The 113933-nt window shown below is 61.4% G+C and carries 105 protein-coding genes, 2 tRNA genes and 3 pseudogenes (2 of these 110 only partly in view); 69 read left to right on the forward strand and 41 right to left on the reverse strand.

The features are described from left to right. Both LQ232_RS16070 and LQ232_RS16075 read left to right on the forward strand, forming a co-directional pair. On the forward strand, positions 1-258 hold the 3' portion of the coding sequence (locus tag LQ232_RS16070; RefSeq protein WP_230181377.1) for a four-helix bundle copper-binding protein. Its footprint begins 96 nt before the window's first position; only the last 258 of its 354 coding nucleotides appear in the window; its start codon lies off the left edge, out of view; it ends in the stop codon at positions 256-258. Between the two features lie 93 nt (positions 259-351). After that, a pseudogene (locus LQ232_RS16075) lies at positions 352-507 on the forward strand (winged helix-turn-helix domain-containing protein); the annotation flags it as partial. A 381-nt stretch (positions 508-888) separates the two neighbouring features. On the opposite strand, the pseudogene LQ232_RS16080 reads toward LQ232_RS16075, so the two are convergent. The 3 genes and pseudogenes from LQ232_RS16080 to LQ232_RS16090 form a co-directional block, all read right to left on the reverse strand. Beyond that, a pseudogene (locus LQ232_RS16080) lies at positions 889-1662 on the reverse strand (MFS transporter); the annotation flags it as partial. Positions 1663-1779: 117 nt separating this feature from the next. Then, positions 1780-4656, reverse strand: a pseudogene (locus LQ232_RS16085) (efflux RND transporter permease subunit); the annotation flags it as partial. A 342-nt stretch (positions 4657-4998) separates the two neighbouring features. Beyond that, the gene (locus LQ232_RS16090; RefSeq protein ID WP_230181379.1) at positions 4999-5322 is read right to left on the reverse strand and encodes a hypothetical protein; all 324 of its coding nucleotides are present in this window, start codon (positions 5320-5322) and stop codon (positions 4999-5001) included. On the opposite strand from LQ232_RS16090, the gene LQ232_RS23670 reads away from it, so the two are divergent. From LQ232_RS23670 to LQ232_RS16105, 3 genes are all read left to right on the forward strand, one after another. After that, a complete protein-coding gene (locus LQ232_RS23670) occupies positions 5215-5499 on the forward strand; it encodes a sensor histidine kinase (RefSeq protein ID WP_371820289.1) in 285 nt (94 codons plus the stop codon). The genes LQ232_RS16090 and LQ232_RS23670 overlap by 108 nt on opposite strands. Positions 5500-5728: 229 nt before the next feature. Continuing rightward, entirely contained in the window at positions 5729-6001 is a 273-nt protein-coding gene (locus tag LQ232_RS16095) for a hypothetical protein (protein ID WP_230181380.1), read from the forward strand. Positions 6002-6465: 464 nt separating this feature from the next. After that, on the forward strand, positions 6466-6792 hold the full coding sequence (locus tag LQ232_RS16105) for a YnfA family protein (protein ID WP_230181382.1): 327 nt from the start codon (positions 6466-6468) through the stop codon (positions 6790-6792). 12 nt (positions 6793-6804) lie between these two features. Here the strand turns inward: LQ232_RS16105 and LQ232_RS23675 are convergent, their stop codons facing one another. After that, entirely contained in the window at positions 6805-7152 is a 348-nt protein-coding gene (locus tag LQ232_RS23675; RefSeq protein WP_371820264.1) for a MerR family DNA-binding protein, read from the reverse strand. A 575-nt stretch (positions 7153-7727) separates the two neighbouring features. Here LQ232_RS23675 and LQ232_RS16110 point away from each other — a divergent pair. From LQ232_RS16110 to cadR, 9 genes are all read left to right on the forward strand, one after another. Beyond that, positions 7728-8087, forward strand: a complete 360-nt coding sequence (locus tag LQ232_RS16110) for a DUF2946 family protein (RefSeq protein ID WP_230181614.1) — start codon at positions 7728-7730, stop codon at positions 8085-8087. Between the two features lie 101 nt (positions 8088-8188). Continuing rightward, positions 8189-9496, forward strand: coding sequence for a TolC family protein (locus LQ232_RS16115; protein ID WP_230181383.1), 1308 nt, complete (start codon positions 8189-8191; stop codon positions 9494-9496). Between the two features lie 10 nt (positions 9497-9506). After that, entirely contained in the window at positions 9507-10721 is a 1215-nt protein-coding gene (locus LQ232_RS16120) for an efflux RND transporter periplasmic adaptor subunit (RefSeq protein WP_230181384.1), read from the forward strand. Positions 10722-10740: 19 nt separating this feature from the next. Beyond that, positions 10741-13866 (forward strand): efflux RND transporter permease subunit, encoded by a 3126-nt coding sequence (locus LQ232_RS16125; RefSeq protein ID WP_230181385.1) that lies wholly within the window; start codon positions 10741-10743, stop codon positions 13864-13866. Then, positions 13863-14198, forward strand: coding sequence for a P-II family nitrogen regulator (locus LQ232_RS16130; RefSeq protein WP_230181386.1), 336 nt, complete (start codon positions 13863-13865; stop codon positions 14196-14198). Before LQ232_RS16125 ends, LQ232_RS16130 begins: the two co-directional genes overlap by 4 nt. A 136-nt stretch (positions 14199-14334) precedes the next feature. Further along, positions 14335-14703 carry a hypothetical protein gene (locus LQ232_RS16135; protein ID WP_230181387.1) on the forward strand — a complete coding sequence of 123 codons (369 nt, stop codon included), beginning with the start codon at positions 14335-14337 and terminating at the stop codon, positions 14701-14703. Positions 14704-14718: 15 nt separating this feature from the next. Continuing rightward, positions 14719-15444, forward strand: coding sequence for a ZIP family metal transporter (locus tag LQ232_RS16140; RefSeq protein ID WP_230181388.1), 726 nt, complete (start codon positions 14719-14721; stop codon positions 15442-15444). A 104-nt stretch (positions 15445-15548) separates the two neighbouring features. Next, positions 15549-18188: a heavy metal translocating P-type ATPase gene (locus LQ232_RS16145; protein WP_230181389.1), complete on the forward strand. Its 2640-nt coding sequence runs from the start codon at positions 15549-15551 to the stop codon at positions 18186-18188. Between the two features lie 24 nt (positions 18189-18212). After that, positions 18213-18683: a Cd(II)/Pb(II)-responsive transcriptional regulator gene (cadR, locus tag LQ232_RS16150; RefSeq protein WP_230181390.1), complete on the forward strand. Its 471-nt coding sequence runs from the start codon at positions 18213-18215 to the stop codon at positions 18681-18683. Here cadR and LQ232_RS16155 read toward each other — a convergent pair. Both LQ232_RS16155 and LQ232_RS16160 read right to left on the reverse strand, forming a co-directional pair. Further along, positions 18659-19771 carry a nickel/cobalt efflux protein RcnA gene (locus LQ232_RS16155; protein WP_230181391.1) on the reverse strand — a complete coding sequence of 371 codons (1113 nt, stop codon included), beginning with the start codon at positions 19769-19771 and terminating at the stop codon, positions 18659-18661. The genes cadR and LQ232_RS16155 overlap by 25 nt on opposite strands. 14 nt (positions 19772-19785) lie before the next feature. Next, positions 19786-20055 (reverse strand): metal-sensing transcriptional repressor, encoded by a 270-nt coding sequence (locus LQ232_RS16160; protein WP_230181392.1) that lies wholly within the window; start codon positions 20053-20055, stop codon positions 19786-19788. Positions 20056-20262: 207 nt separating this feature from the next. On the opposite strand from LQ232_RS16160, the gene LQ232_RS16165 reads away from it, so the two are divergent. The 6 genes from LQ232_RS16165 (at position 20263) to fliQ (ending at position 26963) form a co-directional block, all read left to right on the forward strand. Next, a complete protein-coding gene (locus LQ232_RS16165) occupies positions 20263-20715 on the forward strand; it encodes a hypothetical protein (RefSeq protein ID WP_230181393.1) in 453 nt (150 codons plus the stop codon). A gap of 148 nt (positions 20716-20863) precedes the next feature. Further along, entirely contained in the window at positions 20864-21931 is a 1068-nt protein-coding gene (locus LQ232_RS16170; protein ID WP_230181394.1) for an efflux RND transporter periplasmic adaptor subunit, read from the forward strand. Beyond that, entirely contained in the window at positions 21931-25044 is a 3114-nt protein-coding gene (locus LQ232_RS16175; protein ID WP_230181395.1) for an efflux RND transporter permease subunit, read from the forward strand. The genes LQ232_RS16170 and LQ232_RS16175 overlap by 1 nt, the downstream gene beginning before the upstream one ends. Further along, positions 25037-25339 carry a DUF3240 family protein gene (locus LQ232_RS16180; protein ID WP_230181396.1) on the forward strand — a complete coding sequence of 101 codons (303 nt, stop codon included), beginning with the start codon at positions 25037-25039 and terminating at the stop codon, positions 25337-25339. The genes LQ232_RS16175 and LQ232_RS16180 overlap by 8 nt, the downstream gene beginning before the upstream one ends. After that, complete coding sequence (locus LQ232_RS16185) at positions 25336-26601, forward strand: TolC family protein (protein WP_230181397.1); 1266 nt, start codon at positions 25336-25338, stop codon at positions 26599-26601. Before LQ232_RS16180 ends, LQ232_RS16185 begins: the two co-directional genes overlap by 4 nt. Before the next feature lie 92 nt (positions 26602-26693). Next, positions 26694-26963: a flagellar biosynthesis protein FliQ gene (gene fliQ / locus LQ232_RS16190; RefSeq protein ID WP_230181398.1), complete on the forward strand. Its 270-nt coding sequence runs from the start codon at positions 26694-26696 to the stop codon at positions 26961-26963. 174 nt (positions 26964-27137) lie between these two features. Here fliQ and LQ232_RS16195 read toward each other — a convergent pair whose 3' ends face one another. Further along, the gene (locus LQ232_RS16195) at positions 27138-27365 is read right to left on the reverse strand and encodes a hypothetical protein (RefSeq protein WP_230181399.1); all 228 of its coding nucleotides are present in this window, start codon (positions 27363-27365) and stop codon (positions 27138-27140) included. A gap of 28 nt (positions 27366-27393) precedes the next feature. Here LQ232_RS16195 and LQ232_RS16200 point away from each other — a divergent pair, with 28 nt between their 5' ends. After that, positions 27394-28014, forward strand: a complete 621-nt coding sequence (locus LQ232_RS16200) for a class I SAM-dependent methyltransferase (protein WP_230181400.1) — start codon at positions 27394-27396, stop codon at positions 28012-28014. Next, complete coding sequence (locus tag LQ232_RS16205; protein ID WP_230181401.1) at positions 28011-29072, forward strand: DMT family transporter; 1062 nt, start codon at positions 28011-28013, stop codon at positions 29070-29072. The genes LQ232_RS16200 and LQ232_RS16205 overlap by 4 nt, the downstream gene beginning before the upstream one ends. A 47-nt stretch (positions 29073-29119) precedes the next feature. Here LQ232_RS16205 and LQ232_RS16210 read toward each other — a convergent pair whose 3' ends face one another. The 4 genes from LQ232_RS16210 to LQ232_RS16225 form a co-directional block, all read right to left on the reverse strand. Then, positions 29120-30349, reverse strand: a complete 1230-nt coding sequence (locus tag LQ232_RS16210; protein ID WP_230181402.1) for a DUF1173 family protein — start codon at positions 30347-30349, stop codon at positions 29120-29122. Positions 30350-30353: 4 nt separating this feature from the next. After that, on the reverse strand, positions 30354-31295 hold the full coding sequence (locus LQ232_RS16215; RefSeq protein ID WP_230181403.1) for a site-specific integrase: 942 nt from the start codon (positions 31293-31295) through the stop codon (positions 30354-30356). Positions 31296-31497: 202 nt separating this feature from the next. Further along, positions 31498-31746, reverse strand: a complete 249-nt coding sequence (locus LQ232_RS16220) for an AlpA family transcriptional regulator (RefSeq protein ID WP_230181404.1) — start codon at positions 31744-31746, stop codon at positions 31498-31500. Between the two features lie 403 nt (positions 31747-32149). Then, positions 32150-32887, reverse strand: coding sequence for a DUF1845 domain-containing protein (locus LQ232_RS16225; protein ID WP_230181405.1), 738 nt, complete (start codon positions 32885-32887; stop codon positions 32150-32152). Positions 32888-33367: 480 nt separating this feature from the next. Here LQ232_RS16225 and LQ232_RS16230 point away from each other — a divergent pair, with 480 nt between their 5' ends. The 8 genes from LQ232_RS16230 to LQ232_RS16265 all read left to right on the forward strand — a co-directional run bounded on the left by LQ232_RS16230 (position 33368) and on the right by LQ232_RS16265 (position 40722). Continuing rightward, positions 33368-33889 (forward strand): hypothetical protein, encoded by a 522-nt coding sequence (locus tag LQ232_RS16230; protein ID WP_230181406.1) that lies wholly within the window; start codon positions 33368-33370, stop codon positions 33887-33889. Between the two features lie 55 nt (positions 33890-33944). Further along, the gene (locus LQ232_RS16235) at positions 33945-34262 is read left to right on the forward strand and encodes a hypothetical protein (protein ID WP_230181407.1); all 318 of its coding nucleotides are present in this window, start codon (positions 33945-33947) and stop codon (positions 34260-34262) included. A gap of 70 nt (positions 34263-34332) precedes the next feature. Continuing rightward, positions 34333-35931, forward strand: a complete 1599-nt coding sequence (locus LQ232_RS16240; RefSeq protein WP_230181408.1) for an ATP-binding protein — start codon at positions 34333-34335, stop codon at positions 35929-35931. Positions 35932-36087: 156 nt separating this feature from the next. Next, positions 36088-37095: a toprim domain-containing protein gene (locus LQ232_RS16245; RefSeq protein WP_230181409.1), complete on the forward strand. Its 1008-nt coding sequence runs from the start codon at positions 36088-36090 to the stop codon at positions 37093-37095. Positions 37096-37376: 281 nt separating this feature from the next. Continuing rightward, complete coding sequence (locus tag LQ232_RS16250) at positions 37377-38438, forward strand: DUF932 domain-containing protein (RefSeq protein ID WP_230181410.1); 1062 nt, start codon at positions 37377-37379, stop codon at positions 38436-38438. Positions 38439-38759: 321 nt separating this feature from the next. Next, positions 38760-39083, forward strand: coding sequence for a hypothetical protein (locus LQ232_RS16255; protein ID WP_230181411.1), 324 nt, complete (start codon positions 38760-38762; stop codon positions 39081-39083). Positions 39084-39097: 14 nt separating this feature from the next. Then, complete coding sequence (locus LQ232_RS16260; RefSeq protein ID WP_230181412.1) at positions 39098-39652, forward strand: FlhC family transcriptional regulator; 555 nt, start codon at positions 39098-39100, stop codon at positions 39650-39652. A 383-nt stretch (positions 39653-40035) separates the two neighbouring features. Then, entirely contained in the window at positions 40036-40722 is a 687-nt protein-coding gene (locus LQ232_RS16265; RefSeq protein WP_230181413.1) for an START domain-containing protein, read from the forward strand. A 27-nt stretch (positions 40723-40749) separates the two neighbouring features. Here the strand turns inward: LQ232_RS16265 and LQ232_RS16270 are convergent, their stop codons facing one another. Beyond that, positions 40750-42267, reverse strand: coding sequence for a HAMP domain-containing sensor histidine kinase (locus LQ232_RS16270; protein ID WP_230181414.1), 1518 nt, complete (start codon positions 42265-42267; stop codon positions 40750-40752). Next, on the reverse strand, positions 42153-43091 hold the full coding sequence (locus LQ232_RS16275) for a hypothetical protein (RefSeq protein WP_230181415.1): 939 nt from the start codon (positions 43089-43091) through the stop codon (positions 42153-42155). Before LQ232_RS16275 ends, LQ232_RS16270 begins: the two co-directional genes overlap by 115 nt. 629 nt (positions 43092-43720) lie before the next feature. On the opposite strand from LQ232_RS16275, the gene LQ232_RS16280 reads away from it, so the two are divergent. Beyond that, positions 43721-44119, forward strand: coding sequence for a response regulator (locus LQ232_RS16280; protein ID WP_305878716.1), 399 nt, complete (start codon positions 43721-43723; stop codon positions 44117-44119). Here LQ232_RS16280 and LQ232_RS16285 read toward each other — a convergent pair. Both LQ232_RS16285 and LQ232_RS16290 read right to left on the reverse strand, forming a co-directional pair. Next, positions 44103-45413: a HAMP domain-containing sensor histidine kinase gene (locus LQ232_RS16285; protein WP_230181417.1), complete on the reverse strand. Its 1311-nt coding sequence runs from the start codon at positions 45411-45413 to the stop codon at positions 44103-44105. The two genes, LQ232_RS16280 and LQ232_RS16285, sit on opposite strands and share 17 nt — an antisense overlap. Then, the gene (locus tag LQ232_RS16290) at positions 45410-46288 is read right to left on the reverse strand and encodes a helix-turn-helix domain-containing protein (protein WP_230181418.1); all 879 of its coding nucleotides are present in this window, start codon (positions 46286-46288) and stop codon (positions 45410-45412) included. The genes LQ232_RS16285 and LQ232_RS16290 overlap by 4 nt, the downstream gene beginning before the upstream one ends. A gap of 685 nt (positions 46289-46973) precedes the next feature. Here LQ232_RS16290 and LQ232_RS16295 point away from each other — a divergent pair. The 6 genes from LQ232_RS16295 (at position 46974) to LQ232_RS16320 (ending at position 53380) form a co-directional block, all read left to right on the forward strand. Further along, positions 46974-47732 carry a hypothetical protein gene (locus LQ232_RS16295; RefSeq protein ID WP_230181419.1) on the forward strand — a complete coding sequence of 253 codons (759 nt, stop codon included), beginning with the start codon at positions 46974-46976 and terminating at the stop codon, positions 47730-47732. A gap of 8 nt (positions 47733-47740) precedes the next feature. Beyond that, positions 47741-47962: a hypothetical protein gene (locus LQ232_RS16300; protein ID WP_230181420.1), complete on the forward strand. Its 222-nt coding sequence runs from the start codon at positions 47741-47743 to the stop codon at positions 47960-47962. Then, positions 47959-48957 carry a diiron oxygenase gene (locus LQ232_RS16305; protein ID WP_230181421.1) on the forward strand — a complete coding sequence of 333 codons (999 nt, stop codon included), beginning with the start codon at positions 47959-47961 and terminating at the stop codon, positions 48955-48957. The genes LQ232_RS16300 and LQ232_RS16305 overlap by 4 nt, the downstream gene beginning before the upstream one ends. Positions 48958-49174: 217 nt before the next feature. Next, entirely contained in the window at positions 49175-50851 is a 1677-nt protein-coding gene (mobH, locus tag LQ232_RS16310) for a MobH family relaxase (RefSeq protein ID WP_230181422.1), read from the forward strand. 1 nt (position 50852) lies between these two features. Continuing rightward, positions 50853-52760 (forward strand): conjugative transfer system coupling protein TraD, encoded by a 1908-nt coding sequence (gene traD / locus LQ232_RS16315; RefSeq protein WP_230181423.1) that lies wholly within the window; start codon positions 50853-50855, stop codon positions 52758-52760. Then, complete coding sequence (locus LQ232_RS16320; RefSeq protein WP_230181424.1) at positions 52757-53380, forward strand: DUF4400 domain-containing protein; 624 nt, start codon at positions 52757-52759, stop codon at positions 53378-53380. Before traD ends, LQ232_RS16320 begins: the two co-directional genes overlap by 4 nt. On the opposite strand, the gene LQ232_RS16325 is transcribed toward LQ232_RS16320, so the two are convergent. After that, the gene (locus tag LQ232_RS16325) at positions 53355-54224 is read right to left on the reverse strand and encodes a hypothetical protein (protein WP_230181425.1); all 870 of its coding nucleotides are present in this window, start codon (positions 54222-54224) and stop codon (positions 53355-53357) included. The genes LQ232_RS16320 and LQ232_RS16325 overlap by 26 nt on opposite strands. A 1111-nt stretch (positions 54225-55335) precedes the next feature. Here LQ232_RS16325 and LQ232_RS16330 point away from each other — a divergent pair. Further along, a complete protein-coding gene (locus LQ232_RS16330) occupies positions 55336-55680 on the forward strand; it encodes a DCL family protein (RefSeq protein WP_230181426.1) in 345 nt (114 codons plus the stop codon). 55 nt (positions 55681-55735) lie between these two features. Here LQ232_RS16330 and LQ232_RS16335 read toward each other — a convergent pair whose 3' ends face one another. From LQ232_RS16335 to LQ232_RS16345, 3 genes are read right to left on the reverse strand one after another with little or no spacing between them, the layout of a single operon-like run. Next, the gene (locus LQ232_RS16335; RefSeq protein ID WP_230181427.1) at positions 55736-57784 is read right to left on the reverse strand and encodes an ATP-binding protein; all 2049 of its coding nucleotides are present in this window, start codon (positions 57782-57784) and stop codon (positions 55736-55738) included. Further along, positions 57781-58251 (reverse strand): hypothetical protein, encoded by a 471-nt coding sequence (locus tag LQ232_RS16340; RefSeq protein ID WP_230181428.1) that lies wholly within the window; start codon positions 58249-58251, stop codon positions 57781-57783. Before LQ232_RS16340 ends, LQ232_RS16335 begins: the two co-directional genes overlap by 4 nt. Then, positions 58244-59170, reverse strand: a complete 927-nt coding sequence (locus LQ232_RS16345; protein WP_230181429.1) for a hypothetical protein — start codon at positions 59168-59170, stop codon at positions 58244-58246. The genes LQ232_RS16340 and LQ232_RS16345 overlap by 8 nt, the downstream gene beginning before the upstream one ends. Before the next feature lie 873 nt (positions 59171-60043). Between LQ232_RS16345 and LQ232_RS16350 the strand changes: the two genes are divergently transcribed. The 21 genes from LQ232_RS16350 (at position 60044) to LQ232_RS16450 (ending at position 80916) form a co-directional block, all read left to right on the forward strand. Continuing rightward, positions 60044-60586 carry a lytic transglycosylase domain-containing protein gene (locus LQ232_RS16350; RefSeq protein ID WP_230181430.1) on the forward strand — a complete coding sequence of 181 codons (543 nt, stop codon included), beginning with the start codon at positions 60044-60046 and terminating at the stop codon, positions 60584-60586. After that, entirely contained in the window at positions 60583-61269 is a 687-nt protein-coding gene (locus LQ232_RS16355; RefSeq protein ID WP_230181431.1) for an OmpA family protein, read from the forward strand. The genes LQ232_RS16350 and LQ232_RS16355 overlap by 4 nt, the downstream gene beginning before the upstream one ends. Positions 61270-61409: 140 nt before the next feature. Beyond that, positions 61410-61808 (forward strand): hypothetical protein, encoded by a 399-nt coding sequence (locus LQ232_RS16360; RefSeq protein ID WP_230181432.1) that lies wholly within the window; start codon positions 61410-61412, stop codon positions 61806-61808. 28 nt (positions 61809-61836) lie between these two features. Beyond that, positions 61837-62136 carry a type IV conjugative transfer system protein TraL gene (traL, locus tag LQ232_RS16365; RefSeq protein WP_230181433.1) on the forward strand — a complete coding sequence of 100 codons (300 nt, stop codon included), beginning with the start codon at positions 61837-61839 and terminating at the stop codon, positions 62134-62136. 15 nt (positions 62137-62151) lie between these two features. Beyond that, positions 62152-62715, forward strand: a complete 564-nt coding sequence (traE, locus tag LQ232_RS16370; protein ID WP_230181434.1) for a type IV conjugative transfer system protein TraE — start codon at positions 62152-62154, stop codon at positions 62713-62715. Beyond that, complete coding sequence (locus LQ232_RS16375) at positions 62705-63556, forward strand: type-F conjugative transfer system secretin TraK (RefSeq protein ID WP_230181435.1); 852 nt, start codon at positions 62705-62707, stop codon at positions 63554-63556. The genes traE and LQ232_RS16375 overlap by 11 nt, the downstream gene beginning before the upstream one ends. After that, positions 63553-65034: a TraB/VirB10 family protein gene (locus LQ232_RS16380; RefSeq protein WP_230181436.1), complete on the forward strand. Its 1482-nt coding sequence runs from the start codon at positions 63553-63555 to the stop codon at positions 65032-65034. The genes LQ232_RS16375 and LQ232_RS16380 overlap by 4 nt, the downstream gene beginning before the upstream one ends. Further along, complete coding sequence (locus LQ232_RS16385; RefSeq protein ID WP_230181437.1) at positions 65018-65836, forward strand: DsbC family protein; 819 nt, start codon at positions 65018-65020, stop codon at positions 65834-65836. Before LQ232_RS16380 ends, LQ232_RS16385 begins: the two co-directional genes overlap by 17 nt. Further along, on the forward strand, positions 65833-66516 hold the full coding sequence (gene traV / locus LQ232_RS16390; protein WP_230181438.1) for a type IV conjugative transfer system lipoprotein TraV: 684 nt from the start codon (positions 65833-65835) through the stop codon (positions 66514-66516). The genes LQ232_RS16385 and traV overlap by 4 nt, the downstream gene beginning before the upstream one ends. 11 nt (positions 66517-66527) lie before the next feature. Then, the gene (gene traC, locus LQ232_RS16395) at positions 66528-69125 is read left to right on the forward strand and encodes a type IV secretion system protein TraC (protein ID WP_230181439.1); all 2598 of its coding nucleotides are present in this window, start codon (positions 66528-66530) and stop codon (positions 69123-69125) included. Continuing rightward, entirely contained in the window at positions 69122-69493 is a 372-nt protein-coding gene (locus LQ232_RS16400; RefSeq protein WP_230181440.1) for a hypothetical protein, read from the forward strand. The genes traC and LQ232_RS16400 overlap by 4 nt, the downstream gene beginning before the upstream one ends. Then, the gene (gene traF / locus LQ232_RS16405; RefSeq protein WP_230181441.1) at positions 69490-70113 is read left to right on the forward strand and encodes a conjugative transfer signal peptidase TraF; all 624 of its coding nucleotides are present in this window, start codon (positions 69490-69492) and stop codon (positions 70111-70113) included. The genes LQ232_RS16400 and traF (LQ232_RS16405) overlap by 4 nt, the downstream gene beginning before the upstream one ends. Positions 70114-70123: 10 nt before the next feature. Then, on the forward strand, positions 70124-70513 hold the full coding sequence (locus LQ232_RS16410) for a hypothetical protein (RefSeq protein WP_230181442.1): 390 nt from the start codon (positions 70124-70126) through the stop codon (positions 70511-70513). Next, on the forward strand, positions 70510-71175 hold the full coding sequence (gene traW / locus LQ232_RS16415; RefSeq protein ID WP_230181443.1) for a type-F conjugative transfer system protein TraW: 666 nt from the start codon (positions 70510-70512) through the stop codon (positions 71173-71175). Before LQ232_RS16410 ends, traW begins: the two co-directional genes overlap by 4 nt. Positions 71176-71240: 65 nt before the next feature. Further along, the gene (gene traU, locus LQ232_RS16420) at positions 71241-72242 is read left to right on the forward strand and encodes a conjugal transfer pilus assembly protein TraU (RefSeq protein WP_371820290.1); all 1002 of its coding nucleotides are present in this window, start codon (positions 71241-71243) and stop codon (positions 72240-72242) included. A gap of 136 nt (positions 72243-72378) precedes the next feature. Beyond that, on the forward strand, positions 72379-73032 hold the full coding sequence (gene trbC, locus LQ232_RS16425; protein WP_230181445.1) for a type-F conjugative transfer system pilin assembly protein TrbC: 654 nt from the start codon (positions 72379-72381) through the stop codon (positions 73030-73032). Positions 73033-73045: 13 nt separating this feature from the next. Further along, a complete protein-coding gene (gene traN, locus LQ232_RS16430) occupies positions 73046-75370 on the forward strand; it encodes a type-F conjugative transfer system mating-pair stabilization protein TraN (RefSeq protein WP_230181446.1) in 2325 nt (774 codons plus the stop codon). Further along, positions 75367-75738, forward strand: coding sequence for a hypothetical protein (locus LQ232_RS16435; RefSeq protein ID WP_230181447.1), 372 nt, complete (start codon positions 75367-75369; stop codon positions 75736-75738). Before traN ends, LQ232_RS16435 begins: the two co-directional genes overlap by 4 nt. An 11-nt stretch (positions 75739-75749) precedes the next feature. After that, positions 75750-76643 carry a conjugal transfer protein TraF gene (gene traF, locus LQ232_RS16440; RefSeq protein ID WP_230181448.1) on the forward strand — a complete coding sequence of 298 codons (894 nt, stop codon included), beginning with the start codon at positions 75750-75752 and terminating at the stop codon, positions 76641-76643. Between the two features lie 9 nt (positions 76644-76652). Then, the gene (locus LQ232_RS16445; RefSeq protein ID WP_230181449.1) at positions 76653-78092 is read left to right on the forward strand and encodes a conjugal transfer protein TraH; all 1440 of its coding nucleotides are present in this window, start codon (positions 76653-76655) and stop codon (positions 78090-78092) included. A gap of 55 nt (positions 78093-78147) precedes the next feature. Further along, on the forward strand, positions 78148-80916 hold the full coding sequence (locus tag LQ232_RS16450; protein ID WP_230181450.1) for a conjugal transfer protein TraG N-terminal domain-containing protein: 2769 nt from the start codon (positions 78148-78150) through the stop codon (positions 80914-80916). Here LQ232_RS16450 and LQ232_RS16455 read toward each other — a convergent pair whose 3' ends face one another. The 10 genes from LQ232_RS16455 to LQ232_RS16500 form a co-directional block, all read right to left on the reverse strand. Then, complete coding sequence (locus LQ232_RS16455; protein ID WP_230181451.1) at positions 80917-81243, reverse strand: hypothetical protein; 327 nt, start codon at positions 81241-81243, stop codon at positions 80917-80919. It abuts the gene before it with no gap. 134 nt (positions 81244-81377) lie between these two features. Further along, positions 81378-82598: an integrase arm-type DNA-binding domain-containing protein gene (locus LQ232_RS16460; RefSeq protein WP_230181452.1), complete on the reverse strand. Its 1221-nt coding sequence runs from the start codon at positions 82596-82598 to the stop codon at positions 81378-81380. A 173-nt stretch (positions 82599-82771) separates the two neighbouring features. Then, a tRNA-His gene (locus LQ232_RS16465) sits at positions 82772-82847 on the reverse strand. A 39-nt stretch (positions 82848-82886) separates the two neighbouring features. Continuing rightward, on the reverse strand, positions 82887-84833 hold the full coding sequence (locus tag LQ232_RS16470) for a SurA N-terminal domain-containing protein (RefSeq protein ID WP_256450054.1): 1947 nt from the start codon (positions 84831-84833) through the stop codon (positions 82887-82889). Positions 84834-84933: 100 nt separating this feature from the next. Continuing rightward, positions 84934-85009, reverse strand: a tRNA-Val gene (locus LQ232_RS16475). A gap of 22 nt (positions 85010-85031) precedes the next feature. Further along, a complete protein-coding gene (locus LQ232_RS16480; RefSeq protein ID WP_230181454.1) occupies positions 85032-85304 on the reverse strand; it encodes an HU family DNA-binding protein in 273 nt (90 codons plus the stop codon). A gap of 196 nt (positions 85305-85500) precedes the next feature. Further along, entirely contained in the window at positions 85501-86067 is a 567-nt protein-coding gene (pgsA, locus tag LQ232_RS16485) for a CDP-diacylglycerol--glycerol-3-phosphate 3-phosphatidyltransferase (RefSeq protein WP_230181455.1), read from the reverse strand. Positions 86068-86094: 27 nt separating this feature from the next. Further along, the gene (locus LQ232_RS16490) at positions 86095-86625 is read right to left on the reverse strand and encodes a hypothetical protein (RefSeq protein ID WP_230181456.1); all 531 of its coding nucleotides are present in this window, start codon (positions 86623-86625) and stop codon (positions 86095-86097) included. Between the two features lie 4 nt (positions 86626-86629). Then, positions 86630-88567, reverse strand: coding sequence for an excinuclease ABC subunit UvrC (gene uvrC, locus LQ232_RS16495; protein WP_230181457.1), 1938 nt, complete (start codon positions 88565-88567; stop codon positions 86630-86632). An 18-nt stretch (positions 88568-88585) separates the two neighbouring features. Continuing rightward, positions 88586-89197 carry a TetR/AcrR family transcriptional regulator gene (locus tag LQ232_RS16500; protein WP_230181458.1) on the reverse strand — a complete coding sequence of 204 codons (612 nt, stop codon included), beginning with the start codon at positions 89195-89197 and terminating at the stop codon, positions 88586-88588. A gap of 96 nt (positions 89198-89293) precedes the next feature. On the opposite strand from LQ232_RS16500, the gene LQ232_RS16505 reads away from it, so the two are divergent. The 10 genes from LQ232_RS16505 to dnaB all read left to right on the forward strand — a co-directional run bounded on the left by LQ232_RS16505 (position 89294) and on the right by dnaB (position 101097). Then, a complete protein-coding gene (locus LQ232_RS16505; RefSeq protein ID WP_230181459.1) occupies positions 89294-90709 on the forward strand; it encodes a carotenoid oxygenase family protein in 1416 nt (471 codons plus the stop codon). Positions 90710-90757: 48 nt separating this feature from the next. Further along, positions 90758-91429 (forward strand): alpha/beta hydrolase, encoded by a 672-nt coding sequence (locus LQ232_RS16510; protein WP_230181460.1) that lies wholly within the window; start codon positions 90758-90760, stop codon positions 91427-91429. A 7-nt stretch (positions 91430-91436) separates the two neighbouring features. Continuing rightward, positions 91437-92540 (forward strand): elongation factor P maturation arginine rhamnosyltransferase EarP, encoded by a 1104-nt coding sequence (gene earP / locus LQ232_RS16515; protein WP_230181461.1) that lies wholly within the window; start codon positions 91437-91439, stop codon positions 92538-92540. Positions 92541-92583: 43 nt separating this feature from the next. Beyond that, positions 92584-93138 carry an elongation factor P gene (gene efp / locus LQ232_RS16520; RefSeq protein WP_230181462.1) on the forward strand — a complete coding sequence of 185 codons (555 nt, stop codon included), beginning with the start codon at positions 92584-92586 and terminating at the stop codon, positions 93136-93138. Between the two features lie 180 nt (positions 93139-93318). Then, positions 93319-95259: a TonB-dependent siderophore receptor gene (locus LQ232_RS16525; protein WP_230181463.1), complete on the forward strand. Its 1941-nt coding sequence runs from the start codon at positions 93319-93321 to the stop codon at positions 95257-95259. Between the two features lie 89 nt (positions 95260-95348). Next, a complete protein-coding gene (locus tag LQ232_RS16530; protein ID WP_230181464.1) occupies positions 95349-95855 on the forward strand; it encodes a YfiR family protein in 507 nt (168 codons plus the stop codon). Next, positions 95852-97876, forward strand: coding sequence for an ATP-binding protein (locus tag LQ232_RS16535; protein ID WP_230181465.1), 2025 nt, complete (start codon positions 95852-95854; stop codon positions 97874-97876). Before LQ232_RS16530 ends, LQ232_RS16535 begins: the two co-directional genes overlap by 4 nt. After that, positions 97877-98548: a glutathione S-transferase gene (locus tag LQ232_RS16540; protein WP_230181466.1), complete on the forward strand. Its 672-nt coding sequence runs from the start codon at positions 97877-97879 to the stop codon at positions 98546-98548. A gap of 32 nt (positions 98549-98580) precedes the next feature. Continuing rightward, positions 98581-99573 (forward strand): LLM class flavin-dependent oxidoreductase, encoded by a 993-nt coding sequence (locus LQ232_RS16545; protein ID WP_230181467.1) that lies wholly within the window; start codon positions 98581-98583, stop codon positions 99571-99573. 90 nt (positions 99574-99663) lie between these two features. Continuing rightward, positions 99664-101097: a replicative DNA helicase gene (gene dnaB, locus LQ232_RS16550; RefSeq protein ID WP_230181468.1), complete on the forward strand. Its 1434-nt coding sequence runs from the start codon at positions 99664-99666 to the stop codon at positions 101095-101097. Between the two features lie 7 nt (positions 101098-101104). Here dnaB and LQ232_RS16555 read toward each other — a convergent pair whose 3' ends face one another. From LQ232_RS16555 to ispC, 12 genes are all read right to left on the reverse strand, one after another. Further along, positions 101105-103552 carry an AsmA family protein gene (locus LQ232_RS16555; RefSeq protein ID WP_230181469.1) on the reverse strand — a complete coding sequence of 816 codons (2448 nt, stop codon included), beginning with the start codon at positions 103550-103552 and terminating at the stop codon, positions 101105-101107. Positions 103553-103654: 102 nt separating this feature from the next. Further along, positions 103655-104350 carry a Bax inhibitor-1/YccA family protein gene (locus LQ232_RS16560; RefSeq protein WP_230181470.1) on the reverse strand — a complete coding sequence of 232 codons (696 nt, stop codon included), beginning with the start codon at positions 104348-104350 and terminating at the stop codon, positions 103655-103657. Between the two features lie 81 nt (positions 104351-104431). Continuing rightward, positions 104432-105283 (reverse strand): TrmH family RNA methyltransferase, encoded by an 852-nt coding sequence (locus tag LQ232_RS16565; RefSeq protein ID WP_371820269.1) that lies wholly within the window; start codon positions 105281-105283, stop codon positions 104432-104434. Continuing rightward, complete coding sequence (gene rnhB, locus LQ232_RS16570; protein ID WP_371820270.1) at positions 105277-105921, reverse strand: ribonuclease HII; 645 nt, start codon at positions 105919-105921, stop codon at positions 105277-105279. The genes LQ232_RS16565 and rnhB overlap by 7 nt, the downstream gene beginning before the upstream one ends. Then, the gene (lpxB, locus tag LQ232_RS16575; RefSeq protein WP_230181472.1) at positions 105914-107071 is read right to left on the reverse strand and encodes a lipid-A-disaccharide synthase; all 1158 of its coding nucleotides are present in this window, start codon (positions 107069-107071) and stop codon (positions 105914-105916) included. Before lpxB ends, rnhB begins: the two co-directional genes overlap by 8 nt. 18 nt (positions 107072-107089) lie before the next feature. Continuing rightward, complete coding sequence (lpxA, locus tag LQ232_RS16580) at positions 107090-107878, reverse strand: acyl-ACP--UDP-N-acetylglucosamine O-acyltransferase (protein ID WP_230181473.1); 789 nt, start codon at positions 107876-107878, stop codon at positions 107090-107092. 17 nt (positions 107879-107895) lie between these two features. Beyond that, on the reverse strand, positions 107896-108336 hold the full coding sequence (gene fabZ, locus LQ232_RS16585; RefSeq protein WP_230181616.1) for a 3-hydroxyacyl-ACP dehydratase FabZ: 441 nt from the start codon (positions 108334-108336) through the stop codon (positions 107896-107898). After that, complete coding sequence (gene lpxD / locus LQ232_RS16590; RefSeq protein ID WP_230181474.1) at positions 108311-109363, reverse strand: UDP-3-O-(3-hydroxymyristoyl)glucosamine N-acyltransferase; 1053 nt, start codon at positions 109361-109363, stop codon at positions 108311-108313. The genes fabZ and lpxD overlap by 26 nt, the downstream gene beginning before the upstream one ends. A gap of 32 nt (positions 109364-109395) precedes the next feature. Further along, on the reverse strand, positions 109396-109905 hold the full coding sequence (locus LQ232_RS16595) for an OmpH family outer membrane protein (RefSeq protein WP_230181475.1): 510 nt from the start codon (positions 109903-109905) through the stop codon (positions 109396-109398). Positions 109906-109907: 2 nt separating this feature from the next. Further along, on the reverse strand, positions 109908-112214 hold the full coding sequence (gene bamA / locus LQ232_RS16600) for an outer membrane protein assembly factor BamA (RefSeq protein WP_371820271.1): 2307 nt from the start codon (positions 112212-112214) through the stop codon (positions 109908-109910). A gap of 7 nt (positions 112215-112221) precedes the next feature. Then, positions 112222-113625, reverse strand: a complete 1404-nt coding sequence (gene rseP / locus LQ232_RS16605) for an RIP metalloprotease RseP (protein WP_230181476.1) — start codon at positions 113623-113625, stop codon at positions 112222-112224. A 22-nt stretch (positions 113626-113647) separates the two neighbouring features. Next, on the reverse strand, positions 113648-113933 hold the 3' portion of the coding sequence (gene ispC / locus LQ232_RS16610) for a 1-deoxy-D-xylulose-5-phosphate reductoisomerase (RefSeq protein WP_230181477.1). It continues 911 nt past the right edge of the window; only the last 286 of its 1197 coding nucleotides appear in the window; its start codon lies off the right edge, out of view; it ends in the stop codon at positions 113648-113650.

A 113933-nucleotide genomic window follows, 5' to 3' on the forward strand; every position in this document is an offset into this window, starting at 1 on the left:
CGGGAAGGCGATCCGGCGATGGCCACCTGTTCGCTGTTGAACCTGGACTGTGCCGACATCTGCGCGGCAACGATCAACGCCTTGGCTCGGCGTTCCGTCCACCACGGCGACTTCTGCGCGCTGTGCGAGCATCTTTGCCTTGCGTGTGCGGCGGAGTGCGCAAAGCATGAACATGAGCACTGCCTGCGTTGCAAAGAAGCGTGCGAACGATGCGCACAGGCATGTGACCAGCATGCGTCTCACCGCCATCCGATGTGACACGCACCGCATGAGGGACGCGAGAATGGCGGACGCCGCCGTCCCGCTCCCTCGTGCGAGCGCGCACGCCGCACTCGACACCAAGTCTGGGACAGGCACTTTGGCCACGACGCCAGCATGATTGAGGCGGCGATTCAGCGACTGCGTGCCAAGATCGGCGAAGAGCCGGAGATGAACCCCATCCGCGCCGTGCGCGGCATGGGGTATGTCCTTGAAGCACCAGCAAGCACCCCGGCCCAAGGGCCGTAGTCCTGCTACTGCAGCACCCACCCATGTCCACCAACCGCGATCAGATCTTGGCCTACATCCTTGGCGCGGGGGTGTGGGGCCGTGCTTTGGCTTCAGCTACTGGCTGTACCTGGAATGGCGAGACGGAGACCACCGGCGTCAGCGCAACGAGCAACAGCGGCTCAAGCGCAGCGAACTGCGAAGAATGGGTGGGCGTTGACGCCTTGGGCCGACAGCGCGCTGCGGCGACACAATGCCAACACGGACCATTGGCGAGGTCCTTCCATACGATTTCGCGTAAGCTTGCAAGTCATAACACGAGGCACCGGAGTTCACGTGAAAATCGGGTAGCTGGCCAGCAAGACCGGCACGTCGGTGGAGACCATCCGCTTCTACGAAAGGGAAGCAGGCTAACGCCAGCGCTGTGGCGTTCTGCGTCAGCTTGAGCTGGCCCTGGACCAGTACAACCGTGTTGACGATGACCATCGCGCTAGCCGAGGCGGCCACCAGATTCACGGCGAGTAGACCTCGCAAACGCGGCGTAGCGAGGTAGATGCGCATGCCACGGGTGGTGCGATCGTAAACGCCGCGCTTTGGTGGCAGCTTCGCTTTCGGCAGGACAGCAGACACCACCAGTGCTGCAGAAGCCAAGAAGCCGACAACGGTGCCGATGAACAGGCTTTGGAAAGTCACCACTGTCAACAGTGCAGCCGCCAATGCCGGGCTGATGAGGTTTTCGAGGTCATAGGCCAAGCGCGACAGAGACAAAGCCTTGGTGTAGTCGGCCTCCTTGGGTAGCACATCGGGAATCGCGGCTTGGAACGCCGGGGTGAATCCGGCTGAAGCCGATTGCAATACAAAGATCAGCATGTACACCTGCCAGATCTCGGTGACGAAGGGCAGCAGCAAAGCAACTGCGGCACGAATAAGGTCCAACGTGACCAACATCTCTCGCCTTGGCAATCGTTCGGCGAATGCCGAGGCGATGGGCGCTACGCCGATATAGGCCAGCATCTTGATTGCCAGCGCCGTGCCAAGTACCGCGCCGGCGTTCTCTCCTGCCAAGTCATATGCAAGCAGGCCAAGCGCTACCGTGGCCAAGCCTGTGCCCAACAACGCAATCACCTGAGCGGAGAACAGATGTCGGTAAGTGCGATCGCAAAGAATGTCAAACATCGCATCGTGCCTCAAAAAATGGAACGGGGATGGAGCAGCCCACTGGCATTCGACGCAGTTGCCTACGCCAGTGGATTTACTGTAAACCCAGTTGCCTTGCAGCGTCTTGATGCTCTGTCAGGCTTGGCCCGGAATTGGCCTAGCTGCATCAGGGTTTGGCTGCGGCAGTTCGTCATCTCGACGATGTGTCAGGCGATACAGCAGCGGCAACACGAACAGGGTCAAAACGGTCGATGACAAGATGCCGCCGATCACCACCGTGGCCAGGGGCCTCTGAACTTCAGCACCCGTTCCGATGGCCACGGCCATGGGCACAAAGCCCAGACTGGCCACCAAGGCGGTCATGAGCACAGGCCTCAGGCGTGTCAAGGCCCCTTCTCTGATCGCTGGCTCCAGGGCCATGCCACCTTCGCGCAGACTTCGGATGTAGGCAATCATCACCAGGCCATTGAGCACCGCCACACCCGACAGCGCGATGAAACCCACCCCCGCCGAGATCGACAAGGGAATGTCCCGCAGCCACAGCGCTGCCACACCGCCCGTCAGCGCAAAGGGCACGCCGGTGAACACCAGCAAACCATCCTTGACGTTGCCGAACATGGCAAAGAGCCACAGGAAGACCAGCAGCAAGGCCACCGGAACCACGATGGCCAGACGGCGCGAGGCCGATTGCAGTTGCTCGAACGTGCCGCCCCAGGTGGTCCAGTAACCGGCGGGCACCTTGACGCCAGCGTCGATCTTGGCTTGCGCCTCGCCCACGAAGCTGCCGATGTCTCGCCCGCGCACATTGGCGGTGACCACCACACGGCGTTTGCCTTCTTCGCGGCTGATCTGGTTGGGGCCAGGGGTCAGGTCCATCGTGGCCACATCGCCCAGGCGGGCAAAGCCCGCGTGTTCACCCGTCGCGTTGACGGGCTAGCGGATGGGCAACTGCCCCAAGGCCTCGAGGTCGCTGCGCAAGGTTTCGGGCAAACGCACCAGGATGTCGAATCGGCGGTCACCCTCGAACACCGCCCCTGCCTCACGCCCACCCAGTGCCGTGGCCAGTGTGTCCTGGATGCCGCCCACGTTCAAGCCCAGGCGCGCGGCCTTCTCACGGTCGATCTTCACGGACAGCATGGGCAGGCCGGTGGTTTGCTCCACCTTGACATCCTCGGCCCCAGGCACGGCCTCCAGCACCTTGGAGATCTGCTCCGCAGTTTCGTTGAGCGTGTCCATGTCATCGCCAAACACCTTGACAGCCACGTCACAGCGCACCCCCGAGATCAACTCGTTGAAGCGCATCTGGATGGGCTGGGTGAACTCGTAGTTGTTGCCAGGCACCTTCATCACGGCCACCTGCAAGGCCTTGACCAGGTCGTCCTTGCGCCGCTTGGGATCGGGCCATTGCTCACGTGGCTTGAGCATCACGAAGGTGTCAGCCACGCTGGGCGGCATCGGGTCGGTGGCAATTTCAGCCGTGCCCAGCTTGGCGAACACTGCATCGACCTCGGGGAAGGCCTTGATGGTGCGCTCCAGTTGCGCCTGCATCTCGATGGCCTGGCTCAGGCTGGTGCCCGGGATACGCAGCGCATGCAAGGCGATGTCGTGTTCGTCCAGGCTGGGGATGAACTCGCTGCCCATGCGGGTGGCCATCAACACGGCCAAGGCCACCGACACGCCCGTGATGGTCAGCACCAGTGGCTGGCGGGACATGGCCTTGTCCAGCAGCGGCTCATAGCCGCGCTTGGCCCAGCCCATCAGGCGGTTTTCCTTCTCACTGACCGAGCCGGTCAGGAACAGCGCAACGGCTGCAGGCACGAAGGTCATCGACAAGATCATGGCGCCCAACAAGGCCGCCACCACCGTGAAGGCCATGGGGTGGAACATCTTGCCCTCGACACCCGTCAAGGCAAAGATGGGCAGGTAGACCACCATGATGATGAGTTGTCCGAACAACAGGGGGCGGCGTGATTCCTGCGCAGCGGCAAACACCTCATGGAAGCGCTCGCTTCGGGTCAGTGGTCGCCCGTGATGCGCTTGCGCATGGTCCAGGCGCCGCACGCAGTTCTCCACGATCACCACGGCGCCGTCGATGATGATGCCGAAGTCCAACGCACCCAGGCTCATGAGGTTGGCGCTGACTTGCTGGGTTACCATGCCCGTGAAGGTGAACAGCATCGCCAGCGGGATCACCATGGCCGTGATCAAGGCCGCTCGGAAGTTGCCCAGGAAGGCAAACAGGATCACGACGACCAGCACAGCCCCTTCGAACAGGTTCTTCTTGACCGTGGCAATCGCCTTGTCCACCAGCACGGTACGGTCATAAACCGTCTTGGCGATCACGCCTGCAGGCAAGGACTTGTTGACCTGCTGTAGGCGCACGTCGACCGCTTTGGAAACCTCGCGGCTGTTCTCGCCAATCAGCATGAACACGGTGCCCAGCACCACCTCTCGGCCGTCTTCGGTGGCCGCACCGGTGCGCAACTCCTTGCCCAGCACCACCTCGGCCACATCACGGATGCGAACACTGACGCCCTGCGCCTGCTTGACGACGATACTGCCAATGTCTGCCATGCCTTGCACCTGGCCGGGCGCCCGGATCAGGTATTGCTCGCCACGCCGCTCGATGTAGCCTGCGCCCACGTTGGCGTTGTTGCGCTCCAGGGCCGTGACCAGGTCGTCCAGGCTCAGGCCATGGGCCACCAACTTGGCTGGATCAGGGGCCACCTGAAATTCCTTGGCATAGCCCCCAATGGTGTTGATCTCGGTCACACCGGGCACATTGCGCAACTGAGGCTTGATGATCCAGTCCTGGATCTCGCGCAGATCCATGGGGGTGTAGGGCTGGCCGTCGGCCTTGAGGGTACCGGGCTTGGCTTCTACCGTCCACATGTAGATCTCGCCCAGGCCGGTCGCGATGGGTCCTAATGATGGAGCCAAGCCCGCAGGCAGCTTGCCGCGCGCCTCCTGGATGCGCTCGGTGACCAGTTGGCGGGCAAAGTAGATGTCGGTGACCACCGTGATCAGGCGCACGCTTGCGCCTGTTCGCCAGATGGGCGCGATACTGGACCAAGCGGATTCGCCCGACCCCGTCAAGCGTCCTGTCCAGGGGGTGCCCGCCGAAATCCTGCCATTTGTGGCGTCTGTCAACGCCATGATGCAACGCTTGAAAGAGACGCAGCAGCAGCAGCGGCGCTTCATCGCTGATGCAGCACACGAGTTGCGCACCCCGATTGCGGCCCTTTCCAGGCGGAGAACCTGTCAACCATCATCGCGCAGGGCGAGGCAAACGAGCGCATGCAGGCACTCAAGAGTGGGCTCAAGCGAACCAAAGGCTTGTTGGAGCAACTGCTGTCACTGTCCAGGATACAAGACCGGGTTGACGCCCCTCCAGTTCAACCGTGTGATGTGATGGCAGTCGTGCGCGAAGTGGTCGCTGATTTGCTCCCATTGACGATCGCTATAAACATCGACATCGGGTTGACGCAAGCTCAGCCTTGCCAGGTCTTGTGCAGCCCTTTCGAGATGCGGACCTTGCTGACCAATGTGCTGTCCAACGCCATTCGACACGTGGCAGACGATGGTCAGATCGACATCGCCGTGACGTCCAGCAACGGCCACATGGCCTTGCTTGTTGACGACAACGGCATGGGCGTACCGCGCGACGATTTTCCCCATGTATTCGCCCCTTTCTACAGAGCCGCAGGCAGTGACCAAGAAGGAACTGGATTGGGCTTGGCCATCGTCAAGGCCATTGCTGACCGCATGGGAGGAACGGTCGCACTTGGGCCAAGGCCTTCAGGTGTCAGCGGGTGTCGATTCACGCTTTGCTGCATGCTTGCACGCATTGAGTAACAGGGTGAGCAAATTTTCAGAGCGGCCGCCAAGTCCAAAGCCGTGCAAAGAGGGGCCTTCACATGATGATCCAATTGGGCCCTTGGCCTTGACGGTGCTGGGTGTCTTCGCGTGGAGTCTCATGGCGATACTGGGCGACCTGTTGGACCCAGAAAACCGTGACGCAGGCGTGGCCGTGTTCGATGCATGGTTCTCGCGAAGCGACACTTCGCCTGAACAATAGGGCGCCTTGGCCTGGCGCCTGCACGAGACGTGGTGGCACTTGCTCCTCTTCGCTCCCCTGATCGCGCAGGTGCTGAAAACAGGATTCGGTCAAACTTGGCGCTTGCACCACAGCCGTCCCGTGCTGCAAGGGGCGGTGATCTTTTCGGCGATCGCAGGTTTGACGATGCTGGTCGAGGGATTTGGAATGCCATCGACCATGGCGCTCAATTGGATCTCCTGCGGTCTGCTCACGGAGGTGATCTCAAGGACAGGCATCAAGATCAGTGCTGCCAACTGACGCATCAAAGCTTGCGCCACCTTGAACGGTACTGACCTACAAGCTGACTTGTTTGTTCAACTCCTTGCTTGCCCAACCACCAATTGGCTGTTTGATGAGCTCATCAACTTGCTCGCGGGCTGCACAATGCAGAGATCCATGAACTGAGCCGCACGACATGAGCAGCCCAATCCAGCACAAGCCACACGGAAAACCAGCCGAAACCATTTTGCGAGACGATGGGCTGCGGTATCAAAGCAAGGCACCTGGCTCCCCTTTTGCAAACGGTTTTGCCGGTGGGATAGGTTCAATGTCATGCTTTTTTTGCGGTGCACATCGCGGTGCCAGCTTACGCGTCATGCAAAAGGTCCTGGGGCGCAGCCAACCTGTGTGTCAACCACCTTGTGGCAAGAACCCACGTCACGGCCGTGACCAACAAGACAGCTAGCCCAACGCCACTACGAGTCAAAAAAGCGAGGTACCGCATGTTGCGATTGGCCGTCCTTTTCGCCCTGACTGCAATTGCAGAAATCACAGGGTGCTATCTGCCATGGCTGGTTCTGAGGCAAGGCAAGTCTCTCTGGCTCCTCGCTCCGGCTGCTGCATCGCTCGCTCTGTTCGCATGGCTGTTGACTTTGCACCCCAACGCGGCTGGTCGCACCTATGCTGCCTATGGAGGCATGTACATCGCCGTCGCATTGCTCTGGCTGTGGCTGGTTGATGGCATCACGCCAACACCATGGGATATCGCGGGCGCTGGCATCGCCTTGGTCGGCATGGCCGTCATCGCGTTGCAGCCCGCCACAAGTTGAAAAAATTCCACATCAACTGCAGCAACAGCCAGCCGTCGATAGCGCGACCGGTTGACTGGTGAGGTCACTGAAAATCGTACACCCGGAAGGGGGCCCACCCATGCATCTGTCCGAGCAAGATTGCACCAGCGCGGCCAGCCCGGACTCCAATGCTCGCAACTCTGCCATCTTGAGGCGCACCGCCTCCAGGTGAGACCGAGCCAGGTCCCGGGCCTCCACGCAATCACGGCCTCCATCCCCTCCCAGATCGATGAGCTGGCGAATCTGCTCGATCGAGAACCCGAAGTCCCGGCTACGCCGAATGAAAGTCAATCGCTCCCGGTGCACGTTCGAATAGGTCCGATGACCATTGGAACGCAAAATGCTGGATGACCATCCTCTTGATCTCTACAAAAGAATAGCAACTCTCAGGCAGCAAGCATGAGCAGAGATACATGACCATATCGACACACGATCAATTGCTGTCTTATGTACTGACCAGCGGCGGGGTGGCCATTTGCCTTGCCATTTCCTACGGGCTTTAACTTGAATGGCGCGACCGGGCGAACCGCCGCCTCCGTCGGCAACGACGTCAGCAAAAGCGTAAGGAGTCGCGGAAAAGAGGCAGCCACTGAATGTGGCGCCTCACCCGCTATCACGCACTTCCCCACGCAGACGAAACATGCCGAACCCAAGCAAGAAACACGCTGGCGAATCCCACCTGAATGCCATCGCTAGGCACGATCGACATGCCGCTGCAATCGCTTTGGCAAGGCACTCTGTACAGCCCAAACACTTGGCGCAATCACAACGTGCGCATATTGTCGTAAAAATGCTTGACTCTGAACCCACTAGAGGGTTTCAAATACACACCTGTGTTGCACAGAAATCGGTGCGTTTGCATGGCCGCTTCGCTGCTTGACATCCTCTTTGCTCCTCCCCCTATACTGCCCACCATGCGTCGCTGGCTGACTTTGTTTCTGGTGCTTGTCCTACCGCTCCAATTCAGTTGGGCAGCGGCAGGCATCGCTTGCGCGCATGAAACCGGCTCAGCGGCCCATCACTTTGGGCACCACGTTCACCAACACAAGGCAGACACCAAGCCTGCCAAAGAAAAAGGCAAGGCTGAGGTCAGCAAGAGCATGGCCGACACCGACTGCCCTTACTGCCATGTGAGCGTACCAACGCCCGTCGCCGACATCCCTTTCTTCGAAGCACCCCAAGCCGATTCGGCCAGCCTGCCAGAACCTCTGTCGTTGCGTGCGCTGCTCCTCGAAGAAGCGCCCGAACGGCCCAACTGGCGCCAGCCAGCTTGATCCGGCGAGGCGGCCTTTTCTCATTTCTCACTGACGTGAACCGCTAGTTTTACCGCACCGCCGGATCCACCCGTTCTGATTTCGATCAACTGGAGGATTCGATGCGACATTTGACGTTGGCGCTGGCCGTTGCGCTGTGCTGGCCGCCCACACAAGCTGCGGCGCAAGGCGCTCCGGTGCCTTCGGGCACCCCCACCCAGACCATGGCCCAGACCGCGAGTTCAACCGCACTGAGCCTGGCAGAAGCCTTGAGCCTGGCCGAGACGGCCAATCCAGCCTTGAGGGCCAAGCAAGCCCAGCTGGCCGCCGCCGAGGGCGCTGCCAGCGATGCTGCGGCGCTGCTGGCCAACAACCCTCAGTTGGCGCTTGAGCGCACCCGCCGTGATGTCCCCGATGCCTCGGGCACAGAGCGCCGCAAGGAGTGGAACGCTGGCGTGTCACAGGCCTTCGAAATCGCCGGGCAACCTCGATACCGCCGCCAGGCGACTGCCGCCGCCCTGCAGGCCCTGCGCCTGGAAATTGACGACCTGCGGCGCCAGCAGCAGGCCGAGGTAGCACAGCGCTTCTACCGGGTGCTGGCGTTACAACAACGCATGGAGCTGGAGACCCAGGCGGTCAAGCTGTTCGACAACACCGCCCAGGCCATCGAGCGCCGCCGTGGTGCTGGCGAGGACACGCGCCTGGACGCCAACGTGGCCTTGGTGGAAGCCGAGCGGGCCCGCAATCAACTGGCCTCCGTGCAGGAGCAACTCATCGAAGCACGCGCCGCCTTGGCCACGCCTTTGCAACTGCCGTTCTCGCAACTCCCTCAGGTCAGCGGAGACCTGAGCATCCAGGCCCCGCCCTATTCCGAGGCCCAGTTGCTGGAGCGTACACCGGCCCTGCCCCGCCTGCAGGCGCTCACGGCCCGGGCCAGCAGCGCGCAGGCCAGGCTTCAGTTGGAGCAGGCCGCCCGCTACCCCGATGTGACCCTGGGGTTGAACATCGGCCTGGAGGGGACCTCCCAGGCGCGCGAGCGTTTGACCACCTTGACATTCGCTGTGCCCCTGCCTTTGTTCAAACACAACGGGGCCGCCATCGGGGCCGCAAGCAGCGAGGCCGCCCAGGCTGCCGTCGAACGTCAGGCTGCGGAGCGGGACGCGCCCGCCCAGATCCACGCGCTGTGGGCGCGGCTGGATAGCCTGCGCCAGCGCATCGACCGCTTGCAGCGGTCGGTGTTGCCCGCCCTGGCAAAAAACGAGGAGCTGTCCGTCAAGTCCCTGCGGGCAGGCCAGATCGGCCTGCTGGAGCTGATCGTCACCAACCGGCAATCGCTCGATGCGCGCCGCGACCTGGTGGACGCACAGATCGACTACCAAACCACACGGCTCGCTCTTGAAGCGGCCGCTGGCTGGACCAACCAGCCATGAGGAATAGAACATGAACCACACACCCCATCCCCAGCTGCACGCCAGCATCGTCGCGTTGACCGTCGCCCTGCTGTGCACGGGCTTGGTCGCCTGCGGCGCCTCCAACAAGGAAGCCGACGGCAAAGCCGCCTCAACTCAAGGCACATCCGCCACGCCAGAGACCAGCGCGGAGGCCAAGCACGAAGAAGGCGACGGTCTGAGATTGAGCGACGATGAAGCCAAGCGTGCAGGCTTGCAAGTCCAGACTCTGCAGCCCAGCTCGCAGGCTGATGTGGTGACCGTGACTGCCACGATCAAAGCCAATCAGGACCGGATCGCACAAGTGGCCCCGCGCGTCGAGGGACGCATCACACAAGTCAGCGCCAATCTTGGCGACAACGTGCGTGCCGGCCAGGTGCTGGCAACGCTGGACAGCGTCGCGCTCGGCGAGGCGCAATCGGCCTTGCAGCAAGCACAGTCTGCCCACCGCGTCGCGCAAGCGGACTTCCAGCGAGCCCAGACCCTGAGCGCTGAAGAGATCATTCCCCAGAGGGAACTGCTGCGCGCCAAGGCTGAGTTTGAAAAGGCGTCGAGCGAGTTGCGTGCCACCGAGGACAAACTGCGCCTGCTGGGTGCTTCGCCGCAACGAGGCGGCCGGGCCGAATCGAATTTCCTGCTGACCGCGCCCTTGGCAGGCACGGTGATTCAGAAGAAAGCGGCCGTGGGGGAACTGGCCAGTGCCAGCGAGCCGGTCTTTACGGTGGCCGACCTGTCCATTGTGTGGATCGAGGCCAGCCTCACCGAAGACCTGCTGGCCAAGGTCAGGAAAGGCGCGTCGGCCACCGTGACGGTGTCCGCCTACCCAGGACAGACCTTCGCGGGCAAGGTGACGTACATCGCCGGTGTGCTGGACAAGGACAGCCGGACCATCCCGGCGCGAATCGAGGTTGACAACAAGGACGGGCGTCTCAAACCGGAGATGTTCGCCTCGGCGATCATTGAGACCGGCCAGGCCCAAGCCGACGTACTGAGCGTGCCAGAAGCCGCCGTCGTGCTGCTGCAGGGCCAGCCCACGGTGTTCGTGTCAGAGCATGGCGGCTATGAGGCACGACCAGTGGAACTGGGCGACAAGGTCGGTGGGCGAACCACCATTCGCGCGGGCCTGCTGGCTGGCGACAAGGTTGTCACGGTAGGCGCTTACGCGCTCAAAGCCCGTCTGCTGAAGTCGCAGATCAGCGCAGAGTAGTCACCAGAGGCACCCCACCATGCTCAATGCCATCGTTGACGCCTCGCTGCGTTACAAAGTTCTCGTAATCGTCGCCTTCGTGGTGCTCACCGGCCTGGGCGTGCGCGCCTTCCAACAGGTGCCGGTCGATGCCTTCCCGGACGTGACGCCGGTCCAGGTCAACATCTATACGGAGTCTCCCGGCCTGGCCGCCGAAGACGTGGAGAAATTGCTCACTGCGCCGATCGAAGGCTCCATGGCAGGACTTGCCGGTGTCGAGGAAGTGCGCTCGGTTTCCTTGTTCGGCCTGTCCTACGTTGGCGTTTATTTCAAGGACGATGTGGACATCTACTTTGCACGCCGACTCGTCGGGGAGAAGCTCCAGGAGGCCAAGGAGCGCCTGCCCAAAGGCTACGGAGAGCCTGTACTGGGGCCCAACAGTTCCGGTCTGGGCCAGGTTTTTTGGTACACCGTCGAGTCGGCGGACAAGAAGCTGAGCACCATGGACTTGCGCACGATGCACGACTGGACCGTGCGCTTGATCCTGCGTACCGCGCCTGGCGTCGATGACGTCGTCTCATGGGGCGGCGAGGAAAAGCAGTACCAGGTCCAGATCGACCCGCGCAAGCTGATCAAGTACGGCCTGTCGTTCAAGCAGGTGATGGAGGCCCTGGCCGCCAACAACAAGCAAGTGGGCGGTCAGTACATCAACATGGGGGCGGAGCAATACCTGGTTCGTGGCCTTGGCCTGGTCGCCAACACCACGGACATCGGCAGCATCGTCGTGGCCGAGCGCAACGGTTCGCCCATCTATGTGCGCGATGTCTCAGAGATCAAACAAGCCCCGGCATTGCGCTTCGGCGCCGTGACCCGCGATGGCAAGGAGGCTGTCTTGGGCATGGCCTTATCGCGTGTGAACGAAAACGCACAGAAGGTGGTCGATGCCGTGAAGGGCAAATTGGCCACCGCCCAGGCGGCCTTGCCCAAGGGGGTCGAGCTCAAGGCCATTTACGACCGCACGGAACTGGTCCAGAAAGCGCTCAAGACGGCGGAGAGCGCGCTGGTAGAGGGCTCGATCCTGGTCGCCGTGATCCTCTTTCTGTTCCTGGGTGAGATCCGCTCGGCCATCGTGGTGATTGTCACACTGCCCCTGGCCATGCTGATCGCCTTCCTGCTGATGAACCAATTTGGTCTGTCGGCCAACCTGATGTCGCTGGCCGGTCTGGCCATCGGCACGGGGATGATGGTGGACGGAGCGGTCGTGATGGTCGAGAACGCTTTCCGCCTGCTGGCGCATGCGCGTGAATCGGGCAAGCCCATCAAGCAGACCCACCTGATCCTCGAAGCGGCGCGCGAGGTCGTCAACCCGATCGCCTTCGCGATCATGATCATCATCGTCGTCTTCCTTCCCCTGTTCTCGCTGACTGGCCTTGAGGGCAAGCTCTTCAAGCCCATGGCTCTGACCATCACGTTCGCGATGGCCGGCTCGCTGCTGCTGTCCTTGACATTGGTGCCGGTGCTCGCGGCGCTGATCCTCAAACCCAAAGAAGAAAAGGACACTTTCCTGGTTCGCAAGGCCAAGCAGGCCTACCTGCCACTGCTGGACTGGGCACTGGAGCGCAAGAAGCGTGTGGTCGGCACGGCCATCGCCTTGCTGATTGGCTCGCTGGCACTCTTTCCTTTTCTGGGCACGGAGTTCATGCCCCAATTGCAGGAGGGCACGATCCAGTTCCGCGTCACCGGCATCCCTTCGACCTCGCTGGAGGAGTCGATCCGCGTCTCCAATGTGGTCAGCGCTGAACTCCACAAGCGCTTTCCTCAGGTGCGCTCGGTCCTGTCCACCATCGGCCGCGCCGAAATGGGCGAGACCTCGGATGTGAACTACATGGAGGTCAACCTCGACACCAAACCGCAGACCGAGTGGCCGGAGAAGATCTCGTACAGCAAGTTGGCCTCCGACATGCAGGAGGCGCTAGAAAAGGCCGTGCCGACCGCAGTGTTCGGCGCCACGCAACCGATTCAATCGCGGGTTGAGGAGCTGATCTCAGGGGTGCGAGCCACTTTGGCGCTCAAGCTGTACGGCGAGGACCTGGAGACGCTGGATCGCTTGACCAACCAACTCAAGGGCGTGCTGGGCAAGGTCAACGGCGCGGCCGACCTCTCGGCCGAGGCCAACAAGGGAAAGCCGCAGATCATCATCAAGGTGAACCGGGCCGCCGCCGCGCGACTTGGGATCAACGCCGACGAGATCCTGGAGGTCGTGCAATCGGGCATCGGCGGCAGCACCGTCTCCACGCTGATCGACGGCACCAAGCGCTTTGACATCACCGTGCGCCTGGCCGACCAATACCGGGTGGACCCGAGCACCATCGGCGCCATCCCGATCCGCACGGGCGAAGGCGCGCTGGTGCCATTTTCACAAGTGGCCACGATAGAACTCGACGAAGGCTACTCCTTCGTGCGCCGCGAAGCGCTGCACCGCTACTCGGTGCTGCAGATGGATGTGAAAGGGCGCGACGTCGATGGCTTCGTCAAGGAGGCGGACACGCTGATCAAGCAACAGGTCAAACTACCGCCCGGATACTGGATCGAATGGGGTGGCGCCTTTGAAAACCAGCAACGCGCGATGGCCCGCCTGGCGCTGATCGTGCCCTTGACCATTGGGCTGATCTTCATCCTACTCTACACAGCGTTCAATTCGCTTCGGCACGCAACGCTGATCATCGCCAACGTGCCGTTCGCCATCATCGGTGGCATCGTGGGACTGTTCGCCAGCGGGCAGTACCTGTCGGTCCCATCGGCCATTGGCTTCATCGCCGTGTTCGGCGTGGCCATGCTCAACGGCATCGTCATGGTGTCCTTCCTCAATGGCCTGCGTCAGCAGGGCCTGCCGGTGAGGCAAGCCGTGCGACAAGGCGCAGCCATGCGCCTGCGGCCCGTGCTGATGACCGCCTCGGTGGCGATTCTGGGGCTCGTGCCAATGCTGATCTCCACCGGCGTTGGCGCCGAGACGCAGCGGCCATTGGCGACTGTGGTGGTAGGCGGACTGTTCACATCCACCATGCTCACCCTGCTATTGCTTCCCCTCATGTACGAATGGGCCGAGTTGCGCGCCGAACGGCGTGCCGCGGCCAGTGATGTGTCCACCAACGGAGAACGAGCATGAAAGAAATCAAGGCCTATGTGCACCGTAATCGGGTGGCTGACGTGATTGCCGCACTCAAGAACTCACCCGCCTGGAACAGTCACCCCTCGCCTCAGCACAACCTGACTTTGTACATCGTGCAGGGCTCGCTCGTGCCACTCGATGATGCTGAAAGGCGTTATTCAATCGACCTGGGTGACGAGGTCGTCAGCGAGTACAAGCTGGAGCTGCATTGCGACGATGCGCACGCCGACGAATTCGTCAAGGTCATTGCGGACTCGGCGCGCACCGGCCAGACCATCGCGGGCTGGATCTATATCATGGATGTGCAACAGACACAGGTCATCCAATGAGCACCCTGCACATCACTGGTTCAAGCTCGAGGCCGTCTCAGCCCACCCACGCGACGCCCGGTTCCGAGTGCGCTTTACCCCGGGCATCGGTACCTGCCGCAGCCCTGTTCATCAACATAACGTTGAAAGTTTCATCATGATCAAATCATTGACATGGGTAACCCTTGGCTTGGGGTTGCTGACCACGGGCTGTGCCACCATGGACACAGAAGACTATGGCTACAAGGACGGCTGGAGAAAGGCTCGCGTGGTGGAGGTCGGCGATGCCGCATCACCGATGAAGGCATCCCAGAAAGACTGTCGCGCGGAGATGGGCCCGAACGCACCGTACAAGCGCTTTGCAGTCGTCTCTTACAGCTTTGGCGGCAACCCCAAGTTCAAAGCCAAGCAGATTTCGGCGGTGCCAGACAAGCTGGATCTGAAGGCAGACGACTTCGTGTACGTCAACCTACGGGACTGCCAGGCGCCGTTACGCAAGCGGGAGTTGCCCTTCAAAAATTCCTGACCCCGCAGGACGCCCATGAGCGCCGCCATCTTGCAAGTCTTCTTGTTCACCTTGCCCGCCTTCGGCATTGCGACGGTGGGCGCGGTCATCGCCGCCCTGCGCCCGCCCACCGACAAGGTCACCAGCCTGATTCAGCATTTCGCGGCGGGCATAGTCTTCGCGGCCACCGCGCTGGAGCTGCTGCCCAAGGAGAGGACGCAATCCCCCCTGCCCGTGGTGATCGGTTTTGCCCTGGGGCTGGCGCTGATGCTGCTAGTGCGGCAGGTGGCTGGCACCATCGAAAAGCGCGAGCAGGCCAGCCGCTACCCTTACGGCTTGCTGCTGGTCACGGCCATCGACCTCGTCATTGACGGGCTGGTGCTCGGCATGGCGTTCTCCAGTGGCGAGAAAACCGGGATCCTCATTGCAGCCGCCCTGACGCTTGAGGTCCTGTTCCTGGCCCTGGCCATCAGCGGCGCGATGTCCAAGGCAGGCATCGGCCGAGCCCAGACCATGATGGTGCCGCCCGCCTTGGCCCTGTTGCTGACCGTCTCGGCGATGGCCGGTCGGATGCTCTTTGCAGGCCTGGGTACTTTTCCCTTCACGGTGTTCCTGGGCATCGGGACCGTCGCGCTGCTCTACCTTGTGACCGAAGAACTGCTCGTCGAAGCCCACGAAGTAGAAGAGACGTCATGGGCGGTGAGCGCCTTTTTCGCCGGTTTTTTGTTGTTCCTGGTCATTGAAATGCTGGTGGAGGCCTGAGGTCAGCAATGTCGCCGGACCAATGACCCACCACCCACGCAATGGCGATCGGCATGTCGTTTGCCGCCCGAGACCAAACACTCAACACTAGAAAGGTCGAGATCATGGCCCAGCCCCAAAAGCTTCGACTGGAAATACCCCTCCTGCTCCCCGCCTTGCCGCAAATCAAAGATCACTGCGTGACCCGGTTGATAGATTCACTTGAGGCCCGTGATGGCATCGCCACCGCTCATGTGGCCGACGCCGTGTCCGGCGCGCCGCCAGAGTTGTGCATCCACTACGACCCGAGCATCATCTCGCTGGGCAAAGTCCAGGACATCGCGCGCGCCGCAGGTGCGGAACTCACGGACCGCTTCGGCCACCTGCTGTTGCGCATGGAAGCGATGCATGTCCGCGCCGCCAGAAGCCTGACGGCCAAGTTGCAGGCCCTGCAAGGCGTCGTCGAGGCCGAGGCCAATGCCACCGGCACGATCCGCCTCGAATTCGATCGCCGGCAAGTCCAGGAAGGCGCACTGCGCTCGACGCTATCGGCCATGGGCATCGCGGCCGAAACGCGCCCGGCGAAGGCGATGGTGCCTACTGGCCAGCCTTTGGCAACGCCAACGGGACAGCGTCCCGATCACGCCAAGCCCAATGCGGATGGCCCATCCGACCACGCTGCTCATGAGCAGGGTTGCGACCACGGCCACGACCATAGCGATGAGGCGCATGGGAAAGATGCGCACGGCGAGCATGCAGGCCACGAACATGCGCATACCGGCGGCGTCTTCGGAGAAAAGTCCGAACTGATTTTCGCACTGCTGGCCGGGGCGCTGCTGTTGGCCGGTTGGTTGTTGCAGTGGCAGAAGCTGGCCAGCGGGGCCGTGAGCACGGCCTGCTTTGTGCTGGCCTACGCCTTCGGTGGCTACTTCACGCTGCGCGAGGCCATCGACAACATGAAGGCCAAACGCTTCGAGATCGACACGCTGATGCTGGTGGCCGCAGTCGGCGCGGCGGCCCTGGGCCAGTGGCTCGAAGGTGCTTTGCTGCTCTTCCTCTTCAGCCTGGGTCACTCGCTGGAGCACTACGCCATGGGCCGAGCCCGGCGGGCGATCGAGGCCTTGGCCAAACTCGCGCCAGAGACCGCCTTGGTCCGACGCGATGGCAAAACAGAAGAAGTGCCCGTGGCCCAACTACAGGTGGGCGACACAGTCATCGTCCGCCCCAACGAGCGCCTGCCCGCCGATGGGTTCGTGGTGGTGGGTCAAAGCAGCGTCAACCAGGCCCCTGTGACTGGGGAGAGCGTGCCCGTGGACAAACGGGCCGTGGAGGACGCACAAGCAGCCCTGCAAGGCTTCGACAAGCTGCCGCCTCAGCACCGTGTCTTTGCCGGCACGATCAACGGCCCTGGCGTCCTCGAAGTGATGGTCGCTCGGCAAGCCAGCGAATCGACCATGGCACGGGTCGTCAAGCTGGTGACCGAAGCGGAGACTCAACGCTCGCCTACGCAGAACTTCACCGAGAAATTCGAGCGAATCTTTGTTCCTCTGGTACTTCTCCTCGTGGGCGTCTTGCTGTTCGCATGGGTCGTCGTAGATGAGCCGTTCTCGGCGAGCTTTTACCGCGCGATGGCCGTGCTGGTGGCCGCCAGCCCCTGCGCCCTGGCCATCTCTGTGCCGAGCGCTGTCTTGAGCGGTGTGGCGCGCGCAGGCCGGGGCGGTGTCCTGATCAAAGGGGGTGGACCACTGGAAAACCTAGGCACGCTCACGGCCATCGCGTTTGACAAGACCGGCACGCTCACGGAAGGCAAGCCGAAATTGACCGATGTGATCGTGGCCCAGGGCATCGACGAGAAAGAACTGCTGGCGGTGGCGCTCGGCGTCGAAGAACACAGCGATCACCCTCTGGCGGCCGCCGTGGTGAACGGTGCCAAGGAGCGGCTGGGCGACGCACACCAGGCGCTCGACGTCCAAGGACTGGAGAGCATCACGGGCCGGGGGGTCAAGGCCCGCATTGGCGCCGATGAGGTCTACATCGGCAAGCCAATCCTGTTTGACGAACTCAAAGGCGAGGCAGTTCCGGCCGACGTGCAGGCGGCCAACGAACGGCTGGTGGCCGACGGCCGGACCACCATGATCGTTCGCCATGGCGCACGTTACCTGGGCGTGCTGGGCATGATGGACACGCCACGGCCCGTGGCCGCTCAGGTGATGCGCGAGTTGCAGAAGTTGGGCATCAAGCGCCTGGTGATGATCTCGGGCGACAACCAGAAGGTGGCCGAGTCGGTCGCCAAGAGCGTCGGCCTGACGGAGGCGCGTGGCGACCTGATGCCCGAGGACAAGGTCACCACCATCAAGGAATTGCGCGCGAGCGCCGGTAAGGTCGCGATGGTGGGCGACGGCGTCAACGACGCTCCGGCCATGGCCAACGCCACCGTCGGCATCGCCATGGGCGCGGCCGGATCGGATGTCGCGCTGGAAACCGCCGATGTCGCACTCATGTCCGACGATCTGGCTCAACTGCCCTTTGCCGTGGGTTTGTCGCGCCAGACCAGCCGCATCATCCGCCAGAACCTGTGGGTCAGCCTGGGCGTGGTCGCCGTGCTGATCCCGGCGACGATCCTCGGCCTTAAAATGGGGGCGGCGGTGCTGTTCCACGAAGGCTCGACACTGCTCGTCGTCGTCAATGCCCTGCGTCTGCTCGCATTCAAACGACCAGAATCGCTGGAGCCGACCCCAGCCAAATCGTCGGCGCCTAAGCTGTGACATTCCACCTCCACAGGAGTTCACGTGAAGATCGGTGATCTTGCCCACCAGACCCACACCCAGGTAGAGACGATCCGCTTTTACGAGCGCGAAGGTCTGCTGCCCGAGCCCGCGCGCACCGCCACCAACTACCGCATCTACGACGCCCAGCATGTGGCGCGGCTTGCCTTCATCCGGCATTGCCGCTCGCTAGACATGGCCCTGGGTGAAATCAGGGTGCTGCTCAAATTGCAAGACGCGCCCGCACAGAGTTGTGACGAGGTCAACCGTGTGCTGGATGAACACATCGGCCACGTGGCCCAGCGGATCGACGAGTTGAAGTCCCTGAAGGCGCAACTGACGGCACTGCGATCCCAATGTGGGCAAGCACAAGATACCGCCCGTTGTGGGATCCTGAAGGGGCTCAGCCAAGGAGGCTCGACCTCCGCGCCCCATGCTCACCAGCATCTGGCGTCAACGCACGGCCGCCTTCAAACCAAGGCGCGCAGCCCTTGATACCCAACATACAGTCCCACCAGCACGATCAAGGCGCTTGAAAAGTAAGGCGCCTTTCGGGCGAAGTCACCAAAACCGCTCCAGCGCTTTGACACATGCTTCACGCTCAAGGCGGCCACGATGCCGGAGAAGACCATCGTCAACGCCAAGCCAATACTGAAGCACAGCACCAGCGTTGCGCCAAGGGCGATCTTTTTCAGTTGCAGGCACAGCAGCAGCACCGTGATGGAAGCGGGACAGGGAATCAAGCCTCCTGTCAAGCCGAACATGATGATCTGGCCGGTGCTTACTTCACGGCCAGCAAAGCGGTTGCGGACATCGTTGGCATGGGCCAGTTCGTGTGGGTCCTGGTAGCCTACTGTGGCCACGTCCAGCCCCTCGCCGCCCCGTGCGGGCTCATGATGATGATGCGCATGTTCGGCAAACCTCACGTCATAGTCGTGGCTGTGGTGCCCATGCCCCAGCTTCAGCCGGGCGACAAACTCATGGGGCTCGGGAATCTCCTGCACCGACTCCACGAAACCGCCTCGCTGCTCGAAGGTGAAAGTCTGGCTGCTACCGTCCGGACGCAACGTTTCGATGTGAACCTGATCAGCGGCCCAGGCGTGGCCCTGCTGCCCCTCGCGGTAGAGGCGAAAGCGTGGTGGAACGCCAGCCTCGAAGACCTCCAAGCGGACCACCCCATGCCCCGTTTCGATGTGCTTGACCTCGTCATGAGGGTGATCGTGTTCATGGGCCTGGGCGGCCTGCTGGTTTTGCCAGGTTCGCCAGACCATCCACGCGGCCACGCCAATGATGAGGACGGCCGACGCCACCTGGAAATAGGGCTCGGTGGCTTGTGCATCCAAGTTGCGCCCGAAATACATGCCAGCAAGGGCCACCACCCACACGACAGCCGTGTGCGAAAGGGTCGCCGACAAACCCAACAGCACGGCTTGCGTGACGGTTCCGCGAATGGCCACGACGAAAGCGGCCATCATCGTCTTGGAGTGGCCCGGTTCAAGGCCATGCAAAGCGCCCAACAAGATGGCACTGGGGACAAACAGCCAGGCGTTGCCTTGCTGCAAGAGCGTGGAAAATTCGGTCATGGGAAAGCGCTCGTTTACAGGTACTTGGTGATGGCCTTGAACTCACGGATCGTGTCAGTCGCGTTTCGCGTGCCATCGCGCACGGCATGCTCAAGGCAATGGTCGATATGGTCGTGCACCAAGGCCTTCTTGGCGTTGCCGACAGCGCTCTCGACGGCTTGGAGTTGCTGGGCGATGTCCAGGCAGGCGCGCCCATCTTCGATCATGGCGATGATGCTTTTAAGGTGCCCCTCGGCACGCTTGAGTCGCTTGATGATGTCCGGGTGCGAGGCATGGGTCGTCATGATTTATATCCTATCCAGTAGGATATGATCGTACCTGCAAATTCGCAAAGTCAGAAACTTGACGTCTCCCCCAAGGCGCTGATGCACACAAGCTTGCGTAAGCAGCACGAACACCGGTCAAATTCAACTCAGCACCAGGCCTGTCTGGCATACACTGGCCCGTCTCCGACCAAGCGATTCGACATCAACAGCTAAGCTAACTCGCTCATGTCTCACGCCTCACACCGTCTTGCCATTTCACGCCGCCGCACCGGCGGAGTGGGCAGCGCATGGTGGTTTGCGCGCTGGCTGCTGGTGCTGGTACTGATGCTGGATCACGTGAGTGCGCCTTTTCACCACCACCAACATGATGGCGGCGGCGGGCAGTTTGAAGCCGTCGCGGCGCATGAGGCGCTGGACGAGGGCGATGTGCACGCAGAGGAACACGACCATCTGCCATCGCATTCCGCGATGGCCATCCGGGTCGATCCGGCTCGGCTGGGCCAGCTTCCGGCGGTCGACCTTGCCGGGGCATGGGTCACCGTCAATGCAACGGTCCAATTGCTGGCAATACTCGCTGAACCGCAGCCTGAGCACTGGCTTGCTGATCGATCAAGACCCGATTTCCGCTCCCACCGAAGTCTGCCGCCTGCCGGCCGGGCTCCGCCACTCCACGCCTGAGATGCCCTCTTAGCGCCCCCTTGCGCTTGTCTCAGTCCTGCCCCGCATCGGGTGCGGGCATTCGTGGAGCTCTTTTATGCATCGCCTTTTGTCTCGGCGCGCGCCTGGTCGCGTCGCCCCTGCGCTCGTTCTTTGCGCATTCTTCGCCATGATCGCGCCAGTCCAGGCTGCCGATGAATTTGCGGTCACCCCCGCACAGATGCAGGGCTTAGGCATCACATTGCAACGCCTCGAACAGCCAAGCGACATACGGGGTCAGGCTTATCCCGCCCGCGTCGTGCTGCCACCATCCCAAGAGCAAGTGGTCAGCGCGCCACTGGCCGGGCTGGTGGATCGCGTCCTGGTCGGCGAGAACGACGCTGTCAAGAGCGGCCAGCCCCTGCTGCGCCTGATCAGCCCAGAACTGGGCGAGTTGCAACTCAAGCTGATGGAAGCGGCAAGCAAGAGCCGTCTGTCGCAGAAAACCATGCAGCGCGAGCGGACCTTGTTCGCCGACGGCATCATCCCGGAGCGGCGCGTACAAGAGGCCGAGGGGGCCGCAGAGGAAGACCGGGCGCGCCTGCAGCAAGCCGAGGCCGCGCTGAGGCTGGCGGGCCTGGACTCCGGCAGCATCCGCAAGATCGCTGCGGGCGGAACGCTGCAGGACGGCCTGACTGTGTACGCCAAGGCGGCCGGCACGGTGCTGTCGCTGGCCGTGAAATCGGGCCAGCGCGTGGCACAGGCCGACGCCCTTCTACGCGTCGCCGACCCCCGGCTATTGTGGCTCGACATCCAGGTCCCCGCTGACCGCCGAACGCAGGTCGACATCAAGGGCGGACAGATCACCGTGGTCGATCGAGATGCCACGGCTACCCCGCTGAGTGTGGGCACCATGGTCAGCGAAAACCAGACTGTCATTCTGCGCGCCCAGGTCAACAAGGGCGCCACTCTGCTGCATCCCGGTGAATACGTCCAGGCGCAGGTGCCCTTCGCCAAGGCCTCGGGCACAGACATGCCCAGCTGGCCGGTGCCGGTTCAATCGGTGGTGCGCCAGGGCGACAAGGCCTACGTCTTCGTTCGCACCGCCAAGGGCTTTCTGGCGCAGCAAGTCACGGTTTTGAACAGCGCTGGCACCTCAGTGCAGGTGCAGGGGCCCCTCAAACCGGGACAGGATCTCGCCGTGACTTCGGTCATCGCGCTCAAGGCCGCCTGGCTTGGCAAAAGCGGGAGCAACTAATGCTGACCCGCCTGGTTCAATTCGCGCTGTCCCAGCGCCTGTTCGTCATGCTCGCCGCCGCCTTGCTGGCCGGAGCCGGTTGGTATGCCTTCCGCAACCTGCCTATCGACGCCTTTCCCGACGTGTCGAGCACACAAGTCAAGGTCATCATGAAAGCGCCGGGCATGACGCCCGAGGAGATCGAGAGCCGCATCGCCATTCCAATCGAGGTCGAGATGCTCGGCATCCCCCAGCAGCGCATCCTGCGCTCCGTCTCCAAATACGGGCTGGTCGATGTCACCGTTGATTTCAATGATGGCACCGACATCTACTGGGCCCGCCAACAGGTGGCCGAGCGATTGTCGAACATCATCGCCGACTTGCCCGGCGGCATCAGCGGTGGCATGGCGCCCATCACGACCCCACTGGGTGAGATGTTCATGTTCACCGTGGAAGCCGAAGGCATGTCGTTGGAGGAAAAGCGCAACTTGCTCGACTGGGTAATCCGCCCGGCCTTGCGTGGCGTGGCGGGCGTGGCTGATGTGAATGCGCTGGGCGGCAAGGTCCACAGTTTCGAGGTCGTGCCTGATGCAGCCAAACTGGCGGCTGTGGGATTGTCCACCGCCAAGCTCAAGGCGGCGATCGAGTCGAACAACCGCAACGACGGCGCTGGCCGCCTGGGCGAAGGCGACGAGGTGCTGCTGGTTCGCAGCGAAGGCAGCGTGAAAACGAAGGACGATCTGCGCGCCATCATCGTCAACAGCAAGGACGGGCACACGGTCCGCCTGGCCGATGTCGCCACGGTGCGCGATGGGTCGGTGACGCGCTACGGCGTGGTCACTCAAGACGGACGCGGTGAAGCCGTGGAAGGGTTGGTGCTCGGCTTGGCCGGGGCCAACGCGCAGAAGGTCGTCGATGGGGTCACGCGCAAACTCGACGAGATCAAACCGGCCCTGCCCAAGGGGGTCGAACTCAAGGTGTTCTACAACCGCGCGGGGTTGGTTGAAAAAGCCGTCGGCACGGTCTCGAAGGCCCTGATGGAAGCCACATTGATCGTGCTGGTGCTGCTGGGCGCTTTTCTGGGCAATGTGCGCGCCGCCGTGGCCGTGGCCGTCGTGCTGCCCCTCGCGGCGCTGGGCACCTTCATCATGATGCAGCTGGCGGGCATGTCGGCCAACCTGATGAGCCTGGGAGGACTGGCGATTGCGCTGGGCATGCTGGTGGACGCTGCTGTCGTGGTGGTCGAAAACATCGTGCAACACGTCAGCCATGACAACAGCAAGGCCAGGTTGCCTCTTTTGCATGTGGTGTTCCGCGCGGTGCGTGAGGTGACGGTGCCGGTTGCCGCGGGCATTCTGATCATCATCACGGTATTTCTGCCTTTGCTGACACTGCAGGGCCTGGAGGGCAAGTTCTTCGTGCCTGTGGCAATGACCATCGTCTTCGCCCTGATCAGCTCGCTGGTGCTTTCTCTCACCGTCATTCCGGTCCTGTCCTCCTTCCTGCTCAAGAAGGTCTCGCACGAAGAGCCCTGGCTGCCACGCAAGCTGTTGAAAGCCTACGAGCCAACACTCGACTGGGCACTGCGCCACCAGACAGTCGTCTTCATCGTGGCGGGCGTGATGCTCGCTGCCGCCGCAGTGGTCTACACCTTCGTCGGCAAGACCTTCCTGCCTGAAATGGACGAAGGCGACATCATCGTGGGCATCGAGAAGCTGCCTTCTGTGAGCCTGGAGCAGACCGCCGCGCTCGACCTGAAGATCCATCAGGCCTTGATGAAAAACATCCCGGAGATCACCGGGGTGGTGGCGCGTGCCGGGTCCGACGAAATCGGCCTCGACCCGATGGGGCTGAACCAGACCGACACCTTCCTGGTGCTAAAGCCGCGCGCTGAATGGAAGCTGGCCAACAAGGAAGCCTTGATCGCCAAGATCCGCACCGTGCTGGACGAAATGCCAGGCATCAGCTACAGCTTCACCCAGCCGATCGACATGCGGGTGTCAGAGATGATCATCGGCGTGCGCGGCGATGTGGCGATCAAGATTTTCGGGCCCGACCTTAAAACCTTGAATGAGTTGTCCAGCCAAGTCGAAGCGGTGATGAAGAAGGTGCCCGGCAGCCAGGATGTGTACACCGTAGAAAACGACGGAGTACAGTACTTGCGGGTGGTCGTCGACCGGCTCGTGGCGGGCCGCTACGGGCTCTCGGTAGAAGACGTGCAGGACGCCCTGAGGGTGCAGATCGAAGGCCAGCGAGCCGGCACGGTGATCGATGGCAACCGGCGCATCCCCATCGTGCTACGCGGCGCTGACGCGGTGAAGGTCTCGCCTGCCGAGTTTGCCTCGTTGAGCATCATGTCGGCGGACGGCCAGAGCGTGCCGCTGCAGACGCTGGCCAAACTGGAGCGCGAAACCGGCCCGGTCAAGATCGACCGCGAGATGGGCAGTCGCTATGGCGTGGTCATCGCCAACGTCACCGGCCGGGACCTGGTCGGCTTCGTCGGTGATGCAAAGGCCAGTGTGGCGGCGGCGGTGAAGCTGCCAATCGGCTACACGATCACCTGGGGCGGGCAATTCGAGAACCAGCAACGCGCGGCGGCACGCCTGGCCCTCGTTGTACCACTGGCCATCGGCTTCATCTTCCTGATCCTGTTTTCCACTTTCGGCTCGGTACGCCAGGCCTTGCTGGTGCTCAGCAACATCCCTTTCGCGCTCGTCGGCGGCATCGTGGCGCTGTGGGTCACAGGCGAGTATCTGTCGGTGCCAGCCTCGGTCGGGTTCATCGCGCTGCTGGGCATTGCGGTGCTCAACGGCGTCGTGCTGGTCAGCTACTTCAACCAGTTGCATGCCGAAGGCCTGTCGCCGGCGGACTGCGTGACCGAAGGGGCCAAGCGGCGACTGCGGCCCGTGCTGATGACAGCATCGATCACGGCTTTCGGGCTGATCCCGCTTCTGTTCGCCACGGGACCGGGCTCGGAGATCCAACGGCCCCTGGCAATCGTCGTGATCGGCGGGCTCATCAGCGCCACTGCGCTAACGCTGATCCTGCTGCCCATCCTCTACCTGCGCTTCGCGCATGCGAAGGCCCAAACCGACCCCAGCGCGCAAAACGCGACGGAGCTGAACCATGTCTAAATTCTGTTTGACGGTGATCTGCGCCCGCGAGATCGAAGAAAAACTGCTGGACACCCTGCTGACGAACGTCGAAGGCGAGGTCTTCACCAGCACGCCCACATTCAGCCACGGCACGGCGCATGGGCGCCTGTCCAGCGTCGAGAAGGTCATGGGCCGAAGCCGGTCCGTGCAGGTGCAAATCATCACCGGCGACGAAGCGCTCAAAGACCTGATCGAACTGCTCAAACAGCGTTTCAAGGGCACCGGCCTGCGCTATTGGGCTTCGGCACTTTCCATCGAAGGAGAAGTCGCATGATGCGCTGGAAAACCATCGCCACGGGAATGTCCGTCGTTGGCTTGGTGCTCTGCCCGTTAGCCATGCGCACCGCATGGGCCGGTGAGCGAGCGGCACCAACTGATCTGCCTTCGGCCGAACTCGCCCGTCAGAGCATCGACCAAGACCCGGCCGTCATCGACGCTCGCCGCGCGCTCAGCGCCGCAGGCCATGGTGCCGCCGCCTTACGCGCCGGGCCGAACGAATGGACGACCAGGCTCTCGGCCCAGCGCCGCCGGTACGACCAAGGTGGCCATTCCAGCGAGTGGAATGCCGCCCTGGAGCGAACGATCCGGATCGGAGACAAAGCGGCCATTGACGCTCAGACCGGTGACAGCGACCTCGCGATCAGTCAGGCTCAACTCGATGATGCCCGGCATGAAGCGGCGCGCGCACTGGCCGACCTGTGGATCGATGCGCTGGCGACCAGCCGCCAGCGAGTGCTTTGGGCAGAACAACTGAGCTTTGCACAGACCAGCGAGCAGGCTGTCGAGAAGCGGCGCAAGGCGGGTGACGCCTCGTCACTCGACCTCAATGTCGCCCACGCCGACCTCATTGAGGTACAGCGGCAACTCAGCGCCGCCACCACGGCCGAAGCCAAGGCCAAGGCCAAGCTCTCTGTTCGATTCCCGGTCCTGAAGTACGAGACAAAGCCTCTGGCCGAACCCACCGCGCTCGACATGGGCCTGCCTCAATGGCGGGAACGCATCCTTGCCGAGAGCCATCCTCTCAAAATTGCCGAAGGCCTGCTCAAGAAGGCGGAACTGACAGCATCCAGGGCAAAGGCCGACCGCGTTCCCGATCCGACCGTTGGCGTGTACACCGCATCCGAGGCGTCCCGAACCGAACGCATCATAGGCCTGAGCCTGAGCATCCCGCTGTCGGGCAGCTACCGCAGCGAGCGAATGCAACAGGCCCTGGCAGAGGCTGAAGCGGCACGAGCCAAGGTGGAAACCCAACGGCGTGAACAGGACGCAGAAGTGGTAGACGCTTATATGGAAGCCACTGGGGGCTTGGAGCGCTGGCGCCTGGCATCGCAAGGCTTGAGCACCACGTTTGAGAGTGCCCGGCTGATGCAGCGTGCCTACGCCTTGGGTGAGGCCGACCTGCAGACCTTGCTGCTGACCCGACGGCAGGCCCTCGATGCGTCAACGGCAGCAGAACAGTCTCGCGTGGAAGCGCTGCGCTGGCACTACCGCCTGCTCATCGATGCGCACCTCCTGTGGGCACCGCAGGAGGACTGAACTACAGGCCCCCGGCGGCCCACCAGCCTCTGGTTCGGTCACTCAACGCCAGCTTCACCAGCGCATATCACCCCAATTCACGAGGTCACGTCATGAACTCACAACAGGTTCTCACCATTGGCCAACAAGCCTTCCACGTCTTGCTGACCGTGTCGGCACCAATACTGCTCGTGGTGTTGGTGGTCGGCATGCTGGTCAGCATCGTGCAGGCGGCCACTCAGATCAATGAATCCACATTGTCGTTCGTGCCAAAAATTCTGGCGGCCGCAGCCGTGCTGGCCATCGTTGGCCCGTGGATGATCACCATGCTCGTCGAATATCTGCAAAGCGTGTTGACCTCGATTCCAGCCGTGGTGACTTAAAAAAGCCGATCATTGGCATTCCCGAGCAATGACAATCACTTGCGACGCCGCATCGGAGCCCGCACACTGCTCCCGCAGCAGACAAATTTCGGGTGTACAGGCTGAGCACGTCGAGCAGCTTCACTTCATCAACAAGTGCAGAGCACTGGAGATGAGCAGCGATAAAATTTACCATTATTGGTGCGATCGGACCAAAGTGAGTATGAATGCGACACTGTAAAGACAGCCGTAGATCAGCACATCTCCCAGGTCGATGAGCGCATACGGGATCGCAACCACCTCAAGCTGCAATTGGCCACCTTCAGCCAGCGATGTCGAAGCGAGCATGCCGTCCAGTCGTGCGGCATCTTGCAAGGGCTTGCGGCCATGGAGGCCGAACCAAAAACTGAGCAACACACCCATTTGGGCTGGACACACCAAAGCGCAAAACATGCAAAACAAAGATCACTGGGAAAAGGTGTATGCCACCAAGGCGCCCGACAGCGTGAGCTGGTTTCAGCCGCATGCCGACATGTCAATGCGGCTGATCCGCTCAAGTGGCCTGGGCCGTGATGCGGCCATCATCGACGTGGGCGGTGGTGCCTCAACCTTGGTCGATGACCTGCTGAACGACGACTACACCCATGTGACCGTGCTCGATTTGTCCGCTGCCGCCTTGGCAGAAAGCCGCCGTCGCGTGGGCGTGCATGGGGCATCCGTGACATGGGTTGAGGCAGACATCACCCGCGCAACCTTCGAGCCTCAAAGCATTGACCTCTGGCATGACCGCGCCGTTTTCCATTTCCTCACCACCGCAGAAGACCGAGCGACATACGTCCGACAGGTTTTGCGCGCACTCAAACCTGGTGGTCATGTGATCATGGCCACTTTTGGCAGCAACGGCCCGACACAATGCAGCGGCCTGCCCGTCATGCGCTACGCACCGGATCAACTGCATGCTGAGTTCGGTGAGTCCTTCACCATGCTGGCCCACGAAGAGCAGGTGCATCACACACCCTTTGGCACCGAACAACAGTTCATCTACTGCATGTGCCGAAAGCAACCCACATGAGTGCCCTGCATCGGGCCGCCTGGCCAGCATTGGGGGCTGCCATCCTGTTCGGGGCCAGCACGCCATTTGCCAAGCAACTCTTGGGTGCCAATACCGCCACCTCGTCGCCATTTTTGCTGGCTGGACTTCTTTACCTGGGCAGCGGCTTGGGTTTGACATTGGTCCGCCTGCTGAGAGACAAAGGCTGGACACGGCCCGACCTGCCCAATCAGGAGTGGCCATGGCTCCTGGCTGCCATCGCGTTTGGCGGGGTACTGGGCCCGCTGCTGCTGATGGTGGGACTGTCTCACACGGCAGCCTCCACCGCTTCCCTCTTCTTGAACCTGGAGTCGGTCTTGACCGCCGTGTTGGCCTGGCTGGTTTTTCGGGAAAGCACAGACCGCCGCATTGTGTTGGGCATGGTGATGATCGTGGCGGGGGGAGCGGTGCTGGCCTGGCCGACAGGCGATTCGTCCACCTCCGGCATCGGACCGATGGCATTGGCGGGTGCGTGCCTGGCCTGGGCCATCGACAACAACCTCACACGCAAAATCTCCGCATCCGACGCACTGTTCATCGCTGGCAGCAAAGGCATGGTCGCCGGATGCGTCAACACAGGTCTTGGCTTGGCGCTTGGCGCAACCTGGCCATCCGCGGGTTTGTTGTCATCCGCCATGCTGATTGGATTTTTAGGCTATGGACTGAGTTTGGTGCTGTTCGTGCTGGCATTGCGTGGCTTGGGTACCGCGCGCACCGGGGCATACTTCTCTACCGCTCCGTTCGTGGGGGCTGCCATCTCGATCATCGTGTTTGGTGAACCGACCAGCACTCTTTTCTGGTCGGCCACCGTGTTGATGGCCGTCGGCGTCTGGCTGCACCTCACGGAGCATCATGCGCATGAACACGAACATGCAGTGCTGACTCATGAGCACAGCCACCGTCACGATGACCACCACCAACACGCGCATGCGTTCGATTGGGACGGCGAAGAACCGCACAGTCATGCTCATGAACATGCGAAGTTGGCGCATCGTCACGCGCATTTTCCTGACATCCACCACCGGCACGCTCATTCATGAGCCTGTGTGCGTTAAACCCTGCTGCACCGTTGAACCGATCAATCGGTCTACGGCACCGATCGCTCCGGCAGACCGGGCATGGCCTCGCTGCTCAACCACAGCCATGATGACAGGCCGGACTTCCGCGCCGCACGCTCCTTCTCTACTCGATCCTTGGGTGGCATGAAATCACTGAGGACGTACAAAGGCACGGGGACCGGCCCCACGTCCAACAGCAAGGCATTGGGAAACGGGCCTGCGCTCTTGGCGTCGTAGCGCAGAGGTTTGACAAAGCGGCGCTGTTGCGCCACCAAGGCATGCACCAGAGGCAGTTCGTGGACACCCTCAATCGGGATCCAGTGCTCGCTGGTCAACATCAAACTGGCGGCATCAATCTCATAGGTGTGCTCCCGTCGCGCACGAATCAGCGCGGCCAAGACCAGACGCACGGTGTAGCCGTTGTCCGCATCACGTGCCTCGAACATGGGGGCGAACACGCGCTCAATCCGCTCCCAGGTTTTCGTGGCCACCAACAAAGGTGCATCGGGCATGTGCTTGATCCACAAGCGCCGACCGAGCGCGGTCGCCTCGCTGGTCTTGAATTCACCAATGACCACGGCCAACGGGCTTTGGCCTTCATGGGGCCGCAACACGGCCAGCTTGTCCCTGCGACGCTGCGCTGCCTGTGCCTTGGTGGCTTCGTTGAAGGCTTCGGGCACATAGAGGCGCTCGCTCAGCGCCACCCCTTTGACCATGACATCCTCGGCAGCGCCAAGCAGGTACTTGTGCAGCACGCCCTGGTTGCGTTTGCCTTCCATCGCAGGGCTCCATCGGTTGAAGCCCGCCCGTTCGAACAAGAAGTGCATCAAGGCACGCAAGCTCATCCGCCGCTTGGGCGCCTCTACCTCCGCCGCTTCTTGGGGTTCACCTCGGGGCACGCTGGGCCCCACGGTCCTTGTCCATGGAAAGTCCACGCGCAACTGGATCTGGCCCGGCACCAGTTCCAGCACCGCTTCGCCTACCAGTTCGCCCAGGCCCGACTGCTGTGGCTCTGGCTCGAACGAAGGGCAGGACGGATGGTGATTGCTGCCGGTGCCGGGCATGCGCTTGACCACGAACTGCCGGTGCCGTGCCACATACATCTCGACACCCCCAGGCACGCACAGGCAGCGTGGACGTTCGGGGGTGTCGTACACCTCTGTTAAATGCGTCTGGAGCGTCGGCGCACTGTCATTGACCACGCGTCCTTTGATCGAAAACCGTTGCGGGGTGGCCTCCGACCCGGGTGATGCTGCCATGATGTCAGACCAGATCACTGAGTAGCTGCTCTGCTGTAGGCTTGGGGCGGGCCAGCAACTCGCGCACGGCACTGCGCTCGCTGATACCCAGAATGAGCCCCACAGCATCCTCATCAGCACCGCGCTCGTAAAGGCGTGCGACTACCGACCTCCGAACGGCAAGCGCTGTCACGCCCCGTAGATCGCCATATCGAAACAGCTTCCTGTAAGTCTCGAGAATCGGCCGACACAGGAAGCGACGCTGGTCAGCATTTCCGTAGCGTGTGATCTTGAATCCGTCGCCAGTGACAGACATGAATAGTCGGCTTGCCGGGTCCAGACCGCGATAGGCCTTCGCATCGCCGATGCCAAACCTGTCTTTCAGGCGTTCGTCCAGATAGAAACCCAAGGCTTCATCCAGCCGTGTGCTGACAAAATAAAGGGGTCTCGCCTTCCCCGTGATGGCTACCTCTGCACGCATCTCAGAGGCACGACGCACACTTCCATCCGGATTCAGGTAGTCCCGAACCTCCAGCCTGGCGATTTCCAGGGGACGGGCGCCGGTGGCAAAAATCAGGTAGAACAGGGCAAGGTCATGCCACGGTCGCCCACTTCGTGCCTTGATGCGCCTACCAGCCAGAGCGATTTCTTCGAGCGATACGATGCGAAGAACCTGCGACCCGGCAATGCGCCTGGGATCGAAGTGGGCTAGCGCCAGCATGATGGCATCACGATGTAAACGCAGTCGCCGCACGAATGCCGCGCCGTCTTCATTCAAGCCATCAATGTCCGCAACTTGACTTAGCTTCACTGCAATCGCTTTGATCCGTCGTTCGACTGCCGTCCGGGAGATCGAGAAGCGTTCGGCAACGGCTTCGTAGGTTTCGCCGTTGACCACTGCTTTGAACATTTGAATCGACTGTGAAACGGTGTCTCTATCCGCCTCTGAATTTTCTTCGCATGACATGGCACTCTTCCACTTTGCCTGTCCCCGTCCATTGCTCTTATCGTTGATTTCATGCTCTGCCGCTCCCCATTTTTACCCCCAAGCGCCGCCCCCAAAACGGGGCTTTCCGCATAGGATGAATGGGTGCAGCGACTACCCAACATCACAGCATGACGGACGCCTCGCATCCTTTGAAGCACTCATTTGAGGGGGCAGCAGTGCGTCAACTGCTGCCCTGTTGGTCGATCCACAGTTTGATGTCCTCCACCCGCCAAACTGTCACACGATCAGATAATTTCAGCGGCTTTGGAAAAGTCCCTTCTTTTACGCGCCGCCACAGCGTCGATTTAGAGAAGGGGACCAGTTTCAGTACTTGAACTTGCCTATGAAACCCGGTTGTTGGCATGTCCAGAGAATTGGGAAAGGGAATAGCGGTCACAGCCAGCTTGGCGGTGTGATTGACTTGTCGCATGATCTCGCCTTGTCTCGGTGTTCGCCGAAAAAGGACATGACCTGCTCTGTAACGGTCGCGCTAGGTCAGGTTTGCGCCAGCCGCGAGGAACGCTTGACTCCGTCTTGCACGGCCGACGTTCCGGGCGAACCGTGTTTGAATGTTCATCTAGAAAAACAAGGCGTTCGTCACTGGACGCCAAACATCCTCATTGGCAGGTAACGACTGCGACGCCGCCACAAGCTGGCGGATTTCCCCGTTCAAAGTTGGCGTTTCAGCGCTCAGGGCACGGGACTGTTGACACCATATTGGAGCGCATGGTGAGCAGCAAGGATGTCAGGAAAAGTTCCACGTCAAACGACGGCAATGTCGGTCCGTTGTGCGTGGCGTCTGCTGTGCCATTCCCTCATCTCGTGCGCACCGATCATTCCTCATCGGCAGGCTCGACGGACACAAGCTGAATCTCGGGTATCGCCAGTTCACCAATGTCCTGCTCCAAGTGGCGGTCACTCAGTGCCACATCGTCTGCCTGCTTGCCGCCGTCTGTGTTGCCCGCCCCAGGACCACGCCCCTCCAAGACGTTCATGCGACGCCGCAAGCCACTTGCCAAATTGCGCGCGCCATTGGCCACGTCTCGCACCTGGCGCTTGAGGGCCGCGCGCTCAACGTCCACCGCCTGGGCCGTGATGACCTCGTGAATCTCCAATGTCTGCAGCAGCGGCATCAGTTGGTCCAACTTGCCCAGCACCTCCAGGTAGCGGCGGCCAAAGGACGACAGCACGCCCACTTCGACCGCCAAGGGCACGGTGTCGTAAGTGGCCACGCTGGTGATGCCATGCGCCTTGAACAGCGCCTCAGCCGCGTCGATGGCGTCATTGAGCTTGTCGTTGACGGCGTCCAACTGCCCCCGGATGGTGGCCTCGACCTTGGCGATGTCATCGTGGTCCAGCCGTGTGCGCGCGATCACCGAGATGAAATGGGTGTTGAGCTGCAGCGTGTTGAACAGACGAACGAAGAAGCGCTTGCCCTCCGCGCTGGTGAAGCGTGTGGGCATCTTCACACTGGCCGCCTCGATGCGGCGGAAATCGGCCTTGGTTTCCTTGGCCAGGATGCGGGCGTTGACGCCGCCTTGGTCCATCTTGACGATCTGTGTGTCGGGCATGTCGCGCTCCCCTGGATGGCTGGGTCACCACCATCTTGCAAACCGCGCCATGGCATCACCACCGGGAATGACCAGCATTTTTGGCCCCTTTCGACGCCAGCCCCTGTTTTGCCGCCGATGCCTCTTGACCACGCCTGGCACTGGAACTACCTTGGCCACATGCAGCAGCTGGCCCTGCATTCAAACCAGGCAAGCCCAGGAGTTGATGAGATCCCAGACGGCGAAAACCGTCTTGATGCCGTCGAAGCGGCTTCCGAGGTGAGGGCACGGCGCGGTCAAGAAAACCTCTTTGCGCCCTCCCCCCGAAAGCTTTCTTCGATCGGTTGCTGGCACACCGATCCCGGACGGTTAAACCGTCCGCTCAAGCCAGCCCTGGAGTCATCTCATCACCGTCGGTTCACCACCGACCGTTCATCACCCAGTGGGGGCCTCGCCCTCCTCTGTGGTGCACCGCGCCTCCACCATCCATTGGAGACCACGATGCCACACAAGAGCACATCCCTCATCAACACCCTGGTCGCATCGACCGGGTTGTTGCCCGACAGCCCGGCTGCCAACGCCTGGTTCGACGACGAATCCGAGCACATCGACTGGAGTGAGGAAGACATCGTCTTCCTGCATTGGCGGCTTCTGCAAGAGATCACCCAACTGGCCGATCCGGCCACGCCGCTGGAAGACAAGTTCGACACGCTGCGCTGGGTCTTCACCGAGCGCGAGAAGGACCATCAGCCCTTCTCGTTCGTGAGCTGCCTGCGCGTGGTCGGTTGTAGCCCGCTCTCTCCGATCGCCTATTGCGGCCTCGTGGACGCGCAAGACATCCGCGACCACATCCGCAACAGCCTGAAGCCCTGGCTGGCCGCGTCGCTGGCACGCTATCCGCATTGGGTGCGCGAGGCCATCAGCCGCAATCCGCAGTGGGTCGAGGCCCGCCTGGCCAAGAACCCGCAATGGATCAACGAGCAGCTCAAGCAGATGGCCGACCAAGGCGACCTGTTCATCTGACTCAGTAGGCCCCAAGGGTCGATCCGCCGCACTGCCTCAATGAAAGGAGCATCCCATGCACCAAGCAGCATTTATCCAAAGGCAAGCCGTCCCCATGCTGCCCGTCCACGAACCCAGGGACATCGAGTTCCTAGTCAAGGAAAGCGAAATCCTCACCGGCCAGGCTGGCCGCATCTTCGTCATCGCTGGCGCTGACTGGCTGACCTACCGGGTGCAATGGCATCCGATGGGCATCAAGGTTGAACGCTTGGGTGACCAGGGGCAAGTCTTGTGCTCACAGCATCAACTGCCCCATGAGTTCCTCGACCACAGCGTGGTCGAAGCCCTGCGCGCGGGGCAACTTTTCACACCCTCGGTCCGCCATCCCGGCTGACCTCCTCTTCACCCTTTGGCGGGCCTGCCCCGCTGGGGCCAGGGTCCGCCTGCATTCATGGAGAAACATCATGCACATCCAAGTTCAAATCAATGAAGAAGGCGCCCTGCGCAACCAGCGCTATGCCTTCACCGATCGCTTCACGCTCGTCTCCGAGCTGCTGCAAAACGCGCGCCGCGCTGGCGCGACCTGCATCGAGATCAACTACCACCCGGCCGTTCAGGTCTTGTGCGTCAACGACAACGGCTGCGGCATCGACGATTTCCAAAAGCTCCTGAGCTTTCACGAGTCTGGCTGGGATACAGCCACCGGCACAAGCGAGCATCCCTTCGGTATCGGTTTCTCCAAGTGCCTCTACGCGGCTTCGCGTTGTGTCATCGCATCGGGCAACCAGCGCGTAGACATCGACACGGCCGCCGCCTTGGCTCGGGCCTCATTCAATGTCGTTCAGACGGAGGCAGACGACGCCGTCATCGGCACGCAGGTCGAGTTGCACGGTGTGGATCTGCCCGACCTGGCGTCGCGCATCGAGACCCTGTGCCTGGGCTTCCCGATCCCCGTCCTGTTCAACGGTGATCCTTTGCAGCGGCGCTTGGCCGAAGACCATCTGGAGATGACAGACAGCCCGATGGGCAAGGTCTACCTCACCGGTACGCACGATGGCCTGCACAACCACCACACGGTGGTGTTCCTGCAGGGTTTTTGCGTGATGAAGCCGATTCACATTGCGGTGGATCAGGTCAATGTGGTCCATCTGGATTCAACGCAGTTCATGGCCCGCTTGCCGGACCGAGACAAGCTGATCGACGAGGACGTGCAGCGCAAGCGCATCGATGCCGAGCTGAAGGCCGACTGGCGCCGCGTCCTGGAAACCGCCAAGGTGCGGATTGCGCCTGAACGATTCGCCGACATGTTCTATGCGGCGATGCGTTCATGGGGCCACCTGGACCTGCTCAACGACTTGGATGTCTTGCCGTGCGAGCTGTGCAGCCTGATCTCGGCCTACCCCATTCAATGCCACAGCGGTGCGATCGACTATGTGCAACGCCTGGAGGTCCCGATCAAGCGCCAAGACGTGGAAAGCGGCCTTGTCACCCTGGTCATCCTCGATTGGCTGAATGAAGAAAATACAGCGCGCTGGATGCTGGCACAAGCCCAGAGCCATGTGCTGATCGATTCGTTCGGGCTTGACGCGGGCCATTGGGCACAACGCCACCTGCGCCTCCTGGAAGACGAGCCACTGGATGTCCAGGTGGTGGCCGAGCAGCACCGCACACAAATGGAAGGCCGGTGGATCTGGCCGACCGTGGTCCTCTGCGAGGCGATCAAGATCCAGGTGGGCGACGAGTGCGTCGTCATCACGGACGATGGCCTATTCCACGAAGACTGCCTCTACATCCCTCGGGGTGAGCACAGTGGTGAAGCGGTGCGCCAGGCCTCGGACTTTATGAACGAGTACGAGCAGTTCATGGAGAGCGACCTCGAAGCTGACCGCGAAAACTTGGCCGATCTGATCCGCCATTTGCGCTCGGTCGATCCGGTGCAGACGCTCTACTCGATGTTGCAGGAGTTGCGGCTGGGCAAGTACCCCTTGCTGCACGGCAAGTGTTTCCAACTGACGGTGGGGACCGGCACGGCGCCTGGTCACTCGCTTGAATTGATTGACTGACCCATGAGCTGGCCCGCCAGCCATCGGTCACCGCGCGGGATGGGGCCTCATCACAAAGAGGGGCCTGTCCCGCCTGTTCGCCCACGGCAGACACATCGAGCCCGCTCCATGGGTTGGGCCTGTCGCCAGGTGGGTTCATCCATCACGGAGATCTTCATGCAAAACCATGAATACGCGGCCCGCATCGAGGACATCAAGCGCCGTGCCCACGGCCGCTGGACAGAGATCCTCGGCAGCCTGGGCGTCGGCGAGCACATCCTGAAAAAGCGCAACCAGCCCTGCCCTTTGTGCGGCGGCACGGACCGCTTCCAGTACACCGACAGGTTCGGCGAGGGCAATTACCACTGCCGAGGCTGTGGCGCGGGCGGCGGCTTCAAGCTGCTGCAGGCCGTCAAGGGTCTGGATTTCAACAGCGCCCTGGTCGAAGTGGAGCGTTGCGTGGGCAGCGTGCCCGCCGAGCGGCACACCGCCGCGCAGGAGCCATCGGCATCCAGCATGAAGGCCTTGGCCAAGCGAATTTGGGATGAAGCCAGGCCCATCACAGCGGGCGACGAGGTGGAAAGCTATCTGGCCCAGCGTGGCCTGGCCCTGCCCAGCTACCCCAAGGTACTGCGCATGCATCCTGCTCTGGGCTACTACGAGAAGGACGGCAGCGGCAAGCCCCGCAAGGTGGCCGAGTACGCCGCCATGCTGGCCTGCATTCAGGGACCGGACGGGCATGCCGTCACCTTGCACCGCACCTACCTTCAGGACGGGCACAAGGCCGGGATGAAGGACGCCAAGAAGGTGCTGTCCTCTGGCATCAACGGTGCCGCGGTGCGCCTGTTCGATGCAAGCGAAGAGTTGGCCATCGCAGAAGGCATCGAGACGGCCATCGCCGTGCACCTAGCCACCGGCAAGCCGGTGTGGGCAGGACTGAGCGCGGGCAACCTGGAAAAGCTCTGGTTGCCCGACTCGGTGCGCAGCATCTGCATCTACGCCGACAACGACGCGGATGCCGACTTCGATGGTCAGGCCTTCGCGTTCGCGCTCGCACGCCGGTTGAAGAAGCAGCAACGCCAGACCGGGCCACGTCTGGTACGGGTGTTCATGCCCAAGACGGCCGGCACCGATTGGGCCGATGTGTGGCTGGCGCGCGCCAAGGAAGCATCCGAAGCGCGATAGCCGTTATCGACGGGGCGCGGCTGAGAAGCCGCCCCCGCCTTTTCAGCGCCACTGCCGGTCTAAAACCGTGACGGTGGCGGCGAAAAGGTTTCCCAACTGGTTGCTGTCACACCAGGCCCTGCGTCATGCAGGGCAAAGACAGCCCTGGAGTTTCAAGCGCAAGTCATCGCGCCCTGTGTGGATCGGCTTAGGCCCGATCCGTCATCAACCCTGGCGGGGATGTGCATCCCCGCCAGTGGGTCATGCCGTCCCCGCTTTTCTTTTCAGAGTAGGAGCTTGATATGAGAAGCGGACGTTCCCTTGCAGACCTGGCCCGTGAACTGGAGCGCCAGTTGCACTCGAAGAAGGACCTCGTGGTCCCCTCGTCGCTGCTGCGTCACGACACCGATGACCGAGGCGAGACCCGGCTCGTCATTGATGAGAGCGGAAAGCCAATGCCTTACGGCGTCATGCCGCTGGCACGCCGCCAGTTGGCCGACAAGCTGAAGATCCCCTATGCGTATTTCGAGCGCATGCGGGCCGAGCAACCGGTCCTGCTGGACCGCAATGTGAACACATGGCTGCAAAGCGAGGACGACCGGCGCATGATCCGCACGCTGGACGGTAACGTCCGTGCCGTGCTGTCGGACCGCTATCGAAGGCTGGACAACTTCGACCTGGCCGAAAGCGTGCTGCCCATCCTGCAGCAGTTGCCAGAGGTGCGCTTCGAATCGGTGGAACTGACCGAGACGCGGATGTACCTCAAGTGCGTCACGCCGCGATTGAAGGTCGAGATGGCGCCCGGCGATGTGGTGCAGGCCGGTGTGGTGATCTCCAACTCGGAGGTCGGGCAAGGCACCTTGTCCGTTCAGCCGCTGCTTTTCCGGCTGGTGTGCCGCAACGGCCTGATTGCCTCGGACCGCGCCTTGCGCAAGACCCATGTCGGACGGGCGCTGGGCTCGGACGAGAATATCACCGTGTTCAAGGACGACACCTTGCAGGCTGACGACAAGGCCTTCTTCTTGAAGGTGCGTGACGTGGTGCAGGCAGCAGTGTCTGAGGCGACCTTCCTTCAGGCCGCGCAGAAGATGCAAAAGACCTTGCAGATCCCACTGGTGGGCAACCCCGTCAAAACGGTCGAGGTACTGGCGCAGCGCTTCACGCTCAACGACACGGAGCGCGCGGGCGTCTTGCGTCACCTGATCTCTGAGGGGGACCTGTCGGGATACGGCCTGGTCAACGCGGTCACGCACTTTTCAAAAGAGGTCGAGGACTATGACCGCGCCACCGAGTTCGAAGCACTGGGCGGCAAACTGATCGAGTTGCCCACCAAGGAGTGGACAGAACTGGCGCAAGCCGCATAAGGCGGCCTTCACAACCACCGGTGCCTCAAGGCCCGGTGGTTTTTTCATGGGCTGGACGAACGCCCTCGCATGGCTTCTGCCATCTGCGCCAGTTCGTTGAACAACTTCTGAACCATGGCTGTTGAATACGGCAGACATGCCGGGGTGTTGCGGATGGCAAGCAGGTAGATCTCAGGCGCAGCGCTTGATTCAGATGGGACTTGATGGGTAAGCTGAAACTGCCCTTACCCACATCAAGAATGAACCATATGCCCAGCCAAAAGACAGCCATTCACCCGCATTGCCACCATGCCCCATTCGGGTCAACCCACAGGACCGACCATGAGCGCCACTAAATTCACCGACGTGCAACTGACCAATCTGTACATTCTTCAAGCCATCAGACTGGGTATCGCGCAAGACCGGGTATCAACCTGCCTCAAGTTCGCGCTTGATGCGGCCCAAGCCGATCACCTCTGCGCCCTGAACCACGATGAGTTGTGGTCTCTCGTGATCCGCATCGGACAGAGCACCCTGTTCCCTCCGCGTCAAGATTTCCTCACGTTGCTCAAGGCACCGGCGGCGCTGGCGGCTCCTCTTGCGGCGGTTCATCCGCCAAGACCGTTGCCCGCCTCACCCGCTCTGGCACTCACCCATCACTGCTGATCCACGGATCCGCGATGCCAACGCGCGCCGACCGGCAGCTCAGCGCCATCAAATTGGGCCAGGACTGCGCCGTGTTGGGCGCACGGGTTCGCACGATCCACCACATCACCGGCCTGAACCCGAGGGACGTTCAGCGTCTCTTCTTCAACGACCCGCAAGCAATACCGCGCGGCCGACCGCCCAACTCCCTGGAGTGGTACCACGGTGCCAACCTGATCGCCAGGGCCGAGGCCTCCATCTTTATCGCCATCTACCACCGCTTGCGCAACACCGGATTCAGCGCGGGCGAGTCCATGATCAGCGCCTACCGCGGCTACCAGGCCATTTGCCAGGGTCCGCACCGAATCAGCTTCGACCGGGCTTTCGACCTGGCCTCGCACACCGACGGGATCTGGCTGACGCCCACACCCGTTTTCGACATTCTCAGTTGCCCGGTGTGCAGCAGCAGGTTCATGACCGCCATTGGTACCCTGGCCCCTGCCAGCGACGAATGCCCTTTCTGTAAACTGATTCAGCGCTACGACACCGATCCCCGCTTGCAAGCATCATTTCCCCGTCACGCCGCCTGATCGCGCGATAGTCAGGCGGAAATCGCGCGCGGAACATGCCAACTGGTCTACGTCCGACACACCACTGGGCCGGATTGGGGGCATGAGGAGATGGCAACCGACGTTGCTGTCGCCCAACGCCCCCTCGGGGCTGGATTCCTCGCAATTGCCCCCTTTTGCTTTTAGACTTCGCAGCGACAGGGTTACGTTGGCAGCAAATACTTACAGGGGAAGCATCGGCCAAGAGGCAGGTGCGGATGTCGGCCAAGCCATGCTTGCGTGGCGCGATGGTCGGCCAGATGCCGTGTCGTAGCCCATCGACAGTGCGATTGCGGTCTGATCGCACGACAACCTAGTCAATTCGTCGTCAGACAATTTCTGCGATCGTCAGCAAAGGACCTCCCATGCGCCTCTCCCACTGCTTTGCCGCCATCCTCATTGCATTCGGCTCGATCGGGGCCTCTGCCGCCGATTGGCAGAGTTCAGGAGAGACCAACGGTGTCCAGCTCTACTCAAAGAGCGAACCTGGTGAATCCCTCAAGTATTTCAAAGGCGTGACGCGCATCAAGGCGCCCATGAAGAACGTGCTGGCAGTCATCCTGGTGCGCGAGACCTTCCCCGAGTGGTTCTACAACATGCTCGAAGACTCGACCTTACCAACAGACAACCCCGACAGTTCGTACTGCTACATCTGGATCAAAGGGGTCTGGCCCACCGACGACCGTGACACCGTCGCCCGAGTCACCGTCAACCAAGATCCCCAGACCCTGGCAGTGGCCATCACGGCCAAAAGTGCCGAGCAGCACCGCGTTCCGACCAAGAAGGATCGCGTTCGCATCCAAACCCTGTATTCAGGCTTCACGGTCAAACCCATCTCGGCCGACGAGACCGAGGTTCAACTGGAAGGCATGGCCGATCCAGCCGGGAACATTCCGGCCTTCGTGACCAACATGGTTGCATCCGATTTGCCGGCCAAGACATTGGTCAATCTGCGCACACGGCTGGAGACACCGGGCAAGGTTGATCTGAGCGTGCTGGACAAAGTCCCGTTCGCACAGTTGTCCATGCAAAAGATCAAACTGCCGCAGTGAGCAACCCTGCGGTGAGTTGGAAACCACTCACCGTTCGGTCAGTGGAAAGGTCACCTCAAAAGCCGACCCCGTTACGGGTTCGCTTTTGACTGCAATGGCCCCACCGATGCTCCTCATCAACTCCTGACATATCGACAACCCCAGGCCGCTTCCACCGAATCGGCGCGAGTAAGACGAATCGACCTGGTAGAACGGCTGGAAGATGTTCTTGAGTTCCGCCGCCGGAATGCCGATGCCTGTATCGGTCACTGAGATCGTCACCTGGTATCGCTTCGGCGCTAGCTCATGAGAGGCCACCGCAAGCCTGATTTCACCGTGGTCAGTGAACTTGATGGCGTTGACCAGAAGGTTGAGAATCACCCTTTTGAGCTTGTGTGGCTGGCCAGCAAAGATCTTGCCCGCGATCTGCTCGACATCAATGGCGAGCTTCAGGCCCTTCTCCTGCCGCGAATGATCGACGATCTGAGCGCATTCGACTAGAAGCACATCGAGTTTGAACTCCGAATCGCCGTCATCCCGAGACGTGCCCCCTAGCATGGCGTAGTGCAATAGATCATCCAGCGTGGCCAGGAGCTGATCGCACGCCTGTTCGACCTGTTGAAAAGTCTTCAGCCTCTTTTCGCTCAATTGACCCTCGAAGTCTTTCTGCATGACCGACATCAATCTGGTGACGGTATGCATGGGCGTGCGTATCTCGTGACTGAGCATGGCCATGAACGTGGTCTTCGTTCGGTTAGCTGCTGTCTCCGCCTCGATGAGGCGCTGCTTCAACGCAGCGACATTCTTCAGCCTCTTGGTCTGCAGGAAGATGCGGCGCTCGCGCATGTCGAACATGCGTCGTATCCAGAAGCCCACCGCATTCGACACGCTGATGTACGTCAGCATCCGGCCGACCACGGTGGCATTGAACACGCCGGACACGTAAACGGTGCCAATCGTGAGCGCGGCCAGCAGCAAAGACAGCAGGATGGCGATCGAAATGGGCAAGCGCATGAAGTAGTAACACGCGATGGTCAACAGGATGCACGTCGAATTGACGGACAAATAGAAGAACTCGGGATGCCCATACAACTGGGTTCGATACTCGAAGAACAAGATGCCAGACACATACACCACCATCAGCGCAGGCGCGACGATGTGGAAGTTCTTCTCGTACTTTTCGGTGTGGACTTTTGCGTGCCACCCGATGGCAAAGAACAACAGGATAAGCGCGGCCCGCACCACCTGGACGGTGTCGGTCATCGGGCGCTTAAAGGCAAAGTACTCCACACAGGAGAACACCACAAACGACAGCGCCGCCATCAAAGAGAAGACGTATCCCGTTCGCACCCCGGACAGGTGATAGGCGGCCCCGAACTCCTGTTCAAGCCGGGTGTTCCTGAACGGCCTTCCGCGCATCTGGCGCATGAAGCTGTGGCGTATCGATTTCCTCATTTCTCGAGCAGCTTCAGTTCGGCTTGATTCCGAGAAGACGGGCTTGCCGCCGACGCCGCACAGCAGGGTACAGCCCCGGCATATGCCCCAGGAAAACGCGGCATTGACCATGCCCTGACACCCTGCAGATGAAAGTACCTCACCCCACGCTTCTTCAGTGCCACGATGGATTCAGGTGAGCATTCCGGATAGACCTCATTGAGCACCACCGAGCCGTCCCAGAGTTCGCCGATATAGCGCTCCATCACATGATGCCGCGAGATGTTGACGATGAGCGCAGGCCTTCCTCCAAGGCTTTGCAAGGTCGCCCCGTCACGGCAAGTGTCGTCAGGGTGTTCGGGGTCGATCTCGAAGACGGTGAGATCCGGTCGGTCATGGAGAAGCTGTATCACCCGACGTCCCAGGAACCCGGCCGATCCCAAAATGACCACCGGGCAATGCGCTGGAAGCGAAGCCTCAATCATTACTTCATCAATGGCCTGAATGATCCACCAGGCTGTGCGGGCGAGTTCGATGGGCTCTCGCTCGACCCCACTCTTTGCCAGCACGCTGGGCAACACGCCCGAATAGGCAATGGCATCAATGCCGGTGAGCTTGGCCACGGCATCCATTCGCTGATGGACCGCCAGCAATTTTTGCCGGTTCTCAGCGTCTGCGAACTCGTGCTCGAAGGCCCCCATGGCGAAGATCAACCCACCGCCATCCGGCGTCATGAAGAAGCCACCGAACGTGGGCCGCCACTTCACCCTGCGTGCATACCAAGCAAAGGTCACGCTCTCCATGTAGCGCCGGTTGGCGGGATAGAAAAGCACGATCGTCGACAGGCGTTTGCCAAATAGGAACCGCCCGATCCAGCCGACAGCCACGAGACAGACCTTCAGGGTCAGCACCTCGGAGAGCATTATCTGGATTGACGCGCGAACCAACTTTTTCATATCACTCCACACAGCGGTCCTGGTTCATGTTTCGTCCCACAATGTGACGCAGTCAGCGAGATGCCCATACACGTATTCGCCCTTGCATGCCGCAGTGGACCTCCTTCTACCCCATGCGACTTTAAGACCTGTGGGGATGCATCCTTGGCGGCCGAAAGGCATTGGTCGTTGCCTCACGCCAACAACACGATGACAGAATGGCAACCAAACAGAGGCCGCTTAGCGTGTTTACCCAAACATGCGCGCATTTCAATCCAGAGCCATTTCGTCAGTGATCAAACAGGCTTCCTGGTGACATCACTTGCCGAGCGAGGATTTTCCTCGGTTGCATCCTGCAACCCGATTCTGTATAAATGCGCGCCAGTGCCGTGAAGTATCCAGGGAAGTGTTTGTGAGTGCCGGTATTGCCTTTGCAACGTTCAGGGGAAATAACAATGGATTTGTTTCGCAGGCGCTCGATTGGGCCTTCTGACCTGAAGAGGCCGGCACCAGCGTTGATCCCCCAACCTGCACCTGCTCCTGCACCTGCACCTGCAAAAGCTACCCGGGCCACGCCGCTCACACATTCGTCCCTCGCTAGGACCTGCGACAAGGACATTGCCCTCGCAGCCTTGAATGGACTGCGGATCTTGCTCGCGGAAGACCACGAGGTGAACGCGCATCTGCTGATCGAAGAGCTTGAGCACTATGGCGCCAGCGTCAACCACGTGCTGGAAGGCGAATCCGCATGTGCGCTTGCTTTGGCCATGCCGCGCCCGCAGGTGGTTTTGATGGACTGCCAAATGCCCGGGGTTGATGGCTTTGAGGCCGCCAGGCGCATCAGGCAGGAGGAGGCTCAACGAGGGCTGGTGCCTGTACCCATCGTCGCACTCACTGGGCTGTCCCGCGAATTCGAGCAGGAACATTCGTTTTCAGCAGGCATGGATGCCTATCTTGTCAAGCCCTTTTCCTCGAGGCAGCTTGCGCAAACGATCTTCGAAGTGGCAGGCATCACCCTGGAAGAGAAGCAGCTCAGGGACTCGGCTTGAGATGCAGCGGAAGGCTGAGTGAAATCCTGGTGCCCTCTCCAGGCCGACTCTCCAGGCGCAGTTCGCCTTTCAGCATGTCCACCAGGAGCCTGACCACCGTCAAGCCCAGTCCGCTGCCTTCAGCCAAGGCCACGCTCGGATCGGACGACAGCCGCACATAAGGCTTCCAGATTTCAGGAACCTTCGTCTCATCGATGCCAATGCCCGTGTCTTGCACGATCAGTTCGACACCCGAGGCCACCTTGCGAACGGCAATATCGATCTGCCCCTTCTTGGTGTACTTCACGGCGTTGTTAAGCAGGTTGTTCATGATCTGCTGCACCCGCATCGAATCACCGACCACCGCCTGGCATGCCTCTGGAATATCAAGGACGATGTCCGTCGAACGATCCCGCGCGGCGCCACGGTAGTTCTCCACCAGCCCCATCAGCAACCAGTCCAATCGAAACGATTCTTCGATCGCAGGCGCAAGCCCGACGGCCTGCTTGGTGATGACGATCAAGTCTGCCAAATGCGAATTGAGCTGAGCGGACGACGATCGAATGCGGAGGATATTCTGAAGCTCAGAGGCAGGCAGGTTCAATTCGTTGAATCGCCGCTGCAGAGAGTCGAGCGCGGCGACGATGGTTTGGAGAGGAGATCTCAACTCATGCGAGATCATGCCAAGGACCATCAACTTGGAAGCTGTGGCAGCTTGCTGCGCGTCGATGTTATGTCGCCGTTGCATGTCGATCCAGAACAGGATGGCCAGATACAAGGGCTGAATGACGATCAGCGTCACCACCGTTAAAGTGGTCTGGGGTCCGATGTGGCTGCGAAAGAAGATCAGCACAACGGCACACTGGAGCGCCGTGAGGATGGCCTGGACCAGGGGAAGTACATGCGATCTGCGCAGCAGCAGGGCAAACGACGCCAGATACAACAGCGGCGTGGCCAGACCGATTCGACTGATGGCCGAATCATCTTCCAACGGGGGGTGGCAAAAGAAGGCGACGAAAAGCGACGACTGAAAGTAGGCCAGCAGCACGATCAGCACCAATGCCCTGCTGCGCATGATCAGCGCTGGACGGGCCCAGGTTGCCACGCCCATGAGGGCCAGAAACAAGATCAGCACTGGCAGGCCCACGGCATCGAACTGAGACAGTTGGCCCAGCGCCTTGCCTGTGGCCCAAACGATGAGCGCCGCCAGCGCGCCACCAACTTCAATGAGCCCGACAACCAAGGCGCTTTCTTGTGCACGGGCGCCAGCTTCGTTGCCCGTTCGCTTGGCCAACTTGAAGCCCGACCAACTCATTGGGGATGACTGCTTCGCTTGCTCTGCCACCGGTGGATGACGGACTCCAAGATCATCAACTGAGCAGGCTTCTCGTGGATCTCCACATCGAAGGTGCTCACGAGATTGGCGATCTCGGCGCGCAGCGTCTCCCTGGCTTGTCCCGTCAGCAAGAGAATCGGGGCTGATGGTTTCTTCGCTCGGATGCCCTTGACGAGGGCGGAAGCGGTTTCCTTCCCTGGGCCCAGGAGAAAGTCGATGATGTAAACATCGAAATCATCCAACTCTGGCGCCAGTTCGGCCTCGGATGAAAACGCCTTGGCCGTGAAGCCTCCGGCGTTCAAGGCGTCCCGTACGGCGCTCGCCACCGACACGTCATCGTCCAGGACAGCCACGTAGACGTTCTCGCTGGGCTTGGGAAGGACCGTCAGATCGGCAACTTCGAAGAACTCTTCGCTGGGCGAATGAGCGCCTGCTGTGTAAGGGATGATTTTCCAACGCGGCGCACCACGCAGCGCCACCAATTGGCCAACTTTGGGCCGCTCGACCAGCTTGCGAATGACCGCCCTGGCGCCGTACCACGTGTCGCCAATGCGCATCTCACAGGCTGTATTTGCCGATGGCGTCTTCGCCAGTGGGGTTGCGCCGAAGAATGTGCTGATCGAGTCTTCGAAGTGCTGAACGATCAAGATGATCTCTTCGATCAGCCAACCGGGCCCCTCACCCAACCTTCTGCGGGCTTGAGCCATGGACAAGCCGGTGACTTCCGACACAAACGAAGCCTGCTTTCGCTCAGGTACGCCTCGACCTTCCAGGTAGGCAGCCATTTGGCGCGTGATGTCTCGGTGAAGCGCAGTTCCGCTATGGAGGTCATCCATGTTGTCTGGGTTGCTCATGGCTCATTTTAGTTGTTCATACGAGGCGGCTCGCCGCTGCGCACCATCGACGCCCTTCGCAACAAACGACGCAGATTGTTGCAACAAATCAAAGAACCTTAAAAGATTCTTTTACGCAAGATGTTGACAAGAAACAGATCTTAAAAGATACTTTTCTCGTGAACATTGCACAAAACGATCTTATAAGATTGGATTTATGGGGTCAGCCAATGGTGTTTTTCCAATCTTTTAAGAACAAAACACCTACGAGGCAAGCATCAACGAGCGATCCGTTCCTCTGGAACAAAGGTCGTAAGTAGCGCCACCAGTGTAGGTGAACGCCATGGAAGGATCAGGGAGTGATGCAGCGCTCCCACACGGTAGAGGCAAATCAGGACGTGTGAATGGCCCTTCAGTTAGGGCAATTGTTGAGGGTGAGTGGATGGTGTGTTGATGCCCTTGCACGGCGCGTCCCAGATAAGTTTTCACGAACCGCATGGCTCTGCTTGTTTCTTGATTGCATTGAGTTTTTCAGTCCCCCGCCGGACCCAACCCATTCGGGGTTTCTGCTATAGGGCCGCTGCTTTCTGTCTTTTCCCCGGCAGTCAGTGTGATTTGCTCCGAATAGGTGGGGGGCTGATTTTTATTCGGTGAGCACTTGAACGCTTCCCGCGTGATGCCGTCCGCCATACCTTGAGAACAACAGATGATCAAAGACATCAGCCCCGTCGAATGGAACACCTTGTCGCGTGACTGGGGAGATGCCCGCCCCGGCTCACATGGTTGCAGCCATGTCCAAACCGAACCCCCGCAAATGCAAGCGATGCTCGCATTGCTTCAATGCCAACAGCGTGCTGCTGATGAATTGAAAGAACGAGGCCTGTTGAAACCATGCCGAGAGTTCACCGCCCAATTCAGGGCCACAACATGGCAGAGGCCTCCCGACGACATCAGCGTGATCCGAATCGCCGAGGGGATCGAGTACTTCTACACCGCCAATGGGCGGAGGTGTTTCAATGGAAAGTTGATCAGCATTTGGGACCACGATCACAGTGACGCCAAGATCGGCAACTTCATCAAACTGGACAGGTCACTCATTCACCACAAACTTGATCAATTCAAAAACGCGTTTCCGGAGATCACCTATTTCTGGATCGTTCTCTCCTCCGTGGTCATCGCTCATTTTTTCTCGCATGAACGCAAAGGCGGTGAGCCAACCGCATGCGGACAGGGCCTGGCTTTGCTCAGCCAGAAGGTTCAGTACGACCAGTCGGCCATTGAATCGGTCTTTCACAAACCCGCCGACGTTTGCGATGTGGCCTATTCCATTCGCCATCTGAAAGTGGGCAAGTACGGCACGTTCACGCTGTCGGTACTTGCCGAAGAGGTCGTCTTGATGCGGATCGAACTGGGACTGCTCCAAAAGGTGGCTCGCACGGCCGATATCGGCATCCTGATCGACTGAGGCCAACGATGGTCAGCCGCGAACAATTTGCCAGCTTCATGCGCTCTGTCATCCTGTCTGAAGCAACCCCTCTCTCTTGTCTTTTGGGCGACCTGCATGACGGCGCAGTACACGAACTCGTGGAGCATGCGTCATCGAACGCAAGTCACGTGGCCGGGCCTTCGCCTGCCATCGCCATCTGGATCGGGGCGGTTGCGAACAAAACGCTGATCTGCGGGAACCATCCATGACCTTCACCGACTTGTCAGCGGTTCAGCGCCTGCGCTTTTTCACAAACATCGAGTTCCCCGTCATCGGCAAGCGGCTCGAACGCATCTTCTGGCTGCATGGCACAAGAAAGTCCCGAGAAGTCGATCTGCCGATCGGTCAGGACACCATGCTGCTCGTTTCGCAGTTGTTGAAAAAGTCTCACCAGCATCCGCTGGAGTTGGAGACTGCCTTGCCCTGGAACATGGGCGTGGACCGCGAGATGCTGCCCAAACGGCTCGACCAGCTGTGGCTGTATGGAACCACGTTCTTCGAAGCGCTCTCCAGTGACGAGCGGCTGGAGACCGCTTGGCTGGAGACAGCCCGCGACATCTCATTGCTCATTCAATTGAAGCGAACCGTACCCTCGTTGTTTGTGGGCTATTTGAACAAATTCAGCAACAGCCTGCCTTCGTCCGTACACGACTACTTGCTGGTGCACGCGCTGGAGGAGATCACTCAAACATTGATCTTCAGACGCTTCACCCAAATCGCGAACCTGCCCTACTTCCAAAGACTGCCGGCTTACACACAAACATCCGCGCTCTTTCCCGAGATGCATCCTTGCGTGGGGCTTCTAGGCACCTTGATCATCGGTTGGATGGTGGATTCGGGGGCGATGTACGCCACGCAGGCTTCAGGCATTGACCCGCTCACAAGGGAAATTTTCAAACAGCATCACTCGGTCAAGATCCGTCACATCGAGTTTTCACGACGAATCATTGAGGACTACTTGGGCAACGCAAGCATCCGAGAGCGCCACAAGTTCCGGGAGATCTTCAGGCATGTGATCCCAGAAATCCTGAAATCCCTCCGATTCGACCCCGAGATTGCCCAACACACCAGTTTTCCATTTCCGGTAAGCGGCAACCACGCGGCATCGATCGAGGCGGTCAGGACGTCCGTCCACAGCCAGTTGCTCGACGAAGAGCGGTTCAAGAGCATGATGAACTGGCTCTGGAAAATGGAACTCATCTGATAAGCCATTTGAAGTACCGAAGAGACATCACACCGTCTGTCGCCTTGCGCCGAGCCACCCCAGCAAAGAGGGTAGCAGTGCATCCTTCGCCGCAGACCTGAAATCGAAAGGCCCGAACCCAAGCCAAACTCGAAAGCACCACCAAATACCTGGCATTGCCCGGTGACCGCGTCCCCGTCCTTGCTAAAAATGGCCCAGGCATTTCTGAAAGCATGCGATGGCAGGCCAACTCGGCGTCAGCAGTCCCTATGCATCGTCCGACCCGGGCTTCCCTGCCCTGCCCGTCGACGAACTGCTGCTTCAGCAAGCAGCGCTGCTGGCACGCATCAAGCTTTGCCATGGCTCGGACCGGGAAGACTTCGAAGCCACGGTGGTGTCGCTGATCAGGCGCTATGCCGATCTAGTCCACCTGCTGCCTGCCACAGCCGACAACTATTTCAGCAAGCCCGGTGGCCTGCTGCATCTGGGGATGGAGGTCGGGTTCTTCGCCTTGCAGGGCACCGACGCGCACATCTTTTCCGGGCGCTCGACTATCTCAGCCAGACGCCATCTGGAACCGCGCTGGCGCCTGGCCACATTCATCGCGGGGCTGTGCAGCGAAGCCCATCGCGTGCTCACTCACGTCATCGTGACCGATGGCACCGGCGCGGTGTGGCCCGGCTACCTCTTCCCTCTGTCCGACTGGCTGACCGCCCAACATGCGGACCGCTACTTCCTGCGCTGGCGCCCCCATGCCATCGAGGCGCGTGGTTTGGGCTTGTTCGCGCTGGCACATGTGGTGCCGCCCGCCGTCATGCAGTACCTGGCCGAGGACAACTCGGTCATCGTGCCACACCTGATGGCCAGCATCAGCGGCATCTCGGTCTACCGCGAACGCAACGTGCTGGACGAACTTGTGCGCCGGTCCTTGGCGCTGGTGATCGATCGCAACCTTGTCGCCAATGCCGATCGCCATGGCTCACCCCAATATGGATCGCATCTTGAGCGCTACCTGGTCAATGCTCTGAGGCATCTGGCCAGCACCCACTCGGCATGGCAGGCCAACCGCGAAAAGTCCCGCGTGTGGTTGGCTGTGGATGGCCTGTTTCTGGTCTGGCCTCATGCCGCCGAAGACATTCAAAAGCTGCTGGATGCCGAGCAACTGCAAGGCATTCCCAAAGCACCGGCCACGATCATGGATTTGCTCCTGTCTGCGGGGGTGTTTGAGCCCACCGCATCGGAGCAGCCGACCTGGACCATCCAACCTCCAGGCTCGAAGATCAAGATTGAGGCCGTCAAGCTGACATCAGCCGCCATCCTGTTTGCAGGCATAGACCCACAAACCGCCCCGCTCGCAGAGAAATTGACGCGCATGGCGAGCGTGGCCACCCCTGTCGCGCCCGCAAAGGCACCCACCACGCAAGAGCCACCCACCACCACGGAGCCAGACGCTCAGATACCGCTCATTCCTATAGAAGACACACCGCCTGACGAACAAGACTCAGCAACCCAAGCACCGACACAAGCCGCTGCCGAGTTGGTGAACGAACCCGAGCCCACGCCGCCAGCTTCATTCCGCCTGCAAGCACCCATGCGGCTCAACCCCATCGTGCGCGATGTGCTCGTTGAGGTGATCCACACCTTGAACACCGGCGCAGGCCCGGCAAAGTGCTGCACCGTGGCCCATGGCTTGTTTGTTCCCGTGAGCGAGTTCGAGCGCCGAGGGCTACAGCCATCACTGGTCTTGCGCGCACTGACGGAGGTGCGCATGCTGGCCCGCATCAGCGCCAAGGCCCCGCCCACGTCATCAAGAGATTTCAACGGCGTACCCACCGTCGGTTTGACAATCGACCCGCGCTTCGTTGGCGGGCTGGAACTGGCGGGCTTTGCCCTGCCCGCCGACCAGGAGCCATGACATGTTCATCCGCCGCTACGAGATGCCATGGCGACATGCCTACGAGGTCTACGCTGGCCTGGTCTGGGGCCTGGCGCTGGTCTTCTTCATGGTGGTGGGCGTCATTGGCCAGGTGCCGCGCGCCTTCGCCCTGCCCTTGTCGCTCACCTGCTTTGCCATGGCCGTCCTGCGGGTGTCGCAGGCGCTGCGTATTCTGATCCTGCGCGCCTCCCTCGCCGGGCATGGCATCCAGGTGATGGGCACCCAGGTGCAGGCACAGTGGTGCACCAACCCGAATGCCGTCTTCCTGGGCTTTGGCTTTGAGTGGCGGCCGGTGCATTCGCAGCGCCTGTACGAACTGGCCAAGATCGACTACCGCGATTTCGCGGTCTCCCCACGCCTCCTGAATTTACTGGGCTATGACAGCCTGCCGCAGCCTGATGCCGAAATCGGGCTGGCCTACATCCATGGCGTGGAACCCCGCGAGGTGCCCCTGCACCGCCCCTTGCAGAACTTCGAGGGCGGCACGCTGCTGGTGGGCACCACCCAATCGGGCAAAGGTGTGGCGCTGGCCAACCTCATCACCCAGGCGGTGCGCCGCAACGATGTCGTCATCGTCATCGATCCCAAGAACAGCCGCCGCCTCAAGCGCGTGGTCGAGCGGGCATGCCAGGACTGGCGTGAGCCTGACACGTTCATGGAATTTCACCCGGCCTTTCCCGAGGTGGGGGTGCGGCTGGATTTCACTTTCAACTGGCAAAAGCCGACCGAGATCGCCTCGCGCATCCAATCCATCATGCCGCCCGACACGGCGGGTGCCTTCTCGGCCTTTGGCTGGGATGCCGTGAACGTGGTGGTGCAAGGCCTGGTCGAGCTGGAAGAGCGCCCGAACCTAGCCAAGCTGACGCGCTACATCGAAGGGGGCATCGAGCCGGTGCTGGAAGGCTCCCTGCGGCGCTTCTATGCCGAAACGATGGGGCCCAACTGGCGTGAGCAGCCCGAGATGAAAAAGCTCATCCAGGAGGCCCAGCGCGGGAACATGAAGAGGCCCTCAGAAGCCGCCAGCCATGAGCTAATGGCCTTCGTCGCCTACTACGAGCACCATGTGGCCCAGCCACAGCGCAGCAAGGTGGTTGATGCGCAGGTGCGCACGTTCAGGCACAACCGCGAGCACTACCAAAAGATCACCGCGAACCTGCTGCCGGTGCTGTCCATGCTGACGTCCGGTGATCTGGGGCGCACCTTGTCGCCAGACCCGTTTGATGCGGATGACACCCGCCCGATCATGAACTTCGAGAAAATCGAGCGGGGCGGACATGTGCTGTACATGTGCCTGGACTCGCTGCCCGATCCCTCTGTGGCCTCGGCCATCGGCGCGCTGGCGCTGGCCGACCTGGCCGCACGGGCCGGCATGCGCTACAACCTGGGCGGCTACCGGCGCATCGCCTTGTTTGTCGATGAGGTGGCCAACGTCATCAACCAGCCCTTGATCGAAATCCTCAACAAGGGCGCTGAGGGCGGCATCTACACCACCTGCGCGATGCAGACCTTGGCCGACCTGGCCAAGCGCCTGGGCAGTGAGGCGGCCGCACGCATGGCCCTGGGCAACTTGAACAACCTGATTGCCATGCGCTCCAAGGACAGGCCGACACAGGACTTCATCGTCGAGACCTTTGGCAAAACCGCCATCCATTCCATGCGGGTGGGACTGGGGCATGGCGCTGATACCCACGTCGGTGATTTCTCCAGCAGCTATTCAACCCAACTGTCCGAGAGCTTCGAAGAAATGGTGCCCGCCGATGTGCTGGGCAAGCTGCCGAACCTGCAGTACTTCGCCTCGGTCTCGGGTGGCCGGATCATCAAGGGGCGCTTTCCGATTCTGAATCCGGATGCGCCGGGTGCCAAGCAGCGCAGTGGGGGCCCGCCATGATCAGGGCGATTGCCGTGGTGTCGCTGCTCGCCCTGTTGGTGCTGGTGCTCTACGTGCCCTCAGCGCACCCGCCCGAGCGCTTCGTTGCGCAGCTTCGCGCGGAGTACGGCATGGCTGCTGGGTTCTGGGGTGAGGAAGCCGCCACACGGATGCTGTCACGCGCCATCGGCTTGCAGGATTCAGCGCGGCGATCAACGCCGATCCCCTCGTCGAAAGACAGCGCGCCCGTGAACAACATGAACGCAGCCGTCGGGCGCGAGATGGCCTCGGTCAACCAGCGCTTGTTCAACAACCCCTACTTCAGGTCGATTGATGCCTTGTTGCTGCTCGCCAGCTTCCGGCTGGCCTTGTTGCTGGAGTGGTTGCCCTGGCTGCTGGTCTTTGCAGCGGCCGGCATGGTTGACGGTTACTTTGTGCGGCTGGTCAAGGCCAAAGAGTTCTTGCACCACAACCCCGAGATGTTTGCGCTGTATGTCTGCTTGGCCATCCTGGCCAGTTGCGCGACGATGCTGGCTTTTGTGCTGCCGATCACATTGCACCCGCTGATGGTGCCATGCGTGCCTTTGGTGATCGGCTCACTCATGGGGCTGGCGATCAAGGATTTTCATCGACGGGGTTGAGCGCTGGGCTTGACCGCGCTCTGTAGAGAGTCCGAAACCCGCCATGCGCCAAGGGCTCGTCAAACAAATCGAAGAGGCCAGATGCCGCAGCGAGCTTCTTCAAAGTGGCGTACCCATGGCGCTCCTTCATGTGTGTGACGGCATCAGTTTCTTGAAGCCAGGCAACGCGACCGGCATCAGCAATGTATGCCCAACCATCGCCACGACTCTTCTGAGCTGCTACCTCCTGCAGCATCAACACCAATGGACTGTGCTGCAACAAGAGCAGTTCGAACTGGTGCTGAATTTCCTCTGATGCAAAAAATTCCGCCGTGGATTGCCTCGCGTCCCGCATCGACATGCAGACGGTGCGAAGGTGCTCGAATATGGGCAGTACCCGGGCTCGCTGTTCGTCCAGGTAGGTGGCGGCCTCAACCATGCGCTCGCTTGACTCAGGCTCCCACCGGGGTAGGAAGTGATGAATGAGATCATTGCGCTCGTCCACCATGCGCTTCATGTCGGCACGCTGGGTTTCGTAGAAAGCACTGTCACCAGAAGTTGTGAACGTGAATGACATCCAAACTTCGGTCACGTCTTCTGGCTCTGGGGATGGCTCACCGGCATCGGAAAGAATCCCGTCTGAAAACTGCTCGATCAACTGCCCCATGGTCTGCTTGTGCGCTTTCTCAACGCGGTGCTGGCGCCGCTCCTCCAAGGTCGAAGTGCTGCCATCTACTTTGTGATTGGCCACCAAGAATTTCAGAAGGCCCTCGATTTGCTGAAACAGCACCACATTGCGGCCGATCTTTCTGAGCACCGCGTCACTACTGACCTGGTCATGATTGGTGTTGCCGCGGCCGTCCATGATTTCTGCCCCACATAGCTATTGATGACATGCTGGAGGCCCATGGGCCAACACGGCACGATTCGGAATTATCAAGCTTGGCTGGATTTACCGTTGTGGCGTCCTGCAGCACGCACATCACCCGTCAGTCCACCACCCCATGACGACACTGGGAATCTGCGACGGAGAAAGCCAGGGCATGAGACTTCATGTGCCCCAGCAAGCATTGCCAGTACTTCTTTGGCATCACCGTATCGGCACATCGGCGAGACAACTGGAAGACCTTAGCCGACACGCCTGTTTGACCGCTGTCTGAGCGAGCCAATTCTGCGCTATAGAGGCTTGTCACCTGAAGGCACATGCCTGCCGCAGAGTCCCTGTTCCAGACACACTGCCGTGCAGAACAAGTGGAATCAGATTGCGCCCCTGGGCAGCCCGTCTTCACGACCTGGCATGTGGATTCAACTGGGCAGGCATCGACAACACAGTCGGCTGCGAAACTAGTTGAGCACATACCCGTCGCCCAAACAGCGCAGACAAAATATTGAACTACGCGCACTGCAATCCTCCTTCATTGCCCTGACCTGTACGCATCAACGATCAGACGCCAAGCAGCCACGACATCGGAGCCATGCGCATTCACGGAAGAGCAGTTGTGCACGGTGTCCGGGCCGCAGGGCGATCAGGTCCAATCATGTTGACACTCGCTGACCTGATTCGCTCGTCCATATTGACAACATTTCGCTCTCCTTTCACGATCGCCACGTTCGGCACAGTGCCCTGAAGCGATCGCGAAAGCCCATATACAAAGCCTGCAATCGCCCTAGATCCAAAAGCACCCGACGCCTAACGCCGGACGAAATCATCAATGCAGATACCATCTGACAGCCATTTTCCGGAGCAGTATGACAGCCCGTTGGCCCATGCGAAGGCCGATGACCTGCGTCTGAGCGGTTGACAATCTCCGCTCAAAAGCCAACCTGCTGACATACATCGCAAGGGGACTTCGCAGGCTAGGCAAGGCCGATCTTGCGTCGATGCTTGCTGATATGCTTTCGGTCGTAGAGCCGACGCTGTTTTTGATCGGGTGTCTGCGTATCCCCACTCCCGTACTCAGGACAAGCGAGTAACCATGGCCAAGACAGTTCCCATAACGCTGCCCAACGGCCGAAGCTGGTCGAAAAAGGGCGACGCCATTGAACATTTCAAAGCCATGCTGGGGCGCTACGCCGACGGGAGCCGCGTGCTAGACGCTTCAGACATAGCGGACCTAGAAGCGCTGCTCGCAGTCTATGACTCTGTAGTTCCTGAAGGGCAATCAACCAAGACCGGCCTCGGAGTTGCACACTTCGAGCGGCGCTTGAACCGCGATCATCCAGGTCACACGTCGTGCTTCTTCGTGGTTCGAACCGACGGGTCTAGCATTGATTTCAGTACCCGGCGCGCTCTGGACGTTGCCAGCGCTCAAACTCGTTGAAGCAGTAGCGCCCTCTAGCCGATGCCGTGACTGGCAGTCAGCCGCTGAAAGCCTACTAGAGGCGCTGGATGACTTTACCTTCCCATCGGATGAGTTTGAAGTTAAGGCCGGCAGTCGCTTCAAGGAACACCGATTCATTTTCGTCAAACGAGGCGGCAACGATTGACTGCAAGCGGGATGCTCCACTCAGCAGTTGCAGCAGCGCGTGTTGGCTGCTGGAGCGCATTGAGTGCTGGCCAGGTTCATCCATAAGAAGGAACCCGGGGTGGTTCCCTTCAAACCCTCGCGTCGCCGACGTCTGGTAAAGCGCGAGCAGGTAGCTCCAGATTAGGCGCACGAAATCGCTGGCGCTCGAATCCGCTGTTAGGCTGGTTTGGACCTTGGACCTGATTTCCCGTAGCTCAAGCTCAGAGAGGATGGGGGTCAGCGTGTCCAGGCTAATGCGGATGTCTTTAATCTCAGCACTTTCATAGCCGAACGAGCTCGCATTGCCGCGAAAGTTCTTCTCGAAGAGACCAATTCTGGAAAGGTCTTCCGGGCCGTACGCATCTTTGGGAAGATCTCTTCGAGCGGACTGGTTGGCTGCAAGCCGCTTGGCGACCTCACCAAAAATTTCAAGTAGAAGCGCAGCCTGGGCTTCGAATGCCTGAAGACTAGACAGTTCCAGCTCGATCTGAATTTGGCGCCGCACGATGGCACGTGACTCTGCCGCGCCAGTGCTCACGTCGCCCCGCAACGAATTGCGATAGTCATGCTTCGCCGCGAGGCGACCGGCTACGTCTGCGACTGCAATCTCTGATTGACGAATCTCTTCCTGCGCGCCGTTAACTTGACGCTGCAGCATGCGACGTTGGCTCTCGAGATACTCAACGTTGGTGGTCAGGTCCATCTGCGGACCCGAAACGATGCCGAACAACAATGTGTCGTCGACGGACTGATGGCACGTCGGACAATGGTCTGACGCCACCTCAACTTCCATTTGCGCGCCGAGGACACGCAGCTTGAGCGCAGTTTTGTTGCGATCCAAGTCCTCGTTTGTTTCTGCCAGCAGGTTACGCAATTCGTCCAGCGACGCCTTCTGCAGTGTGAGGTTGGCGGTAGCTCGCTCATGCAACACACTCAGTCGCTGAAGCTCGGCTGTTGCCGACTCGAGTTCTTTGAGGGCTTCTGCGCCAGACGCTTTTCCATAGGCTTCGGCCTTCCCACCGAGTCCTGCATGCTCCGCCCGAGCTTGACTGACATGCTCGGCAAGGGACGTCTGCGTCCTACCGTTCGACTTCACGAACTGGACAGTCGCGGCATCAAGCAGGGCGGTCGGCGTCCCGGATAGACCTTCGATGACCAAGCCGTTGGTCGTAGCCGCTTGGCGCAAGGTGTCGTACGCTCGACGCCAATCCGAGTCGATTGCCATTGATTCCGCATCCAGCTCTGAGCGCTTGGCCTGACGCTCGAACACGCTGAGCCCAAGCAAGAATTCTGTGACTCGAATTCGCGCATCGCGTATCCCAAAGAAAGGGATGTTGGCGATGTAGTCGGTCCAACCCCGCTTCTGCTCTACAGCCAGCGCCGCGAAGACTGTCTGCAGATAGAGCTTGGCCATCCCGCCGGACGTCGTAGCAACCTGTGGAAGGTGGTAGCCCATGAAGTGCTCAAGGAACTGATGGAACCCTTCCTGCTTCTGCGCACTCCCTGAGTCGAAAAGGTACGTTGGCTTTGGGGTGCCAAGCGCAGTCCCAGCGGTCAAGTGAGCGCCGTCGAAAACTTCGACAAGCTTTTGGCTTCGGACGGTGTCGCGGATCGCTCTCCTCAGGGTGACACGTTTCCCTGAGGAACTCTCGAGCTCGACGAACACCTCGGACGCAACTACCTCGGCGCGCTCGTCGCCTTGGAGGAAATAGTCCTTGACAGCATACGGCAGAACCTTTTCGCCTCTGCCGCCAACGAGTTCTTCCATCCCCAGGCCGTACATGAGGCAGTTGAACAGGGTGCTCTTGCCGCTTGAGTTATTTGCGCGAATGACTGTCAATCCGCGACTGAATTCGAATTGGAACCCGAAGTCTCCGTTTTCGGTCGCTAACCTTAGCTTGATGGCTAGGATGTTCATGCCGATTCCCATCCCTTTGCAACTGTTTCGACCATGTTTTCAGTGATGTCCTTGCCAATTTCCTTCAGGAGAGCTCGCTCACTAGAGAACGCGACCGGGTCCTTGAGTACCTCAGCAATGAAGGACAGGCCATTTTCGGTAATTTGGTAGCCGGTGGACGTTGCTTGAAGTAGATCTTCGGCTACGGCGTAGCGGATTGCGATAGCAACGACAGGGTCGAAGCCCCATGCGGTGATGTGCAGCACCTTCGCCTTTGCTGCATCTACCAACTTCTGGATTCGGTCGGTGCGCTTTAGCGCCCAGTTGAACAAATGCAGCCGCGGCAGCGTGGACTTACCACCTCGTGACGATAGGTGGAGCACGAGTAGGAGTTGGCAAATCTTGTACAGAGGACGATGCTCGACCAGAACCGGCGAAGGGCGGCGTTCAAAACGAAGGTGACCTCGTCCGCCGATGAGCTCAACCATAGTCGAGCTCGCACACAGCAATCCATCTTGCAACCATGAGTCGCGCAATATGGGCTGCCTCTGTCTCGTCGACGTGCGGCGCGAGCTCCTTCGTAATGCGCTCGGCCAGGCCTTCTCGAATCTTTTCAGTGAGCTGCTGAGGCGTGCCCTCCCACGTCTCACAAGTCTCTACAACGTGGGCTTCGAATCCGTTGATAAGCCTTACCAGGCGCGAGTGGACAATTGGAGCCTGCTCATTGATACGTCGGAAGTGCGCATCATGGTCAAGGAACTCTCGCAACGTGCGCTGATGCAGCATGGCAACCTTCGCGGCGAGCTTTGCCGCATCCACGCGACCTTCTAGCCTTGCCTTGGTCTTCCGTAAGACGTTTTCTTCGTACACCTCTGGGCCACTGCCGAGCGAAGGCAGGACGGTCGGAAGACCGCCAAAGTCTATGGCTTGACCCAAGGCCAATTGAAGGTCTTGAATTTCCTCAGCGTAGTGGTCGCCATCGTGCACGAGCACCTCGAAATCTGGCGCCAGGATCGAGAGCCCCCACTGCCTTACCTCTGCCTCCTTGGTCCTTGCGTGCGCAAGCAGGTCGTTTTTCGCGACGGTCGGAGTCACGAAGCACCATCGACGCAATTTCGTTGAACCTAGAAAGCCCTTCAACTCTGTTTCGTAGGTTTTCAGCTTTTTTAGATCACGCGTAATCTTGTCGCGCTGCTTGTCGTGGAGGTCCTTGACCGGGTGGAGTTTGTCAGGGCAGTAACACTGAAAACCACAGCCTGTGATCGTTGTGAACCCTTCAAGGCCGAAGTCGCCGGGTGTAGCAATGATGTGCTGGTATCCGTCGGCCGCAAACTTCTTCTTGAATACCTGCTGGCAGAGACGCTCCCAGCTGTTGCCATCGAAGGGGCCGTAGGGAGTGTTGTACACGGCGTCGTCGAAGTCGCGCGTTACCGTGCGATCAGAAGGAAGGAAGCCAACGTCACCCGCTCCTTGCGAACCGGCGGTTGTGTCTTTTGTCGAGTGCCGTTATAGGCGTGCGGCCCAAAGCGCATGCGTTGCTCCCGTTTTGTCACCGCTCCAAGTGCTGCGTCTTGAGGCCTTGCGGTGTTTGCTATCGGAATACCGATCGATGCATATATTAACTTGTAAAAGCGATGCTCCCATCTTGAGCGAACTGCCAACCGAGCCTTGGACAATGTCCGCATGTGCCGCAGGAGAGCCGCGAGAACACTGGCTCGTTCAGGGCGCGGGCCATGCACAGTCACTTGTCCACGCTGCCGACTCTTACGCCTACGCATTGGGCAGGATGCCCCGCCAAATGATGAGGTTCTTTGTCCACGATGGAAAGCACTGATTGGCGCCCGTTTCCAGATAATTTTCTTGAGCTTGTCAGAGACTGATTTGGGTCGGTAAGCCAGTGCATCGCGTTCGCAAATGAATCTCGCATTGATTCGACCTGAAAATCGTGGCGGCGAGCGAGAAGCGCCAAAGACATCCTGCGGCTCGCCGTACTCCGAGCCAAACTCGAAACCCCCACCACAAAGCCCGCATTCGCCCGAGACTCAAAGGCACCCCGCGCCTAACCTTCAGTCATGCGCTCACCAAAGTTGATGCCGCATCCGACCTGAGGGATCCGCCATGTTCACTTCCCCACTGATCGATTCAGCCGACATGACCCTGGCTGAGCCGTACGCCCAAGCCCCCCCCCAAAGCCTAGATCGGCCTCCGCCGATCTCACCCAAATCGCACTGCCTTGCTTGACGCAAAGCAGGCACACCGGGCATCCATTGGGAGTGCGCCATGCAACAGCTTTGTTTGCTGGGGTTGGTCTGGCTGCTGAGTCTGCCAGTCCATACCTTGGCCTGTTGGGATGAGGCTGCGCAGCGTTATGGCATCTCGCCGCAGCTGCTGTATGCCATAGCCCAAGTTGAATCAGGCCTCAACCCACAGGCCGTCAATCTCACGCATCAACAGCGCACAGGCAGCTATGACATCGGCCTGATGCAGATCAACAGCTCGAACCTGCCAGCGCTGGCGCGGCACGGCATCACCGAGAAGGATCTGTACAACCCCTGCACCAGCATCCATGTGGGCGCCTGGTTGCTGGCGCAGACCTTCGCCAAGCATGGCCTGAGTTGGGAAGGCGTGGGTGCCTACAACGCGGCCTGCACGCAACTCAAAGGACAAGACTGCCAACGGGCTCGCAGCCGCTATGCCTGGCAGGTCTACCGGCGACTGCCCACATCCAAAGATCGCATGCAGGCAGAGCCTGTGACACCGAGCAGCACAGCTGAGCCAACAGGCGCCTCCCGTTTCATCCTCACAGCACGGGTGTCGCCATGAACCAAGCACATCAGATGGCCATGGCCTGCGCCTCAGCGCTCACGATCCTCTTCAGCTTGTCGTCTTGCAGCTTGCCTGCGCCGCAACAGGCTGACACCAGGGCCAAATCAGGATCAATGGCCACGCCACCGGTCTCGCATATCGCGCAGCTCGACCATGGCCCGGGTGCCCATTTCGCACAATGCATTGAGCCTGCCTGCCCGGTGAAGACGCTAAAGACTCTGGCCGTGGCAGCCAACGATGACATGCCCGTCTTGCATTCATCGCCCCGCCCGGTTCCGCCATCGGCGCCCCCTCAAGCCGCTCAAAAATCTTCAGTTGAAGCGCCTCGCAAACCACAGGTCATCGTGTTTCAGTTCGCCACCGACAGCGCGGTGCTGACGCCCGCACACAAGGCCCTGCTGTCCAGCCATGCTCATGCCCTTGGCTTCGCCGAACGCATCGTGATTCTGGGCAGGACCGACGACGTGGGCGCAGCCCACCCCAATCAGGCCATTGCGCTGGCCCGCGCTGCTGCCGTTCGTGATCACCTCAAACGGCTTGTCCCGGTACTTCCCACCGACACACGGATCGATGCAAGAGGCCTGTGCTGCTACGCGGCATCCAACGACACCGAAGAAGGCCGCGCACAGAACCGCCGTGTCGAGTTGGTGTTCACCATGCCTGCCGAGCTCAAGCCATGACCAGCAGCAACTCACATTGCGCCCCACGGCGCCCAGCGCATCTTGTCCAGATCGATGCCCTGAAGCGTGCCCTCGCGCGCCCAGGCCCGTGTCCCCGCCTGCGTCAGGCCTTGACGTGCTCACCGCTCCAGGAGATTGCCATGCGCACAGCCATCATTCACCCCTTCACGCGAACTCGCCAGCCCGCACCCATTGAAGAGGGCAAGCCCAAGGTCAACCGAACACCAAGCAAGGCCGCATGGCGGATCACCTCGGCACTGGCCGCGCTCACCCTCGGTTTGGGCCTCGCCATGCCCGGCTTTGCCCTGGACCTGGTGGCCTTCACCGGCATCACCGGGCCGATGACGTCGGCGCTCGCCCAGATCTCCGCACTGGGCCCCAGCGTCAAGGCCCTGGTCGGCTTCGTGGGCTTTGTGGTCGCACTGATCTCGCTGTCAGCCTTGCGCAACTTTGGACCCGTCCTGTTCTACGTGGGGTTGGCCATCTTTGGCGCTGTGGGGCTGGTGATCGCGGGCGCCATCATGGGCGCGGTCGTCTGACAGCAGCTCAAGCCAGCAGGAGCCTGACATGCAAGCAGACACCTACATCCCGCGCCGCCTGGATGACCCCTGGAAGATTGGCTTCTGGGACATCGATGTCGCAGCACCTGTGATCTTTTGCTTCTTTGTCGGCTACCTGTCTGGCACCAAGTTGTCGTTTGCGGCCTGCGCGGCGGTGGGGATTTTTCTGTCCCGCTGGATTGCGCGCATCAAGGCGGACAAGCACCAGGCCTTTGCGGTGCATTGGCTGTACTGGCACCTGCCGCCCAGCCCCATGACCACGCTGCGAGCCACCCCGCCCTCCCACATCCGCCGCATGGTCGGCTGAGCCAGGAGCATTCCCATGGATTTCGAACGGCTCAACAGCGACATCAAGGAGATGCGCCGACGCAATCGCAGCCTGGGGCTGGCGGTCGGCTTGCTCGCCAGCGGTCATGTCGTGGCGCTGATCGTGATCCTCAACCTGATCGGCACGGTGCGTACGGTGGTCGTTCCGCCCTCCATCGACAAGTCGTTTTGGGTTAGCCGCGACAAGGCCAGTGCCGAGTACCTGGAGCAGATGGGCAGCTTTGTTGCCTGGCTGGTGCTCGATGTCACGCCCTCGTCCATTGACTGGAAGAAGGGCGTGCTGCTGGGCTATGTGGAGCCCGAGCAGTACGGCGCGCTCAAGACCCGCCAGGAGGTCGAGGGCGAGCGGCTCAAACGCATCAACGCAAGCACCTTGTTCATGCCCCAGCAGTTGGTGGCCAGCGAGGACAAGCAAAGCGTGGTGGTGCGGGGTCGGCTGCGCACGCTGGTCAATGGTTTTGAGACGGGCAATGACCTCAAGGCCTACCTGATCGAGTTCAGCTTCAACGGCGCGCGCGTGCACCTCAAGACCTTCAAGGAGGTTCCCAATGCGACCTGATCCAATGCAAGGGCGATGCGGTCAGTGGCTTGCCACAAGCGCCCTGGCGCTCACCGTGGCCATGTTCACGACCCGCACGGCCTGCGCCCTACAGTTGCTGGACGCACGCGATGGTGTGTCGGTCGAGGCCATGGTCGCGATCAAGGAAGCCACGCGCATCCGCATCGAGGGCGCGCCCATCACCGATGTGTTCGGCAACATTTATTCGAGCACCTGCGCCACGGCCGCTGCGCCAGCGCCCCTGGCGACAGGCATGTCTCCCGCAGCACCAGCCAGCCCGGTCATCAACCCCGCAGGCGAATTAATCGTCGAATGTGATCGGGACAAGGGCGAGGTGTACATCCGCCCCGTGGGCCGCGCCACCAAGCCGGTCAACCTGTTCATTTCCACCGCGCAGGCCACGTACACCTTGCTGCTGCACCGCTCGGACACGCCCGCCGACACCATCGTGATTCGCGATACCAGCGCCAGGCCATTCAAACCTGAGACGCCGACGCAAGGCCCGGCTGGCACCTCGGCCAACCATGTGCGTGCGATGAAGGCCCTGCTGGTGGCGATGGCCTCGGATCGGGTACCGGCTGATGTGCGTGTTGAAGAGGTCAACCGCCCTGTCCCCTTGTGGGTCGAGGCCAGCTTTTTACTGATGCGGCGCTATGAGGGGCGCGGCTTGCTCGGTGAGAAGTACCTGCTGCGCAACACCAGCGCGGCCTTGATGGTGCTGGCCGAGCAGGAGTTCGACCGCGATGGCGCACAGGTCATGGGCGTGGCCATCGAGAACCATAACCTGCAACCGGGTGAGAGCACCAATGTGTTCGTGATCCGGCAGGAGAACGCGCGATGAACACGCCCTTCTCCTCGAATGGGCCCGGCGCCACAGCGGGTGCGGGTGCGGTCAGTCGGCTCAAAACCGCGCTGAGCGGCTCATTGGGCCGCGTGTTGCAGGGCATGTCGCCACGCCAGCGCCAGTACGCCACCCTGGGCGCGATCCTGGTCGTGGGCGTCGGGTTGCTGTGGCTGATCTTTGCGCTCACCGACACACGCTCACCCACGACTGGTGCGCCAAGTAACGGCAGCGGACTACCAGCCTCCGTCACCAACATCGGTGTGATGACTCCGGGGCAGCAGGTCAACCCGGTGGACCAATGGGTGGGCACCGCTGGGCGCAAGCTGGCGCAGTACGAGAACGAGCGCGACGAGCAGTCCCGCCTCAACAAGGACCGCCAAGCCTTCGAGGCCCACACCATGCAGCGCTTTGCCGAGATCGAGCAAAAGCTCACCTCGGCCAGCCAGGCGGCCAGCATGCCTGTGGCGCCCAGCCCGATGGCGCCTCCCACCACGCCTGTGCCTCAAACACCCACCATGCCACCGGCATCAAGCCTGCCTGCGGCGCCTCCCCCACCCAAAGCGTCACCGGTGGGCACCTTGCCCCTGGGGGATCCGGGCATGGCGATGCAAGACATGGCCCCGGTGTTGACGCGCATCACCCTGGTGGACCGCAGCCAGACCCGGGCCAGCGCTGTCGCAGCCACGGACACTCCCGCGCAGATTGCCCCCATGACGACGCCCGCCACCGGAGAAGCCCCCAGCATTTCCACCTTCTTGCCCGTCAGCTTCACCCGTGGCACCTTGCTAGGTGGCCTGGATGCCCCCACGGGCGGGCAGTCGCAGTCCAACCCGCACCCGGTGCTGATCCGACTGTCGGACAACACCGTCTTGCCCAACCGCTTTCGGGGCGAATACCGGGATTGCTTCGTGATCGCCGCAGGCTATGGCGACATCAGCGCCGAGCGCGCCTACCTGCGAACCGAGAACCTGTCCTGCGTGCGCCCGGATGGCGCCACGCTGGAAGTCAAGATCCAGGGCACGGTCTATGGCGAAGACGGCAAGGTGGGCATGCGCGGTCGGCTGGTCACCAAGCAGGGGCAAATGCTGGCCAACGCCCTGCTCGCTGGCGTGGTCAGCGGCATCGGCCAGGGCCTGGCCACCTCATCGACCACCTACAGCACCTCGGCGCTGGGCACGATCGCCAGCAGTGGCGGTGGTGGCAATGGTGCAGATGCCTACCGATCAGGCCTGGGCACGGGTGTCGGCAAGGCCCTGGACCGGCTGGCCCAGTACTACATCAAGCTGGCAGAAAACACCTTCCCCGTCATCGAGGTCGATGCAGGTCGGGAGATCGATGTGGTGATCACCAAGGGCGTGCGCATTGACGTGCCGATGTCGGCCAACACGGGTCGCGCGCCTGGCCGCGCCATGCCATCGACTGGCGCCGAAAACCAAGACCGCTACTCAAAGGCCTCCAATGATGACAACTACTGATGTGCGCCCCGCTTGCCGCCCAAGCTTGCGCAGCCGGGTGTTGATCTCCGCCCTGGTCACGTCCTTGGTCAGCAGCGTGGTCAGGGCCGATGCCCCCACGGCGGACGAAGCTCGCCTGTTGACCACGCTCAGGAAGGCCAACCCCAACACGCACTTCACCCAGGTTGTGCGCTCACCCATTGCGGGCCTGTACGAGGTCTGGATGAACGGCAATGTGGCCTACGTCTCGGCGCAACAGCCGCGCTACTTTGTGTTCGGGCATGTGTTCGATACGAAGACCATGACGGACCTCACGGGGCCCAAACTGGCGCTCGCTGCCAAAGGCAACGCCCCGGCACCAACGGCGGTCGCCTCCCCGGCACCCATCACCCTGGACAAGCTGCCGCTGGCAGACGCCATCAAGACCGTGCGCGGCAACGGGCAAGGTCAGGTGGTGGTGTTCAGCGACCCTGGTTGCGGCTATTGCAAGCAGCTTGAGGCGGAGCTGGCGCAAATCGAGAACGTCACGGTCTACACCTTCTTGCTGCCATTCCAGGGCGAGGCCAGGCCCATTGCGATCTGGTGCGCCACGGACCGCGTCAAAGCCTGGCAACGCTACATGTTGCAGGGCGATGCCACCGCACTCAACACCGCTGCGAGTTGCGATCACCCCGTGGGTCGCAATCTGGCCTTGGCACAGCGACTGGGCGTTCAAGCCACGCCCACGCTGGTCTGGGCAGACAGCAGCCGCACCGAAGGCTACGTCGATCACCAGGTCATCCAGGCCCGCTTGAAGCAGGCACTGCAGGAGGCACGACCATGAACACACCTTCGACCGTTGGCACCCTCAGCCGCTATTCCCCCGGCTTTAAGCCGCTGGTCTGGCTCCCTTGCAGCTTGTGCTGCCTGCTCACTGGCTGCATGAACCTGTCAGGCCTGGGCGGCAGCGCGGACTACGCCTGCAAGGCCCCCGAAGGCGTGACCTGCGATTCGGTCTTGGGCACCTACGCCAACGCCATCCAGGACAACCTGCCCAGCCAACGCGGCAAACGGCGGGGCAAGGGCAAACCGAATGAGGGCGCTGGCGAACTCAAAGACAGCCCCGCACGAAGCGCTTATACGCAAGCAGCCACGCCCACCAGCGTGCCCACCCCAGCCGCGATGGCCGCCCTAGCCTCGCCCCTGCGGTCCTCATCGCACATCCTGCGCTTATGGTTCAAGCCTTGGGAGGATACCGACCGTGATCTGTACGACCAGGGCTATGTCTACGTTCAGATCGATGCGGGCCAGTGGTTGATCGACCACGCACAGCGGCAGATCCGCGATGCCTACGCGCCCATCCGGCCTCCGGTCAAGCGTGTGCAATCAGGTGTCACGCCGCCCGCAGCAACAGCCATCGAGCCAAACGCCACGCCACCCCGCCCTTCAGCCTTTCAGCGCCTCACCCCCGACACCGGCCCGCTGCTGCCGCCTGGCGATTCGCCCCTCGACGCCAATGACTGAAAGGCCCGGCCATGTCTGCTGCATCTACCTCCACCCCGACGCCCTCCGGCACCCAGGCTGCAAGCCCTGCGCGCAGGCCGCACCGCCCTGGCCTCTTTGAGTCCATGGGCCTGGGGGCGCCGCCTGACACCCCGGCCGAACAGTTCGCCGCCTGGCTGCCTTACTCGGCCTATCTCGCCGAAGAAAAGCTCTTCGTCAACCGCGATGGCCTGGGCTTCATGCTGGAGGTGATGCCGCAATCGGGTGCGGACGAGCGCATGGCCGAGGTGCTGATCTCGCTCTATGCCAACTGCCCTGCAGGGGCGGGCATCCAGTTCCACCTCTTCGCCTCACCCCATGTTCGAGGTCAGTTGCGCCGCTATGCCAATTTACGCGTCGAAGACGAAGACCAGGCCGACCAGGCCAAGCACTGGGGCCGCCCTGCCCGCAACCAGAACCTGTTCCACACCCTGGCCCGCCAACGCGTGGGCCACCTGCTGCAAGGGGCGCAATCCTCCCTGACAGGTGGTTTTCACTACACGATCCGGGACTTCCGCCTGATGACGAGCGTGAGCCTGCCCGGAGATGCGCAGGACCTGAACAAGCGCGATGAGGTGATGGCCTTGCGTGAGTCCATGGCCTCCACGCTTCGCTCGGCTTCGCTTCCGAACCAGGTGTGCGATGCCGCCGATTTGATCAACTGGTGCGCCCTGTTCACCAACCCCGACCGCATCTCGCAGACCGACGCCCCGGACCTGCACTACGACGACGGGCGCGAGTTGCGCGACCAGATCATCGACTTCGACACCATCCAGGACCCCACCCCCAGCGGCCTGCGCCTGTGGAAGGAAACCGGCTCGGACGAGTTGGAGGCGCGTTTTTACTCCATCAAGTCCTTCCCCGAACGCTTCGCCCTTTGGCAGATGGGCTCACTGATCGGCGACCTGATGCAACCGGCCTTGCAGTACAGCGCGCCCTTCCTGCTGACCATGGGGGTGCATGTGCTGGACCCGAACGCCACCAAGGCCACGGTGACGGCCAACCATGTGCGCGCCACGCAGAACGCCAAGAGCAAGATGGCCGACGTGATGCCCGATGTGGGCAAGAAACTGCAGGATTGGACCGCCGCAGCGCAAGCCATCGACACGGGCGGCAGCCTGGTCAGCCTGTACCACCAGTTGGCGATCTTCTCGCCACCCCACAAGGCGGTGGCCGCGCACGAGACGGCCAACGCGATCTGGCGCGGCCGGGGCTTTCAGCTCAACGCCGACGTGTACATGCACCGCCAGGCGCTGCTGGCCAGCCTGCCGATGACCTTGAGCGAGCGCTTTCACCGGGATCTCGCCAAGATGCGCCGCGTCTCGCGCAAGACCATGGCCAACGCCATCCACCTGGCACCCCTGATCGCCGAGTGGCGCGGCACGCGCACCCCCGCCCTGGTGTTTGGTGGCAGGCGTGGGCAGTTGATGACCCTGGACATCTTTGACAACGACCTGGGCAACTACAACTTCGCCATCATCGGCGCGCCTGGCTCGGGCAAGTCGGTGCTGATGAACGAGATGGCCTGGTCCTACCGCGCCATCGGCGCCAAGGTCTGGATGCTCGACCTGGGCCGCTCTTTCGAAAAACTGTGCCGCAAGGCCAAGGGCGCCTACATCGAGTTCCGCCCCGATGTGGACATCTGCCTGAATCCCTTCACCAACATCCTCGACATCCATGAAGACATCGACATGCTGGTGCCCGCCATCTCCAAGATGTGCTCCATGCAGCACACGCTGGACGAAGTCCAGTACAAGGCGATTTCTGCCATGGTGCTCAGGCTGTTTGCCGAGCATGGCAATGACCTGACCATCACGGCTTTGCGCGATGCCTTCAAGACCGGCAGCATCGAAGCGCTGGGCCTCATCAACGACCAGCGCATCAAGGACCTGGCCGTGATGCTCAACCCCTACACGCGGGGCGGCCAGTACGAGCGCTTCTTCGAGGGGCGCAGCAACGTCGATTTCAGCAACGACTTCATCGTCATCGAAAACGAGGAACTCAAGCGCCGACCTGACCTGCATGCGGTGGTCAACATCCTGCTGCTGCACCAGATCACCGGCGAGATGTACCTGACGCGCAACCGGCGCAAGGTGCTGTTCATCGACGAGCTCAAGCAGCAGCTGGGCGATATCGGCGCCGATGACCCCGTCAAGGCCGCCGTGATCGAAGAGGCCGCACGGCGCGCCCGCAAATACGGCGGCGCCTTGGGCACGGCCACGCAAAGCGCCGATGACTACTACGGCTCGGCCCAGATGGAGGCGGCCTTCAACTGCTCGGACTGGGTGTTCCTGCTGCGACAGAAACCCGAGTCCATCGAGATGCTGGACCGCAAAGGGCGCCTGACCATGGACGAGCCCAAGAAACGCCTGCTGAACTCGCTGCGGACCGAGGCGGGCGTGTACTCCGAGCTGTACATCTCGTCCCCCGTGGGCGAGGGCGTGGCGCGCAACATCCTCGATCCGGCCACGCACCTGCTGTTTTCCAACAAGCTGGAAGACAACGCGCCCATTGACGAGTTGCGTGCGCAGGGCCTGAGCATCGATGCGGCCATCACCGAACTGCTGCGGCGCCGGGGGCACACCATATGAAAGCACCCGGCCTCATCGCCGCCATGGCCCAGTTGCTGCTCACCCTGTTCGTGGTGGCCGCTGCCCTGCTGCTCTACGACCGGCAAGTGCTTCGCCCCGCCCTGCGCATCGGCACGGTCGATGTGGCCGAGGTGTATAGGCAAAAGGAGGCCGAATTCACGCAACTGCTCACCAAGGCAGGATCGGATGAGGACCGGCAGCACGCCATGCTCATGGCCCGGGCCTTTGCCCAACGCCTGCCCACCGCGCTGGAAGAGTTGCCCCGCGATTGCGGCTGCCTGGTCGTGCTCAAAGGCGCCGTGGCAGGCGTCACGCCGCACACCGTGGACTTGACCGCGCAACTGCGCCAGAAAGTAGGTTCGCCATGACGCTCAGGATCGTTCGCCCGCCTCCGCCCGAGCCCCGCCTGTGGCAGGTGCTGTGGTCTCGGTCTGCCCAACGTTTGCTGGCAAGGTACGTGGCTGACCAGGTGGCCCAGAACCTCACCCACCTGCGCCGCCGCTGGTACCTCTACGCCCCGGTGTTGGCCATCTGGGCCCTGGCCTACACCCGGCTGTTCATCGACCCCACGCCGCGCTTGCCCCTGGTCTTCAACTGGACACCCAGCCTGCCTTACCGGGTCGCCTGGTTGCGCCCGGCACCACCCACCTTGCACCGAGGTGATTTCATCGTCTTTGCCTTCGCGGGCGAGGCGCAGACGCACTACCCCGGTCTGCGCGGGCAACCCTTCTTCAAGATCGTGCGAGGCCTGCCGGGCGACACCGTCACGGTCACAGACCGCGTGGTGGCCATCAATGGCACTGCTGTGGGGCGTGCCAAGACCCAGACCTGCGACCACCGGCCATTGGATCCCATCCAACCCACCGTCATCCCGCCACGCAGTTACTACGTGCAGGGCAGCAGCCCCGACAGCTTCGACTCCCGCTACCGCAGCAGCGGCCTGGTTCGCGCCGAGCAAGTCATCGGCCTGGTTCAGCCCTTGTTCTGAAAGCAGCCCCATGCGCCACGCCAACATCCTCGCCTCCTGGACTGCCCTGATGGTCAGCGCAGCAAGTGCCGGTTTGCAGGCGCAGCCAAACACCACGGCCAGCACGAGCATTGCCACACCTGCACCGGACGACATCTCCGTGGAAGACTACCTTGGCCTGCTCGCGCAGATATCCCCTGCCGCACGCGATGGCGCTCAAGCCTATTTGCAAGCCTTCCAGCAGCGCTGCGGCCGCACGCTCACCACAATGGCGCTGCGCGCCGCAATCTCGCAAGGCCATGGCGATCCGATCCTCATGGGCATGGTGCGCGCCAGCCACCCCAGCCAACAGGCCCAGCGCGATGCCACCTTGAAGCAACTCGCGCAGCGCATTCGCTGTGATGGGCGGAGCGCGCCATGAAGCGCGCCCTCATCCGCATTCGGCCGGCTGCTTCAATGCTCGGCAGCGCCTGCGTGCTGGGTCTGGTCAGCCTGATCATCCCGCAAGCCCACGCCGCAGAGCTGGGCACCATCGGCCCAACCTATCCGATCAGCGAGCCCAACCTGCTGGCCTTCATCGCCCAGCGCTTGCAAGACAAGGCGCGCAGTGGCGAGATGGCGCGTCTGCAAGCCCAGGCCCGCGAGCGTGGCATCCAGGCCGTGCGCCAACCGCTGCCTGTGGCCAGACTGCGCACGACACAGCGCCCCCGCACCTTCTACTTCGACCCCAGTTTCACCCTGGACCGCAACATCCTGGACGCGCAAGGCCACATCCTGTTCACGGCCGGGACACGCCACAACCCGCTGGACATCGTCTCGCTGTCCAAACACCTGCTGTTCTTCGACGCACGAGATCGCCGCCAGGTGACCCGCGCCCGCGATTTGATCGCCACCTACCAGGGTCGCGTCAAACCGATCCTCACCGCCGGGTCGTACCTGGACCTGATGAAGGCGTGGCGAACACCGGTTTACTACGACCAGCAAGGCGCACTCACCCACCGCTTCGGCATCACCCAGGTGCCAGCCCTGGTCTCGCAGGACGGCCTGCGCTTGCGCATTGACGAGTTGGAGGTGCCCAAATGACGCTGCGCCACAAACAGCCCCTGCCCACCCTCATCGCGCTCCTCGCCCGTTTGCTCGCCCGGACGATGCGGATGGTTCTGCCACTCCTATGCGCACTCATGGGCCTGCCGAGTCAGGCCGCAGGCATCGCCACCTGCACCGGCAAGTTCCCCAACCCCGTCACCGACATCTGCTGGAGCTGCATCCTGCCCATCAGCATCGGCGCCGCACGCATTGCCAACTTTGGTGACCAGGAAGACACCGACAACCCGGGCAGCCCCGTTTGCAGTTGTGGCGTGAACCCGGTCATCGGTTTGTCGATCGGCTTTTGGGAACCGGCGCGCCATGTCGAGGTCGTGCGCAAACCCTTTTGCCTGACCTCTCTGGGCGGCATCGACCTGGACCCCGGTATCCCCGCCCCCGAAGCCGCCCGCTTCACTCACCCGGAAGGCGACGGCGATGGCGGCAGCTTCTACCAGGCTCATTTCTACGTGAACCCGATGCTGTACTGGCTCGAAGTCGTCACCGATTTCCCCTGCCTGGAGAAAGGCTCCTTCGATCTGGCCTACCTCACCGAGGTCGACCCGCTGTGGAACGACGACGAGCTGACCCTGATCCTCAACCCCGATGCGGTGCTGTTTGCGAACCCGGTGGCCATTGCCGCATGTGCAGCTGACTGCGTGGCCGCCTCGCTGGGCTTTGGCATCAAGGAGTTGTTCTGGTGTGCAGGCTGCCAGGGCGGCATCTACCCGCTCGATGGCCAGGTGCCCTACCACCTGGGTGGCGTGCGCACTGCCGCCCTGCTGGCCCAGCGCCTGACTGCCAAGATGCACCGCGAGCTGATCGCCTGGGGATGGCACGGCACGCCGGGCCTGTGTGGCCCCTACTTTGAGCCCGTCATGGACAAGACGGCCTACAAGACCCAGCTCACCTACCCTATCCCCAACACCGAAAAAGATGGTGGCAGGTGCTGCCAGCCCTTTGGCCGCAGCACCGTCATCTGGGGCGCGGGCAAGGAGTACCCGGTGCGCGGCGAAGACTTCGCCTTCATGTTGTTTCGCAAAAGGAACTGCTGTGTGGGCTACTGACCTTCCCCTTCTTCGGTATGAGGTGCTTCATGTACCGCATTCACAGCATGCACGGCGGATGCTGATTGGGGCATGCCTGGTCGCACCCAGCATGGTAGTGCTGGCTCAGCGCGCACCCACAGTAACGGATGCGGACATGGCGCAGGCCCGACGCTCGCAACCCACGGTCACCGCGCAAGACATCGACCAGGCCCGGCGCACCCACCCCATGCCCAGCGAGACCGAACTGGCCCGCGTGCCGATCTCGGCGAGCCCCAGGATCGAGGCCCTTCCACAACCCAGGTCAACAGCACCCATCGACCTGGAAGCCCTGGCCAAAGGCTACGCCGCCCATGTGGACCCCACCACCCACATGCCGAGGCTGGGCTCGGACCCCATCCTGATGGTCTTCATCAGCCTGTCGATGCCGCAAGCCACCCTGCAACGCCTGGTCGATCAGGCTTCCCGCGCCAAGGCATCGATCCTGATCCGTGGATTGACCAAGGGCTCCTTGCGGGACACCGTCGCGCAGGTCCAAAGCCTCATCGGCCAACGGAAAGTGGCCATCCAGATCGATCCCCAGGCCTTTGAGCGCTATACCGTGGTGCAGGTACCCAGCTTCGTCATCGTTCGCAGCGGTGCGCGCCTTGCAAGCACGCCAGCCTGCGCGTACGGAAGTTGTGCATCACCGGAAGACTTTGTCCGCTTGGCCGGAGACGTGAGCCTGGACTACGCGCTGTCCCACATCCAGCGTCACGCGCCACGCTTCGGCAAGGAAGCCGCACCCTTCCTCCAGCGGATCAAGGGATAGGAAAGGCACCGCCATGCTGCGCCGACTCCTCATCTGGTTCACGCTCTGGTGCTTCGTCACGACCCAGACGGCGGCCTTGGCCGGACCTCACGAAGAAGGCACCGTTGCAGGGCACGCGGCCAACCCGGTGATCCGCAGCACAGTCAATACGCCCACCGCATCGACCAACGTCCCGGGCTACACCAGCACGCCCCCCGAGACGGCTTACCATGGCCGTCCCAGCCTGTCAGGCCACGCTCAGGCAAGGCTGGCCGCCTGCGCCACCACACCGAATGACCCGGTTTGCCAGGCCCAACAGGGAGCACTCAACTCGGCGAACACACCCCGTCCAGCCATCTCCCCCTACGACCCCGCCGTGGCGGCCGCACGCGACATCGCGCGCAACCCTTCGCTGGAGTTGGGCAGCCTCGCATCGTTCTACAGCGGCTGCACGACAACCGAGGTGGCCCAGCCCGCAGGCAACATCACCAAGCAGTGTCAGCGCTTCAATGGGCTTGGCCACTACGCCACCCACCTAGACCTGACGGTGCAGGTCGAACTGATCCCCACTTGCAACGCTGGCGATTGGTTCGCACATGCTCAAGTGAACCGCAATGGCTGGGACTACATGGTGGCTGAGGCCGAGTGCCGAATCCGCACGGACCAGCGCCAGCGATTTCGCTTCTACGCGGCAGGCGCCAACGGTGCATGCATGGGCTGGCAGACGCTCGAGCTGCCCATCACACCGTCGGCTCAAGCGTCGTTCGTGGCCGACCTGGCTCCGCACTGGAATGGGCACTGTCGGCGGCCCTTCAAGGTCGTGATGATGCCTGGCTCAGGTTGCACCGCAGGCACCTGCAACTACACCTTCCAGTTCGGCACGCCGATGTACACCTGTCCGACTGGCACCGTCCGGGGCGACTCGCTGCAAGCTCACTGGTCAAGTCGCATCTTGTCCACCGGACCTGCCGACCGCTGCTACACCCTCACCACGGCGGTGCCCCGCGCCGGATGTGGCTTCGGTGGCACCGCCCTCTTTGGCCGCGCTGGCCTGCAATGCGTCAAAGCCTCGGGTGCCGCCGTCCTGGTCGGCGCCTCGGGTTGGAGCGTCCCAATGGCCTTCCAGCAGCCAACCATGAACCACACCGAAACCGATGTGTGGGACGACAAGAGTGCGCCTGTCAAGGCCGGTGGCCGCTGTACCGTGACCACCGCCGAACGCTGCGTTGATGGCCCATCGACCAAGGTAATCGATGGCCGCGCCATCACCCGGGCCTGCTGGTCATACGAACGCACGCTGTCCTGCGCATCGGGCGCGGCAGCAGACGAATGCGCCCCTCTCGTGGCCCAAGGCTGCAAGCTGGGCACCAGCACGTGCAAGCAGACGAACGCCACGACGGGTGCGTGCGAGATCTACCAGGACAGCTACGCCTGCGCCACGGTTGCCCAGAGCATCACCACGGCATCGAACTGCCCATCCAACGTGTTCTGCCTGGGCAGCAGTTGCTTCAACACCAGCTACACCAACGATGCCGACTTCGCCCGCTCGATGTCGATGCTGGAGGCGGCTCGGGAAGCGGGCGTCTACCTCGACACCAGCAGCATGCGGGTTTTCAGCGGCGAGGCCAACCACTGCCGAGACCGGCTGCTGAAGGACTGCTGCGATTCAGACCGCTCAGGCGCAGGGATGAGCAACCAGAGCGTCTTCGGCACCGGCTCGCGTCTGGTTTACGACACGCTGATGAACTCGGAGAACCGCGAATTCGTCTACCAGGGCATGTCGGCCCTGCTGACCGGCGGCGGCTTCAGCGGATCCTTCAGCAGCTATGGCGTGACCGTGGCGGTCAACGGCACCGCCCTGCCCACCGGGTCGTCCGTGCTGTATGCAGGTGACAGCCTGGTCGTCGCCTTCGATCCCTGGTCACTGGCGATCGCCGTGGTGATCTACATCGTCATGTCGATGATGTCCTGCAACGAGGCCGAAGGAAAACTGGCCATGAAGGAAGGCGCGGGCTTGTGCCACAGCTCGGGAAGCTGGTGCTCCTCCTGCCTGCGCATCCTGGGCAAATGCGTCTCCTGCCTGGAGCGCACCACCGGCAAGTGCTGTTTCAACAGCATGCTCGCCAGGATCGTGAACGAACAGGGCCGCAGGCAGCTCGGCATGGGCTGGGGCAACGGAAAGACCCCCGACTGCTCGGGCTTCACCATCCCTCAACTGCAAAGCCTGGACTTCGCGGCGATGGACCTCAGCGAGTTCTACGCCTCCATCGTGCCCAATCATCCGGACCTCGGGACGATCCAGGGTGGCAGCAGCGCCAAGGTGCCCAACTGTTACTACGGACAGGGGCGCTGCCAATGAAAACAAACCTCGCGCTCATGCTGCTGGCCTGTCCGCTGGGGTGTCTCGCTCACACACCGGAACGCACACCGGTGACGGATCCCAAGGCACTGATGGTGAGCGCGCTGATGGCCTCAGACGGACAGGCCCAAGGCATGCTGACCGGAGAGCTAGCCGACGCCATCGGCCTGCACTTCAAAGCCACCACCCCCATCTTCATCGACGTCACGACGGACAAACACTACCGCCAGGCCGGTTGCAGCCGCTTGAAGGTGAGCTTCTGGCAAGACGGGGTCTTGCTGCCAGGTGCCAAAGCCCCACGCAAACAAACCATCGAGTTCGGCATCAATTACTGCCTCGATGGCCTGCCCCCCAAATCACTGCAATAGGGGATGCCGACATGCCAAGTTCATTCAAGTTCCGATGGTCGGCCACATGCCTGGCCGTGGGCTTGTTGCTTGCCTTGCCCATCACCCAAGCACAAGAGCGTCCTCGCCAGGACGACGCATCCATGCACGTCTCTCCCTATTGGACTGACACCTGGCGCGGCTGGCACTTCTATGAGGAGCCAGAACCTGATCCACCAGAGGCACCTGCTTCAGCCCCGAAGCTGCCCGCCAATCCGCCCACACTGGCTCAGGCCAAGCTGCCGACCAAAGCGCCTGAACTGATCGAGTTCGAACGCCTGAAAAAGGCGGTCGAGTCCTACCGCAACATCGCCATCATGCGGCCCACCGAGGCCAATGTGCGCCGCTACATGGCGCTCGAAGCCAAGGTGGTGGCCCGCGCCTCCTATTTCGCGGATGTCGCCCAACATGTCGCCTGGTCCACGCCAGAGCTGGACCCCACGCAGCAAGGCCGCCCGGTCAATGCCAAGGCGCTGGAGGTCTTTGACCGGGACCAATTGGCCGAGCGATCACAAACCATCGCCACCCTGGGCAAAGACCATGTGCTGTTCTTTTTCTTCCGCAGCGACTGCTCGTACTGCCATGCCCTGGCGCCCACTTTGGCCGCCTTCGAAGCACGCCACGGCATGAAGGTCGTGGCCATCAGCGTCGATGGTGGCCCCATGCCTGGTTTTGCCGATGCCAGAACCAACAATGGCATCGCCAATACCTTGAGGGTCACCAAAGTCCCGGCCGTGTTCCTCGCCCAGCCCTTCACCGGAAAGATCACCCCCATCGGCTTTGGCGTGCTGTCCGAGGCCGAGCTGCTGGAGCGCATCACCACGGTGAGCACACCCGCCGCTCAGGCCATGTTGCCCGGCGTGAACCGACATGTCGTTCTTCAATAGGAGCACCCCATGGGAACCTCATTGTTCAGCCGCATCACCATCACCATGATGGCGCTCGCCCTCGCCACCTCGCCTTTGACCTTGCGTGCAGGTGATCTGAACGCCGAGGTGAACAACATGTTCAACAACCTGGGCGCCATCGGCAACTACACCGCACCTGGGGCCTTCAGGGGCCAGACCTTCAACACCTACACCGGCGGCAGCTTCTTCAGGCGCTCGCCCAACAAGGTGTACCAGCTCGCGGCCATCCAATTCCCCAGCGCCAAAGCCGGTTGCGGTGGCATCGACGTGTTCGGTGGCTCGTTCTCGCACATCTCGGCCACCGAGTTCAAGAACATGCTCAGGAACATCACCGCCGCCCTGCCCGGCATCGCCTTTCAGTTGGCACTTGAAGCGGTTTCACCGCTGTTGGGTGGTTTGAGCAAATGGGCCAAGGGCCTGGAGACCTGGATCAACAACGCCCGCATCAACTCCTGCGAAACTGCCAAAGCCATCGTCAGCACGGCGGCGGAGGCCACCGGCTACAGCTCACAAGAAACCTGCGCCGACCTGGCCATCGAGATGGGGCTAGAGAGCGACCGCGACGCGGCGCGCAGGCGCTGCGCCACCGACCGCCCTGGCATCCTGGCTTCAGCTCGAACCTCCGGCGACCTCAACGTGCGCAACAAGGCCCCCTTCGTCGGCAACCTGACCTGGAAGGCCTTGAAACACACCGGTGGCGCCCTGGACGATGCAGAGCGCGAACTGATCATGAGCATGGTCGGCACCATCATCTACCACCCCGAAGAAGCTGCGCGCGACCCCGAACCCATCGCCCCCACCCTCACCTCAATCAGCCAGTTGCTCTACGGCCAGACGCCTGCGCCCGGCATGAACGTGATGCAGCACCTGCTCAAGTGCAACGACTTCGTCAACTGCGATGTCGTGACGCTCAACACCACCTACACGCACACTCCCTTCACGGCCAAGGTCGAAACCCTGATGCGCTCCATCGCAGACAAGATCGCGGCCCGCACCCCGATCCCCAACAACTCCGCCGAAGTCGGCTTTGTCAACCAGACCACCGAGCCGGTCTACAAGATGCTCTCCGTGGGCGCCACGATCCCGGGCTCCGGCCTGGCAGACAGCCTGATCGCGCAGTACCGCGACGTGATCGCCGCCGACTACGCTTACGTCTTCCTGGAGCGCAACATGCGCCTGGGGCTGGCCGCGCTCGACAAGGACTACCAGCTCCAGCAGACCCAGCGCGAGCAAGCACAGCAGATCAAGCTGCGCGCCCAAGCCATGCTGCAGCAGATCTCGCAGGAGAAGAACCTGCTGTACCAAAAGGTCGGCTCCTACCGCGCGGTGTCCAGTCACCTTGAACAACTCGAACGCCAGTTGCGATCCAGCATGCCCCAGCACGTGATGGACATGCTCGGGCAACAAGCGGCTTACATGACCCATTGAGCTAAAGCCAAAGCCACCACCCCACGGATCCCAGCCCTGCACCGGAGCAACAACCATGTGGGAGATCTACGCCTATCAAAACGCGGACAGCCTGTTCGGCATCTTCAATGCGACAGCTGCCATCCACGCCTCCGGCGACTACATGTCGGCGATCGCCGCCGTGGCCTTTTGCGGCTTTGTGGCCGCCCTGATCGGCTACGGCTTCGCCCCCGAAAAGCTCCAGGGCTGGAAATGGCTAGGCACCGTGCTGCTCGTGTTCTCCATCCTCATTCTGCCCAGGGTCACCGTGGGCATTGTGGACAAGACGGGTGGCGCCCCGGTCAAGGTGGTGAGCAACGTCCCCTTCGGCATGGTCATGCTCGGCAGCACCACCAGCACCATCGGCCACACGCTGACCGGCCTGTTCGAAACCGCCTTCCAGACCATCCCCGGCCCAGGTGCCCTGCCCAGCGAGCTGAGCTACGAAAAGAACGGCCTGATGTTTGGCAACCGGCTGATCAAGGAGACCGGCAAGGTCGTGTTCCAGGACCCGAACTTCCGTACCGATCTCATCAACTTCATCAACAACTGCACGATGTACGACCTGATCGATGGCGCGATCAGCCCGGCCACCTTTGCCAGCGCCAGCGATGTCTGGCCGCTCATGGCCACACCGAACCCGGCGCGCTTCACCACCATCACCACCCTCGGCGCCGTCAACGTGGACACCTGCCCGAACGTCTACGCCAACCTCAACGGGCGGCTTCCGGCGCAGATTACCCAGATCCAGGGCCGCCTGGCGTTTCAGTTGAACCCCACCTTGCCCGCCGCTGCGGCCACCGCCGTGATCGCCAGCCAGATCCAGCAGGCTTACATCAAGAACAACATCGCCAATGCCTCGGCCACCGCCGCCGATCTGATCCGCCAAAGCGCCATGCTCAACGCGATCAACGACACCAGCACGATCATCGGCCAGAAGGTCAACGACCCGTCTGCCATGGTGCTCGCGGTCGGCCGGGCCCAAGCCGTGGCTCAACAAAATGCAGCATGGCTCAACAACGGCAAGGTGGCAGAACAGGCCCTACCCGTGTTCCGCAACGTGATCGAGGCCCTGACTTACGCACTGTTTCCGCTGATGGTTTTGCTGCTCTTGCTGACCAGCGGGCGCGAGACGATGCTGGCCTTCAAAGGCTACGCCACCATCCTGATCTGGATCCAGCTGTGGCCACCGCTGTATGCGGTGTTGAACTACATGGCCTCCATCTACGCGGCCTACGACCTGGCGGCGGCAGCCGACATCGGATCGGGCACCAAGGCACTGTCCCTGCAGACCGCCTCGGTGATCTACTCAGGGGCGATCTCGGGTGAAGCGGTGGTTGGCTACCTGGCGATCAGCATCCCCTTCATCGCCTGGGCTGCGTTGAAACGCATGGAAAGCTTTGGCACTGCGCTGATCGGTGGACTATCAGGTCTTCAAGGTGTGTTGTCCGCGAACACGGGCGCTGCCGCCACCGGCAATGTGAACATGGGCAACGTCGCCATGGACCAGGCACAACTGGCGCCGAACCGCACATCCGCCTTCATGAGCAGCCTGCAAAACGACCTCAGCGGGAACACGTTCTCGTCGAACGCCTTGAGCGGACGCACGGCAGTCAGCCTGCTGCGCAACCAGGGGTTTGCCTCTCGGGTCGTGTCGATGCGAGTGTCGGAGCAGGACGTCACCGACGCGAGTCGCCAAGCCACTGTGGCGCGCAGCGAAGCCCTGGCGGCCAGTTCGGATCGCTCAGCAGCCCTTTCTGAGGCATTTAGCCGCGGACTAAGCACATTGCGTTCATCACGCAGCAGCAGCGGGTCCACCACCAGCAGCTTCGAACAAATGGGCGAGACACTGAACAAACTTGATCAGATCACCAGAAGCGTTGCTGACAGCACTGGCCTGACACAAGCGCAAGTAGCCAGCATTGCATTTGGAGCATCCGGGCACGTCGGCTTGAACACAGGTGCGGTTGGTGGCAGGTTGAGCGCGCGAGCAGACAAGAGCTATCTTTCCGGACTATCGGCACAGGAACAAAAAGTCCTGGGCAGCATGAGCACCGAGCAACTGGCGGAATTCAAGCAATTTGGCGACCGAGTGTCACGAGACGCCAGCTTCAGCAGCCTGCTGTCCAGCGACTCCAGACAGGCCAAAGACATGTCATCACGGCTTGCCTCCACGGCGTCACGCTCAGAAAAAGCTGAAGCCAGCCTCGCAGAACGGACAGCTCTCGCTGAGAGAGTTTCTGCGGCTTATGAAAGGGGCGAGACGATATCCATCGACATGGCGCAGGACCCCCATAACCTGGAAATGTTCACTCGCTATGCTGAGCAGTACGGCGGCAACAGCGTCGCAGCCCACACTTTGATGGAGGCTGAATTGGCGAGGCAGTCTCTGCGTCCAAATCGAGTCTTTTCGGATGGCACCGCGCTGCCTGCTTCATTTGCTGAGCTGCATCGCCAGTACACCCAAGAGCGCAGTGGCACTGCGCTGAATCCCGACATCGACGCCCGGCATCAGGATAATGAACGGCAAGTTTTCAGAGCAACAACCGGCCTGCCAAAAGGTCAGCAGACGACGTCACCATCAGTCACACGCGAGGAAGTACGGGCACATGGCGCTGACATCAGATCCCGTGTCGAAACAAGCCGTGCAGCTTTCGACGCCAAATCAGAGACTGTCACAACCGATGATGGAACCCTGGCGTCAAAGCGATCTCTTTTCAATCGATCCGAAAAACAAGTGGCCCAAGATGCCAGCGCATCCGCAGACAATGTCAAAGATGCAGTGAAGGATCTGCTGAAGAAATAGTCACCCGAACTTGTCTGGATCGAACATGTGTACGTCCGGCTCAGCATTGGCGGGCTTCATGAACGGCGGATGTCCTTTGTCACGCCAATAGTTCGCGCTCAGGTCCTTGGGTGACGTGCTCGTTCCAGACAGGTCCGAATGGTTCCCGTCTGTCTTCGCTCGAAGCCGCTTCCTCCCAATGCTACCTATCGCCGCGCCGAGTGGTGCACCAAAGAGCGCACCCACGCCCATGGCGACGATGCGTGTTGCCCAGTCGTCATGCATGGACAACAACAAGGCAAGCAAGGCCCCAAGGACGACAAAGCCGATGAAAATGAGTGTCCGCATATGACCACCTCTCGGGCATGAACGTACAACGCAGCGCCTTCACTTGCAAGGCCATATGCAAATCTTGTTCATGTCGCCACCGGATACTTCAGCAACGACGAAATCCACGCCGCCAAGCCACAGAACAAGGTGCGCTATGGTTTGACCGTGATCCTCAATACATCCAGATAGTCAGCCCAAATGATCATCATTTCCCGGCGCTGCTGCATGAACTCGGCCCTGTCGTAGGCCGAACCCAGTGGGCCGCTTTTGCCATGCGCCAATTGCGCCTCAATGACGTCCGGGTGGACACTTGTTCGCTCGACCATCAAGGTACGCGCCATCGCGCGAAACCCGTGAGGCGTCATCGTTTCGTTGTCGTAACCCATGCGACGCAAGGCCACGCGCACTGTGTTCTCACTCATTGGCCGGGCACCGCTGATCAATGACGGAAACACGTATCGTCCTTGCCCCGTCAACGGCTGTAAGTCTTTCAGGATGCCCATGGCCTGCGGGGCAAGTGGCACAAAATGAGGTCGTCCATTGATTTTGTCCAGTTTGGTACGTTTCATCTTGCCCGCAGGAATCGTCCACATCGCCGACTCAAAATCGATCTCCGCCCACTCCATTTGCCTGATGTTGCCGGGTCTCTGAAACAGAAGCGCCGAAAGTTGTAGTGCGCCACGGGTCGTCGGCTGGCCTTGATAGGCAAAGATCGATTTCATCAGGTCTGCCGCTTGTGATGGATCAAGCACAGCGGCCATGTGTTTGGTCAGCACTGGCTTCAAGGCGCCACGCAGGTGTGCGGCAGCATTGCGCTCACAGCGCCCAGTGGCAATGCCATAACGGAAGACTTGACTACAAGCCTCAAGCAGCGAGTGCTGCAACTCCTTGACCCCCCGGTCTTCAACGCGTCGCAGTATCTGAAGTACCTGAGGGGCGCTGATCGCAGCCAAGGTGAGTTTACCCAGCCAAGGGAAAACATCTTTTTCCAGTCGTTCCAGCCATCGTTTGGCGTAGTGATCACTCCAGCCAGGAGCCTTTGTTGCGTGAAACTCACGGGCGACCGCCTCAAACGTCGCATTGGCATCGAATTTAGAGGTCAGCTTGTCGGCTTGTCGCTGGAAAACGGGATCCACCCCCTTTTGTTGGAGCTTGCGGGCGTCGTCTCGTGCGACGCGAGCCTCCTTCAAGCCGACTTCCGGGTAGCTCCCAAGCGCCAGGCGCTTTTCCTTTTCACCGAAGTAGTACTTCCAAAACCAGCGCTTTGTACCGGAGGGCGAAATCTCAAGGTAGAGACCTGCCGAATCCGTCAGACGAAGTCGCATTTTTCCTAAGGGGCAAGTCGCATTCTTGCATTCCGTGTTGGTCAACATAGGGGAACAAAGCTCCACATTGCCGGGACACCACCCGTTGTTCCCCGATATGTTCCCCTCTTTTTAGCGGGATGCAATGACACTGCATGAGCCGTCAAGGCATAAAAAAACCCCTAAGTCGTTGATTTACTTAGGGGTTTTGGGCCTTTGTGGGCCGGTATGAATTGTTTCGATGGGGTGGCTGATGGGGCTCGAACCCACGACAACAGGAATCACAATCCTGGACTCTACCAACTGAGCTACAGCCACCACTGGAAAGAACGAGATTATAGCGTCAAAAAACGCGAATCAGAGCGCCGACGCAGTTTTTTGCGCTTCACCGGGTTTGGCGCTTTCTTCCATCAACTTCTTGCCGTCATTCAAGTACTCCACCTTGTACTTCTTCTTCAAAGAGTTGAAATAGGCATCGGCTTCGGCCTTGCCCCAGTACCCGGCGAACTGCGCCTCGGTCTCTTGCACTTCTTGGGGCGTGATCTGCAGGGGCAGCACTTTATTCACCTTCAGCAACGCAGAGCCTTCGTGACCGATGTCGACCACCACCCAGGCAGGCAATTGCTTCTCGGGCACGCGCAGTGCGGCGTCAAGCACGGCTGGCGGTTGAGAGAACACCAGGCGACGCGACATTTGCACAGGCGCAGGCAGTTGGGCCTTGTCTGGTGCTTGCTTCCACATCGCCATCTTCTGGTCAGCGTCCTGACGGGCCGCCTTGACGGACTCGGCCGCAATCCAGCGCTCGCGGACCTGAGTTTGCATTTGCTCGAACGGAGGCTTGCTGGCGGGGGTGTACTTCACGATGCGCGCCGACACCAGCTTGTTGGGCCCCACTTCAATGGCTTCGGTGTTGCGGTTCTTGGCACGGTTGCTGGCGTCAAACAGGGCCTCCAGCAAGCGAGCATTGCCCAACAGGCCTTGGTCCTTGGTGCCCGGGCTGCGCAAGACATCGGCCGCCTTCTGCACAGTCAGCTTCAGGTCATCGGCCACGGGTTTGAGGCTGTCAGGTTGTTCGTAGACCTTGTTCGTGAAGCTCTCAGCGGCCTCGGCATACTGGCGCTGGGCCAGTTGCTTGCGGGCGTCGTCTTCGATCTGGGCCCGCACGGCTTCAAAAGGCTGGGGCTGACCGCCACGCAGGCCAGTCACCGTGATGATGTGGTAGCCGTAGTCGGTTTCAACCACGCCGCTGATGTCACCCTGCTTGAGGCTGAAAGCCGCGTCTTCGAAAGGCTTGGCCATGGCGCCGCGGCCAAAGAAGTCAAGGTCGCCACCGTTGACGGCGGAACCTGGGTCGTCAGAGTTCTTCTTGGCCAATTCAGCAAACTGCGCAGGATCTTTCTTGAGCTGGGCCAGCAACTGCTCGGCCTTGGCTTGAGCGGCCTGCTTCTGGGCTGCGGGCGCGCTCTTCTCGGCCTTGATCAGGATGTGGCTGGCGCGGCGCTCTTCGGGCTGGGTGTAGCGGGTGATGTTTTCCTGGTAAGAGCGGCGCAGCTCTTCTTCAGGAACCGAGACGCCTTTTTTCAGCACGTCCAGGTCCAGCACCACATACTCAACGTCGGCCTTTTCAGGGACCATGAAATCCTTGGTGTTGGCTGGGCTGTTGTAAAACGCCTTGAGCTGGTCTACCGTGGGATTGAGTTGAGCGACGTAATTCTTGGGCTCGAACTTCATCCACTGCACTTCGCGAACCTGGAACAAAGCCTCCACCGCCTCGCGGTTGGACACCGTGGAGGTGAGGCCCGTGCCGGCCACGCCACCCAGCACCTGGTTCACCGACATGTCCAGGCGCAAGCGCTCGGCGAACTGGGCCGCGGTCATGCCTTGGGCCTGAAGCAGCTCTTTGTTCAGCGAGCCGTCGGGGTTGCGCAAGAAAGCGTATTGCTGGTCGGTGGCGAACATGCGTACCAGGCGAGCGTCTGCTGCTCGCAAGTTCAAGTCGCGGGCAGCCACGCTCAGCACGTATTCACGCACCAGAGATTCGAGCACCTGCTTCTTGAACTCGGGCTTGTCGAAGGTGCTGGGATCGACGTCAGGCTGCTGGGAGCGAACACGCTCAACCATGCGGCGATGGGCCTGATCCCATTCGGTCTGCGTGATGTCCTTGCCGGCCACCTTGGCCACAATGCCATCGTCGTCCATGAACTTTGAATAGCTCTGTACGCCGACGAGAACAAAGGAAGGCACGATCAGCAACACCAGAAGGCCTTGCATGACACGTGTGTGCTTGCGAACAAAATCAAACATGAGCGGGCTACGGCCGGGGCCGGGTCACAGGGTTCAGGAAAACCGGATTTCAAACGAGACAAAGGCGAACCGTGGTCCGCCTTTGCATCATCGCTATCGGTGGTGGGTGCTGACGGGGTCGAACCGCCGACCTACGCCGTGTAAAGGCGCCGCTCTGCCAACTGAGCTAAGCACCCAATGGATTCATAAAACGATATTTTAGTTCACTGCGTCTTTGAGGGCTTTGCCCGGACGGAACTTGGGCACTTTGGCCTTCTTGATCTTGATGGCGTCGCCGGTGCGTGGATTGCGGCCCGTGCGTGCCGCGCGCGTGGAGACCGCGAACGTACCAAACCCAACCAGCGAGACTGTCCCGCCCTTTTTCAGCGTGGTACGCACACCGCCAATCAAGGCGTCCAGCGCACGACCAGCAGCGGCTTTGGAAATGTCAGCTTGCTTGGCAATGTGTTCAATCAACTCGGACTTGTTCACAAAAAATCCCTTCTTGAAGGCGTCACAAAACGAGTTCCACAAAACGAACGTACTAACAGCGCTGGGGCGATGTGTGCAGCACCGAAATACCTGCTGCGGATAAAACAGAGAAATCATTCTATGCCCAATCCTCACCGGCACTATCGCCCTGGAGGGCGTGTATGCACGCTTGACACGCAGCCCTGATTTCGGCTTGTCAGCCCGCCTTGGCTCGGATGGCTGGCAGGGATTTCTGCAGGTAGTACACCATCGACCAGATGGTCAGGCCGCAGGCGACGTAGATCAGCCAGGTGCCCCAGACGCGCGTGTGGATCAGCCCGAAAATTTCGCCGTCGAACAGCAGCAAGACGATCGCGGCCATCTGCGCTGCGGTCTTGAACTTGCCCAGCATGTGGACGGCCACGCTGCGGGAGGCGCCAATCTGCGCCATCCATTCGCGCAGCGCCGAAATGGCGATCTCCCGGCCAATGATGATGAGCGCCACCAAGGCGTTGACCCGCCCCAGTTCAAGCAGGATCAACAAGGACGCGCACACCAGGAACTTGTCGGCCACCGGATCCAGGAAAGCCCCGAAGGCCGAAGTCTGGTTCAAGCGGCGGGCCAGCCAGCCGTCAGCCCAGTCCGTTAAAGCCACAACGATGAACAGCACACACGACAGCAGATTGATCTGCGCCATGGGCAAGGGCAGGTAAAAGCATCCCACGATCAGCGGAATCGCAACGATCCGCGCCCAGGTGAGCAAGGTGGGCAAAGTTAAAAACATGACGCGATTGTGCCGTGAAGACGGGGATCAAAGTTGATCCAAAGTCATGGGTTTGAACTTGTGCTGGTTGTTGAACAGAAAGGTCTCGTTGAAACGCCAGGGTTTGGGCAGGTGGGAGACGTCGCCAAAGGGCGCCGCCCTGCGCATGGAATCGATCGCGATGTTGACGGTTTCACGGTCCTGGCTGGGATAGCGCATGACTTCCACGCGGCGGATGCTGCCATCTGCGTTGAGTTCGAAGGTCAGCACGGGGATGGCCCGAAGCAAGTCGGGCGGCTTGCCCATGTAGGTGATGTCGGGATTGGCGGCCACCAGGCGACGCGCGGCTTGCAGGCGGACTTCTTTCCAGTTACGGGATTTGCTGGGTGCCGGCAGGGCCACACGCCCTCCGGGTTTGACTGTGCCACCGAATGCAGCCGGCTCTGGCGCGGACTTGGCGGGGGTTGAAGTGGTGCCAGGCGATTGGGCGGTACCCTGGTTCTCGGAGGCGCAACCGGCCAGCCAGGCGGTGGTGCCCATGACGGCCATGAGGCAGCCTGTGAACATCAATCTTTTCATGCTGTCAGTGCAGGGCACGGTAAATCTCCTCGGCCAATTCTCGGGATATGCCTTCGACGGTGGCCAGCTCTTCCATGCTGGCCGAGGTGACGCCGCGAACGCCGCCGAACCGCTGCAGTAGTTTGGCACGCCGCTTGGGCCCCACGCCGGGGATGTCTTCCAGGCGGCTGCCGCCAGTGCGCACACTGGCACGCTTGGCACGCATTCCGGTGATGGCAAAGCGGTGCGCCTCGTCGCGAATCTGCGCCACCAGCATCAGCGCGGCCGAGGTAGGCGCCAGTTGCAGCTTGGGCCGGCCATCGGCAAAGACCAGTTCTTCCAGGCCCACTTTGCGGCCCTCGCCTTTTTCAACGCCCACGATGATGGACAGGTCCAGACCCAGGGTCTCGAACACCTCACGGGCCATGGACACCTGCCCTTTGCCACCGTCGATCAGCACGACGTGGGGGATGTGCTCAGGTTTGGCCGAACCATAGCGGCGCTCCAGCACCTGCTTCATGGCGGCGTAGTCATCGCCCCCCGTGATGTCCTTGATGTTGTAGCGCCGGTATTGCGAGGACTGCATGCGGTGCTGTTCATAGACCACGCACGAGGCCTGCGTGGCCTCCCCCGCCGTGTGACTGATGTCAAAGCACTCGATGCGCAGTTTGGCCAGGGGGTCGCTGCTTTCACCGGCGCCGTCACCGGGGTCCAGCGCCAGGTCCAGGGCCTCGACCAGTGCGCGGGTGCGGGCTTGTTGCGAGCCCTCTTCGCTGAGCAGGCGGGCCAGGGCGAGATCGGCCCCGGTGATGGCCATGTCGAGCCAGGCCCGGCGCTCTTCGCGGGGCTGGATCAACACCTGGACCTTGCGCTCGCTTTGTTCACCGAGCGCCGCGATGAGGGCCGGATCCACCGGGTGGCTGAGCACCAGCATGGATGGCACCACGCCACCCAGGTAGTGCTGTGCCAGGAAGGCTTCGAGCACCCGCACCTCGGTGGCCTGGGCCAGGTTCGAGGAGGTGGACTCCATCTCTTCTTCGGCCAGCACCTGCTCTTGCACGTGCACCGGGAAATGAGCCCGATCGCCCAGGTGGCGCCCGCCCCGCACCATGGCCAGGTTCACGCAGGCGCGGCCGCCCTGCACTTTCACGGCCAGCACATCCACATCCTTGTCGACCGCGGTATCCACCGACTGCTGGTGCAGCACCTTGGACAAGGCGCCGATCTGGTTGCGGATTTCGGCGGCCTGCTCGTACTCCATGCGCTCGGCGTAATCCATCATCTGAGCTTGCAGGCTTTGCATGACCGTTTCCTGCTCGCCCAGCAAGAACTGCTCGGCTTGCATGACGCTGCGCTGGTAGTCATCGCCGCTGATGAGGTCCACGCAAGGGCCGCTGCAGCGCTTGATCTGGTAGAGCAGGCATGGGCGCGTGCGGTGCTTGAAAAATGAGTCTTCGCAGGTGCGCAACAAGAACACTTTCTGCAGCAACTGGATGGACTCTTTCACCGCCCAGGCGTTCGGGTAAGGGCCGAAATAGCGGTGCTTGCGATCGACCGAGCCACGGTAATAGGCCAGGCGCGGAAACTCATGCGAAGCGATCTTCAGATAGGGGTAGCTCTTGTCGTCGCGGAACAGGATGTTGAAGCGCGGGTTGAGCGTTTTGATCAGGTTGTTTTCCAGCAGCAAGGCTTCGGCCTCGCTGCGGACCACGGTGGTTTCCATGCGCGCGATGCGCGACACCATCTGCCCGATGCGCGTGCCACCATGGGTTTTCTGGAAGTAGCTGGAGACGCGTTTCTTGAGGTCACGAGCCTTGCCCACGTAGAGCACGTCGCCCTTGGCATCGAAGTAGCGGTAAACGCCGGGCAGGCCCGGCAGCGCGGACACTTCCACCAACAGACGGGCCCACACCTTGGCGCGATCGACCTGCGCGGGCTCGGGTAAAGGTTCTGGCTCAGTCATGGGCGGCATTGTCGCGGATCACTTCAAGGGGGGCGGGGGCTGCACCGTGCTGATGATCTGATCGATCAATTCGTCGGCCTTGTCGCCGTGGTGGTCCAGCTGTCCATCCAGAATCAGGTGGCTGAGGCCGTGCACCAGGCTCCAGGCGACCATGGCGATGACCGTGGTCTGTTGCGTCTCAACCGGCACGCCGGTCAAGGCCGACACCGCCGTCTGCAAGGTCTGGAACGACGCCTGGCTGGCCTCGGACAACTCTTCCGTGGGGTTGCCCGATGTTAGCCGGCCAAACATCAATCGGAACAAGGCAGGATTGTCCTGGGCGAACCTGACGTAGGCGCGGCCCGACTCCCGAAAACCCTTCAACAGGTCAGGCGTTGCCAGGGCTGCGCCCACCTGTGCAGCATTGAGGCGGCGAAACCCTTCGGCGGCCAGCGCGGCCAGCAGGGCCTCTTTGTTGGCGAAGTGCCGGTAAGCCGCATTGGCCGACACACCAACTCGGCGGGCAAGCTCGCGCAGGCTGAGCTCGCCCTGCTGGCTGCTCTCGAGCAACACCAAGCCCTGTTCAACCAGGGTTGAGCGCAGATTGCCATGGTGGTAAGAACCGGAAGGATTGAGAGGTGAATCAGCCATCGCCAGATTTTCACCGAATTCATGTTGACATTGCACACATTAGCTTGCACAGTGTTCACACCGCACACATCAAGTCAATCGGCAAAGGAAAACGCCATGTCTTCACTCTCTTTGAAAGAGCGCGCGGTCGCCTGGTTGAGCGCCCGATTGCAAAGTCGCGTGCCGTATTCGGATTCCAACCTGTACCTGGAAGGCATCTACGCGCCAGTCGCCCAAGAGCGCACCGAGACCAGGCTGGCCGTCACGGGCGAGTTGCCTCGCGAGTTGAACGGCGTGTACGCCCGCATCGGGCCCAATCCCATGCATGTGTCCAACCCCGGCGCCTACCATTGGTTCACGGGCGACGGCATGGTCCACGGCTTGCGCCTGGAGAACGGCCAGGCCGCCTGGTACCGCAACCGTTGGATCGGGACCGATTCGGTGCGAAGCAAGCAAAACCGCGGCAAAGCGCCTGGGCCGAGGCGTGGCGTGGTGGACGTGGTCAATACGAATGTCTTTGGGCATGGCGGGCGCATCTGGGCGTCGGTCGAGGCAGGCGCCCTGCCCGTCGAACTCAATGGAGAAATGGACACCATCAAGCATGGGCTGTTTGACAGCACGGTTTTGCGCGCGTTCACGGCCCATCCCCGCGTCGACCCGGCAACGGGCGAAGCCCATGCAATCTGCTATGACGCCTTGAAGCCCAACCGCGTCAGCCATGTGGTGGTCGATGCCCGATGCCAAGTCACCAAGGTGGTTGAAGTGCCCGTCAAGCACGGCCCCATGATCCACGATTGCGCCATCACGCGCAGCCAGATCGTCATCCTGGATTTGCCGGTGACGTTCTCGGTCAAGCACGTGTTCCAGGGCGCAAGGCTGCCCTATGGTTGGAACGACCGGCATCCGGCGCGCGTGGGCCTGTTGCCAAGAAATGGCACGGCCAAGGACGTTCGCTGGGTTCCGGTCGATCCTTGCTACGTTTTCCACACTTGCAATGCCTACGATCTGGACGATGGTGGTGTGATGCTGGATGTGGTGGTGCACGACCGCATGTTTGACCGGTCACGCATCGGGCCGGAAGCCGATGGCACACGCATCACTTTCGAGCGCTGGCACATCGACCCGGCCCGCGGGATGGTGAAACGCACGGTGGTGTCGGAGCAGAACCAGGAGTTCCCGCGCTGCAATGAAACGCTGAACACCCGGCCTTACCGGTATGCCTACACGGTGGGCTTCAGCAACGCGGAGCAGGCGCGCGGTCTGTTCCGCCACGACCTGCACACAGGCAGCACCTTGACCCACGACCATGGCGCCGGAAGATCGACCGGCGAGGCGGTGTTCGTGCCACGCCATGGCGGCACCGCCGAGGACGACGGCTGGCTGATGTCCTACGTGCACGACGCCAACACGCAGCGCAGCGACCTGGTCATCGTCAACGCGCAAGACCTGACCGGCCCACCGCAGGCCGTGGTGCATTTGCCGGCGCGGGTGCCCGCCGGCTTCCACGGCAACTGGATCCCTGACAGCCACTGAGCCGATCATTAAAATGGGCGCGTTCGTCACCCTCGGGAACCGCCCATCATGTCGCTTGAATTGATCGAAATTGAAACGGGCGACCAGCCCACGGCCAGCATCATCGTGCTGCACGGCCTGGGCGCGGACGGCAATGACTTCGTGCCCGTGGCTGAAGAGCTGAACCTGGATGCCGTGGGGCCTGTGCGCTTCGTGTTTCCCCACGCCCCAACGCGTCCGGTCACCATCAATGGTGGCCACGTGATGCGGGCCTGGTACGACATCATGGGCACCGAACTGACGCGCCGCGAAGACGAGCAAGGCCTGCGCGAATCACAGGCCACGGTCGAGGCGTTGATTGCCCGAGAAAAGTCGCGCGGCGTGCCCGCCTCGCGCATTGTGGTGATGGGCTTTTCGCAAGGCTGCGCCATGGCATTGCAGACGGGTTTGCGGCATGAAGAGCGCCTGGCCGGCATTGTCGGCCTGTCGGGCTACCTGCCACTGGCCGCGCAAACCGCCACCGAGCGCCACACCGTCAACCACGAGGTGCCCATATTCATGGCCCATGGCACCCACGACCCGGTCGTGCCCTTCGCCCGCGCCACCGCATCACGCGATCTGCTGCAGTCGCTGGGGTACCAGATCGAATGGCACGAATACGCCATGCCGCATTCTGTTTGCGCCCCGGAAATCGCCGACCTGAACCGCTGGTTGCTGCGCGTGCTGACCAAACCTGCCTGAGCGCGCCATGCTGTGGGATGTGTTTTGCCGCGTCGTTGACAACTTCGGCGACATCGGCGTTTGTTGGCGATTGAGCGCCGACCTGGCTGAGCGTGGCCATGCCGTCCGCTTGTGGGTGGACGACCCCAGTGCCCTGCGATGGATGGCCCCTGAGCCACTGCGCCCAGCCAATATCCAGGTTCTTCATTGGGATGCCCAGGTGCAGGAGCCCGGCGACGTCGTCATCGAGGCCTTTGGCTGCAACCCACCCGATGCCTTCGTGGCACGCATGCAGCGCCCCGTGCCACCCGTTTGGATCAACCTGGAGTACCTGAGTGCTGAACCTTGGGTGGAGCGCTGCCACGGCCTGCGCTCGCCCGTGATGAGCGGCCCGGGCAAGGGCTTGTCCAAGTGGTTTTTCTACCCTGGCTTCACCGCGGCCACAGGTGGGCTACTGCGCGAAACCGGTTTGATGGCAGCACGCCAAGCCTGGCAGGCCAACCACCGACAGCATCGGGCGCAATGGGCGGCGTCATTGGGCATCAAGCCGCCCTCGCCCGATACCCTGTGGCTGTCCCTGTTTTGTTATGAACCTGCGCCCGTGGGGGCCTTGCTGGACGGTCTGGCGGCCAGTGGTGCCGCCATCCAGGTGCTGGTCACCCCGGGCTTTGCCACGGACTTGGCCCGGCAATGGCAGGCCGCGCACCCGCCGGTCAGCACCCTGAGCCTGCACGAGCTGCCGCCCATCAGCCAAGCCGAGTTCGACCACCTGCTGTGGGCCTGCGACCTCAATTTTGTGCGCGGCGAGGACTCCGCCGTGCGTGCGCTGTGGGCCGGCCAGCCTCATGTCTGGCACATCTACCCGCAGGACGACGGTGTGCACGCCGGCAAGCTCGATGCCTTCATGGACCGCTGGATGGCCGGCTGGCCGGATGACCTGGCCCACGAGGTGCGTGGCTTGTGGCTCAGCTGGAACGGCCTGCGGCCCGCTGAAGCGGGCAATTTCGCTGCCCTGCCCTCCTTGCTGAACGACCCCCGATGGGCCGCGAGCCAAGGCAGCGCCCGCCAAAGATTGGCTGAAATTCCGGATCTCGTGACGCAGCTTTGCGGTTTTGTCTCAGATAGGCGTTAAAATCCAAGGCTTTGCTCAAACACGACCCCCTCGGGAATCCACCATGAAAACCGCACAAGAAATCCGCGCTGGCAACGTGATCATGCAGGGCAAGGACCCGATGGTCGTCCTCAGGACCGAATACAGCCGCGGTGGCCGCGGCGCCGCCACGGTCCGCATCAAGATGAAGAGCCTGCTGAACGGCTTCGGTCAAGAAACCGTGTTCAAGGCCGACGACAAGATGGACCAGGTCATCCTCGACAAGAAGGAATGCACCTACTCCTACTTCGCCGACCCCATGTACGCCTTCATGGATGCCGAGTACAACCAGTTCGAGATCGAAGCCGAGAACATGGGCGACGCGATCAACTACCTGCAAGATGGCATGGCCGCTGAAGTCGTGTTCTACGACGGCAAGGCCATCTCGGTCGAGTTGCCCACCACCATCGTGCGCGAAATCGAAACCGAACCCGCCGTCAAGGGCGACACCTCCGGCAAGGTCATGAAGCCTGCCCGCGTGGTTGGAACCGGCTTCGAGATCCCTGTGCCCCTGTTCGTTGATTCGGGCGACAAGATCGAAATCGACACCCGCACGCACGAGTACAAGAAGCGCGTTTAAACCGCTCGCTTCACTTCATAAAAGGGACACCATTTTGGTGTCCTTTTTTTATGCGCTTGTGCACATGATTCGCCTTCATTTTGAATGGGTAAAACTCAAATGCCGACGTCAATACCCGTTTCGGGGGTAAATTCAAACTGGCAGGAGTTGTCCATTTAAAGCAAAACCATCGAGGGCAACATGGTGAATAAGAACTCGGCATGCCAAGGCGCAAGGTTTTCCGCGACGGCTTTGCTTTGCGCCGCATCCACCATCACCTCAGCTAAAGCCATTCAACTGGCGGACTTGACGCTGGAAGAATTGAGCAATCTTCCGATCACCTCAGTCTCCAAGCGACCCGAGCGCTTGTCTGACGCCCCGGCTTCTGTGTTTGTCATCACTTCGGAAGACATTCGCCGCTCGGGGGCCGCCAGTTTGCCCGAGGTATTGCGGTTGGCCCCAAATCTTCACGTCGGACAACGCAGCGCCAGCCAATATTCCATCGGGGCACGCGGCCACAACAACACCGATGGCAACAAGATGCTGGTGTTGATCGATGGTCGCACTGTTTACTCACCATTGTTTTCCGGCGTGTTCTGGGACGCACAAGACGTCATGCTGGAAGACGTTGAGCGCATTGAGATCATCAGTGGCCCAGGGGGCACCTTGTGGGGTGTCAACGCGGTCAATGGCGTCATCAACATCATCACGCGCGCTGCAAAAGACACCCAGGGCTCGCTGCTGGTGGCTGGAGTTGGCAGCACCGAATCCAGTACCGGGGTACGCCATGGCAGCACCTTGGGCGAAAACGGCCATTTCCGGGTGTACGGCAAGTACTTTGATGGCCGACATTCTCGCCGGGAAGATGACCTCCCCATCAACGACGCCTGGAACAGAACCCAAGCTGGCTTCAGGGCAGATTGGACCCATACAGACAACCGCCTGACCGTGCAGGGTGATGTCTACGAAGGCCGCGAGGGACAAGCGCCCCCCGGCACCATCACGCTGGGCACCTTCCGCCCGCTCAACACCATCAGCATTTCAGGCTTCAACCTGCTTTCTCGCCTGGACCATCAATTGGACGGAGGTTCGCGGCTCAAGGTACAGGCGTATTACGACCACACGGAGCGTACGGTGCCAGGCACGTTCGACGATCGGCTGGACGTGATCGACCTGCAGTTTGAACATGCGCTGCCAGCCACCGACACCCATACCTTCATCTGGGGTGCCGAGTACCGTTACGGCACGGACGAGGTCACCAGCAGTGACTTCATCGCCTTTTTGCCATCGAAGGCCGACCAGACCTGGGGCAGCCTGTTTGCACAAGACAAGATCAGCCTGCTGGACAACTTGCAACTGACCCTGGGAGCCAGGTGGGAAACCAACGGCTACACCCACCCTGAGTTGTTGCCCAGCGTTCGGCTGGCCTGGAAGTTACACCCCAATCACCTTCTTTGGACGGCCGCGTCGCGGACCGTGCGCGCGCCCTCCCGGATTGACCGCGACTTTTACTACCCCACCACAGCCCCTTACGTGATCGGAGGCGGGCCCGAGTTCCGATCAGAGGTGGCGAAAGTTTTCGAACTTGGCTACCGTGGCCAGCCTTCGCCAGCCACTTCGCTGTCCATCACGGCATTCCACACCATCTATGACCACCTGCGCACCTTGGAGGCGACGGACCCTGGCGTGTTTCCGCTGTTTTTTGCCAACCGGATGGAAGGCCACACCACGGGCGTCGAGGCCTGGGGCTCTTATCAACCCACAGAAACCTGGCGCTTGAGCGCAGGTGTGACCACGCTGCACAATCGCCTTCAGCTCCATGACAACAGTTTTGGATTGAACGGAGGTATCAGCGCAGAAGGCAACGATCCCGAATTGAGCTGGAATCTGCGCTCCACGTTCAACCTCTCAGAACAATGGGAACTTGATGGCACTGTCCGACATGTTTCGTCATTGCCGGAGCCCGCAGTGCCCGCCTACACAGTGATCGATTTGAGGGTGGCCTGGAAAGCCAATCCCAACCTGGAGGTGTCGGTTGCTGGCAGGAATCTATTCGGCTCCCCTCATGCAGAGTTTCACTCTGCGCCAACACGCAGTGCTTTGGGCCCGGGGGTTTACTTCAAGGTGTTGGCACGCTTTTGATGAACATGCCCTCCACCCCATCCACACCGAAGCAGCGAAAAGGCGCAGGTGGCAGGCTGCGCAGCTGGGCCGTTCGGCTGCTGCTCTGTGTGTTTGCAATCCATGCAACGGCCAGTCAGCCCGAGGTCGTCGAGTACCAGATCAAGGCCGCATTCCTGTACAAGTTTGGCGCCTACATCGAGTGGCCTGAACAGACTTTTTCACAAGCCAGCAGCCCGGTGATCATTGGCGTCATGGGTTCTGATGCTGTGGCGGATGAGCTCGCACAGATGTCGTCGGGTCGAAACATCAATGGACGACCGGTGAGCGTGAAAAAGCTGAATCACGGCGATCCCATCAAGGGCTTGCACATCCTCTTCATCGCCCGAACGGACCCATCCCGAATGGCCGCCACGTTGACAGCGGCCAGAGGGCTGCCCCTGTTGGTGGTGACCGAAACCGATCCCACATCGATGCCAGGTGGCGTGATCAACTTTGTCATCGATGGAGAAAAAGTACGTTTTGACGTGGCCTTGCGCTCGGCCGAAGTCAACAACATCAAGCTCAGCGCCCGGCTTCTGACGGTAGCGCGCAAAGTGATCGGAGCACCGTCATGATGAGCGCCTTCAAAAGCTCGTTGCAGCGAAAGCTGCTGGCTGTGATGCTGCTGACCACCTTGGCAGCGCTGATCGTGGCCTTGGGGGCCATGATCGTTCATGACCTTCGCGCCTATCACAGCACCTGGGTCAATGACATGACGGCACAGGCCGAATTGCTGGCGCGCACCACAGCGCCAGCGCTGACTTTTGATGACAAAAAGGTGGCCCACGAGAACCTGAGCATCCTGCGCTATCAGCCCAAGGTGCATGCTGCCGCCATCTACAAACCCGATGGCTCACTGTTTGCCACCCACACTGCCACCGGAGAGAAACCTGTCTTCCCAGAACGCCCCTTGGGAGACAAGGTGGAGGTGAGCAAGACCAGCCTGGTCATTTTCAAAAACATCATGGATGACACCGAAGTCATCGGCACGGTTTATCTCAAGGCAGACTACGAACTCTTTGACCGGGTGGTGAATTACTCGGGGATCGCCGTGATCGTCATGGCCATGTCCATGCTCGTGGCGCTGTTGGTGTCCACGTGGCTGCAAAAGATCGTGACTCACCCCATTCTGGAGATTGGCAAGGCTGCGCGCGAGGTGGTCAATCAACGCGATTACTCACGCAGGGTGAACAAGACCAGCGAGGACGAGGTCGGCGAACTGGTCGACTCCTTCAACAACATGCTGATTGAAATCGAACGGCGGACCCAGGCCATGGAGACGTCCAACCGAGAAAAGGTGCGTGAAGTGGACGAACGCCGCAACGCTCAGCATGAAATCATGAGGCTGAACCAGGAGCTGGAGCAGCGCGTGCAAGAACGTACCAGGCAGCTTGAAGCCTCGAACCAAGAACTGGCCCTGGCCACGCAAGCCGCTGAAAGCGCCAACCAGGCCAAGTCCGAGTTCCTGTCCAGCATGAGCCATGAATTGCGCACGCCTTTGAACGCCATCATCGGTTTCGGGCAGTTGCTCACCTCGGACGCCATGTCGCCCACGGCCGAGCAGAAAAAGACCTTCACCGAGCACATCCTCAGAGCAGGCCGGCATTTGCTTGAATTGATCAACGAGATCCTTAACTTGGCTCAGATCGAGTCGGGCCACTTGTCCTTGTCTCTGGAGCCGGTGTCATTGCAGGAAATTTTGCAGGATTGCCACACCATGATCGAGCCGCTGGGGGATCAGCGTGGCATCCGCACCCTGTTTCCAAAAACCTGCGACTTGAGTGTCATGGCCGACCGCACGCGCTTGAAGCAGGTGCTGTTGAACCTGCTGTCCAACGCCATCAAATACAACCGCGACATGGGCGCCGTGGTGCTGGACTGCACAGCCAATGGCAACGACCGCATCCGCATCTCAGTGCAAGACACAGGCATGGGTTTGAGCGATGAACAGTTGAAGATGCTGTTTCAGCCCTTCAACCGGCTTGGGCAAGAAGCTGGCGCGCAAGAAGGCACCGGCATTGGGCTGGTGGTCACCAAACACCTGGTTGAATCCATGGGCGGCTCGATCGGCGTCACCAGCACCGTGGGCATGGGGAGCATTTTCTGGATTGAGCTCAGGGCCACTGAACCGGTGCCAGCGATCAGCCCTCGAGATGTACTCACCGCCATGGCGCCAGCGGCAATCGCGCCCAAACCGCACCAAACCTACACCGTGCTCTATGTGGAAGACAACCCTGAAAGCTTGAAACTGGTGGAGCAGATTTTGAGCACTCGCCCAGATATCCGACTATTGTCAGCGCCCGACGGGCGGTTAGGTGTCGAACTGGCGAGGGTGCACCTGCCCGACGTCATCCTGATGGACAACAACCTGCCCAACCTGGACGGCGCCTCGGCACAGGCCATCTTGCGCAACGATCCCAAAACCCGGCACATTCCCGTCATCGCCTTGACGGCCAACGCCATGCCGAGGTCCATCCACCAAGGGCTCGCCGCAGGATTTTTCAGGTACATCACCAAGCCCATCAATATCAAGGAGTTGCTGGAGGCCATCAATTCCGGATTGGAGGCCGCTGTGGCCGAAAAATCAGAGCACTGAATGCTTTTGCCCATCCTGTATTCCTTCCGCCGCTGCCCTTACGCCATCCGCGCGCGCCTTGCCTTGACATGCGCCCGGGTGCCACTGGAAATTCGCGAAGTGGTGCTGCGCGCAAAGCCACCGGCGATGCTGGCGATCTCCCCCAAAGGCACAGTGCCCGTGCTGCAACTGCCCGATGGCCAGGTCATTGATGAGAGTCTGGACATCATGAGCTGGGCACTGCAGCAATCCGATCCCGACGGGTGGCTGCAGCAAGGCGACGCCCCCACAAGCCACGCATTGATCGCCCGCAATGACGGACCCTTCAAAGCGCTGCTGGACCGCTACAAATACCCCGAACGGCACCCGGGGCACACCGCGATCGACCACCGGGAGCAGGCCATCGAGCTGTGCATCCAGGATCTGAACCGCCGCTTGACCGACTCGCCCTGCTTGCTGGGCGACCAGCCCGGTTTGGCCGACATGGCCATCGCGCCCTTCATCCGCCAGTTCGCCCAGGTCGACGCTGACTGGTTTGCCAGCGCGCCGTTTCCCGCATTGCGGATTTGGTTGAACCGATTCATCGACTCGCCCTTGTTTCTATCGGTGATGGCCAAATATCCGGCGTGGCAAGCCGGCGATGCCCCCGTCCATCTCATTGACGGCCCTGGGGTCTATGCCGGGCGGTGCTAGTCGCCAGCGCCTCAAGCGGCAGACTCTGCACCATGATTCCTTTTTCGATCCTTGACCTGTCTCCCATCGTGGAAGGGGGCGACGCTGCCCAGTCGTTCCGCAACACGGTGGACCTGGCCCAGCACGGTGAACGCTGGGGCTACCAACGCTTTTGGTTGGCCGAGCACCACGGCATGCCCGGCATCGCCAGCGCCGCCACCGCCGTGTTGATCGGGCACGTGGCGGGCGCCACGTCCACCATCCGGGTCGGCGCTGGCGGCATCATGTTGCCCAACCATTCGCCGCTGATCATCGCCGAGCAGTTTGGTACCCTGGCCTCGCTGTACCCGGGGCGCATTGACCTGGGCCTGGGCCGTGCACCCGGCTCCGACCAGGCCACGGCCCGCGCCCTGCGCCGCAACCTCGGCTCCGACGCCGACGAGTTTCCGCAGGACGTGGTGGAGCTGATGGACTATTTTTCTTCGGCACCCAAGCAACCGGTCCGCGCCGTTCCGGGCACGGGGCTCGCGGTGCCTGTGTGGATCCTGGGCTCCAGCCTGTTTGGTGCGCAGCTGGCGGCGGTGCTGGGGCTGCCTTATGCGTTTGCATCGCACTTCGCGCCAGCGCAGATGCTGCAGGCTGTGGCCATGTACCGCGCCAACTTCAAGCCCTCGGCCCAGTTGAGCAAGCCGCACGTCATGCTGGGCTTCAACGTGTTCGCCGCCGACACCGACGAGGAAGGCGCTTTCCTGGCCACCTCGATGCAGCAAGCTTTTGTCAACTTGCGCAGCGGCCACCCATCGCGCTTGCAGCCCCCGATGGCCGGATACGCGGACCGGCTTGACCCGACTGCCCGAGCCATGCTGGACCAGGTCCTCTCTTGTAGCGCCATTGGCTCGCCAGCCACGGTGCGCGCCGCGATCAACAGCTTCATTGAGCGCACGGGCGCCGACGAATTGATGATCACCTCACAGATGTACGACCACACCGCCCGGCTGCGGTCGTACGAAATCGTGGCCGAGGTCCGGGGCGTGAAGGCCGTTTGAACTTATCCACGCAAATCCCCAGCATTTCCCCTGGCTGTCCCCAGACTTGTCCACAGGCAGATGACGGCGCCACCCGTATCATCTCCCCCCATGTCTGCTGTATTCCCCATTCCGTTTTCCGCCTCGGGCGTCTCTGCTTCGCTGAGCTCCGACGAAGTCTCCCGCCTGCGGGTGCCGCCCCACTCCATCGAGGCCGAGCAAAGCGTGCTGGGGGGCTTGCTGCTGGACAACAGCGCCTGGGACCGCGCGGCCGACCTGCTGTCCGAAGACGACTTCTACCGCCATGAACATCAGCTGATCTTCAAGGCCATCCACCAGATGATCAACGCGTCGAAACCAGCCGACGTGATCACGGTGTACGAGAATTTGCAGACACTGGGCAAGTCCACCGACATCGGCGGCATCGCCTACCTCAACGCTCTGGCGCAAAGCGTGCCCAGCGCCGCGAACATGCGCCGCTACGCTGAGATCGTGCGAGAGCGCGCCGTGCTGCGCAAGCTGGTCACCGCCAGCGACGAGATCGCCAGTGCGGCCTTCAGCCCGCAGGGCAAGGCCGTGTCGGCCATCCTTGACGAAGCCGAATCCAAGATCTTGAAGATTGGCGAAGAAGGCAACCGCAACAAGCAGGGCTTCCACTCGATGGACAACCTGGTGGTCAGCCTGCTGGACCGCGTGCAAGAACTGGCCGACAACGGCGCCGAAGACGTGACCGGCGTGCGCACCGGTTACTTCGAAATGGACAGCATGACCGCTGGCCTGCAAAAGGGCGATCTGATCGTCCTGGCGGCGCGGCCCTCCATGGGTAAAACGGCCTTTGCCCTGAACATCGGTGAGAACGTCGCGGTCAATGAAGGCTTGCCCGTGGCCGTGTTCTCCATGGAAATGGGCGCCTCGCAACTGGCATTGCGGATGGTGGGCTCGATCGGCCGCATCAACCAGCAAAACCTGCGCACCGGCCGCTTGAGTGACGACGAATGGGGCCGCCTGAGCGAAACCGTCGACAAGCTCAAATCTGCCAATGTGTTCATCGACGAGACCGCCGCCTTGAGCCCCAGCGAATTGCGCTCACGTGCGCGCCGGCTGGCACGCCAGTTCGGCGGCACCCTTGGCCTGATCATCGTCGACTACCTGCAACTGATGAGCGGCTCGGGCGGCAACGAAGAAAACCGCGCCACCGTGATCGGTGAAATCTCGCGGGGCTTGAAGGCCCTGGCCAAGGAACTGCAATGCCCGGTGATTGCCTTGTCGCAGCTGAACCGAAGCGTTGAAACCCGCCCTGACAAGCGCCCCATGATGTCCGACTTGCGCGAATCCGGCGCCATTGAGCAAGATGCCGACGTCATCATGTTCATTTACCGCGACGAGTACTACAACAAGGAATCCAAAGAGCCGGGCGTCGCCGAGATCATCATCGGCAAGCAGCGTAACGGGCCCGTGGGCACCGTCAAGCTGGCCTTCGTCAAATCCAACACCCGCTTCGAAAATCTGGCGCCGGGCAGCTACAGCAACAGCAGCGAGTACTGATCCGCCTTCAACGGAACAAGCCCTTGAGCTGATCCTTCAGCTGCTTCTCAAGTGACCCGGCTGGCTTGGCAGGTGCGCTCGCCCCTGAGGCCGCAGCCGCGCCACCCAGCCCCAACCTGGCCTTGAGCTCGTCTTCCAACCTGGACTTGACGGTGTTCTGCAAGGCCCCGACGGCAACCTGCGACCAGGCGATCTGCCAATCGGGCGCATCGAACGGCCCCCTCAGCTTGACTGGCACCGTCACCCCCTTCAAAGCGTCGGCGCCACCCTGCCCCTTGATCGTGCCCGTGACCGTGGCGCTGACCGTGTAGTCCAACTGGCGCGCCACCAGGTTGATGTCACCACGGCCACCCACGCGCAGAAACGGGCTTTTGGCCGACAGGTCATCGTTGTGGGCCACGCCATTTGTGATCTTGAAGGTGCCTGTCATCTCGGTGAAATCCGTTTTCTCGGATTGCGATGCTTTCTGGACCGCGTCGCTTTGCCCGGACAACTGCGCCTTGAATTCACGCAGTGATTTGGCCAGGTTGATGCCGCGCACGGCACCGTCCTGCAGTTGCATGGCCGCCGTGCCATTGAGCCCCGCCGTCAGCTGCGACACCTTGTTGCCCGCCGTTCTCACATCAAGCTTGACCTGGCCAGTGCCTTCCAACACATCCTTCTGCGCCACGTCTTTGAGCATGGCCAGCACGTTGATGCCGTCCGCCTGCGCTTGAAGGGCCATGCGTTGAGGCGAGGCATCCGCCGAGCCACTGGCGACCACGCGGCCACCCCAGGCTTTGGCCGACAATCGGGACAGGTTCAGGTGCCCCTTGTCCAGGGTAGCGTTCAACTCGGCATCGGCCAGCTTGTATTGCCGGTACACCAGGGTGCCCGCACTGAACTTGAACTGCCCATCGACGGACTTCAAAGCGCCCAGGTCCACCGGCGCATCGGCCGTGGCCCCGGCCGATGCAGCCGGGGCTGAAGCCGCCCCACCGGCTGGCACGGGCAAGAGCCGGTTCAAGTCCAATGCTGTGAAACGGGCATTGGCCTGCACCTGCGGCACGCCGGCCCCCAGCTTGGCAGTGCCGTCCGACGAAAAGGGGTTGTCATTGACCAGGCCCTTCAAGGCCCATTGCGCGGCACCGCCAGGTGCCAAGGCCGCCCGGCCATCCATTTGAATCACCAAGGGCTGCAGGGACGGCTCCTGGACGCGGGCCTGCAGGCGCAAGGCCTCCAAGGCACCGGCCGCCTGTGCCGGTTGCGCCGACACATTGGCGGAGAGTTGTCCGGTCACTTCGCGTTGGCCGCCCTGCCCGGCCATGCTCACCTTGAAATCGGTTTTCAGGCCCGGCACCCTGATCGCCGAGAAACCGCCCGTGGGCGATTGGCTGGCGAACTGAGCCTCCACCGCCATGGGCCCGGCCAGTTTGAACTGCCCTTGCAGCGGGCTGCCTTTGAGCTGGTCACCCTTGACGTCCAGCTCGGGCCAGTCCAGCTTGAAACTCATGGCATGGCCGCTCTGCTGGCCTGTCAAGGCCACGGCCAGCTTGCTCACGGCCATCAATTGCTGGGCAGGATCGTAGGCAAAGGCATCAACGCTGACACGGCTCTTGTCCAGCACCAAGGCTGGCTTGCCTGGCTGCCCACCCACCTGCCCCGACACCTCTGCCACCAGCGAACGGGCCTTCAGCGAGGCATGCTCACCATCCCACGCCACGGCACCTTCCAACCCCGCTTGCAAGGCACGCACACCCGGCAAGTCACCCTGCAGGGCCAGCTTGATCTGATCGACATCGGCTGAACCGGTGGCCAGCCGGGGTGTGATGCGGAAAGCGCCCGTCAAAGCGCCCTTGGCCGCCTGCGGCCTGCTCAAATCAAACGCGACATCCAACTTGATGTCAGAAGGCACCCCGTCGGCCAGGCGGCCGCTGCTCAGGCTGTTCACGGTCAAGGCACCGGTCATTCCGGTTTTGGCATCCTGCACCTTGGCCAGCGCCTTCTCCAACTGGACACCCGCCACATCAAACTGCAGGGGATCGGAGGGCGCACCGGGCGGCGGCGGCTCATCATCCTTCTTCAGCAAGTCGTCGATGTTGGCGCGGCCTTGGGCATCGCGCCAATAGCTCAGCCGCACGCCGCGGGCCACCACCTGGTCGATCACCAGTTGCCGCCTGAGCAAAGGCATCACATTGACCGACAACTCCACTTCGTCCACCGCCAAAAATTCGTCGGGTCGCTGGTGTTCGCTCAAACTGACTTTGGCCAGCTTGAGCCGCAGTTTGGGAAAGACCTTCAAGGCCATCGGCGCCCCGATCACCAGCGTGCGCTGCTTGTGCGTCTGCACCCAGTTGGTCAACAGGCCTTGGTAGCGATTGGGGTCGAAGGTGGCCAGCAAGTAGACCGCCACGCCCCCCAAGACCAAGACCAACACGCCCAATGCCAGGGCCAGACGACGCATCCAAAGCTTCATGGTCGGTTCTTCATTCGAGTAAGTTCAATCAACGACAAAGGCCCCGCAGGGCCTTGTCGAATGGAGCGCTTGTTCAAGGCGCGGTGAGTGCGCACCAGGGGATCAGTCGTTGTCGCCGCCCACGAAGCCAAGGATGCTGAGCAGCGACTGGAACACGTTGTACACGTCCAGGTAGATCGCCAGGGTGGCCGAGACGTAGTTGGTCTCGCCGCCATCGATGATGCGTTTGAGGTCGTACAGCATGAAGGCGGAGAAGATCACCACCGACAACACGGCCACGGTCAGCATCAGCGCAGGCAACTGCAGCCAGATGTTGGCCACACCCGCCAGCAACAGCACGATCACGCCCATGAACAGCCATTTGCCCATGTTGGAGATGTCGCGCTTCATGGTGCTGGCCAGGGTGGCCATGCCCACGAACACCAGGCCCGTGCCCCCAAAGGCCAGCGAGATCAGCTGTACACCATTGGAAAAGCCTAGCACCGCGCCAATCAGGCGCGACAGCATCAAGCCCATGAAAAACGTGAATCCCAGCAGCAGCAAAACGCCCACGCCCGAGTGCTTGAATTTTTCGATGCCATAAAAGAAGCCAAAGGCAATGGCCATGAACGCGACAAAGCCGATCATGGGGTTGCCCGCAAACAGGCTGAAACTCGTGGCCACACCCAGCCAGGCGCCCAGCACCGTGGGGATCATCGACAGGGCCAGCAAGGCGTAGGTGTTGCGCAGCACGCGCTGCCGCTCGGCGTCGAAGGCACCGCTGTAGGCCACGTCCAGGGGTTTGAGTGATTGGTCCATGCGTCCTCCAGAAATCATGGCTTGATTCTAGATCCCCGCTGGCGAATCGGTCCAGCCCGGATAACCCAACCGTGATCAAGGTCAAATGCCGGCGGAGCGGCGTCGCAAGGATTCGTACAGGCAGATGGCGGCGGCAGCGGCCACATTGAGGGATTCCTCACCGCCTGGCTGGGGAATCGACACCGTCTGGCTGCACATGGCCATCACCTCGGCGCCGACGCCCTGCCCTTCATGCCCCAACACCCAGGCACAAGGCTCGGGCAAGGGCGCGCGGGGCAGTTCATGGTCTGCGTGGGAGCTGGTGGCCACCATCGGCACCTGCAGAGCGGCCAAGTGCTCGGGCAATGCCTGCTCCACCAGGTGCAAAGCGAAGTGGGCGCCCATGCCGGCCCTCAAAACCTTGGGGGACCACAAGGCGGCCGTGCCCTTCATGGCGATCACCTGGGCCACGCCCAAGGCCGAGGCGCTGCGCAAGACACTGCCCACATTGCCGGCATCCTGCACCCGGTCAAGCACCACGGTGGGCACGCCCGCACGCACGCCTGATGAGGTTTGGCCTTCACCATCGCGCAGCAGCGGCATCTGCACCAGGAAACCCAAGCGGGCGGGCGACTCCAGCCCGGTGAAAATCTTCCAGATCGCTTCAGGCAGCACCACGACTTTGTCGGCTTGGCGCGCCAGCGCGGTCAGCTTGTAGACCACGGGGTCGCCCCCATTGCCCACGCCATGTTCGCCCAGCCAGGCGGTGTCGGCCACCACGGCCACCGCCGCCTTCTTGCCCCGGGCGAGGTAGGCCGAGCACAGGTGATCGCCCTCCAGCCAAACCTCGCCCAGCTTGCGGTAGGCGGCGGGATCCTGCGCCAGCCTGCGCAAACGCTGCACCAAGGGGTTGTCGCGCGACGTGACGAGCTGCGCGTTGGGGGGCATCACCATGGCTCTAGACCGGCGGCCAAATCAAGTGCCGCCCTGACCGGGGCGAAGCTGCGGCGATGCGCCACAATGGCGCCATGCTCACGCAAGGCGGCCAGGTGCTCGGCCGTGGGATAGCCCTTGTGCTGGTCAAAGCCGTAATGCGGATAGGCCTCGTGCAGCTCCAGACACAGGCGGTCTCGGTGCACCTTGGCCAGGATGGATGCCGCCGAAATGGCCTGCACCTTGTCGTCGCCCTTGACGATGGCCTCGGCCGGCACCTTGAGCACCGGGATGCGGTTGCCATCCACCAGCACCAGTCCGGGCTTGAGGCGCAAGCCTTCCACCGCCCGTTTCATGGCCAGCATGGTGGCGTGCAGGATGTTGAGCTGGTCGATCTCTTCGACGCTGGCCTGCGCAATGCAGCAGCACAACGCCTTGGCCCGGATCTCGTCAAACAAGCGCTCTCGCTGACGCGCCGTGAGCTTTTTGGAATCGGCCAGGCCTTTGATCGGATTCTGATCGTCCAGGATGACCGCGGCCGCCACGACAGGGCCGGCCAAGGGGCCACGCCCCGCCTCGTCCACGCCCGCCATCAGCGCCGGAACCTGCCACTGCAGGCCCAATTGTTGCGGCTCAGTGGGCTGCCTGGATTTAGCCACGGCGACCTTCCTCCAGAATTTGCGCGATGGCGTCGCTGGCGCACCGGGCGGTGTCCCGCCGCAAGGTATGGTGGAGCTCAATGAAGCGCTGGCGCACCTCCAGAACCTTGGCCGGATGGTCCAGCCAGTCCAGCACGTCGGAGGCCAATTGCTGCGGAGTCGCCGCGTCTTGCAGGCGCTCGGGCACCACAAAGTCCTTCAACAAGATATTGGGCAAACCCACCCAGGGTAAGTAACCCAGACGCTTCATGAGTTGCCAGCTCAGGCCACTGACACGGTAGGCGATGACCATGGGGCGTTTGAACAGCGCGGCTTCCAGGGTGGCGGTGCCGCTGGCAATCAAGGTCACATCGCAGGCCGCCAGGGCCTCGTGCGATCGGCCTTCCAGCAACTGGATGTTGGCATGGGGCGCGTACTGGGCCACCAAAGGCAGCACCATCTCCCGCAAGCTGGGCACCACCGGCATCACGAAACGCATGTCGGGCCGCTGATGGCTCAACTCGGTCACGGCCTGCAAAAACGCAGGCGCAATGTGCTGGATCTCGGAACGGCGGCTGCCGGGCAGCACGGCCAGCACGGGTGCATCGAGAGGCAAACCCAGGCTCTGGCGGCTGGCCTCGCATGGCGGCTCCATGGGTATCGCATCGGCCAAGGGATGGCCCACGTAAGTGGCCGGGATGTTCTTGGCCTCGTACAACTCGGGCTCGAACGGGAACATGCACAACATGTGGTCGGTGGACCTGGCAATCTTGTTGATGCGCTTGCCGCGCCAAGCCCAGATTGAAGGGCTGACGAAATGAACCGTCTTGATGCCCTGGGCCTTCAAGCGAGCTTCCAGCCCAAAATTGAAGTCGGGCGCATCGACACCGATGAACACGTCCGGGCGCTGCTCCAACAGGCGATCGCCCAATTGATGACGGATGCCGGACAGCTCGCGGTAATGGCGCAGCGCATCAACAAATCCGAACACCGCCAGTTTTTCGCAAGGCCACCAGGCCTCGAAGCCCTGAGCCACCATGCGGGGGCCACCGATGCCCATGGCACTCAGCTCAGGCCAGCGCGCCTTGAGCCCGCCCATCAGCAAGCCGGCCAGCAAGTCGCCCGAGACCTCGCCCGCCACCATGGCCACCTTGGGCGCCGATGCACTCATCAAAAGGCTCCGGGGCGCTCAGCGCACGATGCCGCGGGTGGACGCCTGCAAGAAATTGATCATCAGATCAACGTCCTGTTGCGCTTCGGGATGGGAGCCCGCCAACTCGGCGATGCGGCCCTTGGCTTCTTCCAACGTCAGGTCCTGGCGGTACAGAGCCCGGTGCATTTCCTTGACCGCCTTGAGGCGCTCCGGGCTGAAGCCACGACGGCGCAATCCTTCCAGATTGATGCCGCGCGCCTCGGCCATGTTGCCCTGGGCCATCACGAAAGGTGGCAAATCCTGGCCCAAGGCCGTCGCCATGCTGGTCATAGCGTGGGCGCCAATCTTGACGAACTGGTGCACGCAGGTGAAGCCACCCAGGATGACCCAATCGCCCACATGAACATGGCCAGCGATGTGCGCGTTGTTGGCAAAGATGGTGTTGTTGCCGACCTGGCAGTCGTGCGCCAGGTGGGTGTAAGCCATCATCCAGTTGTCATGACCCAGGCGCGTGATGCCTTCGTCCTGGGCCGTACCCACATTGAAGGTGCTGAACTCGCGGATGGTGTTGCGGTCACCAATCACCAGCTGGGTAGGCTCGCTCGCGTACTTCTTGTCTTGCGGGCTGCCACCCAAAGAAGCAAACTGGAAAATCCGGTTGTCACGGCCAATCGTGGTGTGGCCTTCGATCACGCAATGCGGGCCCACGGTGGTGCCTTCGTCAATGCGAACGTGGGGACCGATGACCGTGTAAGGTCCGACGCTGACGGTGTCGCCCAGTTGCGCCTGGGGATCGACCACCGCGGTGGGATGAATGCTCGCCATGTTGCTGCGCCCTTGCCTCAACCCACCGTGCGCTGCGTGCACATCAGCTGCGCCTCGACGGCCAGTTCGTCACCCACCCAGCCCTTGGCGCTGAACTTGTAGATGCCCGCGCGATGGCGGTCGATCGTCACGTCCAGGATCAACTGGTCGCCAGGCTCCACCGGCCGCTTGAAGCGGGCGTTGTCGATGCCAACGAAGTAATACACCGACTTTTCGTCGGCATTGATGCCAATGCCTTCAAACGCCAAGATGCCGGCCGCTTGGGCCAGCGCTTCCAGCATCATCACGCCAGGCATGACGGGACGCCCGGGGAAATGGCCTTGGAAGAATGGCTCATTGAAAGTCACGTTCTTCACTGCACGAATGCGCACGTTCTTTTCAATCTCCAGCACACGGTCCACCAACAGCATCGGGTAGCGGTGCGGGAGCTTTTCAAGAATCTTGTGGATGTCCATCATCATGGTTGTTCTGTTGTTTCTCTAAAGCGCGAACGCGTTCGCGCAGGGCATGCAGATTGCGCAATGTCGCGGCGTTCTTCTCCCACGATGCATTGTCATCGAAGGGGAACACGCCACTGTACAACCCAGGTTTGTGAATGGACCGTGAGACCAGTGTGGCGGCCGAGACATTCACCCCTTCCGCCAGCGTCAGGTGGCCCAGCACCATGCCGCCACCGCCCACGGTGCAATGCGCGCCAATGACGGCGCTGCCGGCCACGCCTGCGCAGCCGGCCATGGCCACGTGGTCGCCGATCTGGACGTTGTGCCCGATCTGAACCAGGTTGTCGAGCTTGACCCCATTGCCAAGGACGGTGTCGCCCAGGGCACCGCGGTCTACGCAGGAGTTGGCGCCAATCTCGACGTCATCCCCAATGCGCACGGCGCCCAGTTGTTCGATTTTTTCCCAGCGCCCCTGCGTGGGCGCAAAGCCGAAACCATCGGCCCCGATCACCACACCGCTGTGGAAGAGGCAGCGCTCGCCAATGCTGCAGTCAAAGCCGATGTTGACGCTGGCGGAAAGGCGCGTGCCCACGCCAATGCGGGCACCGCGCCCGATCACGCAATGGGGGCCGATCACCGCACCCGCACCGATGACCGCCCCCGCTTCCACCACCGCGAAGGGGCCAATGCTGACGCCCTCGCCCAAGGTGGCGCTGGGGTCGATCACTGCACTGGCATGAACGCTGGCTGGCGCCTGAGGGCGCGCTCGGCTGGCCCACCATTGCGTCAGCCTGGCAAAGTACAGGTAAGGGTCGTCCGTGACGATGGTCGCACCACGGGCCGCGGCTTCAGCCTTCAGCGCGCTGGAGACGATCACGCAGCCGGCCGACGTGCTGACCAATTGGGCTCGGTACTTGGGGTGGGCCAGGAAGGTGATCGCGTCAGCCTGTGCCTGCTCGATTGGCGCGATGCGGGCAATCGGCAACTCTGCGGTGCCCAGCAACTCGCCACCCAGTGCCGCGACGATCTGACCAAGCTGCACCATGGACGTCGAGCCGGTCGAGTTGACCGACCCGCTCACTTGCCGAGGGCGGTGTTGAGGGACTTGATCACCTTGTCCGTGATGTCCACACGCGGGCTGGCAAAGACGGCTTCCTGAACGATCAGGTCGTATTTTTCCTGGTCAAAAATCTGCTTGACCACGCGATTGGCACGGTCGAGCACCGAAGCCAGTTCTTCATTCTTGCGCTGGTTCAGGTCTTCCTGGAACTCACGGCGCTTGCGCTGAAACTCGCGGTCTTGCTCGACCAGGTCGCGTTGGCGGCGGCCGCGCTCGCCTTCCAGCAGGGTGGGCGCGTCTTTCTCGAACTTGTCCGAGGCCGACTTGATGCGCTGGGCCGTTTCGGTCAGCTCTTTCTCGCGGCGGCTGAATTCAACTTCCAGCTTGGCTTGCGCGGCCTTGGCAGGCGTCGCGTCGCGCAGAACACGGTCAAGATTGACATACCCAATCTTGAATTCCTGGGCGGAGGCCGTGGCCGCGGCCACCAGCAAACCGGTGACCATCAGGGTCTTGAGGACGGATTTCATGGTCAGAATGCGGTACCGATCTGGAACTGGAGTTTCTGGATTTTATCCACATCGAACTTGCGGACAGGTTGGCCGTAGCTGAGTTTAAGCGGCCCCACGGGAGAGACCCAGCTGACACCCACGCCCATGGAAAGGCGGAAATCGTCCAGCTTGATCGGCTCGTCGTTGCCCCAGACATTACCAGCGTCCAGGTATCCGAACAAGCGCAAGGTGCGGTCATTGCCGGCACCAGGGAAAGGCACATACAACTCATTGTTGATGTTGATGCGCTTGCTGCCCCCGATATAGGCGCCATTGTTGTCGATCGGGCCCAGCGAGTTCTGCTCGAAACCCCGCACCGTGCCCAGGCCGCCGCCATAGAAGTTCTTGAAGAATGGGTACTCTTTGCCCGACAGGCCCACGCCATAACCAATCTGGGCATTGAAGCCAAAGGTGAAACGATTGGTCAGCGGCAGGTATTGCTGGAACTGGTAATCACCGCGCAAGTAGCGCGTGTCACCGGCCACACCCCACTCCATGTTCACGCGCTGATAACGCCCCTGATTGGGCGCGATCGTACTGTCGCGCGAGTCACGCGCCCAGCCCACCGTCAGTGGAATCGACAAACTGGTTTCGCCGAAATTGCGCCGGTACAACTTGTAGTTGTCAGGCAGGCCCAAGTCGCCCTTGATGGTGGTCTGCTCGGCGCCCAGGCCGAAGAACACCGTGTCGAACTCGGTGAACGGCACGCCAAACCGGATGGTGGCGCCCGGGGTCACAATTTCATAGTCGCCGCCCTGGGTGCTCAGCGGACGCGAGGTGCGGTAGAACACGTCCACCGCGCGCGAAATGCCGCCATCGGTGAAGTACGGATCCACGGTGCTGACCACCAGCGTGCGGTTGTACTTGCTGGTGTTGACTTCAATGCCGAGGTAGTTGCCCGTGCCAAAGATGTTGTCTTGCTTGATCGAGGCGGTCAGCGACAACTTCTCCGCGCTGGAGAAACCCGCGCCTAGCATCAGGTTGCCCGTGGGCTTTTCTTCCACGGTGATGGTCAGGTCAACCTGGTCTTGCGTGCCAGGCACCTCGGCCGTGTCAATGCCGACTTGCTTGAAATAGCCCAGGCGGTCCACCCGGTCGCGCGACAGCTTGATCTTCTGGCCGTCGTACCAGGCCGATTCAAACTGGCGGAACTCGCGGCGGATCACTTCGTCACGGGTGCGGGAGTTGCCCGCCACATTCACGCGGCGCACGTACACGCGGCGTTGCGGCTGGGAACTGAACACGGCCACCACGGTGCCTTTTTCGCGGTTCAGTTCGGGCCGGAAATCCACACGGGCAAAGGCATAACCAAAGGCCGCAAACCGGTCGGTGAAGGCTTTGGTGGTCGATGCGATGTCTTCCGCACGGTAAGAATCGCCAGGCTTGACGGCCACCAGCGAGCGAAACACTTCATCCTTGCCCAGGTAGTCGCCTTCCAGCTTCACGCCGGTGACGGTGTAGCGAGGGCCTTCCGTCACATTGATGGCGATGGAGATGTCTTGCTTGTCCGGCGAGATGGCCACTTGCGTAGACTCGACCCGGAACTCCAGGTAGCCACGGTTCAGGTAGTAAGCCTTGATCGTTTCCAGGTCTGCGTTCAGCTTGGCCCGCGCGTACTGGTCGGATTTGGTGTACCAGGTCAGCCAGCCGCCCGTGGTCAGGTCCATCTGCGACAGCAAGGTGCTTTCAGAGAAAGCCTTGGCGCCGGTGATCCGGATGCTCTTGATCTTGGCTGTTTCGCCTTCGGTCACGCTGAAGGTCACGTTGACGCGGTTGCGGTCAACCGGGGTGATGGTGGTGACCACCTCGATGCCGTACAGGCTGCGCGACAGATATTGGCGCTTCAACTCGGTTTCGGCACGGTCGGCCAAAGCACGGTCAAAAGGCTGGCCCTCGCCGATGCCGATGTCCTTGAGCGCCTTGACCAGGTTGTCCTTGTCGAACTCCTTGGTGCCCACAAACTCGACCTTGGAAATGACCGGGCGCTCTTCAACGACCACCACGACCACGCTGCCGTCGATCTGGATGCGAACGTCCTTGAACAGGCCGGTGGCAAACAGGGAACGCAGGCCAGCCGAGCCTTTGTCGTCGGTGTAGGTGTCGCCAACCCGGAAAGGCAAAGAAGCGAACACCGTACCCGCGTCGGCCCGCTGCAGGCCCTCGACACGGATGTCTTTGAGCACGAAAGGTTCCACCGCGAAGGCGGCGGTGTGGAACATGGACACGGCAACGAGCGCGGCGGCCAGGGTCGGTTTGAACCGATGGACAGTCTTGGAAGGGAATTGCATGCAAAGATCAGTGCGAGCCCAGCATTCGGGCCAAATCGTTGTAGAGGGCAAGTGACATCATGGTGAGCATGATGGCCACGCCACCGCGTTGCAACCGCTCCATCCATACTTCTGAGATGGGCCGGCCGGTGAGTCCTTCAAAAAGATAATACATGAGGTGTCCGCCATCCAGGACTGGCAGCGGCAGCAGATTGAGCACGCCCAGGCTGACACTGACCAAGGCCAGAAAACCCAGGTAATGTACCCAACCCATTTCGGCAGAACGCCCCGCGTAATCCGCAATGGTCAATGGCCCGCTGAGATTTTTCAGTGAAGCCTGCCCCACCACCATCTTGCCCAGCATTTCCAGGCTCATGCGAGAGACGTCCCAGGTGCGGTTGAGCGCGAGCGTCAACCCTTCCAGCGGGCCATAGCTCACCTCGACCATCGCAGGCGGCGAGCCGATGCCCGCCTCGATGCGTGCCAACTGCTTGCCGTCCACTTCTTTCATCGCCGGGGTCACCGTGATGTCGAGGCTCTGCCCAGCCCGAAGCACCTTCAACTGGATGGGCTTGACCTGACCCTGGTCGTGGCTGGCCCCGATCAGCTGCCGCAATTGCGCGGCATCGGTGGGCACTTGGCCATTGATCTGCACAATTCGATCACCGGCCTTCAACCCGGCCCGTTCGGCAGGACCACCTGCCATGGTCTGGGCAATGATCGGCTCGACATACGGCCCCATCAGTCCAATGCGGTCCAGCAACTTGGCGTCCACCTCGGCTGCGGGGATGCGGCTGAGAGGCAAGGTCAGGGTTCGGCTGCCACGCTGCTGTGGATCGACCGCGCCAGAAGCATTGTGGCTGACCTGCAGTCGCAAATCGCGCCCCGCCAAGGCGGCTTGGGTGAATTGCCACTGCAAGTCGCTCATCGAGCGGATGGCCTGCCAGCCCTCATCATCAGCGGCATCGGCGCCCACTTGCGCCACCGACAGGATTTCATCCCGCGCCTGCAGGCCCGCCTGATCGGCCAGGCTCTCGGCCTCGGGCTGAGCCATCCAGGGGCGCAACTCTTGCACGCCGGCCCAATTGACACAGGCGTACAGCAAGACCGCCAGCACCAGATTGGCGGCCGGCCCCGCCGCCACGATGAAGGCCCGTTGCTTGAGCGATTTGCGGTTGAACGCGCGGCTCAATTCTGAAGGCGGCACGACGCCTTCGCGTTCATCCAGCATCTTCACATAGCCGCCCAAGGGCAGCGCCGACACCACGAACTCGGTTTCGCCGTGCATGCGGCGCCAAAGCACGCGCCCAAAGCCCACGGAAAACCGCAGCACCTTGACATCACATGCCACGGCCGCACGGTAGTGCCCGTACTCGTGGATGATGACCAGCACACCAATGGTCACTAAAAATGCCAACACCGTCGACAACATGGCAAGGCTCCGGGGTTTTAGATCAGCGGCTCAAGCCAGACGAGATCACCTGGGCGACGCGCCTGGCCTTGGCGTCCAGCGCCAGCAGACCCTCGACGCTGTCGCAGCAGCCGGACTCTACCGCGCAATCGACCAGACTTTGGGCGTTGACGGCATGAATCTGGTCAAAGCGGATGCGCCCGGTCAAGAAAGCGTCCACCGCCACCTCGTTGGCCGCATTGAGCACGCAAGTGCTGCCCGCAGGGCCATTGAGGGTGTCCCAGGCCAATTGCAAACCGGGGTAGCGATGCGAATCGGCCTCCTCGAAG

Origin of the sequence: Aquabacterium sp. CECT 9606 (assembly GCF_918741295.1) — a bacterium.
GTDB lineage: Bacteria > Pseudomonadota > Gammaproteobacteria > Burkholderiales > Burkholderiaceae_C > Aquabacterium.

What these genes read in the sequence shown, in the direction of transcription:
- LQ232_RS16090 (WP_230181379.1), bottom strand. Translation starts at nt 5,322, where the DNA reads ATGGGGAAAATCGTCGCGCGGTACGCCCATGCCGTTGTCGTCAACAAG.
- LQ232_RS16105 (WP_230181382.1), top strand. Translation starts at nt 6,466, where the DNA reads ATGTTGCGATTGGCCGTCCTTTTCGCCCTGACTGCAATTGCAGAAATC.
- LQ232_RS16110 (WP_230181614.1), top strand. Translation starts at nt 7,728, where the DNA reads ATGCGTCGCTGGCTGACTTTGTTTCTGGTGCTTGTCCTACCGCTCCAA.
- LQ232_RS16115 (WP_230181383.1), top strand. Translation starts at nt 8,189, where the DNA reads ATGCGACATTTGACGTTGGCGCTGGCCGTTGCGCTGTGCTGGCCGCCC.
- LQ232_RS16120 (WP_230181384.1), top strand. Translation starts at nt 9,507, where the DNA reads ATGAACCACACACCCCATCCCCAGCTGCACGCCAGCATCGTCGCGTTG.
- LQ232_RS16125 (WP_230181385.1), top strand. Translation starts at nt 10,741, where the DNA reads ATGCTCAATGCCATCGTTGACGCCTCGCTGCGTTACAAAGTTCTCGTA.
- LQ232_RS16130 (WP_230181386.1), top strand. Translation starts at nt 13,863, where the DNA reads ATGAAAGAAATCAAGGCCTATGTGCACCGTAATCGGGTGGCTGACGTG.
- LQ232_RS16135 (WP_230181387.1), top strand. Translation starts at nt 14,335, where the DNA reads ATGATCAAATCATTGACATGGGTAACCCTTGGCTTGGGGTTGCTGACC.
- LQ232_RS16140 (WP_230181388.1), top strand. Translation starts at nt 14,719, where the DNA reads ATGAGCGCCGCCATCTTGCAAGTCTTCTTGTTCACCTTGCCCGCCTTC.
- LQ232_RS16145 (WP_230181389.1), top strand. Translation starts at nt 15,549, where the DNA reads ATGGCCCAGCCCCAAAAGCTTCGACTGGAAATACCCCTCCTGCTCCCC.
- LQ232_RS16155 (WP_230181391.1), bottom strand. Translation starts at nt 19,771, where the DNA reads ATGACCGAATTTTCCACGCTCTTGCAGCAAGGCAACGCCTGGCTGTTT.
- LQ232_RS16160 (WP_230181392.1), bottom strand. Translation starts at nt 20,055, where the DNA reads ATGACGACCCATGCCTCGCACCCGGACATCATCAAGCGACTCAAGCGT.
- LQ232_RS16165 (WP_230181393.1), top strand. Translation starts at nt 20,263, where the DNA reads ATGTCTCACGCCTCACACCGTCTTGCCATTTCACGCCGCCGCACCGGC.
- LQ232_RS16170 (WP_230181394.1), top strand. Translation starts at nt 20,864, where the DNA reads ATGATCGCGCCAGTCCAGGCTGCCGATGAATTTGCGGTCACCCCCGCA.
- LQ232_RS16175 (WP_230181395.1), top strand. Translation starts at nt 21,931, where the DNA reads ATGCTGACCCGCCTGGTTCAATTCGCGCTGTCCCAGCGCCTGTTCGTC.
- LQ232_RS16180 (WP_230181396.1), top strand. Translation starts at nt 25,037, where the DNA reads ATGTCTAAATTCTGTTTGACGGTGATCTGCGCCCGCGAGATCGAAGAA.
- LQ232_RS16185 (WP_230181397.1), top strand. Translation starts at nt 25,336, where the DNA reads ATGATGCGCTGGAAAACCATCGCCACGGGAATGTCCGTCGTTGGCTTG.
- fliQ (WP_230181398.1), top strand. Translation starts at nt 26,694, where the DNA reads ATGAACTCACAACAGGTTCTCACCATTGGCCAACAAGCCTTCCACGTC.
- LQ232_RS16195 (WP_230181399.1), bottom strand. Translation starts at nt 27,365, where the DNA reads ATGGGTGTGTTGCTCAGTTTTTGGTTCGGCCTCCATGGCCGCAAGCCC.
- LQ232_RS16200 (WP_230181400.1), top strand. Translation starts at nt 27,394, where the DNA reads ATGCAAAACAAAGATCACTGGGAAAAGGTGTATGCCACCAAGGCGCCC.
- LQ232_RS16205 (WP_230181401.1), top strand. Translation starts at nt 28,011, where the DNA reads ATGAGTGCCCTGCATCGGGCCGCCTGGCCAGCATTGGGGGCTGCCATC.
- LQ232_RS16210 (WP_230181402.1), bottom strand. Translation starts at nt 30,349, where the DNA reads ATGGCAGCATCACCCGGGTCGGAGGCCACCCCGCAACGGTTTTCGATC.
- LQ232_RS16215 (WP_230181403.1), bottom strand. Translation starts at nt 31,295, where the DNA reads ATGTCATGCGAAGAAAATTCAGAGGCGGATAGAGACACCGTTTCACAG.
- LQ232_RS16220 (WP_230181404.1), bottom strand. Translation starts at nt 31,746, where the DNA reads ATGCGACAAGTCAATCACACCGCCAAGCTGGCTGTGACCGCTATTCCC.
- LQ232_RS16225 (WP_230181405.1), bottom strand. Translation starts at nt 32,887, where the DNA reads ATGCCCGACACACAGATCGTCAAGATGGACCAAGGCGGCGTCAACGCC.
- LQ232_RS16230 (WP_230181406.1), top strand. Translation starts at nt 33,368, where the DNA reads ATGCCACACAAGAGCACATCCCTCATCAACACCCTGGTCGCATCGACC.
- LQ232_RS16235 (WP_230181407.1), top strand. Translation starts at nt 33,945, where the DNA reads ATGCACCAAGCAGCATTTATCCAAAGGCAAGCCGTCCCCATGCTGCCC.
- LQ232_RS16240 (WP_230181408.1), top strand. Translation starts at nt 34,333, where the DNA reads ATGCACATCCAAGTTCAAATCAATGAAGAAGGCGCCCTGCGCAACCAG.
- LQ232_RS16245 (WP_230181409.1), top strand. Translation starts at nt 36,088, where the DNA reads ATGCAAAACCATGAATACGCGGCCCGCATCGAGGACATCAAGCGCCGT.
- LQ232_RS16250 (WP_230181410.1), top strand. Translation starts at nt 37,377, where the DNA reads ATGAGAAGCGGACGTTCCCTTGCAGACCTGGCCCGTGAACTGGAGCGC.
- LQ232_RS16255 (WP_230181411.1), top strand. Translation starts at nt 38,760, where the DNA reads ATGAGCGCCACTAAATTCACCGACGTGCAACTGACCAATCTGTACATT.
- LQ232_RS16260 (WP_230181412.1), top strand. Translation starts at nt 39,098, where the DNA reads ATGCCAACGCGCGCCGACCGGCAGCTCAGCGCCATCAAATTGGGCCAG.
- LQ232_RS16265 (WP_230181413.1), top strand. Translation starts at nt 40,036, where the DNA reads ATGCGCCTCTCCCACTGCTTTGCCGCCATCCTCATTGCATTCGGCTCG.
- LQ232_RS16270 (WP_230181414.1), bottom strand. Translation starts at nt 42,267, where the DNA reads ATGGTCAATGCCGCGTTTTCCTGGGGCATATGCCGGGGCTGTACCCTG.
- LQ232_RS16275 (WP_230181415.1), bottom strand. Translation starts at nt 43,091, where the DNA reads ATGAAAAAGTTGGTTCGCGCGTCAATCCAGATAATGCTCTCCGAGGTG.
- LQ232_RS16285 (WP_230181417.1), bottom strand. Translation starts at nt 45,413, where the DNA reads ATGAGTTGGTCGGGCTTCAAGTTGGCCAAGCGAACGGGCAACGAAGCT.
- LQ232_RS16290 (WP_230181418.1), bottom strand. Translation starts at nt 46,288, where the DNA reads ATGAGCAACCCAGACAACATGGATGACCTCCATAGCGGAACTGCGCTT.
- LQ232_RS16295 (WP_230181419.1), top strand. Translation starts at nt 46,974, where the DNA reads ATGATCAAAGACATCAGCCCCGTCGAATGGAACACCTTGTCGCGTGAC.
- LQ232_RS16300 (WP_230181420.1), top strand. Translation starts at nt 47,741, where the DNA reads ATGGTCAGCCGCGAACAATTTGCCAGCTTCATGCGCTCTGTCATCCTG.
- LQ232_RS16305 (WP_230181421.1), top strand. Translation starts at nt 47,959, where the DNA reads ATGACCTTCACCGACTTGTCAGCGGTTCAGCGCCTGCGCTTTTTCACA.
- mobH (WP_230181422.1), top strand. Translation starts at nt 49,175, where the DNA reads ATGGCAGGCCAACTCGGCGTCAGCAGTCCCTATGCATCGTCCGACCCG.
- traD (WP_230181423.1), top strand. Translation starts at nt 50,853, where the DNA reads ATGTTCATCCGCCGCTACGAGATGCCATGGCGACATGCCTACGAGGTC.
- LQ232_RS16320 (WP_230181424.1), top strand. Translation starts at nt 52,757, where the DNA reads ATGATCAGGGCGATTGCCGTGGTGTCGCTGCTCGCCCTGTTGGTGCTG.
- LQ232_RS16325 (WP_230181425.1), bottom strand. Translation starts at nt 54,224, where the DNA reads ATGGACGGCCGCGGCAACACCAATCATGACCAGGTCAGTAGTGACGCG.
- LQ232_RS16330 (WP_230181426.1), top strand. Translation starts at nt 55,336, where the DNA reads ATGGCCAAGACAGTTCCCATAACGCTGCCCAACGGCCGAAGCTGGTCG.
- LQ232_RS16335 (WP_230181427.1), bottom strand. Translation starts at nt 57,784, where the DNA reads ATGAACATCCTAGCCATCAAGCTAAGGTTAGCGACCGAAAACGGAGAC.
- LQ232_RS16340 (WP_230181428.1), bottom strand. Translation starts at nt 58,251, where the DNA reads ATGGTTGAGCTCATCGGCGGACGAGGTCACCTTCGTTTTGAACGCCGC.
- LQ232_RS16350 (WP_230181430.1), top strand. Translation starts at nt 60,044, where the DNA reads ATGCAACAGCTTTGTTTGCTGGGGTTGGTCTGGCTGCTGAGTCTGCCA.
- LQ232_RS16355 (WP_230181431.1), top strand. Translation starts at nt 60,583, where the DNA reads ATGAACCAAGCACATCAGATGGCCATGGCCTGCGCCTCAGCGCTCACG.
- LQ232_RS16360 (WP_230181432.1), top strand. Translation starts at nt 61,410, where the DNA reads ATGCGCACAGCCATCATTCACCCCTTCACGCGAACTCGCCAGCCCGCA.
- traL (WP_230181433.1), top strand. Translation starts at nt 61,837, where the DNA reads ATGCAAGCAGACACCTACATCCCGCGCCGCCTGGATGACCCCTGGAAG.
- traE (WP_230181434.1), top strand. Translation starts at nt 62,152, where the DNA reads ATGGATTTCGAACGGCTCAACAGCGACATCAAGGAGATGCGCCGACGC.
- LQ232_RS16375 (WP_230181435.1), top strand. Translation starts at nt 62,705, where the DNA reads ATGCGACCTGATCCAATGCAAGGGCGATGCGGTCAGTGGCTTGCCACA.
- LQ232_RS16380 (WP_230181436.1), top strand. Translation starts at nt 63,553, where the DNA reads ATGAACACGCCCTTCTCCTCGAATGGGCCCGGCGCCACAGCGGGTGCG.
- LQ232_RS16385 (WP_230181437.1), top strand. Translation starts at nt 65,018, where the DNA reads ATGATGACAACTACTGATGTGCGCCCCGCTTGCCGCCCAAGCTTGCGC.
- traV (WP_230181438.1), top strand. Translation starts at nt 65,833, where the DNA reads ATGAACACACCTTCGACCGTTGGCACCCTCAGCCGCTATTCCCCCGGC.
- traC (WP_230181439.1), top strand. Translation starts at nt 66,528, where the DNA reads ATGTCTGCTGCATCTACCTCCACCCCGACGCCCTCCGGCACCCAGGCT.
- LQ232_RS16400 (WP_230181440.1), top strand. Translation starts at nt 69,122, where the DNA reads ATGAAAGCACCCGGCCTCATCGCCGCCATGGCCCAGTTGCTGCTCACC.
- traF (WP_230181441.1), top strand. Translation starts at nt 69,490, where the DNA reads ATGACGCTCAGGATCGTTCGCCCGCCTCCGCCCGAGCCCCGCCTGTGG.
- LQ232_RS16410 (WP_230181442.1), top strand. Translation starts at nt 70,124, where the DNA reads ATGCGCCACGCCAACATCCTCGCCTCCTGGACTGCCCTGATGGTCAGC.
- traW (WP_230181443.1), top strand. Translation starts at nt 70,510, where the DNA reads ATGAAGCGCGCCCTCATCCGCATTCGGCCGGCTGCTTCAATGCTCGGC.
- traU (WP_371820290.1), top strand. Translation starts at nt 71,241, where the DNA reads ATGCGGATGGTTCTGCCACTCCTATGCGCACTCATGGGCCTGCCGAGT.
- trbC (WP_230181445.1), top strand. Translation starts at nt 72,379, where the DNA reads ATGGCGCAGGCCCGACGCTCGCAACCCACGGTCACCGCGCAAGACATC.
- traN (WP_230181446.1), top strand. Translation starts at nt 73,046, where the DNA reads ATGCTGCGCCGACTCCTCATCTGGTTCACGCTCTGGTGCTTCGTCACG.
- LQ232_RS16435 (WP_230181447.1), top strand. Translation starts at nt 75,367, where the DNA reads ATGAAAACAAACCTCGCGCTCATGCTGCTGGCCTGTCCGCTGGGGTGT.
- traF (WP_230181448.1), top strand. Translation starts at nt 75,750, where the DNA reads ATGCCAAGTTCATTCAAGTTCCGATGGTCGGCCACATGCCTGGCCGTG.
- LQ232_RS16445 (WP_230181449.1), top strand. Translation starts at nt 76,653, where the DNA reads ATGGGAACCTCATTGTTCAGCCGCATCACCATCACCATGATGGCGCTC.
- LQ232_RS16450 (WP_230181450.1), top strand. Translation starts at nt 78,148, where the DNA reads ATGTGGGAGATCTACGCCTATCAAAACGCGGACAGCCTGTTCGGCATC.
- LQ232_RS16455 (WP_230181451.1), bottom strand. Translation starts at nt 81,243, where the DNA reads ATGCGGACACTCATTTTCATCGGCTTTGTCGTCCTTGGGGCCTTGCTT.
- LQ232_RS16460 (WP_230181452.1), bottom strand. Translation starts at nt 82,598, where the DNA reads ATGTTGACCAACACGGAATGCAAGAATGCGACTTGCCCCTTAGGAAAA.
- LQ232_RS16470 (WP_256450054.1), bottom strand. Translation starts at nt 84,833, where the DNA reads ATGTTTGATTTTGTTCGCAAGCACACACGTGTCATGCAAGGCCTTCTG.
- pgsA (WP_230181455.1), bottom strand. Translation starts at nt 86,067, where the DNA reads ATGTTTTTAACTTTGCCCACCTTGCTCACCTGGGCGCGGATCGTTGCG.
- LQ232_RS16490 (WP_230181456.1), bottom strand. Translation starts at nt 86,625, where the DNA reads ATGAAAAGATTGATGTTCACAGGCTGCCTCATGGCCGTCATGGGCACC.
- uvrC (WP_230181457.1), bottom strand. Translation starts at nt 88,567, where the DNA reads ATGACTGAGCCAGAACCTTTACCCGAGCCCGCGCAGGTCGATCGCGCC.
- LQ232_RS16500 (WP_230181458.1), bottom strand. Translation starts at nt 89,197, where the DNA reads ATGGCTGATTCACCTCTCAATCCTTCCGGTTCTTACCACCATGGCAAT.
- LQ232_RS16505 (WP_230181459.1), top strand. Translation starts at nt 89,294, where the DNA reads ATGTCTTCACTCTCTTTGAAAGAGCGCGCGGTCGCCTGGTTGAGCGCC.
- LQ232_RS16510 (WP_230181460.1), top strand. Translation starts at nt 90,758, where the DNA reads ATGTCGCTTGAATTGATCGAAATTGAAACGGGCGACCAGCCCACGGCC.
- earP (WP_230181461.1), top strand. Translation starts at nt 91,437, where the DNA reads ATGCTGTGGGATGTGTTTTGCCGCGTCGTTGACAACTTCGGCGACATC.
- efp (WP_230181462.1), top strand. Translation starts at nt 92,584, where the DNA reads ATGAAAACCGCACAAGAAATCCGCGCTGGCAACGTGATCATGCAGGGC.
- LQ232_RS16525 (WP_230181463.1), top strand. Translation starts at nt 93,319, where the DNA reads ATGGTGAATAAGAACTCGGCATGCCAAGGCGCAAGGTTTTCCGCGACG.
- LQ232_RS16535 (WP_230181465.1), top strand. Translation starts at nt 95,852, where the DNA reads ATGATGAGCGCCTTCAAAAGCTCGTTGCAGCGAAAGCTGCTGGCTGTG.
- LQ232_RS16540 (WP_230181466.1), top strand. Translation starts at nt 97,877, where the DNA reads ATGCTTTTGCCCATCCTGTATTCCTTCCGCCGCTGCCCTTACGCCATC.
- LQ232_RS16545 (WP_230181467.1), top strand. Translation starts at nt 98,581, where the DNA reads ATGATTCCTTTTTCGATCCTTGACCTGTCTCCCATCGTGGAAGGGGGC.
- dnaB (WP_230181468.1), top strand. Translation starts at nt 99,664, where the DNA reads ATGTCTGCTGTATTCCCCATTCCGTTTTCCGCCTCGGGCGTCTCTGCT.
- LQ232_RS16555 (WP_230181469.1), bottom strand. Translation starts at nt 103,552, where the DNA reads ATGAAGCTTTGGATGCGTCGTCTGGCCCTGGCATTGGGCGTGTTGGTC.
- LQ232_RS16560 (WP_230181470.1), bottom strand. Translation starts at nt 104,350, where the DNA reads ATGGACCAATCACTCAAACCCCTGGACGTGGCCTACAGCGGTGCCTTC.
- LQ232_RS16565 (WP_371820269.1), bottom strand. Translation starts at nt 105,283, where the DNA reads ATGGTGATGCCCCCCAACGCGCAGCTCGTCACGTCGCGCGACAACCCC.
- lpxB (WP_230181472.1), bottom strand. Translation starts at nt 107,071, where the DNA reads ATGAGTGCATCGGCGCCCAAGGTGGCCATGGTGGCGGGCGAGGTCTCG.
- lpxA (WP_230181473.1), bottom strand. Translation starts at nt 107,878, where the DNA reads ATGGCGAGCATTCATCCCACCGCGGTGGTCGATCCCCAGGCGCAACTG.
- fabZ (WP_230181616.1), bottom strand. Translation starts at nt 108,336, where the DNA reads ATGATGGACATCCACAAGATTCTTGAAAAGCTCCCGCACCGCTACCCG.
- lpxD (WP_230181474.1), bottom strand. Translation starts at nt 109,363, where the DNA reads ATGGTGCAGCTTGGTCAGATCGTCGCGGCACTGGGTGGCGAGTTGCTG.
- LQ232_RS16595 (WP_230181475.1), bottom strand. Translation starts at nt 109,905, where the DNA reads ATGAAATCCGTCCTCAAGACCCTGATGGTCACCGGTTTGCTGGTGGCC.
- bamA (WP_371820271.1), bottom strand. Translation starts at nt 112,214, where the DNA reads ATGCAATTCCCTTCCAAGACTGTCCATCGGTTCAAACCGACCCTGGCC.
- rseP (WP_230181476.1), bottom strand. Translation starts at nt 113,625, where the DNA reads ATGTTGTCGACGGTGTTGGCATTTTTAGTGACCATTGGTGTGCTGGTC.